91 protein-coding genes and 1 tRNA gene (2 of these 92 cut by a window edge) are annotated in these 115,343 nt (G+C 69.9%); 45 read left to right on the plus strand and 47 right to left on the minus strand.

What is annotated here, in order from left to right; genetic code table 11:
• A protein-coding gene (gene mrcB / locus SLW55_RS07315; RefSeq protein ID WP_320744889.1) for a penicillin-binding protein 1B crosses the window boundary here: on the minus strand, positions 1 to 90 show its 5' portion. Its footprint begins 2,343 nt before the window's first position; the window shows 90 of its 2,433 coding nt (coding positions 1-90); the start codon lies at positions 88 to 90; the stop codon falls past the left edge of the window.
• Between the two features lie 93 nt (positions 91 to 183).
• On the opposite strand from mrcB, the gene SLW55_RS07320 reads away from it, so the two are divergent.
• Positions 184 to 2,280: a glycosyltransferase gene (locus tag SLW55_RS07320; protein WP_320744890.1), complete on the plus strand. Its 2,097-nt coding sequence runs from the start codon at positions 184 to 186 to the stop codon at positions 2,278 to 2,280.
• 219 nt (positions 2,281 to 2,499) lie between these two features.
• On the opposite strand, the gene SLW55_RS07325 is transcribed toward SLW55_RS07320, so the two are convergent.
• Together SLW55_RS07325 and SLW55_RS07330 are read right to left on the minus strand one after the other, a co-directional pair.
• Positions 2,500 to 4,023, minus strand: coding sequence for a hypothetical protein (locus SLW55_RS07325; protein WP_320744991.1), 1,524 nt, complete (start codon positions 4,021 to 4,023; stop codon positions 2,500 to 2,502).
• Positions 4,024 to 4,140: 117 nt separating this feature from the next.
• Positions 4,141 to 6,297, minus strand: coding sequence for a bifunctional (p)ppGpp synthetase/guanosine-3',5'-bis(diphosphate) 3'-pyrophosphohydrolase (locus tag SLW55_RS07330; RefSeq protein WP_320744891.1), 2,157 nt, complete (start codon positions 6,295 to 6,297; stop codon positions 4,141 to 4,143).
• 179 nt (positions 6,298 to 6,476) lie between these two features.
• On the opposite strand from SLW55_RS07330, the gene pqqA reads away from it, so the two are divergent.
• The 7 genes from pqqA to SLW55_RS07365 all read left to right on the plus strand — a co-directional run bounded on the left by pqqA (position 6,477) and on the right by SLW55_RS07365 (position 12,172).
• The gene (gene pqqA / locus SLW55_RS07335) at positions 6,477 to 6,638 is read left to right on the plus strand and encodes a pyrroloquinoline quinone precursor peptide PqqA (protein WP_267092635.1); all 162 of its coding nucleotides are present in this window, start codon (positions 6,477 to 6,479) and stop codon (positions 6,636 to 6,638) included.
• 64 nt (positions 6,639 to 6,702) lie between these two features.
• The gene (gene pqqB / locus SLW55_RS07340) at positions 6,703 to 7,602 is read left to right on the plus strand and encodes a pyrroloquinoline quinone biosynthesis protein PqqB (RefSeq protein WP_267100713.1); all 900 of its coding nucleotides are present in this window, start codon (positions 6,703 to 6,705) and stop codon (positions 7,600 to 7,602) included.
• A 34-nt stretch (positions 7,603 to 7,636) separates the two neighbouring features.
• The gene (gene pqqC, locus SLW55_RS07345; RefSeq protein ID WP_152236013.1) at positions 7,637 to 8,383 is read left to right on the plus strand and encodes a pyrroloquinoline-quinone synthase PqqC; all 747 of its coding nucleotides are present in this window, start codon (positions 7,637 to 7,639) and stop codon (positions 8,381 to 8,383) included.
• Complete coding sequence (pqqD, locus tag SLW55_RS07350; RefSeq protein ID WP_267100712.1) at positions 8,380 to 8,658, plus strand: pyrroloquinoline quinone biosynthesis peptide chaperone PqqD; 279 nt, start codon at positions 8,380 to 8,382, stop codon at positions 8,656 to 8,658. The genes pqqC and pqqD overlap by 4 nt, the downstream gene beginning before the upstream one ends.
• Positions 8,655 to 9,776: a pyrroloquinoline quinone biosynthesis protein PqqE gene (gene pqqE, locus SLW55_RS07355; RefSeq protein WP_267100711.1), complete on the plus strand. Its 1,122-nt coding sequence runs from the start codon at positions 8,655 to 8,657 to the stop codon at positions 9,774 to 9,776. The genes pqqD and pqqE overlap by 4 nt, the downstream gene beginning before the upstream one ends.
• Positions 9,777 to 9,872: 96 nt before the next feature.
• Positions 9,873 to 10,385, plus strand: a complete 513-nt coding sequence (locus SLW55_RS07360) for a hypothetical protein (protein ID WP_017908836.1) — start codon at positions 9,873 to 9,875, stop codon at positions 10,383 to 10,385.
• Between the two features lie 11 nt (positions 10,386 to 10,396).
• Positions 10,397 to 12,172, plus strand: a complete 1,776-nt coding sequence (locus SLW55_RS07365) for a chloride channel protein (RefSeq protein WP_017916216.1) — start codon at positions 10,397 to 10,399, stop codon at positions 12,170 to 12,172.
• A 543-nt stretch (positions 12,173 to 12,715) separates the two neighbouring features.
• Here SLW55_RS07365 and hrpA read toward each other — a convergent pair.
• Positions 12,716 to 16,846, minus strand: coding sequence for an ATP-dependent RNA helicase HrpA (gene hrpA, locus SLW55_RS07370; RefSeq protein ID WP_267100710.1), 4,131 nt, complete (start codon positions 16,844 to 16,846; stop codon positions 12,716 to 12,718).
• A gap of 93 nt (positions 16,847 to 16,939) precedes the next feature.
• On the opposite strand from hrpA, the gene SLW55_RS07375 reads away from it, so the two are divergent.
• The 4 genes from SLW55_RS07375 (at position 16,940) to SLW55_RS07390 (ending at position 21,401) form a co-directional block, all read left to right on the plus strand.
• Positions 16,940 to 17,506, plus strand: coding sequence for a Dps family protein (locus tag SLW55_RS07375; RefSeq protein ID WP_010344296.1), 567 nt, complete (start codon positions 16,940 to 16,942; stop codon positions 17,504 to 17,506).
• Positions 17,507 to 17,756: 250 nt separating this feature from the next.
• A complete protein-coding gene (gene recQ / locus SLW55_RS07380; protein ID WP_043091807.1) occupies positions 17,757 to 19,565 on the plus strand; it encodes a DNA helicase RecQ in 1,809 nt (602 codons plus the stop codon).
• A gap of 148 nt (positions 19,566 to 19,713) precedes the next feature.
• Positions 19,714 to 20,208: a hypothetical protein gene (locus SLW55_RS07385; protein ID WP_017908753.1), complete on the plus strand. Its 495-nt coding sequence runs from the start codon at positions 19,714 to 19,716 to the stop codon at positions 20,206 to 20,208.
• Positions 20,209 to 20,774: 566 nt separating this feature from the next.
• Positions 20,775 to 21,401 (plus strand): TetR/AcrR family transcriptional regulator, encoded by a 627-nt coding sequence (locus SLW55_RS07390; RefSeq protein WP_017912596.1) that lies wholly within the window; start codon positions 20,775 to 20,777, stop codon positions 21,399 to 21,401.
• Between the two features lie 261 nt (positions 21,402 to 21,662).
• On the opposite strand, the gene SLW55_RS07395 is transcribed toward SLW55_RS07390, so the two are convergent.
• Entirely contained in the window at positions 21,663 to 22,571 is a 909-nt protein-coding gene (locus tag SLW55_RS07395; RefSeq protein ID WP_267099865.1) for a LysR family transcriptional regulator ArgP, read from the minus strand.
• A 107-nt stretch (positions 22,572 to 22,678) separates the two neighbouring features.
• On the opposite strand from SLW55_RS07395, the gene SLW55_RS07400 reads away from it, so the two are divergent.
• Positions 22,679 to 23,296, plus strand: coding sequence for a LysE/ArgO family amino acid transporter (locus SLW55_RS07400; RefSeq protein WP_267099964.1), 618 nt, complete (start codon positions 22,679 to 22,681; stop codon positions 23,294 to 23,296).
• A 196-nt stretch (positions 23,297 to 23,492) separates the two neighbouring features.
• Here SLW55_RS07400 and SLW55_RS07405 read toward each other — a convergent pair.
• The 15 genes from SLW55_RS07405 to SLW55_RS07475 all read right to left on the minus strand — a co-directional run bounded on the left by SLW55_RS07405 (position 23,493) and on the right by SLW55_RS07475 (position 36,192).
• Positions 23,493 to 23,568: transfer RNA gene (locus SLW55_RS07405), tRNA-Lys, on the minus strand.
• Positions 23,569 to 23,632: 64 nt separating this feature from the next.
• The gene (queC, locus tag SLW55_RS07410) at positions 23,633 to 24,298 is read right to left on the minus strand and encodes a 7-cyano-7-deazaguanine synthase QueC (protein WP_026143259.1); all 666 of its coding nucleotides are present in this window, start codon (positions 24,296 to 24,298) and stop codon (positions 23,633 to 23,635) included.
• A gap of 187 nt (positions 24,299 to 24,485) precedes the next feature.
• Positions 24,486 to 25,163: a 7-carboxy-7-deazaguanine synthase QueE gene (queE, locus tag SLW55_RS07415; protein ID WP_267099866.1), complete on the minus strand. Its 678-nt coding sequence runs from the start codon at positions 25,161 to 25,163 to the stop codon at positions 24,486 to 24,488.
• 46 nt (positions 25,164 to 25,209) lie between these two features.
• The gene (gene ybgF / locus SLW55_RS07420) at positions 25,210 to 26,037 is read right to left on the minus strand and encodes a tol-pal system protein YbgF (RefSeq protein WP_026143260.1); all 828 of its coding nucleotides are present in this window, start codon (positions 26,035 to 26,037) and stop codon (positions 25,210 to 25,212) included.
• Between the two features lie 6 nt (positions 26,038 to 26,043).
• The gene (gene pal, locus SLW55_RS07425; protein ID WP_010344309.1) at positions 26,044 to 26,562 is read right to left on the minus strand and encodes a peptidoglycan-associated lipoprotein Pal; all 519 of its coding nucleotides are present in this window, start codon (positions 26,560 to 26,562) and stop codon (positions 26,044 to 26,046) included.
• A 68-nt stretch (positions 26,563 to 26,630) separates the two neighbouring features.
• Positions 26,631 to 27,950: a Tol-Pal system beta propeller repeat protein TolB gene (gene tolB / locus SLW55_RS07430; RefSeq protein WP_148828954.1), complete on the minus strand. Its 1,320-nt coding sequence runs from the start codon at positions 27,948 to 27,950 to the stop codon at positions 26,631 to 26,633.
• A gap of 169 nt (positions 27,951 to 28,119) precedes the next feature.
• On the minus strand, positions 28,120 to 29,064 hold the full coding sequence (gene tolA / locus SLW55_RS07435; protein ID WP_193314195.1) for a cell envelope integrity protein TolA: 945 nt from the start codon (positions 29,062 to 29,064) through the stop codon (positions 28,120 to 28,122).
• Between the two features lie 46 nt (positions 29,065 to 29,110).
• Positions 29,111 to 29,548: a protein TolR gene (gene tolR, locus SLW55_RS07440; protein WP_017907449.1), complete on the minus strand. Its 438-nt coding sequence runs from the start codon at positions 29,546 to 29,548 to the stop codon at positions 29,111 to 29,113.
• A gap of 37 nt (positions 29,549 to 29,585) precedes the next feature.
• Positions 29,586 to 30,362, minus strand: a complete 777-nt coding sequence (tolQ, locus tag SLW55_RS07445; RefSeq protein ID WP_017907448.1) for a protein TolQ — start codon at positions 30,360 to 30,362, stop codon at positions 29,586 to 29,588.
• Complete coding sequence (gene ybgC / locus SLW55_RS07450; RefSeq protein ID WP_267083685.1) at positions 30,359 to 30,832, minus strand: tol-pal system-associated acyl-CoA thioesterase; 474 nt, start codon at positions 30,830 to 30,832, stop codon at positions 30,359 to 30,361. The genes tolQ and ybgC overlap by 4 nt, the downstream gene beginning before the upstream one ends.
• A 39-nt stretch (positions 30,833 to 30,871) precedes the next feature.
• Positions 30,872 to 31,909, minus strand: a complete 1,038-nt coding sequence (gene ruvB, locus SLW55_RS07455) for a Holliday junction branch migration DNA helicase RuvB (RefSeq protein WP_267122147.1) — start codon at positions 31,907 to 31,909, stop codon at positions 30,872 to 30,874.
• Between the two features lie 182 nt (positions 31,910 to 32,091).
• Positions 32,092 to 33,933 carry a potassium transporter Kup gene (locus SLW55_RS07460; RefSeq protein WP_225851637.1) on the minus strand — a complete coding sequence of 614 codons (1,842 nt, stop codon included), beginning with the start codon at positions 33,931 to 33,933 and terminating at the stop codon, positions 32,092 to 32,094.
• 130 nt (positions 33,934 to 34,063) lie between these two features.
• The gene (ruvA, locus tag SLW55_RS07465; RefSeq protein WP_010344317.1) at positions 34,064 to 34,648 is read right to left on the minus strand and encodes a Holliday junction branch migration protein RuvA; all 585 of its coding nucleotides are present in this window, start codon (positions 34,646 to 34,648) and stop codon (positions 34,064 to 34,066) included.
• Between the two features lie 124 nt (positions 34,649 to 34,772).
• On the minus strand, positions 34,773 to 35,375 hold the full coding sequence (gene ruvC, locus SLW55_RS07470; protein ID WP_267083798.1) for a crossover junction endodeoxyribonuclease RuvC: 603 nt from the start codon (positions 35,373 to 35,375) through the stop codon (positions 34,773 to 34,775).
• 82 nt (positions 35,376 to 35,457) lie between these two features.
• Positions 35,458 to 36,192 (minus strand): YebC/PmpR family DNA-binding transcriptional regulator, encoded by a 735-nt coding sequence (locus tag SLW55_RS07475; RefSeq protein ID WP_010344319.1) that lies wholly within the window; start codon positions 36,190 to 36,192, stop codon positions 35,458 to 35,460.
• A 283-nt stretch (positions 36,193 to 36,475) separates the two neighbouring features.
• On the opposite strand from SLW55_RS07475, the gene SLW55_RS07480 reads away from it, so the two are divergent.
• Positions 36,476 to 37,372, plus strand: a complete 897-nt coding sequence (locus SLW55_RS07480) for a hypothetical protein (protein ID WP_017914753.1) — start codon at positions 36,476 to 36,478, stop codon at positions 37,370 to 37,372.
• A gap of 100 nt (positions 37,373 to 37,472) precedes the next feature.
• Here SLW55_RS07480 and SLW55_RS07485 read toward each other — a convergent pair whose 3' ends face one another.
• From SLW55_RS07485 to aspS, 5 genes are all read right to left on the minus strand, one after another.
• Positions 37,473 to 38,099, minus strand: coding sequence for an alpha/beta fold hydrolase (locus SLW55_RS07485; RefSeq protein ID WP_320744892.1), 627 nt, complete (start codon positions 38,097 to 38,099; stop codon positions 37,473 to 37,475).
• A gap of 7 nt (positions 38,100 to 38,106) precedes the next feature.
• Entirely contained in the window at positions 38,107 to 38,418 is a 312-nt protein-coding gene (locus tag SLW55_RS07490; RefSeq protein WP_223875595.1) for an I78 family peptidase inhibitor, read from the minus strand.
• A gap of 97 nt (positions 38,419 to 38,515) precedes the next feature.
• Positions 38,516 to 39,034 carry a GNAT family N-acetyltransferase gene (locus tag SLW55_RS07495; protein ID WP_295920143.1) on the minus strand — a complete coding sequence of 173 codons (519 nt, stop codon included), beginning with the start codon at positions 39,032 to 39,034 and terminating at the stop codon, positions 38,516 to 38,518.
• A 3-nt stretch (positions 39,035 to 39,037) separates the two neighbouring features.
• A complete protein-coding gene (locus tag SLW55_RS07500; RefSeq protein ID WP_152236023.1) occupies positions 39,038 to 39,343 on the minus strand; it encodes a DNA primase in 306 nt (101 codons plus the stop codon).
• Positions 39,344 to 39,379: 36 nt separating this feature from the next.
• Positions 39,380 to 41,131 (minus strand): aspartate--tRNA ligase, encoded by a 1,752-nt coding sequence (aspS, locus tag SLW55_RS07505; protein ID WP_152239591.1) that lies wholly within the window; start codon positions 41,129 to 41,131, stop codon positions 39,380 to 39,382.
• 157 nt (positions 41,132 to 41,288) lie between these two features.
• Here aspS and SLW55_RS07510 point away from each other — a divergent pair, with 157 nt between their 5' ends.
• Positions 41,289 to 42,242 carry a DUF3011 domain-containing protein gene (locus SLW55_RS07510; RefSeq protein ID WP_148828960.1) on the plus strand — a complete coding sequence of 318 codons (954 nt, stop codon included), beginning with the start codon at positions 41,289 to 41,291 and terminating at the stop codon, positions 42,240 to 42,242.
• A 168-nt stretch (positions 42,243 to 42,410) separates the two neighbouring features.
• On the opposite strand, the gene SLW55_RS07515 is transcribed toward SLW55_RS07510, so the two are convergent.
• Both SLW55_RS07515 and SLW55_RS07520 read right to left on the minus strand, forming a co-directional pair.
• Positions 42,411 to 42,752 (minus strand): zinc ribbon domain-containing protein, encoded by a 342-nt coding sequence (locus SLW55_RS07515; protein WP_148828961.1) that lies wholly within the window; start codon positions 42,750 to 42,752, stop codon positions 42,411 to 42,413.
• 74 nt (positions 42,753 to 42,826) lie between these two features.
• Positions 42,827 to 44,110, minus strand: a complete 1,284-nt coding sequence (locus SLW55_RS07520; protein WP_152236026.1) for a cation:proton antiporter — start codon at positions 44,108 to 44,110, stop codon at positions 42,827 to 42,829.
• Positions 44,111 to 44,426: 316 nt separating this feature from the next.
• Between SLW55_RS07520 and SLW55_RS07525 the strand changes: the two genes are divergently transcribed.
• On the plus strand, positions 44,427 to 46,583 hold the full coding sequence (locus SLW55_RS07525; RefSeq protein WP_320744893.1) for a phospholipase C, phosphocholine-specific: 2,157 nt from the start codon (positions 44,427 to 44,429) through the stop codon (positions 46,581 to 46,583).
• Positions 46,584 to 46,706: 123 nt separating this feature from the next.
• On the opposite strand, the gene SLW55_RS07530 is transcribed toward SLW55_RS07525, so the two are convergent.
• Positions 46,707 to 47,630, minus strand: a complete 924-nt coding sequence (locus SLW55_RS07530) for an alpha/beta hydrolase (protein WP_320744992.1) — start codon at positions 47,628 to 47,630, stop codon at positions 46,707 to 46,709.
• A 298-nt stretch (positions 47,631 to 47,928) separates the two neighbouring features.
• A complete protein-coding gene (bla, locus tag SLW55_RS07535; protein WP_320744894.1) occupies positions 47,929 to 48,837 on the minus strand; it encodes a class A beta-lactamase in 909 nt (302 codons plus the stop codon).
• A gap of 98 nt (positions 48,838 to 48,935) precedes the next feature.
• On the opposite strand from bla, the gene ampR reads away from it, so the two are divergent.
• Both ampR and SLW55_RS07545 read left to right on the plus strand, forming a co-directional pair.
• The gene (ampR, locus tag SLW55_RS07540; RefSeq protein WP_267098160.1) at positions 48,936 to 49,814 is read left to right on the plus strand and encodes a LysR family transcriptional regulator AmpR; all 879 of its coding nucleotides are present in this window, start codon (positions 48,936 to 48,938) and stop codon (positions 49,812 to 49,814) included.
• 206 nt (positions 49,815 to 50,020) lie between these two features.
• A complete protein-coding gene (locus tag SLW55_RS07545; RefSeq protein WP_039727065.1) occupies positions 50,021 to 50,311 on the plus strand; it encodes a hypothetical protein in 291 nt (96 codons plus the stop codon).
• A gap of 494 nt (positions 50,312 to 50,805) precedes the next feature.
• Here the strand turns inward: SLW55_RS07545 and SLW55_RS07550 are convergent, their stop codons facing one another.
• Positions 50,806 to 52,665 carry an ABC-F family ATP-binding cassette domain-containing protein gene (locus SLW55_RS07550; RefSeq protein WP_267107625.1) on the minus strand — a complete coding sequence of 620 codons (1,860 nt, stop codon included), beginning with the start codon at positions 52,663 to 52,665 and terminating at the stop codon, positions 50,806 to 50,808.
• 252 nt (positions 52,666 to 52,917) lie between these two features.
• Here SLW55_RS07550 and SLW55_RS07555 point away from each other — a divergent pair, with 252 nt between their 5' ends.
• From SLW55_RS07555 to SLW55_RS07570, 4 genes are all read left to right on the plus strand, one after another.
• Entirely contained in the window at positions 52,918 to 55,308 is a 2,391-nt protein-coding gene (locus tag SLW55_RS07555) for a TonB-dependent receptor (protein ID WP_320744895.1), read from the plus strand.
• Positions 55,309 to 55,611: 303 nt separating this feature from the next.
• Positions 55,612 to 58,002, plus strand: a complete 2,391-nt coding sequence (locus tag SLW55_RS07560) for a TonB-dependent receptor (protein WP_295964615.1) — start codon at positions 55,612 to 55,614, stop codon at positions 58,000 to 58,002.
• Positions 58,003 to 58,697: 695 nt separating this feature from the next.
• The gene (locus SLW55_RS07565; RefSeq protein WP_320744896.1) at positions 58,698 to 61,082 is read left to right on the plus strand and encodes a TonB-dependent receptor; all 2,385 of its coding nucleotides are present in this window, start codon (positions 58,698 to 58,700) and stop codon (positions 61,080 to 61,082) included.
• 795 nt (positions 61,083 to 61,877) lie between these two features.
• Positions 61,878 to 62,309: a hypothetical protein gene (locus SLW55_RS07570; RefSeq protein ID WP_267099877.1), complete on the plus strand. Its 432-nt coding sequence runs from the start codon at positions 61,878 to 61,880 to the stop codon at positions 62,307 to 62,309.
• On the opposite strand, the gene SLW55_RS07575 is transcribed toward SLW55_RS07570, so the two are convergent.
• Positions 62,299 to 63,813, minus strand: a complete 1,515-nt coding sequence (locus SLW55_RS07575; RefSeq protein WP_320744897.1) for an MASE1 domain-containing protein — start codon at positions 63,811 to 63,813, stop codon at positions 62,299 to 62,301. The genes SLW55_RS07570 and SLW55_RS07575 overlap by 11 nt on opposite strands.
• Positions 63,814 to 64,293: 480 nt before the next feature.
• Here SLW55_RS07575 and ybaL point away from each other — a divergent pair, with 480 nt between their 5' ends.
• From ybaL to SLW55_RS07620, 9 genes are all read left to right on the plus strand, one after another.
• Positions 64,294 to 65,973, plus strand: coding sequence for a YbaL family putative K(+) efflux transporter (gene ybaL, locus SLW55_RS07580; protein WP_267099879.1), 1,680 nt, complete (start codon positions 64,294 to 64,296; stop codon positions 65,971 to 65,973).
• 212 nt (positions 65,974 to 66,185) lie between these two features.
• Positions 66,186 to 66,917, plus strand: a complete 732-nt coding sequence (locus SLW55_RS07585) for an aldolase/citrate lyase family protein (RefSeq protein ID WP_150409772.1) — start codon at positions 66,186 to 66,188, stop codon at positions 66,915 to 66,917.
• A gap of 79 nt (positions 66,918 to 66,996) precedes the next feature.
• On the plus strand, positions 66,997 to 69,075 hold the full coding sequence (locus SLW55_RS07590) for a TonB-dependent siderophore receptor (protein WP_320740648.1): 2,079 nt from the start codon (positions 66,997 to 66,999) through the stop codon (positions 69,073 to 69,075).
• Positions 69,076 to 69,325: 250 nt separating this feature from the next.
• A complete protein-coding gene (locus SLW55_RS07595; RefSeq protein ID WP_295910334.1) occupies positions 69,326 to 70,552 on the plus strand; it encodes a siderophore biosynthesis protein PvsA in 1,227 nt (408 codons plus the stop codon).
• Entirely contained in the window at positions 70,549 to 72,345 is a 1,797-nt protein-coding gene (locus SLW55_RS07600) for an IucA/IucC family protein (protein WP_320744898.1), read from the plus strand. Before SLW55_RS07595 ends, SLW55_RS07600 begins: the two co-directional genes overlap by 4 nt.
• Positions 72,342 to 73,514 (plus strand): MFS transporter, encoded by a 1,173-nt coding sequence (locus tag SLW55_RS07605; protein WP_152236035.1) that lies wholly within the window; start codon positions 72,342 to 72,344, stop codon positions 73,512 to 73,514. Before SLW55_RS07600 ends, SLW55_RS07605 begins: the two co-directional genes overlap by 4 nt.
• Positions 73,492 to 75,249: an IucA/IucC family protein gene (locus SLW55_RS07610; RefSeq protein ID WP_320744899.1), complete on the plus strand. Its 1,758-nt coding sequence runs from the start codon at positions 73,492 to 73,494 to the stop codon at positions 75,247 to 75,249. The genes SLW55_RS07605 and SLW55_RS07610 overlap by 23 nt, the downstream gene beginning before the upstream one ends.
• The gene (locus SLW55_RS07615; RefSeq protein WP_320744900.1) at positions 75,246 to 76,499 is read left to right on the plus strand and encodes a type III PLP-dependent enzyme; all 1,254 of its coding nucleotides are present in this window, start codon (positions 75,246 to 75,248) and stop codon (positions 76,497 to 76,499) included. Before SLW55_RS07610 ends, SLW55_RS07615 begins: the two co-directional genes overlap by 4 nt.
• Positions 76,500 to 76,553: 54 nt before the next feature.
• A complete protein-coding gene (locus tag SLW55_RS07620) occupies positions 76,554 to 76,868 on the plus strand; it encodes a PsiF family protein (RefSeq protein WP_017910801.1) in 315 nt (104 codons plus the stop codon).
• A gap of 234 nt (positions 76,869 to 77,102) precedes the next feature.
• Here the strand turns inward: SLW55_RS07620 and SLW55_RS07625 are convergent, their stop codons facing one another.
• Both SLW55_RS07625 and SLW55_RS07630 read right to left on the minus strand, forming a co-directional pair.
• On the minus strand, positions 77,103 to 78,188 hold the full coding sequence (locus SLW55_RS07625; protein ID WP_320744901.1) for a sterol desaturase family protein: 1,086 nt from the start codon (positions 78,186 to 78,188) through the stop codon (positions 77,103 to 77,105).
• 102 nt (positions 78,189 to 78,290) lie between these two features.
• Positions 78,291 to 79,529 (minus strand): MFS transporter, encoded by a 1,239-nt coding sequence (locus tag SLW55_RS07630; protein WP_320744902.1) that lies wholly within the window; start codon positions 79,527 to 79,529, stop codon positions 78,291 to 78,293.
• 93 nt (positions 79,530 to 79,622) lie between these two features.
• On the opposite strand from SLW55_RS07630, the gene SLW55_RS07635 reads away from it, so the two are divergent.
• The gene (locus SLW55_RS07635) at positions 79,623 to 80,390 is read left to right on the plus strand and encodes a helix-turn-helix transcriptional regulator (protein WP_320744903.1); all 768 of its coding nucleotides are present in this window, start codon (positions 79,623 to 79,625) and stop codon (positions 80,388 to 80,390) included.
• Between the two features lie 25 nt (positions 80,391 to 80,415).
• Here SLW55_RS07635 and SLW55_RS07640 read toward each other — a convergent pair whose 3' ends face one another.
• From SLW55_RS07640 to clpB, 3 genes are all read right to left on the minus strand, one after another.
• Complete coding sequence (locus SLW55_RS07640; protein WP_017914322.1) at positions 80,416 to 81,702, minus strand: O-acetylhomoserine aminocarboxypropyltransferase/cysteine synthase family protein; 1,287 nt, start codon at positions 81,700 to 81,702, stop codon at positions 80,416 to 80,418.
• Positions 81,703 to 82,360: 658 nt separating this feature from the next.
• Complete coding sequence (locus tag SLW55_RS07645) at positions 82,361 to 83,317, minus strand: HAD-IA family hydrolase (RefSeq protein WP_320744904.1); 957 nt, start codon at positions 83,315 to 83,317, stop codon at positions 82,361 to 82,363.
• Positions 83,317 to 85,902, minus strand: coding sequence for an ATP-dependent chaperone ClpB (gene clpB, locus SLW55_RS07650; protein ID WP_320744905.1), 2,586 nt, complete (start codon positions 85,900 to 85,902; stop codon positions 83,317 to 83,319). Before clpB ends, SLW55_RS07645 begins: the two co-directional genes overlap by 1 nt.
• Positions 85,903 to 86,120: 218 nt before the next feature.
• Here clpB and SLW55_RS07655 point away from each other — a divergent pair, with 218 nt between their 5' ends.
• On the plus strand, positions 86,121 to 86,825 hold the full coding sequence (locus SLW55_RS07655) for a glutathione S-transferase (protein ID WP_043091767.1): 705 nt from the start codon (positions 86,121 to 86,123) through the stop codon (positions 86,823 to 86,825).
• 221 nt (positions 86,826 to 87,046) lie between these two features.
• On the opposite strand, the gene SLW55_RS07660 is transcribed toward SLW55_RS07655, so the two are convergent.
• The 5 genes from SLW55_RS07660 to SLW55_RS07680 form a co-directional block, all read right to left on the minus strand.
• On the minus strand, positions 87,047 to 87,880 hold the full coding sequence (locus tag SLW55_RS07660; protein ID WP_295923787.1) for a DUF3014 domain-containing protein: 834 nt from the start codon (positions 87,878 to 87,880) through the stop codon (positions 87,047 to 87,049).
• 139 nt (positions 87,881 to 88,019) lie between these two features.
• On the minus strand, positions 88,020 to 89,225 hold the full coding sequence (locus tag SLW55_RS07665) for a lysozyme inhibitor LprI family protein (RefSeq protein ID WP_043091764.1): 1,206 nt from the start codon (positions 89,223 to 89,225) through the stop codon (positions 88,020 to 88,022).
• Positions 89,226 to 89,279: 54 nt separating this feature from the next.
• Positions 89,280 to 90,878: a hypothetical protein gene (locus SLW55_RS07670; RefSeq protein WP_320744906.1), complete on the minus strand. Its 1,599-nt coding sequence runs from the start codon at positions 90,876 to 90,878 to the stop codon at positions 89,280 to 89,282.
• Between the two features lie 105 nt (positions 90,879 to 90,983).
• A complete protein-coding gene (locus SLW55_RS07675) occupies positions 90,984 to 91,403 on the minus strand; it encodes a GNAT family N-acetyltransferase (RefSeq protein WP_226980455.1) in 420 nt (139 codons plus the stop codon).
• Between the two features lie 127 nt (positions 91,404 to 91,530).
• Positions 91,531 to 92,010 (minus strand): DUF3574 domain-containing protein, encoded by a 480-nt coding sequence (locus SLW55_RS07680; protein ID WP_010344366.1) that lies wholly within the window; start codon positions 92,008 to 92,010, stop codon positions 91,531 to 91,533.
• A 242-nt stretch (positions 92,011 to 92,252) separates the two neighbouring features.
• Between SLW55_RS07680 and SLW55_RS07685 the strand changes: the two genes are divergently transcribed.
• The 6 genes from SLW55_RS07685 to SLW55_RS07710 all read left to right on the plus strand — a co-directional run bounded on the left by SLW55_RS07685 (position 92,253) and on the right by SLW55_RS07710 (position 103,753).
• A complete protein-coding gene (locus SLW55_RS07685) occupies positions 92,253 to 94,691 on the plus strand; it encodes a TonB-dependent receptor (protein ID WP_320744907.1) in 2,439 nt (812 codons plus the stop codon).
• 145 nt (positions 94,692 to 94,836) lie between these two features.
• The gene (otsB, locus tag SLW55_RS07690) at positions 94,837 to 95,589 is read left to right on the plus strand and encodes a trehalose-phosphatase (protein ID WP_153751074.1); all 753 of its coding nucleotides are present in this window, start codon (positions 94,837 to 94,839) and stop codon (positions 95,587 to 95,589) included.
• Between the two features lie 76 nt (positions 95,590 to 95,665).
• Positions 95,666 to 97,447, plus strand: coding sequence for a glycoside hydrolase family 15 protein (locus SLW55_RS07695; RefSeq protein ID WP_295941344.1), 1,782 nt, complete (start codon positions 95,666 to 95,668; stop codon positions 97,445 to 97,447).
• Positions 97,444 to 98,814, plus strand: a complete 1,371-nt coding sequence (gene otsA / locus SLW55_RS07700) for an alpha,alpha-trehalose-phosphate synthase (UDP-forming) (RefSeq protein WP_017916188.1) — start codon at positions 97,444 to 97,446, stop codon at positions 98,812 to 98,814. The genes SLW55_RS07695 and otsA overlap by 4 nt, the downstream gene beginning before the upstream one ends.
• Positions 98,815 to 99,158: 344 nt before the next feature.
• Positions 99,159 to 101,591 carry a membrane-bound PQQ-dependent dehydrogenase, glucose/quinate/shikimate family gene (locus SLW55_RS07705; RefSeq protein WP_320744993.1) on the plus strand — a complete coding sequence of 811 codons (2,433 nt, stop codon included), beginning with the start codon at positions 99,159 to 99,161 and terminating at the stop codon, positions 101,589 to 101,591.
• A 308-nt stretch (positions 101,592 to 101,899) separates the two neighbouring features.
• Positions 101,900 to 103,753: a methyl-accepting chemotaxis protein gene (locus SLW55_RS07710; RefSeq protein WP_320744908.1), complete on the plus strand. Its 1,854-nt coding sequence runs from the start codon at positions 101,900 to 101,902 to the stop codon at positions 103,751 to 103,753.
• 36 nt (positions 103,754 to 103,789) lie between these two features.
• Here SLW55_RS07710 and SLW55_RS07715 read toward each other — a convergent pair whose 3' ends face one another.
• The 5 genes from SLW55_RS07715 to rluD form a co-directional block, all read right to left on the minus strand.
• Positions 103,790 to 104,542: a hypothetical protein gene (locus SLW55_RS07715; RefSeq protein ID WP_043091756.1), complete on the minus strand. Its 753-nt coding sequence runs from the start codon at positions 104,540 to 104,542 to the stop codon at positions 103,790 to 103,792.
• 249 nt (positions 104,543 to 104,791) lie between these two features.
• Positions 104,792 to 105,184 carry a thiol-disulfide oxidoreductase DCC family protein gene (locus tag SLW55_RS07720; protein ID WP_052250900.1) on the minus strand — a complete coding sequence of 131 codons (393 nt, stop codon included), beginning with the start codon at positions 105,182 to 105,184 and terminating at the stop codon, positions 104,792 to 104,794.
• A 37-nt stretch (positions 105,185 to 105,221) separates the two neighbouring features.
• Positions 105,222 to 105,764 carry a DUF4166 domain-containing protein gene (locus tag SLW55_RS07725; RefSeq protein ID WP_320744909.1) on the minus strand — a complete coding sequence of 181 codons (543 nt, stop codon included), beginning with the start codon at positions 105,762 to 105,764 and terminating at the stop codon, positions 105,222 to 105,224.
• Positions 105,749 to 106,522, minus strand: a complete 774-nt coding sequence (gene pgeF, locus SLW55_RS07730; protein ID WP_267114281.1) for a peptidoglycan editing factor PgeF — start codon at positions 106,520 to 106,522, stop codon at positions 105,749 to 105,751. Before pgeF ends, SLW55_RS07725 begins: the two co-directional genes overlap by 16 nt.
• A 112-nt stretch (positions 106,523 to 106,634) precedes the next feature.
• A complete protein-coding gene (rluD, locus tag SLW55_RS07735; RefSeq protein WP_043091751.1) occupies positions 106,635 to 107,642 on the minus strand; it encodes a 23S rRNA pseudouridine(1911/1915/1917) synthase RluD in 1,008 nt (335 codons plus the stop codon).
• A gap of 116 nt (positions 107,643 to 107,758) precedes the next feature.
• Here rluD and SLW55_RS07740 point away from each other — a divergent pair, with 116 nt between their 5' ends.
• The 4 genes from SLW55_RS07740 (at position 107,759) to SLW55_RS07755 (ending at position 112,206) form a co-directional block, all read left to right on the plus strand.
• Entirely contained in the window at positions 107,759 to 108,634 is an 876-nt protein-coding gene (locus tag SLW55_RS07740) for an outer membrane protein assembly factor BamD (protein WP_017910377.1), read from the plus strand.
• A 335-nt stretch (positions 108,635 to 108,969) separates the two neighbouring features.
• On the plus strand, positions 108,970 to 109,920 hold the full coding sequence (locus tag SLW55_RS07745; protein ID WP_320744910.1) for a hypothetical protein: 951 nt from the start codon (positions 108,970 to 108,972) through the stop codon (positions 109,918 to 109,920).
• A gap of 52 nt (positions 109,921 to 109,972) precedes the next feature.
• Positions 109,973 to 110,710: an ATP-binding cassette domain-containing protein gene (locus SLW55_RS07750; protein ID WP_320744911.1), complete on the plus strand. Its 738-nt coding sequence runs from the start codon at positions 109,973 to 109,975 to the stop codon at positions 110,708 to 110,710.
• 32 nt (positions 110,711 to 110,742) lie between these two features.
• On the plus strand, positions 110,743 to 112,206 hold the full coding sequence (locus tag SLW55_RS07755) for a glycine betaine ABC transporter substrate-binding protein (RefSeq protein WP_320744994.1): 1,464 nt from the start codon (positions 110,743 to 110,745) through the stop codon (positions 112,204 to 112,206).
• Positions 112,207 to 112,394: 188 nt separating this feature from the next.
• Here the strand turns inward: SLW55_RS07755 and SLW55_RS07760 are convergent, their stop codons facing one another.
• Entirely contained in the window at positions 112,395 to 113,603 is a 1,209-nt protein-coding gene (locus SLW55_RS07760; protein ID WP_320744912.1) for an aminotransferase class V-fold PLP-dependent enzyme, read from the minus strand.
• Positions 113,604 to 113,673: 70 nt separating this feature from the next.
• Between SLW55_RS07760 and egtB the strand changes: the two genes are divergently transcribed.
• Both egtB and egtD read left to right on the plus strand, forming a co-directional pair.
• Positions 113,674 to 114,963 carry an ergothioneine biosynthesis protein EgtB gene (gene egtB / locus SLW55_RS07765; protein WP_320744913.1) on the plus strand — a complete coding sequence of 430 codons (1,290 nt, stop codon included), beginning with the start codon at positions 113,674 to 113,676 and terminating at the stop codon, positions 114,961 to 114,963.
• Positions 114,960 to 115,343, plus strand: partial view of an L-histidine N(alpha)-methyltransferase gene (gene egtD / locus SLW55_RS07770; protein ID WP_320744914.1) — the 5' portion only. The gene runs 636 nt beyond the window's last position; only the first 384 of its 1,020 coding nucleotides appear in the window; it begins with the start codon at positions 114,960 to 114,962; its stop codon lies beyond the right edge, outside the window. The genes egtB and egtD overlap by 4 nt, the downstream gene beginning before the upstream one ends.

Raw genomic sequence — 115,343 nt, forward strand, 5'->3', positions numbered from 1 at the left:
GGTGAGCAGGCGCCTGCGCCATACGGCGGCGGGGCTGTCCAGGGCGTCGTCCTGATCGTCGGTGTCGTGATCGTCGTAGCGTCGGGGCACGGGAATGCGAGAATGTAAATTCCGCCGAGTCTAGCGCAGCCCAGCGGGCAGCGCGGCGCGACGGCCTCTTCGTTTAAGTTGGAGTGGTACCGGATGTCGATGTCGTGGGCGAATGCGCGCTACGCCCTGAACCGCCTGGCCGGCCTGGTCCGGCGCGGCCTGACCAGCCTGCGCACGCGCGGCTGGCGCAGCACCTGGGAGCGCCTGCGCGTGCATGCGCAACCGCTGCCGCCGCCGCAGCGCGCGCTGTTCGCGGTGGACGCGGCGCCGTTCGCTCCGTTCGCGGTGCCGAACAGTCCCGCACCGCTGGTCAGCATCGTGATCCCGGTCTACAACCACGTCGCGCATACCCTCGCCTGCCTGCGTGCGCTGGCCGCGCATCCGCCGGCAGCGCCCTGCGAGATCCTGGTGATCGACGACGGCAGCAGCGACGACACGGCGCAGTGGCTGCCGCAGGTGGTCGGCCTGCACTACCACGTGCGCGAGCGCAACGGCGGCTTCATCGCCACCTGCAACGACGGCGCCGCACGCGCGCAGGGCCGCTACCTGGTGTTCCTCAACAACGACACGGTGCCGCAGCCGGGCTGGCTGGACGCGTTGCTGGACACCTTCGCGCAGCTGCCGCAGGCCGGCCTGGTCAGCGCGCAACTGCTGTATCCCGACGGCCGCCTGCAGGATGCCGGCGGCGTGGTCTTCGCCGACGGCAGCGCCTGGAGCTACGGCCGCTTCGAGTCGCCCGACGATCCGCGCTATGCCTACCTGCGCGACGTCGACTACGGCAGCGGCGCGGCGCTGGCGATCGAGCGCGCGCGCTTCCTGGCGCTGGGCGGTTTCGACACGCGCTACATGCCGGCCTACTACGAGGACACCGACCTGGCCTTCGCGGTACGCGCCGCCGGCTTGCGCACGCTGGTGCAACCGGCCAGCCGCGTGGTGCACGACGAGGGCACCAGCAACGGCACCGACACCGGCAGCGGGATCAAGGCCTACCAGGTACGCAACCGTGCGGTCTTCGCCAGCAAGTGGGCCGAGGTGTTGGCGCAGCACCTGCAACCCGGCGAGGTACCGGTGCCAGCGCTGCTGCATCGCGGGCAGCGCCAGGTACTGATCCTGGACGAAGCGCTGCCGCAGCCGGACCGCGATTCCGCCTCGCTGCGCCAGCTCAACCTGATCCGCCTGCTGCTCGAGGAAGGCGCGCACGTGGTGTTCGTGCCCAGCGAGCGCAGCTATGCCAGCCGCCATAGCGAGACCCTGCAACGGCTCGGCGTGGAGGTGTGGTACGCGCCGTACCTGAAGAACCTGACCTGGTTCCTGCAGCAGCACGGTGCGCGCTTCCACAGCGTGCTGCTGGTGCGCCACCACGTCGCCCACGCCTGCCTGCCGCTGCTGCGCCGGTTCGCGCCGCAGGCGCGGCGGCTGTTCGACACCGTTGATCTGCACTACCTGCGCGAGCGCCGCGGCGCCGAACTCGCCGGCGACGCGCGCCTGCTGCGCGAAGCCGAGCGCACACGCGCGCGCGAACTGGAGGTGATGGCGCAGGTGGACGTGACCGTGCTGGTCAGCGCCGTCGAACGCGAACAGTTGCAGCGCGAGGCGCCACAGGTGCGCACGGCGCTGATCTCGAACCTGCACGAGGTCGCCGGCCCCGGCCTGCCGTGGGCGCAGCGCCGCGACCTGGTGTTCGTCGGCGGCTTCCGCCATGCGCCCAACGTGGACGCGGTGCGCTGGTTCCTGCAGGAGGTATTTCCTGCCGTGCGCACGCGTCTGCCGGAGGTGCGCTTCCACTGCATCGGTGCGGACATGCCGGAGGACATCCGCCGCCTCGGCGAGGCCACCGCGGGCGTCGAGTTGCTCGGCCACGTGCCCGACATCGCCGCCTACATGGACGGCATGCGCATCGCCGTGGCGCCGCTGCGCTTCGGCGCGGGGGTCAAGGGCAAGGTCAACCTCAGCATGGCCCATGGCCAGCCGGTGGTGGCCACCGCCTGCGCGGTGGAAGGCATGCATCTGCGCGACGGCGAGGACGTGCTGATCGCCGACGACCCCGCCGCGTTCGCCGACGCCATCGCGCAGCTGTACGCCGATCCGGCGCTGTGGCAACGGCTGGCCGACAACGGCCTGCGCAACATCGAGACCCACTTCTCGCTGGACGCCGCCCGCGCTACGGTGGGCGAGGCGTTCCTGGCCTGAGCGCTAATGGCGCGCCGTCGTCGATCGCGTCGGGACTGAAGTCCCTCCCATAACGGTGTTGCGAGCATCGCCGTTGACTCATGCCGTGCTGAGCAGATAACGCGCGCGCCGCAGAAAGTTCACGACACATGAGCTGTCCGAGTGCACCTGTGGGAGGGGCTTCAGCCCCGACGCATTGCAGCATCAGCCAGCAGAAAAGCCTAACCCGCACTGTATGCGCTAGCGCCCCGGACTGAGGCTACGCAAACGCCGCTCGAAGGCGGCCAATTCCGGGGTCGCCGGATCGATCGCGCGGGCGCGCTGCAACGCCTGCCGCGCGAACGCGGCATCGCCGCCGCTCAGGCGCTCGTCGCCGACCGCCAGCCAGCGCTGCGCCAGGCGTCGCCGCGCGGTGGCCAGGCCATTGCCGCCCGGCGCCAACGCGCGCCAGGCGTCGTAGCAGGCGCTCGCCGCCAGCACCCGATTGCCGCGCATGGCATCGTCGAAACAGCGTCGCAGCGCCGCCAGCACGCGCTGCTCGGCCGCGCGCACGCGCGCATCGCGCGGCGCCAGGGTCTGCGCCGCCAGCAAGGTGTCGTAGGCGCTGGCGCCGGGCGGGGTCAGCCAGGCACCGCGCGCCTCGGCGGCCTGCAGATCGGTCAGCAGGCGCTGCAGGCGGCGCTCGCGCTCGGCCGGCGACATCCGCGAGGGCGGCGTGGCCTGGCTCTGCCGGGCGCGCTGCAGCGCCTGCTTCGCGTCGGCCAGGGCACGGCTGTCCGGTGCCAGGGCCTGGCCCTTGCGCAACGCGCGCTCGGCCTCGCCAAAACGGAAATCGGCGGCGGCACGGCTCGCCTGCAGCGCATAGGCCGCCGCCACCCGCTCCAGGCCGTCGCTGGCGCCGGCTGCGTCCGGCACCGCCGCGTGCCACTGCGCAAACGCGTGTGCCGCCGCGTCCAGGCGCTGCCGGCGCAGGGCCTGCTCGGCCTCGCGCTGCAGGCGCTCCAGCGCCCGGTTCAGTTCCGCCTGGGTCTCGGGCAGGTCGACATGGCCGGGGTCGTAGCCACGCGCGCGCTCCACCAGCGCCGCGGCGGCGGCCAGGTCGCCGCGCGCCAGATCGCCGCGTGCGTGCTGCAGCAGTTCCGACAGCGCATCCTCGCGGCCTTCCAGCGCCGCGGTGCGTTCCGGCGCGTACTCCAGGACACGCTGGTACAGCGGCAGGGCCGCGTCCGGGCCGTCGTCCAGATGCCCGTCGTGACGCGCCTGCGCCGCCCGTTGCAGCAGTTGATCGATGCCGGCGTGCGCGGCCTCGCGCGCGCGCAATGCCGCCTCGATGCGATCGGCATCGGCGCGCGGCACCTGCAGCGCGCGCGCCAGCGCCAGCGCCTCGCGCGCCTGCGGAAAGCGGCCGGCGGCCAGCGCCGCGCGCGCCTGCCCCAGTGCCGCGCGCCCGGTCGCGGCCAGCCCGACGCGCGCCTGCATGCGGTCGCTGTCCAGCGCCAGCGCGGCTTCGAAGCGCTCGCGCGCACCGCTGCCGTCGGCGGCGCTGAGCCGGCCCGCACGCAGCGCCGCGTGGCCCTGGTCGAGCAATTGCTGGATGCGCGTCTCCGGCCAGATCAGGTCGGCCAGCGGGCGGCGGAACACCACCACGGCCATCCCCAGCACCAGCAGCACCGCCAGCGCCCAGCGCCAGACACGCCGATCGCGCCACAGCGGCACCGGCCGCTGCCTGCGCGTGGGTTCGTCCCTGACCTGATCCGGCGGCATGCTCACCGCACAAGCTTAGCGTTGCCCCGATGACGAACAGCTGTGCGTCGCACCGGCCGCGCGCACGGTGAATGGCTCACCCGCCGGCAGGCCTCCCGGCCGGCATGCCGCCGCCCCTCAGCCCAGCCGCCGCGCCTCGTGCACGCCCGGCAGCGCGTCGAGCTTGCCGAGCAAGGTGGACAGCTGCCCGTAATCGCCGACCTTCAGCCGCAGCCGCAGTTGCGCCAGGCCGCTGTCGCGCACGTTCTCGCTGTTGATCTCCAGCACGTGCGCCTCTTCCTGGGCGATCAGGTTGGTGATGTCCTTGAGCAGCCAGCGCCGGTCCACCGCGCGCACCAGCACGTCGACCTCGTAGCCACCGCCGGCCTGGCCCCACTCCACCGGCAGCACCCGCTGCGGATGGCTGGCGGCCAGCCGCGCGAACGCGGCGCAGTCGCTGCGGTGCACGGTGACGCCGCGGGTACGGGTCAGGTAGCCGGCGATCGGCTCGCCGGCCACCGGCTGGCAGCAGCGCGCCAGTTGCACCAGCAGATTGCCGACGCCCTGCACGGTGAACTTGGACTTGCCCAGGCCGGTGCGGCGGGCGGTGGGCCGTGGCATGGCCGGCGCGGCAGGCTGCGCCGCGGCGCGCTCGGCCTCGTGCAGCGCGCGCCCGACCTGGCTGGGGCCGACGTCGCCCAGCGCCACCTGGATGTACAGCTCCTCCACGCCGTCGGCATGGAACTTCTTCGCCGCCGGCAACAGGTCGGCGTGCTGCAGCCCCAGGCGCTTGAGCTCACGCTCCAGCAGCTCCTTGCCGGCCTGCACGTTGCGCGCGCGGTCCAGCTTGTGGAACCAGGCGCGCACCTTGTCGCGCGAACGCCCGCTGGCCAGGTAGCCATTGGTCGGCAGCAGCCAGTCGCGGCGCGGCTCGGCCTCCTTGCCGGTGAGGATCTCGACACGGTCACCGCTACGCAGCTTGTGGGTCAGCGGCACGATGCGGTTGTTGACCTTGGCGCCGCGGCAACGGTGCCCGACCATGGTGTGCACGTGGTAGGCGAAATCCAGCGGCGTGGCGCCCTGCGGCAGGTCGATCACCTCGCCCATCGGGGTCAAGGCATAGACCCGGTCCTCGACCAGCTCGGCGTCCAGCGCCCCGGCCAGCCCGCCCTGCTCGCCGTCCTGCGACTGCTCCAGCAACTGGCGCATCCAGGTGATCTTGCGGTCGAAGGCCTTCTCCGCACCCTTGCCGCCTTCCTTGTACTTCCAGTGCGCGGCCACGCCCAGCTCGGCCTGCGCGTGCATGTCGTGGGTACGGATCTGCACTTCGATCGTGCGCCCTTCCGGGCCGACCACGGCGGTGTGCAGCGAGCGGTAATCGTTGGCCTTGGGCCGGGCGATGTAGTCGTCGAACTCGCTGGGCACCGGCGCCCACAACGCGTGCACCACGCCCAGCGCGGCATAGCAGGCGGCGACGTCGTCGACCATCACCCGCACCGCGCGCAGGTCGTAGAGCTGGTCGAAGGCCAGGCGCTTCTTCTGCATCTTCCGCCAGATGCTGTAGATGTGCTTGGGCCGCCCGCTGATCTCCGCGCGCAGGCCCTGCTCGGCCAGCGCCTTGGACAGGATCTTCTTGACCGCCTCGATGTAGCGCTCGCGCGCCACCCGGCTCTCGTCGACCTCGCGGGCGATGCGCCGGTAGGTGTCCGGCTCCAGGTGCCGGAACGCCAGGTCCTCCAGCTCCCATTTCAGCTGCCAGATGCCCAGGCGGTTGGCCAGCGGCGCGTGGATGTCGCGGGTCAGCTGCGCCAGCGCGCGGCGCTGCGCCTCCGGCGCCTTGTCGGCCACGCGCATCTGCGCCAGTTGCCGCGCCAGCAGGATCGGCACCACCCGCAGGTCCTGCACGATCGACAGCAGCAGCCGGCGCAGGCCTTCGCTGTTGCGCCCGGCCTCGCGCCCGGCATGCAGCGCCCACACCGGGTCGGCGGCGTCCTGCGCCTCCAACAACCCGACCACCGCCTGCGCCCGCGCCGGTGGCGCCACCGGCAGCTGCGGCAACTGCGCGCGCAAGGCCGGCAGGTCGAACAGCAACGCCGCCAGCAGCGAGGCCTCGTCGGCGGACAGCAGCGCCAGCGCGTCCAGGGTGTCGGCCAGCACCGGCCACGGCAGCCGCGGCAGCGGCTCGGCCTGTGCCTGCCAGGCCTGCAGCAGCGCCGCGCGCAGGGCGGGCGCCAGGGTCGCGGCCGACGGGCGCTGCAGCAACGCCTCCAGGCCGGAGTGGACGGTGTGGTTCAAGGACGGACGCAGTCGACGAAACGGTGCCGCCTACACTAACGCGCTTGTGCGCGTTCTCACAATTGCGCCGGCCGCGCGCCGGAGGCGCCCCGAGGATACGCACCGCCGCGTCACTGTGATCCGGTTGCGACTTGCAGCGGTTTTACCGGAATTTCACAACCGCCCCAATCCCCGCGCCTATGCTCGAACGCGACGGCGACCCGCTGCTGTCTGCATGCGCCGCTGCCGTCGTCCCTAGACCGATTCGAAGAGGAACGCACATGAAAAAGTGGAACAAGCCTGTGATCCGCGAGATCTGCGTCGGCGCGGAAATCAACTGCTACGCCTCCGGCGAGCTCTGACCCGCGCACTCCTCCCTTCCCGCGACCGAAGCGCGACCGGCCAGGCGCCATCAACGGAGACCGGATGCACCTCATCGTTTTGGGATCGGCGGCAGGCGGAGGGCATCCGCAGTGGAACTGCCACACGCCTGCAAGCCAGCGCGCGTGGCAGCAACACCCGGGTGCCCAACGCCGTACCCAGGCCAGCATCGCGGTCAGCGTCGATGGCCAGCGCTGGCTGCTGATCAACGCCTCACCCGATTTCCGCCAGCAGGTGCTGGCCACCCCCGCACTATGGCCGCAGCGCGACCAGCGCCATTCGCCGATCGAGGCGGTGCTGCTGACCAGCGGCGAGATCGACCATATCGCCGGGCTGCTGTCGATGCGCGAAAGCCAGCGCTTCGACCTGTATGCGAGCAGCCGCGTGCTCGACCTGCTGGCGCACAACCCGGTGTTCGACGCGCTGCACCCGGCCTACGTGCACCGCCATCCGTTCGCCCTCGACACACCGCTGTCGCTGCTCGGCCTGCAGGTCACACCATTCGCGGTGCCGGGCAAGGTGCCGCTGTTCATGGAATCCCGCCACAGCGGCGACCTGGCCGGCTCGGCCGAGGAGACGCTGGGCCTGACCATCGACGACGGCACACACCGCCTGCACTACATTCCCGGCTGCGCGGCGCTGACCGACGCCCTGCGCGAGCGCCTGCGCGGCGCCGAACTGGTGTTCTTCGACGGCACCCTGTGGCGCGACGACGAACTGGTGCAGCTCGGCGTCAGCGCCAAGACCGGCCAGCGCATGGGCCACATGAGCATCGACGGCGAGGCCGGCACCCTGCATGCCTTCGCCGACCTGGGCGTGGCACGCAAGGTCTTCATCCACATCAACACCACCAACCCCATCCTCGACGCCGGCTCCGCCGAGCGCGCCACCGTCGCCGCGCACGGCTGGGACGTGGCCCACGACGGCATGGAGATCGCACTGTGACCCGCCTTCCCGCATCACCTGCGAGACCAAGCCCGTGAGCGCACTGCTGAGCCCGGAACAACTGGAAACCGCGCTGCGCGGGATCGGCGCGCGGCTGTACCACGACCAGCACCCTTTCCACGCCCTGCTGCATAGCGGGCGCCTGAACCGCGGCCAGGTCCAGGCCTGGGCGCTGAACCGCTACGAGTACCAGCGCTGCATCCCGCTCAAGGACGCGGCGATCCTGGCGCGGATGGACGACCCGGCGCTGCGCCGGATCTGGCGCCAGCGCATCGTCGACCACGACGGCAGCGCCGATGGCGAAGGCGGCATCGCCCGTTGGCTGCACCTGACCGACGCGCTGGGACTGGATCGCGACCTGGTGCAGTCCGGGCGCGGCCTGCTGCCCGGCACCCGCTTCGCGGTGCAGGCCTACCTGCACTTCGTGCGCGAGAAGAGCCTGCTGGAGGCCATCGCCTCGTCGCTGACCGAATTGTTCGCGCCCGGCATCATCGGCCACCGCGTGGCCGGCATGCTGCAGCACTACGACTTCGTCTCGCGCGAGGCGCTGGCGTATTTCGAGCATCGCCTGCACGAAGCGCCGCGCGATTCGGACTTCGCCCTGGACTACGTCAAGCGCCATGCCGACACCGTGGAGAAGCAGCAGTTGGTGCAGGACGCGCTGCGCTTCAAGTGCGGGGTGCTGTGGTCGCAACTGGATGCGCTGCACTTCGCCTACGTGCAACCGGGCGTGGCCTGGCCGGACGCGTTCGTGCCGGACGCCGCGCAGGCCGCGGCATGAGCACGCTGGACGCCAGCAGCCAACCGCGGCTCGCCGCCGGCGTGCGCGTGCAGCACGACCGTGCGCGCGACCAATGGGTGCTGCTGGCACCGGAGCGGGTGATCGAACTGGACGCCATCGCCCACGCCATCGTCTCGCGCTGCGACGGCGTCCGCAGCCTGGCGACGATCGCCGCGGAACTGGCCGCAGAATTCGAGGCCGACCCGGCCGAGGTCGAACGCGACGTGCGCGAGCTGGCGCAGCAGTTGCACGCCAAGCGGCTGCTGCGCGCATGAACACGCCGGTGCCGCCGCCGCTGTCGATCCTGCTGGAGCTGACCCACCGCTGCCCGCTGGCCTGCCCGTATTGCTCCAACCCGATCGAACTGGCCGGCCTGCGCGAGGAACTGGACACCGCCGGCTGGCGCTCGGCGCTGGACCAGGCCGCGGCGATGGGCGTACTGCAGGCGCATTTCTCCGGCGGCGAGCCGATGCTGCGCAAGGACCTGCCCGAGCTGGTCGCGCATGCACGCGCACTGGGCCTGTACAGCAACCTGATCACCTCCGGCGTGGCCGGTGGCGCGCCGATGCTGGCGGACCTGGCCGTGGCCGGGCTGGAACACGTGCAGTTGAGCGTCCAGGACGCCGACGCCGCCGGCGCCGACCGCATCGCCGGCTACCGCGACAGCCTGGCCAAGAAGCGCGCCTTCGCCGCGGCGGTGTGCGCGCTCGACCTGCCGCTGACGATCAACGCGGTGATCCACCGCCACAACGCCGAACGCGTGCCGGCGATGATCGACCTGGCGCTGGAGCTCGGTGCCGAACGCCTGGAAGTGGCGCACACCCAATACTACGGCTGGGGCCTGCGCAATCGCGCCGCGCTGATGCCCAGCCGCGCGCAGATCGATGCGACCGTGGCCGCGGTGGAGGCCGCCCGGCTGCGCCTGCAGGACCGCCTGCACATCGACTTCGTCACCCCCGACTACTACGCGCACCGGCCCAAGGCCTGCATGGGCGGCTGGGGCCAGCGCTTCGTCAACATCTCCCCGCGCGGCGACGTGCTGCCCTGCCACGCCGCCGAAACCCTGCCGGACATGCGCTTCGAGAACCTGCGCACGCGCCCGCTGGCGGCGATCTGGAAAGACGGCGAGGCCTTCGTGCGCTTCCGCGGCAGCGCCTGGATGCCCGAGGTGTGCCAGGGCTGCCCGAAACGCGAGGTCGACTGGGGCGGCTGCCGCTGCCAGGCGCTGGCGCTGAGCGGCGATGCCGCAACCCTGGACCCGGTGTGCGAACGCGCCCCGGCGCACGCGGCGCTGCAGGCGCTGGCGCAGCGCGAAGCCGCCGCGCCGGCGCCGGACTTCGTGTACCGGCGACCGCCGCGCAGGTCGGACGTGCCAGCCGCCGCCGAGGACTGAACCGGGCGCCGACGCGGTCCCGGCGCGCCCGGTATCCCGTGCGCAGTCACCGCTTGCGACTACACTACGGCGCATCCCACTGCCCGGATCCTCGCCATGTCCTTCGCGCGTCTCGCTCCCCTGGTCCTGTGCGCGGCGCTCGCCGTGTCCGCCGCCCCGGCGCTCGCCCAGCGCACCGTCTCCGGCGATCTGCAGACGCAGATGTCGCCGCAGGAGTTCAAGGCGGCCGGTCTGGACAAGCTGTCGCCACAGGAGCTGGCTGCGCTGAACGACTGGCTGCAGGGCAAGGTCGCCAAGGAAACCGCGGTGGCGCTGGAGAAGGCCAAGGAAGAGGGCCGCCGCGAGGTGATCACCAAGAACCGCGGCTTCTTCGACTTCGGCAGCGCCGAGCCGATCGAGAGCACCCTGGTGGGCGAGTTCTCCGGCTTCGCCAAAGGCCGCAAGTACGTGCTGGCCAACGGTCAGGAATGGGAGCAGACCGAGGCGGCGAGCCTGCCCAGCGTGCACCGCACCGCGCCCAAGGTGAAGATCACCCCCGGCATCATGGGCGTGTGGTACATGCAGATCGACAACTACAACACCCGCGCCAAGGTCCGTCGCATCAAATAGGATCGCGCGCCGTGAACCTGCGTCCGCGGCCGGGACTGGCCGACGCCTCGCACAGCCTCGCCGACGCGCTGCGCCGGCGCCTGCGCGCAAGCGATGTCTGGTTCATCGCCCTGGCCCTGCTGGTCGGCGTGATCGCCGGCCTGCTGACCCTGTTGCAGAGCAGCCTGGCACACGGCGCGCAGGCTCTGCTGTACGGCCTGGAGGCCGACGAGCGGCTCAGCGCCATGTCCGAACTGAGCGTGCACCAGTTGCTGGTGCTGCCGCTGGGCGGGCTGCTGGTCGGCCTGCTGGGCATGGCCGCGCGCGCGCGCAAGCGGCAACTGGTCGACGCCGTCGAAGCCAACGCGCTGTACGGCGGGCGCATGTCGATGCGCGACAACCTGATCGTCTCCGTGCAGACCCTGTTCTCCAACGGCGTCGGTGCCTCGGTCGGCCTGGAGGCGGCGTACACGCAGATGGGCGCCGGCAGCGGCTCGCACCTGGGCCGGGTGCTGCGCCTGCGCCGCGCCGACATCCGCACCCTGGTCGGCGCCGGCGCCGGCGCGGCCATCGCCGCGGCCTTCGGCGCGCCGCTGGCCGGCGCGTTCTATGCGTTCGAGATCGTGATCGGCGCCTACTCGCCATCGGCGCTGGCACCGGTGGCGGTGGCCTCGCTGGGCGCGGTGTTCGTGTCGCAGCTGGCCGGGGTGCAGCCGTACCTGCTGCCGGCCTCGGCGGCCTCGGCGCTGGAGGCGCGCGACTACGTGCTGTACGCGCTGCTCGGCGTGCTCTGCGCGCTGCTGGCGGTGGCGGTGATGCGCCTGATCGGCGCGATCGAACAGGCGATCAACCGCAGCCCACTGCCGCGCTGGGCACGCCCGGTCGCCGGCGGCCTGCTGCTGATCCCGCTGGCGTTGATCACCCCGCAGGTGCTGTCCTCCGGACACGGCGCGCTGCACCTGGACCTGACCAGCCCGACCTCGCTGCGCTGGCTGGGCATCCTGCTGCTGCTCAAGTGCCTGGGCTCGGCGATCTCGCTGGGCTTCGGCTTCCGCGGCGGCCTGTTCTTCGCCTCGCTGTTCATGGGTTCGCTGGTCGGCGGGCTGTTCGCCGGCGTGCTGAATCTCGGCAGCGGCATGGCCTTGGTCGACGGCACCGCCGCGTCGCTGGCCGGCATGGCGGCGATGGCCGCCGCGGTGATCGGCGCGCCGATGACGATGGCGATGCTGGTACTGGAAGGCACCCACGATTTCGTGCTGGCCAGCGCGGTGATGGTGGCGGTGCTGGTCGCCAACACCATCGTCCGCCAGATCTTCGGCTACTCGTTCTCCACCTGGCGCCTGCACCTGCGCGGCGAGACCATCAAGAGCGCGCGCGACGTCGGCTGGGTCAAGCACCTCAGCGCCGGGCGGATGATGCAGAAGGACGTGCATCCGCTGGCCGCCACCACCAGCGTGGCCGAGTTCCGCCGCCGCTTCCCGCTCGGCTCGGGCACCCGCGTGGTGCTGGAGGACGAGAGCGGCCATTACGCCGGCCTGGTCACCCTGGCTGCCGCCTATGCCGACGGCGTCAACGCCGAGGCGGCCATCGTCGACTACGCCGGCAACCGCGACGTGGCCCTGCCCGCGGACACCGACGTGGTCACCGCCATGCGCCAGTTCGACCTGACCCAGAGCGACGAACTGGCGGTGGTCGACGAGCAGGGCAAGGTGCTGGGCGTGCTCAGCGAAAGCTTCGTGCGCAAGCGCTACGCCGAGGAACTGGACAAGCGCCAGCGCGAGCTGATGGGCGAGCGGGTGGATGATTGAGGGGCGGGGATTGGGGATTGGGGATTCGGGATTCGGGATTCGGGATTCGGGATTCGCAGGATTGCTGCCCCCTGAGAGGTTGAGGGCCGTGATCGCATGTCGCAGGAGCGGCTGTTGTGGGAGGGGCTTCAGCCCCGACGCATGAACGCCAGAACAGCGGGAATGCAGGGCACCTCCAATCGCCCTGGAGCGTACGCGCAGGAGCAGCTTCAGCCGCGACGCATGACGCCACGATGGGCGCGGCTGAAGCCGCTCCTGCGACACAACAAGACGCGACTGCCGCGGTGCTTTGCACCAAACACCACACGCCTTTGCAGCGCAAATGCTTGACCGTCCATAGGGCGCATCCCTTTTGTGGGAGGGGCTTCAGCCCCGACGCCTGCCGCTGGACGCGTCGGGACTGAAGTCCCTCCCACAAGAATGCTGCTCACGCGGGTGGTGCGGGAACAGCGCGGAAATCTCACACCCAATCCCGCGCGCTCTTCGGCAGCCGTAGGCTGTCCATCCCCACTCCCGGCTTTTCCACAGCCGAACAGCTGGTAATCACCGCAGCAGAGCCACCCGCTGCCCCAGCTTCTTGGCCGAGATGCCGGCGCGGGCGCCCAGTTCCTGGGCGAACAGCGACACCCGCAGTTCTTCCAGGTCCCAGCGCAGCGCTTGCCACTCCGGCGTGTCGCCGCGTCCGGCCGCGGCCGCGTCGGCCAGTGCGTCGACGAACGGCTTCAGCTCCAGCATCCGCGATTGGTCGCGGGCCGGATCGCGTTTGGCGCGTTCGGCGCGCAGGATCATCGCGCGCAGGTAGCGCGGGAACTGCGCCAGGGCAGTGGCCGGGGTCTCGCGCAGGAAGCCCGGATGCAGCAAGGCCGCCAGTTGCGCGCGCAGGTCGTCGAGGTTGCCGCTGGCCCAGCCCATCAGCGGCGATTCCAGTTGCGGCTTCAGTTCCGCGGCCGCGCCCATGATCGCCTCGGCCAGTTTCAGCCGCTCCATCGCCTCGCCGAACAACTGCCTGGCGGCGGCATCGCGACGCTGGGCAAAACCGTCGGCATCGCGGATCGCCTCCAGCCCCTGCTCCAGCAGCGCGTTCAAGGCCGCTTCCACCAGGTCGCCGCGCAGGCGTTCCTGCGATTCGATCGCCGCGTACAACAGCCCGGTCTTGGGCGATACCGGCAACTGCTTGCGCGCCTGCTTGACCTTGTCGGCCAGGGCGATCTCCAGCAGCCGACGCACGCCGCGCGGATGCGCCGCCTCGGCCTGCGCACGGTCGGCGAAGATGCGCAGGGCGGCGCTGTCGCCCTCGTCCACCAACGCCGGATACGCAGGTACACCGGCTTCGCCCGGCACCTGCAGCGGGATCGGCGTCGCCGGGAACTCGCGCAATCCGGTCGCGGCCATGGCGCGGCCGGCGCGCGCGGCGAAGGCCTGCCCGGCACGTTCGCCGAAGCGCGCGCGCAGCGCGTCCAGGTCGCGCGACGAGGCCAGCACCTTGCCGGCCTCGTCGCGCAGGCGCAGGTTCATGCGCAGATGCGGCTCCAGCGTGCTCTCGTCGAACTCCAGCGCACTCAGCGGCGCACCGGTGGCACGCTGCAGGAACCGCGCCAGCTCGCCACGGATATCGTCGGCACTGGGCTGCGGGAACGCCTCGTAGAACGCACGCGCGAAGTCCGGCGCCGGCACGTAGTTGCGGCGCAGCGCCTTGGGCAGGCTGCGGATCAGCGCCGCCGCCTTGTCGGTGACGAAGCCCGGCGCCAGCCACGACAGCCGCGCCGGGTCCAGCGCGTTGAGCAGGTGCACCGGCACCTCCAGGGTCACGCCGTCGTCGGCCGCGCCCGGTTCGAACCGGTAGTGCAGCGGCAGCCGCGCATCGCCCAGCGGGAAATACGTGGGATAGCGCTCGGCCGCGCTGCCCTCGCCCGGCAGCAGGTCGGCCAGCGACCAGTGCAGCGCGCGCCGCTGCTCCGGCGCCAGCGCCTTCCACCAGGCGTCCAGGCCGGAGGCGGAATGGATCTCGCCGGGAATCCGGTCCAGATACCAGCGCGCCTGCCAGTCCTCGTCGGCGACGATGCCGGCGCGACGCAGCTTGGCCTCCTCCTCGTGCGCCTGCGCCAGCACCTTCTGGTTGTCGGCGACGAAGCTGGCGCGCGTGTTGATCTCGCCCGGCACCAGGCCCTGGCGCACGAACAGCTCGTGCGCGCCGGGCGGATCGATGCGGCCGTAGTGCACCGGCTTCTTCGGCGCCAGCACCAGCCCGAACAGGCTGATCTGCTCGGAGGCCAGCACCTGCCCCTGCGCGCGCGACCAGTGCGGATCGAAATGCTTGCGCGCCAGCAGGTGCGGCAATTCGGCGATCACCCAATCCGGCTCGATCGCCGCGTTGGTCAGGCCCCACACCTTCTGCGTGTCCAGCAGCGTCGCCGGCAGCACCCACGGCGGCGGCTTGCGGGCAAGCGCCGAACCGGGGAACAGCAGGAAGCGGCGCTGCCGCGGCGCCAGGAAATCGCCCTTCTCGGTGCGATGGCCGACCTGGGTCGGCAGACCGGCCAGCAAGGCGCGGTGCAGCGCCTGGTAGGCGGCGGCACGCTCGCGTTCGCTGGCGCGCGGCGCCTCGCCCGCATCGGGTTGCGCCGACAGCGGGGTTGGCGCCGCCGGTGCGGGCGCGGCCGGCGTGCCGCGGCCTTCGCGGGCCAGGCGCGCGGCGCGATGCAACTGCCCGCGGGTCGCACGCGCCGCGGTCTCGGCATCGCGCGCCGGCGCGGGCGCGGAAGCGCCGGCCAGCAGCGGCCGCAGGGAGGCCTCCGCCGGCTCCTCGGTCCAGCCCAGCTCCGCGCACAGCAGATGCAGCTGGCGGTGCAGTTCGCGCCATTCGCGCATGCGCAGGAAGCCGAGGAAATGCCGTCCGCACCAGTCGCGCAGCTTGGACTGGGTCAGGTCCTCGTGCGCCTGCCGGTAGCCGTCCCACAAGCGCAGGATGCCGACGAATTCCGAGCGCGCATCGGCGAACCTGGCATGCGCGTTGTCGGCGGCCTCGCGCGCCTCCGGCGGGCGCTCGCGCGGATCCTGGATGCCCAGGAACGCGGCGATCACCAGCATCGGCCGCAGGCAGCCGTGCTGCTGCGCCGCCACCAGCATCCGCGCCAGCTTCACGTCCACCGGCAGCCGCGCCATCTTGCGGCCGATCTCGGTCAACTTGCGCAGGCCATGGCGGTCCGGCTCGCCGACCGCGCCCAGCTCCACCAGTTGCTGCCAGCCATCGGCCACCGCACGCTCGTCCGGCGGTTCCAGGAACGGGAAATCCTCGATCCGTCCCAGCCCCAGTTGCAGCATGCGCAGGATCACCCCGGCCAGGCTGGAGCGGCGGATCTCCGGATCGGTGAACTCCGGCCGCGCCGTAAAATCCGCCTGGGCGTACAGCCGGTAGCAGATGCCCTCGGCGATGCGGCCGCAGCGGCCCTTGCGCTGGTTGGCGCTAGCCTGCGAGATCGGTTCGATGTGCAGGCGATCGAGCTTCTGCCGCGGGCTGTAGCGCTTGACCCGCGCATAGCCGGGATCGACCACGTAGCGGATGCGCGGCACCGTCAGCGAGGTCTCGGCGACGTTGGTGGCCAGCACCAGGCGCCGCTTTGGGCCTGGGTTGAACACCCGGTCCTGGTCGGCGTTGGAGAGCCGCGCGTACAGCGGCAGCACCTCGGTCTCGCGGTACTTGCGCCGTTCCAGCGCATGGTGCGCATCGCGGATCTCGCGTTCGCCGGGCAGGAACACCAGCACGTCGCCGCGCGGATCCAGCCGGGTGATTTCGTCGATCGCCGCCACGATCGCCTGGTTGACCGTGCGGTCGCCGGCGTTGTCGCCACTCTCGGCGTCGGCCTCCTCGCCGCCCGCCTCCTCCAGCGGCCTGTAGCGCACCTCCACCGGATAGGTGCGGCCCTCCACGCTGATCACCGGCGCATCGTCGAAATGCGCGGCGAAGCGCGCGGTGTCGATCGTCGCCGAGGTCACGATGACCTTCAGGTCCGGTCGCTTGCGCAGCAGCTGCTTCAGGTAACCGAGCAGGAAATCGATGTTGAGGCTGCGCTCGTGCGCCTCGTCGACGATGATCGTGTCGTAGCTGGACAGCCAGCGGTCGCTGGCGATCTCGGCCAGCAGGATGCCGTCGGTCATGAACTTGATCCGGGTCTGCTCGCCGACGCGGTCGTTGAAGCGCACCTGGAAGCCCACCGTCTCGCCCACCGGCGTGCGCAGCTCCTCGGCCACGCGGCTGGCCACCGCGCGCGCGGCGATGCGCCGCGGCTGGGTGCAGCCGATCATGCCGGCGGCGCCGCGCCCGGCGGCCAGGCAAAGCTTCGGCAACTGCGTGGTCTTGCCCGAACCGGTCTCGCCGGCGATCACCACCACCTGGTGCTCGCGGATCAGCGCGACGATGCGCTCGGCCTCGCGCGCGATCGGCAGCTGCGGATCCAACGTGATCGCCGGCTGCTGCGCCGCGCGCGCGGCGCAACGCGCCTGCGACGCCTGCAGCGCCTGTTCGAACGCCGTCTCCAGCGCGGCATTGCCGGGCGCGGCCTGCCAGCGCGACCATAGGCCCAGCAGGCGGCCACGGTCGCGGGTCAGCGCGCCGTCGATCGCGGCGCGGCGTTCGCGCAGGCGTGCCGGCACGGAAGGTTTTTCGATAGCGTTCATCAATCGGATGCCATTGAACGTTGAATCACAGCACATGCTTTAGTCTGTCTATTGTGACGCCATCTCGTCTGTAACCCCCAAAGAGGAACTCCCATGGCCAAGAACAAGACCCCCGGCAAGACCAAGAACGCCGCCAGCAAGGCCGTCGCCGGCCAGCCGCTGGCCGGCCTGGCGCCGTCCGCGCCCAACATCGATATCGGGATCGGCGGCGGCGATCGCAAGAAGATCGCCGACGGCCTGTCGCACTACATGGCCGACGCCTTCACCCTGTACCTGAAGACCCACAACTTCCACTGGAACGTGACCGGGTCGATGTTCAACTCGCTGCACCTGATGTTCGAGACCCAGTACACCGAGCAGTGGGCGGCGCTGGACGACGTCGCCGAGCGCATCCGCGCCCTGGGCTTCAATGCCCCGGGCTCCTACAAGGAATACGCCGCGCTGACCTCGATCCCGGAAGAGGAAGGCCTCAGCGACAGCGCCGACTGGCGCGAAATGGTGCGCCAGCTGGTGGTCGGCAACGAAGCGGTGTGCCGTACCGCGCGCAAGGTGCTCAAGACCGCCGACGACGCCGGCGACGACCCGTCGGTGGACCTGCTGACCCAGCGCCTGCAGACCCACGAGAAGTACGCCTGGATGCTGCGCTCGCTGCTGCAGTAAGGGATTCCGCCCTGCCTGCCTGGCAGGCAGGGCGCGCCGCCCGCGCGCGCCTTCGCGCGGAGCGAGACATTGGCTGAGTGCACTGTGGGAGGGACTTCGGTCCCGACGCCTTTCCATCTCGGCCCCGGCAGGCTTCGTCTGCCGCGACCGCAAGACAGTCGCCACCTACAGACCAGCGCGCGTTCGCCTGACACGCGCTTGCGCACACCAGGAAGCCAACCGCCCTTGCGCGGCGCGGTATCCTACACAGATGTCTTCCCCCGCCCACGCCTTGCTCAGCCGCGTCTTCGGCTACGACCAGTTCCGCGGCCTGCAACAGGACATCGTCGAACACGTCGCTGCCGGCCACGACGCGCTGGTGCTGATGCCCACCGGCGGCGGCAAGTCGCTGTGCTACCAGATTCCCTCGCTGCTGCGCGACGGCACCGGCATCGTCATCTCGCCGCTGATCGCGCTGATGCAGGACCAGGTCGAGGCGCTGCGCCAGCTCGGCGTACGCGCCGAATACCTCAATTCCACCCTGGACGGCGAGACCGCGCAGCGGGTCGAGCGCGACCTGCTGGCCGGCGAACTGGACCTGCTGTACGTCGCTCCCGAACGGCTGCTGACCCCGCGCTTCCTGTCGCTGATCGAGCGCAGCCGCATCGCCCTGTTCGCCATCGACGAGGCGCACTGCGTGTCGCAATGGGGCCACGACTTCCGCCCCGAATACCGCCAGCTCACCGTGCTGCACGAGCGCTGGCCGCAGACCCCGCGCATCGCCCTCACCGCCACCGCCGACCCGCCGACCCAGCGCGAGATCGCCGAGCGCCTGGACCTGGCCCAGGCGCGCCATTTCGTCAGCTCCTTCGACCGCCCCAACATCCGCTACACGGTGGTGCAGAAGGACAATGCGCGGCGCCAGCTGCTGGACTTCCTGCGCGCGCACCGCGGCAGCGCCGGCATCGTTTACTGCATGTCGCGGCGCAAGGTCGAGGAGACCGCCGACTTCCTCGCCCGCGAGGGCCTGAACGCCCTGCCCTACCACGCCGGTTTGCCGGCCGAGGTGCGCGCCGACAACCAGCGCCGCTTCCTGCGCGAGGACGGCATCGTGATGTGCGCCACCATCGCCTTCGGCATGGGCATCGACAAGCCCGATGTGCGCTTCGTCGCCCACACCGACCTGCCCAAGTCGCTGGAGGGCTACTACCAGGAGACCGGCCGCGCCGGGCGCGACGGCGAGGCCGCCGAGGCCTGGCTGTGCTACGGCCTGGGCGACGTGGTGCTGCTCAAGCAGATGATCGAGCAGGGCGAGGCCGGCGAAGAACGCAAGCGCGTGGAACGGCGCAAGCTCGACCAGTTGCTGGGCTACTGCGAATCGATGCAATGCCGCCGCCAGGTGCTGCTGGCCGGCTTCGGCGAGACCTATCCGCAGCCCTGCGGCAACTGCGACAACTGCCTGCAGCCGGCCGACGCCTGGGACGCCACGGTCGCGGTGCAAAAAGCACTGAGCTGCGTGTACCGCAGCGGCCAGCGCTTCGGCGTCGGCCACCTGATCGACATCCTGCGCGGCAACGAGGGCGAGAAGATCAAGCAGTTCGGCCACGACCAGCTCAGCACCTACGGCATCGGCAAGGACCTGGACGCGCGCGCCTGGCGCGGCGTGTTCCGGCAACTGGTCGCCACCGGCCTGCTGGAAGTGGACAGCGACGCCTACGGCGGCCTGCGCCTCACCGACGCCAGCCGCCAGGTGCTCAAGGGCGAACGCAAGATCATGATGCGCCGCGAACTGCCCAGCCGCGGCCGCGAGCGCGGCGACCGCAGCGGCAGCCCGCGCACCGGCGTGCCGGTGCAGGCGCAGGACCTGCCCCTGTTCAACGCGCTGCGCGACCTCCGCGCCGGCCTGGCCAAGGAACAGAACGTGCCGGCCTTCGTGATCTTCCACGACAGCACCCTGCGCAACATCGCCGAGCAGCGTCCGAGCAGCCTGGACGAACTGGCGCGGGTCGGCGGCATCGGCGGCAGCAAGCTGGCCCGCTACGGCCAGCAACTGCTCGACGTGGTGCACGGACAGGGCTGAAGCGCGGCAGCGGCGCCTGCAGCATCGGCGCGTCGCGGCGCGGCCCGCGGCGCCGACAGGCCGGGTTCAACGTGGTATTGATAGCGTCAGCGTCACGGCGGAGCGTCTGACAGGCTCCGCCGGGCCCCTCTCTTCTGGCGGATGCCCGATGAACCGCAGCCTCCTTCTCCTCGCCTGCGCCCTGCTTGCCGGCCCGGCCCTGGCCCAGACCGCCGATGCCACCAGCGACAGCGAGGCGGCCAAGCGCAAGCTCGACCTGAGCGTGCCGCAACAACCGATCACCTACGCCGATCCCGGCACCAAGGCCGATCCGCCGGGCACGTACTACGGCGATACCAGCGGCACCTCGGCCTCGGCGCAGAAGGCGGCGGCAGCGCAGGCGCGCGCCGAGGCCCTGCAGGCGCAGGCCGACCGCTGCAACGGCGACGTGCACGGCAGCGTCGCCACCGGCATCGGCTATTCCACGCATGGCGGCAACAGCAACTACCAGGCCGCCAATCTGAACCTGTGCAAGACCTCCTACACCGACGACGGCAAGCCGCGGCAGATGGGCATCAGCATCAGCGTCGGCCGCGGCGACGGCCCGGTGTTCGGCCGCGGCTACTATCCCGGCGCCTACGGCCCGCCGCCGTTCGGCTGGTAAGCACGGCGACACGAGGGCAGCGCCAATTGATCTGCTCCCGCCACGCTTGAATCGATGCACGTTGCCTCGTACCGCCACGGGGCGTTCCCGGTACCGCCCGTCGCGGCTGAAGCCGCTCCTACGGCACACTTCCCGAAGTTGACAGCAGTACCCGCCGGACTCCCAGGCTGGTCAGCACGCGGCCTGGAACTTTCCGACAGCGCGTGTCGCCCTGTTCACATCCGCAATCGCGGCATCCCGCGGTGCGCCGTGTCGTGCCGGCACCACTGAAACCGCCCGCTCCCACGCGCGCGCTCCAGCACCCAGTCATGCAGCCGTGCCCGCTGCGTCCATTGCGCGCGAAGTGCGCATCGACACCCCCACTCGAGAGTGCCGCCCGTCACGGTGGTGGCTATGGGATCGACTGACTTGCCGCCGCACGCGCGACCGCGACGCATCGCGTCTACAATCGCGCTGCCTTTGTCGGCATGCCGTCCGCGGCGGCGTCACGCATCGCGTGCGCGTCGCGGCCGGTCGCCTGGCATCCCTCCCCTTCATGTGGCATCGCTTCCCCCCGAGCTCACGCCATGTCCAACGTAGTCCGGCTGCACAGCGCCCGCGAACGCGAGCAGCGCCTGCACGATGACGTCCTCGATGCGGCCGAGCGCTGCATCGTCGAGAACGGCCTCGGCGCCACCACCTTCGAACTGATCGCCGGGACTGCCGAGGTCTCCTGCAGCGCGGTACGTCGGCAGTTCGACGACAAGCGCAGCCTGGTCCAGGCGCTGATGGAACGCGGCTACGAGCGTGCGATCCGCACCATGTGGCTGCTGCAACCGCCGCCGCACCAGGACGCGACCACGTTCATCGCCGGGGCATTGGAAGACTGGCTGGTGGCCGATGCCAACCAGCGGCGGCGGCGCCTGGATCTGGAGATGGACCTGGCCGCCGCACGCGACCCCGAACTGGCGCAGTACGCGCGTCGGCTCAACGTGTCCCTGGTGCAGAACCTCGGCGACCTGCTGCGGCGCATGCTGCGCGACCACGGCTGGAGCGGCAGCGAAGCCGAATTCCAGGCCCGCGTCTACGCGGTCGCGGCGATGTGCGGCGGCCTGCACATGATGATGACCACCGGCGTGGAGCTCAACCGCATGCATCTGCAGTTGATCCTGAGCGAGAGCCTGGCCGGGATCTTCAGCACGGCGCAGGCCTGACGCCGTCGTCCGCCGCGCCCTCCGCCCTGACGCTCGTCCACCCCATCACCGAAGTGACCGGGATCCTGATGCGCCCTGCGGACACAGACGCCGGCGCTGCGCTCCTGCACGAGGCGGCATGAGGCCGAGCGGCGTCATCCGCGAAACGACCCTGACCTGATCCCAGCAGCACTCGGCGTCGATGCACTGCTGCCGTCACAAGCAGGAGGTCGCCCTGGACGATGATCGGCGCCGGAGCAAGCGACCCACCGCGAGCGACGCTCAGGCAAGCGGCGCTGGCGCGTGCATGCCCTCCGCTGCGGCACGCAGCGCCTGAGCGATGTGCTGCAGCGTCCTGGAACGGACCGCGACATGCTGCCAGTACAGCGGCACGTCGAGCCAGCGCTGCGGGTCGACGACCACGATCTGCCGCTGCCGCAGCGCGGCCACCAGCATCGGCTCCGGCGCCAGGCACCAGCCCAGTCCACGCGCGGCCGCCTCGACGAAGCCGATGGAGGTCGGCAGGTAGTGGATCGGCGGGCTCAGCCGCGCGCGGGTGACGCGCCGCACGAAGCGCGCCTGCAGCGCGTCCTTGCGGTTGTAGACGATCATCGGAGCGCGGGCCAGCGCCACCGCATCCAGGCCGTCGGCAAAGTAGCGGGCGAAAAACGCCGGCGAGGCGATCGCGCGGTAGCGCATCGCGCCCAACGCCAGCACATTGCAGCCCTGCAACGCCTTGCCGACGGAGGTGACGGCACCGAGCACCGCGCCGCTGCGCAACAGCTCCAGCGTGTGGTCCTGGTCGTCCACCTGGATATCGAACAGGTAGCCATGCGCGTCGTGCAGCGCCGCCAGCGCGTCCAGGAACCAGGTCTGCAGCGAATCGTCGTTGACGGCGATGGCGATGCTGCGTGCCGCTGCACTGCTCGCAGGCGCGGGCAACAGGTCGGCCACCGCCTCGGCCTCCAGCACCTGCATCGGCCGCACGCTGCGCAGCAGGCGCTCCCCGGCGGGGGTCGGCCGACATGGAGCCTGGCGCACGATCAGCACCTGGCCAAGCCGGTCTTCCAGCGCCTTGATCCGCTGCGAGACCGCCGACGGCGTCAGCGCCAGGCGGCGCGCGGCGGCCTCGAAACTCCCTTCTTCCAGCACGGCGGCGAAGGCGGACAGCTGGGGGTGGAGCAGATCCATGGCGGTTATGCGGATTAGAGATTCTTCAGAGCGTACAGAAAAACGAGTTTGGCTAATCACACCGACGCGTGCAGCATGCTCGCCCCATGTCCCAGGACCTCATCGCTATGTGGCTGCACGCACTGTTGGCCGGCCTCGTCGCCGGCGCCGGCCTGATCGTCGCCATCGGCGCGCAGAACGCCTTTGTGCTGCGCCAGGGACTGCAGCGTCGACATGTCGGCCTGGTCGTGGCCGTGTGCGCCGCCAGCGACATCGCGCTGATCGTCCTCGGCGTGTCCGGCATCGGTGCCGTGGTGGACGCCTGGCCGGGCGTGCTGCAGGGATTGCGCTTCGGCGGTGCGGCCTTCCTCGGCGCCTACGCGCTACTTGCGGCACGACGCGCCTGGCGCGGCAGTGGAGGCCTGCTGGCGCACGGCGAGGATCAGCGGAGCTGGCAACGCGTCCTGCTGACCTGCCTGGCCTTCACCTTCCTCAATCCACATGTCTACCTGGACACCATGGTGCTGCTGGGCAGCCTCTCCACGCGCTACCCGGGACCACTGCGCTGGGCGTTCGCACTCGGCGCCTGCCTGGCCAGCGCGACCTGGTTCGGCAGCCTGGGCTACGGCGCGCGGTTGCTGCAGCCCGTGTTCCGCAAGCCCGCTGCGTGGCGGTTGCTGGATGCGGCGGTCGCGCTGTTCATGCTGGGCTTGTGCCTCGCGTTGCTCCTGCAGCCTTTGGGATGAGCGATCGGGTACGGTGGCTGCCAACCAGTGCGACTGGCCACGCTTGCAGCTTTCGCGCAATGGCGGAAGTGAATGCAGCAAGCCGACGACCACGCAATCCCGACAAGGAAGCAGCGCACCTCGCGTTGAATTCAGGGGTGATGTCCGAAGCTGGTGAAAAAACCGCCAAAGGCGACGCGCAACCCGCTGAGCGGAGTGGTGGGCCGTGATGGATTCGAACCATCGACCAAAAGATTAAAAGTCTTCTGCTCTACCGACTGAGCTAACGGCCCAAAACAAGACCCCGGCGTTGCACCGGGGCGCGTAGTCTACCCCAGCACGGGGCGTTTCGCGAAATCAGGCATAGCGGGTCGGGTCGGCAACGCCGGCGTCGGCGAAGCCGGCCGCGCGCAGGCGGCAGGCATCGCAGTGGCCGCAGGCGCGGCCGGCGTCGTCGGCGCGGTAGCAGGACACGGTCAGGCCGAAGTCCACGCCCAGGCGCACGCCTTCGCGCACGATGTCCGCCTTGCTCATGTGCTGCAACGGCGCATGCACGCGCAGCCCCGCACCCTCCACCCCGGCCTTGGTCGCCAGGTTGGCCAGGGTCTGGAACGCGTCGATGAACTCGGGGCGGCAATCGGGATAGCCGGAATAGTCCACTGCGTTGACCCCGCAGAAGATGTCGGCCGCGCCCAGCACCTCGGCCCAGCCCAGCGCCACCGACAGCATGATGGTGTTGCGCGCCGGCACATAGGTGACCGGGATGCCGTCGCCACCGGCGTCCGGCACCTCGATGTCGTCGGTCAGCGCCGAGCCGCCGATGCTGCGCAGGTCGACGTTGACGGTCTTGTGTGCCACCGCGCCCAGCGCCGAGGCGACGCGCGCGGCCGCATCCAGTTCGGAGGTATGGCGCTGGCCGTAGCGCACGCTCAAGGCATGCACCGCGAAACCCTGCGCACGGGCGATGGCGACGACGACGGCGGAGTCCATGCCACCGGAGAGAAGGACGACGGCGTTTTTCATGAGGGTGGGGATTCGGGAGTGGGGATTGGGGATTTGCAAAAGCGGAGATACGTGGACGGACGGGATACCACATGGTCCATTTGACCATGCAGGAGCGACTTCAGCCGCGATGAAAGTTCGGACAAGATCCGTCGCGGCTGAAGCCGCTCCTACGAATCCCTAGTCCCGAATTCCTAATCCCGGCCGCTCAGCGGCCAGGCTCGTCGTTCCACAGCAGCTTGTGCAACTGCATCTGGAACCGCACCGGCAGGCGATCGGCGACGATCCAGTCGGCCAGGTCGCGTGCGGTCAGTTCGCTCTTGCTCGGCGAGAACCAGACCGTGCAGCGGGTGTCCAGCCGATGTTCGGCGACCACGCTGCGCGCCCACTCGTAGTCGGCGCGGCCGCACAGGACGAACTTGATCTGGTCGCGCGCGGCCAGCAGCGGCAGGTTCTCCCAGCGGTTACGGTGCGCTTCCTGCGACGCCGGGGTCTTGATGTCGAGCACCCGCGACACCCGCGGGTCGACTTCGGCGATATCCAGCGCGCCGGAGGTCTCCAGCGACACGTCGTAGCCGGCGTCGCAGAGGCGCTGCAGCAGCTGCAGGCAGCGTTTCTGCGCCAGCGGTTCGCCGCCGGTGACGCAGACGTGGCGCACGCCGTGGCGCGCCACTTCTTCGAGAATCGCGTCGATGTCCCACCACTGCCCGCCATGGAAGGCGTAGGCGGTGTCGCAGTAGCTGCAGCGCAGCGGGCAGCCGGTCAGGCGCACGAACACGGTCGGCCAGCCGGCGCTCTCGGCTTCGCCCTGCAGCGACAGGAAGATCTCCGTCAGCTTCAGGCGGGGCAGCGGGCTTTGGACGATATCGCTAGGAACGGCGGCCATGGCGGGAGAAAGATGCTCCCGCGACGGCGGCGGCAGCGTTAGGGGCTCAGCGCAGCTGCTGGCCGAGACGGATCGACTGCAGGCGGTCCTGCGCGGTCCGCGCGGCATCGGACCCAGGATACTTCGCGCCGACCTGCTGCAGGGTCTGCTCGGCATCCTGGACGCGGCCTTCGCCGTACTGGGACAGGCCCAGCTTGAGCAGCGCACCGGGTGCCTTGTCGTGGGTCGGATAGCGGCCGATCAGGTCCTGGAACTGGGCCTCGGCCAACTGGAAGTTCTTGGTGGCGTAGTAGCTCTCGCCCAGCCAGTACAGCGCGTTCGGCGCATACACGCCGTTCGGGTAGGCCTGCAGGAAGTTCTGGAACAGGTTCGCCGAGTCGGCGTACTTGCCCGCCTTGAGGGCGTCGAAGGCGACATTGTAGGCGGCACGCTCGTCGCCAGCGGCAGCCAGGGTGCCGGCGTCGCCGTGCACCGACGGCGGCGGCTCGGCGACGGCGGACGGCTTGCCTGCGGGCGCGGCCGGCGCGACAGCCGGTGCGGCGCCATTGGCCGGCGGCAACGACGGCGTCGCCCCTGCCCCTGCACCACTCTCCAGCCGGCCCACGCGGCCATCCAGGTCCAGGTACTGGTCCTTGATCTGCTGCTTGAGCTGGTCGTTGCTGTGCTGCAGTTGTTCGATCGTGGCTTCCATCGACTGCATCTGCGTCCGCAGCTGGTTGAGCTGGTTCAGGATGTCGGTGTTGGCCTGGGTATTCATGGCCTGCTGCTCGAGCGCGGAAACGCGGTCGGCCAGGCTTGCGCGCTGCGCATGAGCCGGCGCGGCGGCCACGAGGGCCGCCGCGACGATCATCGATGTAAGGACACCGATACGCATCTTTTCTTACTGCGCCGTGTAGACGATCTCGACGCGACGGTTCTGCGACCAGCAGGACTCGTTCGACTCGGTGCAGACCGGACGCTCTTCGCCGTAGCTGACCACGGTCAGCTGCGCAGCCGAGCCACCGTTGGCCTGCAGCGCCGAGGACACGGCGTTGGCACGACGCTCGCCCAGGCCCATGTTGTACTCGCGCGAACCACGCTCGTCGGTGTTGCCCTGCAGGGTGATGCGCGAGGACGGACGGTCACGCAGGTACTTGGCGTGGCAGGCCATGATCGCCTGGAACTCCGGCTTCACGGTGTCCTTGTCCAGGTCGAAGTAGACCACGCGCTGACGCAGGCAGGAATCGGTGTCCAGGTCGCCCGGGCCGTACAGACCGGAGGTCGACGGGCCGGTCGGGGCGGTGGTACCGGTGGTGCCGGTGGTGTCGGTCTGGGGCTGTTCCTTGACCTTCTTGGCGCAGCCGGCCAGAGCTGCAACGGACAACAGCGAAACAAGCAGAACGCGGGTGGTCTTGTTCATGGCGATACCTTGTGGCTCCTGGGCCGATGAGGGGTTCAACAGCGAAATATTAACACCAAACTTACATGTCAACGTGCGGTGCGATACGGCGACCAGGACGGTTCGCGCACGTCGCCATCGGCGAGCACCAAGCGCTGCCGCACGCGGGCATCGGCCGAGACCGCGTACAGCACGCCACGGCCGCCTTCACGCGCCGCATACAGCACCATGCTGGCGTTGGGGGCGAAGCTCGGCGACTCGTCCAGCGAACCGGTCGACAGCGTGCTCCAGCGCGGCGAACCCAGGCTGCGGTCCATCATCGCGATCTTGTAGGTGTTGCCGCTGCCCTGGGCCACGACCAGCTTGTTGCCGTCGAAGGACACGCTCGGGGTCGCGTTGTAGTTGCCCTGGAAGGTGATGCGGGTGGCGCTGCCACCGGTGGCCGGCACCTGGTAGATCTGCGGGCGGCCGCCGCGGTCGGAGGTGAAGTAGATGCTGTTGCCGTCCGGGGCCCAGGTCGGCTCGGTGTCGATGCCGAAGTGGTTGGTCAGCTGGGTCAGCTGCTTGCTGCCCAGATCCATCACGTAGATCTCCGGGTTGCCGCTGCGCGACAGCGCCAGCGCCAGCTTCTTGCCGTCCGGCGAGAACGACGGTGCGCCGTTGATGCCGCGGAAGCTGGACACCAGCTGGCGCGCACCGGTGGCGATGTCCTGGATGTAGATCGACGAGTTGCCGCGCTCGAAGCTCACGTAGGCCAGCTTCTTGCCGTCCGGGCTCCAGTTCGGCGACAGCAGCGGCTCGGCCGAGCGGACGATGGTCTGCGGGTTGTAGCCGTCGGAGTCGGCGACCATCAGCGCATAGCGCATCGCCCCGCCCTTGCCGCTGGCGGTGACGTAGGCGATGCGGGTCCAGAACGCGCCGCGCACGCCGGTGATCTTCTCGTAGATGGCGTCGGCCATCTGGTGGGCGACGTCGCGCATGGCGTTGGCGCGGGCGGTCATGGCCAGGCCGAGCATGCGCTCGCCCTTGCCCACGTCGAACAGTTCGTACTCGACGCGATAGGCGCCCTCGCCGGCATCCATCACCCGGCCGACGACCAGATAGCTCTGCTTGAGCGCACGCCAGGTGGCGAACTGCACCTCGCTGCCGCGGGTCGGGCGCTCCACGATCTGCGATTCGGGGAGGTTGCGGAACTGGCCGGAGCGATCCAGGTCGGCGCGAACCACCGCGGCGACGTCGGTGCTCGGCGGGGTCGCCGATCCCTGGTACGGCATCGGCACGACGGTGATCGGGGTCGCCGAGGCATTGCCGCCGACGATGTCGATTTCCAGGCCCTTGTCCTGCGCGGACGCGGCGAGAGGCAGCAACAGGGCGGTGAGAACGGCAAGCCAGCGCGGCAGTTTCTTCATGGGTCGCTCAGCAGGATCGGAAAGGCGCAAGAGATAGCAATGCGCGGGTGAACGTATTCGCAATCATGAACCATCGCCGTGTGAAGCCGATGGCAGGACGCGGCACATTATCGCCCATCGCATGTCGGGTGGATGGCGGGCGCGCGCGATGCGGCGCCAGCCGCCGGGGTCATTGGTCCTGGGCGGTGAAGTTGAAGGTCAAGTTGCGCGCGAACACGGACTCGAAGCCACGGTAGGGCAACGGCTGGGCGCGTAGCACCGCGGCTTCGATCGAGCGGCGACCGGCCTCGTCGTAGGGACAGTCGGGGCTGACCTTGGCCTGCATGACTTGGCCACCTGGGATCTGGGTGATCGAGATCTTGCACTTCTGCCCCAGCGGCACCGAGTCCGGGCGCACCCACTGGCTCAGCACCGCTTGCTGGATCGCCGCGGCGTACTTGGCCTGCAGATCGGTGTTGGTGCCGTTCTGGCCCGGCGCCTGCTGCGGCGTGGTGGCCGCGGCCGCCGACGCCTTCTTGGCGTTCAGGTCGGCGATCTGCTGCAGCTTCTGCTGCGCCAGTTGGGCCTCGCGCTCCAGCTTCTCGCGCTGCTTGCGGATGTCGGCGATCTTCTTCTGCCGCTCCTCTTCCTGCTGCGCGGCCAGGCGCTGCTTCTGCTCGGCCTCCTGCTGGCGCTTCTGCTCGGTCAGGTCGATCTGTTCCTGGCGGCGCTTGGCCTCCTGCTCCTGCTTCTCCTTTTCCTGGGAGATCGCGGTGCGGGTGGCGCGGTCCTGATCGACCTTGTCCGGCACCGGGACGAAGTCCTGCGCCTTCTGCTGCTGCGGGGTCGGCGCCTGCTGCGGCTTGGGCGTGGGCAGCGGCTGCGGCGGCGGCACCGTGTCCTCTTCGGCGACGTCCTTGACCGGTTCGGGCAGCGGCTCGGGCAAGGGCTTGGGCGCGTCCTTCACCGCCTTCTGCGCCGAGCGCACGTCGGCGGCCGAGACCACCAGCGAGGCCTCGACCATCGGCGAACCGGCGGCGGGTTCGACCTGGCGCACCGGCGACCACCACCAGGCCAGGAAGAACAGCAGTGCGATCAGCACGTGCACGCCCACCGCCAGCGCGATGCCGTACATCAGGCCGTCGTTGTCGCCCCTGGCCAGCGGCGGTCGGTTTTCGGCTTCAGCGTGCATTGTTTCCGGGCTGACTCATCAGGCCGACCTTGGGCACCCCGGCCTGCTGCAGCATGACCATGGTGTCCATGACCAGTTGATAGTTCGAGGTGCCGGGCGCGGCGACGAACACCGGCACGTCCTTGTTCTGGCCGACAAAGGCCTGGATCTTCGCCTTCAGCTCCGGCGCGGCGATCTTCTCCGGCTTGCCGTCCTGCAGGGTCAGGGTATAGCGGCCTTCGGCGTCGACGGTGACGATCACCGGATCCTTCTTGCTCTCCACCGAGCGCGCGGTGGAATCAGGCAGGTCCACGTCCACGCTCAGGCTGAGCAAGGGCGCGGTGACCATGAAGATGATCAGCAGCACCAGCATCACGTCGATGTACGGCACGACGTTGATCTCGGACTTGAGCTTGCGGCGCTTGCGGCGGGAAATGGCGGCAGTCATGCGGGAATCCTGGGAGTCGTGGGCAGGCGGGCGACGCTCAGTCGCCGCTGGCCTGGCGCTGCAGGATGGAGCTGAACTCTTCGGAGAAGGTCTCGAAGCGCACGGCCAGGCGCTCGACCCGGGTGGTGAAGCGGTTGTAGGCCCACACCGCCGGGATCGCCACGAACAGGCCGATGGCGGTGGCGAACAGCGCCTCGGAGATGCCCGGCGCGACCGCGGCGATGCCCGCCTGCTGGCCGCTGTTGATCATGTCGTGCATGGTCACCATGATGCCGAACACGGTGCCGACCAGGCCCACGTACGGGGCGGTGGAGCCGATGTTGGCGAGCAGTTCCAGGTTGCGCTCCAGGCGGTCGACCTCGCGCGCGTAGGTCGCGCGCATCGCCCGCTGCGCGCCTTCCAGCTGGATGCGTGCATCGAGCCGGCGCTTGTCGCGCAGGCGGGTGAACTCGCGGAACCCGGCCTCGAAGATCGCCTCCAGCCCGCCGACTACGCGGTTGCGGTCGGTGGCGCCGGCATAGAGCTTGCTCAGGTCGGTGCCGGACCAGAAGCGGTTCTCGAAGTCGTCGGCCTCGCGGTTGGCGTCCTTGAACACCTTGCCTTTGCGGAAGATGATGACCCAGCTGATCAGCGAGCCGAGCAGCAACAGCAGCACGATCACCTTGACCGGCAGGCTGGCCTTGACCATCAGGTCCAGGTAGTTGATGCCGCCATGGGCGGCGGTGCTGGCGACGGCCTGGGTGGCGGTCTGGGTCACGTCCTGCGGCAGCGCCTCCACCACCGTGTCCTGCAGGGCCAGGAGCAATGCGATCATCCGTCGTTCCTCAGTAATTCGGCTTCAGTGATTTCAAGAACTTTCAATGCATCGTGCAGCGCGTCGTCCATGCCGCGCGGGCGGAAGCTGTCGGCGCTGAGCGCGGCCACCCGCACCTGCGCGCGCAACAGCAGCTCCCCGTCGTCGCGGCGGATCGACTGCGCGAACACCAGGCTGGCGCGCTTGCATTGCGACAGCGCGACGCCGACCTGCAGGGAATCGTCCAGGCGTGCCGGGCGCAGGAAGTCGAGCTGCATCGCGCGCACCGCGAACACCAGATCGTGTTGCAGGCGCAGACGCTCCTGACCATACCCCAGCGCCCGCAACCACTCCGTGCGCGCCCGCTCCAGGAAGGCCACGTAGCGCGCGTGGTAGACCACGCCACCGGCGTCGGTATCTTCCCAGTAGACGCGTGTCGGCCAACTGAATAGCCGGGAATCGGGAACGGGGAATGGGGAATCGGCAGTCAAGAGCGGCGCTCCTGTCGGTAGCTGGTTAACCAGAGCATCCTAGAACAGCGCCCCCGATTCCCCACTCCCGATTCCCAATTCCCGGCTCTTGGGCTGCAAGCCCAGGTGCAGATAGGCCTTGTTGGTGGCCATGCGGCCGCGGGCGGTGCGGATCAGGTAGCCCTGCTGGATCAGGTAGGGCTCGATCACGTCCTCCAGGGTGCCGCGCTCCTCCGACAGCGAGGCGGCCAGCGACTCGACGCCGACCGGGCCGCCGTCGAAGTACTCGATGATGGTGCGCAGCATGCGCCGGTCCAGCTCGTCGAAGCCCTCGGCGTCGACCTTGAGCATCTGCGTGGCGGCCTGCGCCACGGCCAGGTCGATCTGCCCGCCGGCGCGGACCTGGGCGAAGTCGCGAACCCGCCGCAGCAGGCGGTTGGCGATGCGCGGGGTGCCGCGCGCGCGGCGCGCGATCTCGGCGCAGCCGTCGGCGTTGCAGGCGATGCCGAGGATGCTGGCGGAGCGGCGCACGATCTGCGCCAACTCGTCCGGGGTGTAGAAGGCCAGGCGCTGGACGATGCCGAAGCGGTCGCGCAAGGGCGCGGTCAGCAGGCCGGCGCGGGTGGTGGCGCCGATCAGGGTGAACGGCGGCAGATCGATCTTGATCGAGCGCGCGGCCGGGCCCTCGCCGATCATGATGTCGATCTGGAAGTCTTCCATCGCCGGGTACAGCACTTCCTCGACCACCGGCGACAGGCGATGGATCTCGTCGATGAACAACACGTCGTGCGGCTGCAGGTTGGTCAGCAGCGCGGCCAGGTCGCCGGCCTTCTCGATCACCGGGCCGGAGGTGACCCGCAGATTGACCCCCAGCTCGTTGGCGATGACGTGGCTCAGCGTGGTCTTGCCCAGGCCCGGCGGCCCGAAGATCAGCACATGGTCCATCGCCTCCCCGCGCGCCTTGGCCGCCTCGATGTAGATCGACAGCTGCTCGCGCACCGGCTGCTGGCCGAGATAGTCGTCCAGCCGCTTGGGGCGGATGCTGGCCTCGGCCGCGTCATCCTCGCGGGTGGCGCTGCTGGCGATGATGCGGTCCATGGAAAGCCGGGATTGGGGAATCGGGAATGGGGAATCGAGCGGACAATAGTAGCGGTTGGCGGCACGACTGGCGCCTACTTTGATGGTCGCCGCCTGGTTTCAGGCCGAACGCCGTTGCCGTTGCCTTTCCCTATTCCCCATTCCCGGCTCTCCATTCCCAAGGCCGCGACGACGTCGTGGCCTCAGATCTCCACCTGCGCGCCCAGTTCCACCAGGCGGTTGCCGGGGATGCGGAAGAAGCCGGTGGCGGGGGCGGCGTTGCGGTGCATGACCGCGAACAGCTTGTCGCGCCAGATCGGCATGCCGCGGTTGGCGCTGGCCACGATGGTCTCGCGGCTGGCGAAATAGGTGGTGTCCATGGGGTCGAAGTAGATCCCGCCCTGGTCGCAGGAACGCATCAGCGCCAGCGGCACGTCCGGGGTCTCCATGAAGCCGAAGCGCACGTAGACGCGATAGAACTCGTCGCCGATCGCGTCGATCTTCAGCCGCTGCCCGGCCGCCGCGTACGGCACCTGCAGGGTTTCGACGGTCAGGAACACGTTGCGCTCGTGCAGCACCTTGTTGTGCTTGAGGTTGTGCATCAGCGCGTGCGGCACCACCATCGGGTCGGCGGTCAGGAACACCGCGGTGCCGGGCACACGCACCGGCGGCGCCAGCATCAGCCCGGGCAGGAAGGTGTCGAGCTTGATGCCGTCCTTGCGGATCTCGTCGTGCAGCAGCTTGCGGCCGCGGCGCCAGGTGCGCATCAGGGTGAACAGGATCAGGCCCAGCAGCAGCGGGAACCAGGCACCGTCCAGGAACTTGATGATGTTGGCGTAGAAGAACGCGCAGTCCACGGCCAGGAAGACCAGGGCGAACAGCCACAGCAGCGGCGCCGGCACGCGCGGATTGGCGCGCGCGTAGATGACCATCAGCACGGTGGTGATCAGCATGGTGCCGGTGACCGAGACGCCGTAGGCGGTGGCCAGCGAGGTGGAGTCGCCGAAGCCGATCACCGCCACCACCACCAACGCCAGCAGGCACCAGTTCACCGCCGGCACGTAGATCTGGCCGATCGTGGAGTGCGAGGTGTGGCGGATGTGCATGCGCGGGATGTAGCCCAGCTGCATGGCCTGGCTGGCCACCGAGTAGGCGCCGGTGATCAGCGCCTGCGAGGCGATCACCGTGGCCGCGGTGGCCAGCACGATCATCGGGTACAGCGCCCACTCCGGCACCGCCTCGTAGAACGGGTTGCTGACTGCCGCAGGATCGCGCAGCACCAGCGCGCCCTGCCCCAGGTAGGTCAGGGTCAGCATCGGCAGCACCACGCACTGCCACGAGCGGCGGATCGCCTTGGCGCCGAAATGGCCCATGTCCGCGTACAGCGCCTCGCCGCCGGTCACCGCCAGCACCACCGCACCGAGCACGAACACCGCGTGCCAGTTGTGTTCGGCGAAGAAGCGCACGCCCCACCACGGGTTCAGCGCGTGCAGCACTTCCGGCGCGCGGGTCATGTTGTAGACGCCGATCGCGCCCAGCGCCACGAACCAGACCAGGGTGATCGGCCCGAACGCCTTGCCCACCCGCTCGGTGCCGTAGCGCTGGGCCATGAACAGCATGCCCAGCACCACCAGGGTGATCGGCACCACGAACGGCTCCAGTTTGGGCGCAGCCACCTCCAGGCCTTCCACCGCCGACAGCACCGAGATGGCCGGGGTGATCACGCCGTCGCCGAAGAACAGCGAGGCGCCGAAGATGCCGAGGATGCCGACCACGTACATCGAGCGCGAGCCGCCCGGCAGGGTCCGCTGCGCCAGCGCGGTCAGCGCCATGATGCCGCCCTCGCCGTCGTTGTCGGCGCGCATGATCACGGTGACGTACTTGACCGTGACCACCAGCATCAGCGCCCAGAACACCAGCGACAGGATGCCCAGCACGGTGTCGTGGTCCGGGGTCAGCCCGTAGTGCGGCGAGAACGCTTCCTTGAGCGTGTACAGCGGACTGGTGCCGATGTCGCCGAAGACCACGCCGATGGCGGTCAGCATCACCCCAAAGCCCGTCTTGGCGTGCGGATCGTGGCTGCCCGGGCGGGCGGAGGAACTGGAGGAGCTGGACATGGTGGGAAGAGTAGCGCCAGAACGTGAAGAAAGAGCGGGGAGCCGAGCCGACCCGAGGTCAGCGCAGCGCCGCCTGCAGGGCCTTGCGGATCACCGTGGCGACCTCGTCGCCGTCGGCGGCGGCGTCGCGCGCCATCTTCGCCGCCTCGGCCGGCTTGTAGCCGAGCTGCTGCAGCGCCACCGTGGCCTCGGAGACCGCGTCGGTACCCAGTTGTCCGGTCACCGGCGCACCGCCGCTGAAGTCGGCCGCCCGGTCGCGCAGTTCCACCACCATGCGCTCGGCGGTCTTCTTGCCGATACCGGGGATGCGGGTCAGCGCGGTGACGTCGGCGGCGGTGATCAGCCGCGCGAACTCGTCGACGCTGACCCCGGACAGCACCGCCAGCGCGATCTTCGCGCCAATCCCGCTGACCCGCTGCACATCCCGGAACAGCCGCCGCTCGCCCTCGCGCAGGAAGCCGTACAGCGACACGCTGTCCTCCTTCTGCGCATAGTGGGTGAACAGGATGACGTCGCGACCGACGTCGGGCAGGTCGTAGAAGGTGCTCATCGGCGCCTCCAGCTCATACCCCACCCCGCCCACATCGATCACCAGCCACGGCGGCTGCTTGTAGGCCAGGATCCCGCGCAGACGGCCGATCATTGGGCGCCTCGTGCGAGACGCCGGGACTGGGGAATGGGGAATGGGGAATCGGCAAAGCGGGTGACCGCTTCACCGCTTCTGCTGTTCCGATTCCCGATTCCCGACTCCCGATTCCCGGCCTTTGTCATTTTCTGCTCCACGCCTGCTGCGTGCTGACGCCCAGGCGCTGCGCGGTGGCGCGCACGTGGGCATGGGTGATGGCGACGGCCAGTGCGTCGGCGGCGTCGGCCTGAAGTTTGCCGGTCAGGCTCAGCATGAGACCGACCATGTGTTGCACCTGTTGCTTCTCCGCCGCGCCCTTTCCGACCACGGCGAGCTTGATCTCTTTCGCCGCGTACTCGTACACCGGCAGTTCGCGCAGCACCGCCGCGCAGATCGCCGCGCCGCGGGCATGGCCGAGCTTCAGCGCCGCGTCGGCGCTCTTGCCCATGAACACGCGTTCGATCGCCACTTCCTGCGGCCGGTACTCCTCGATCAGCGCATCCAGCCCGTGCAGCAGGCGCTTGAGCCGCAGCGCGAAGTCGCCCTCGCCCAGCAGTACCAGCGGCGCGTGGTGCACGTGCCGGGTACGGCCGGCCGCGTCCACGTCGATGATGCCCACGCCGGTGCGCTGCGAGCCGGGGTCGATGCCGAGGATGCGGGTGGTGGTGGAGCCGGGATTGGGGAATCGGGAATCGGGAATCGTGAAAGCAGCGCCCGTGCGGGCAGAACTGCCCGCGGCAGCCATCGACGTCGGCGATGCCTCCGGCGGCGGCACGGCGTTCTTCCGGGTTCCGGGTGTTGGGCCCCGGGCCCCGGCGGTCATGGTGTCAGCCCCCGTCACTCAGCGCGGCCTGGTCGACGTTGGAATAGACGTTCTGCACGTCGTCCAGGTCTTCCAGCATGTCCAGCAGCTTGCGCACCTGCACCGCGGTGTCGCCGTCCACGGCGATGTCGTTGTCGGCGCGGAAGGTGATTTCGGCGTGGTCGGCGGCCAGACCGGCCGCGTCCATGGCGTCCTTGACCGCCTGGAACGCCTCCGGCGCGGTCAGCACGTCGATCGCGCCGTCCTCGGGGTAGACCACGATGTCGTCGGCGCCGGCCTCGATCGCCGCCTCGGTGATCTTCTCCTCGTCGGCGCCGGCGGCGAAGCTGAGCACGCCCAGGCGCTTGAACATGAAGGCCACCGAGCCGTCGGTGCCCATGTTGCCGCCGCACTTGCTGAAGGCATGGCGCACATCGGCCACGGTGCGCACGCGGTTGTCGGTCAGGCAGTCGACGATCACCGCCACCCCGCCCGGGGCGTAGCCCTCATAGCGCACTTCCTCGTACTCCACGCCTTCCAGTTCGCCGGTGGCCTTCTTGATCGCGCGCTCGATCACGTCCTTGGACATGTTGGAGGCCAGCCCCTTGTCCATCGCCACGCGCAGCCGCGGGTTGTTGGACGGATCGCCGCCGCCGGCGCGCGCGGCGACGCCGATCTCGCGGATGATCTTGGTGAAAATCTTGCCGCGCTTCGCATCGGATGCGTTCTTGCGGGCTTCGATCGAGGGGCCTCTACCCATGGGGCGTTCCGGACAGTTGTAAGGACAAGACGCGGATTTTACCTGATGCCGCGCACATCCCGCGGCCCGGCCGCGCCGACGACCGACCGCGCGTGCGACCGGCGCATGCCGCCCGTTCCCCGGCCGGCGCCCACTCCAGCGCGCGTCGGCCCGTGCCGCCGGTCGAACCTTGGCGGACTGTCTACCCATGCGCGCCACATCGCTGCCAGAACTGTCACGCCCCACCTGGAGGCTGAACGCGTAAGTCGCGCCCGCTTTCCATCGCACCGAAAGGAGATCCCTCATGTCCCGCACCACCTCCGCCCCGTTCCTGTCGCTGGCCCTGCGCTGCCTGGGCCTGCTCGCCCTTGCCGCCCCGGGCCTGGCCAGCGCCCAGACCGATGCCTTCCGGGGCCGCTACAACGCCGGCGTCACCACCTATTCGATCAGCGGCCAGGAACCCCGCGCGACGGGCAAGTACCCGGTCTACGTGCATATCGGCGGGACCGGCGAGAACTACCAGAGCAACTGGGCGATGGCCGCGGTGAATGCCGCCGCGGCCAAGGGCTTCGTGGCGGCCTCGGTGGAGTACGACAACGCCAGCTTCGGCAGCTGCGGCGTCATCGGCAACCGCGCCAAGGCCATCTTCGACGCGCAGAACATCAACAGCGCCATCGCCCAGCTCTGCGCCCGCGACAAGGCCGATTGCTCCAAGGGCGTGGTGACCGGCGGGCTCAGCCAGGGCTCGATCATCTCGGTGCTGGCGCACGACTACGATCCCCGGGTCGCCGCCTCGTTCGGCCAGGGCACCGGTACGACCTACACCGCCTACTACAACCTGGCCTCCTGCATCGCCGACGGCAACCACAGCCTGCCGTCCGATCGCCTGCGCATCATCAACGGCGAGCGCGACATGTTCGTCGGCGGCACCGAGAACGTCGCCCGCACCCAGGCGCAACTGGTCACCGGCCTGCGCTGCGACGGGCAGCAGTCGTGCTTCCGCAGCAACGGCAGCGGCTGGTACGTCGTCAAGGACCGGGAGGTGCAGGACCTCTACGCCGACCACTGCTTCATGGGCTTTGGCGGCTATCCAGGCACCCAGTGCACGGGCGTGCTGGTCGACGGCAACTACCGCAGCGGCACCGCCGCCTGGGCGCTCAACCCCACGCTGGACTGGCTGAAGACCTTCGTGACGCCGTAAGCGGCGGCATCGCCTGTGCCGGCACCAAGGCGGTCGGGCGGACACCGCGACGCGGCGCCGGCCACCGCCGCCGCCGGACGCTCGATGTCTGGCGACCGGCTCAGGCGGCGAAGCGGCCGTCGCGCAGGAAGGCGGCGGTCTGCCGCGCGGCCTGCGCCGAGAACAGCAGGCCGCTGTGGCTGGCACGCACCCGGCAGTGATCGCCCAGGCCGGGCACGTGGGTCTCGGCCAGGGCCACGCTGCCGTCGGACTCCGACCCCAGCGCGACAAAGCGTGCGCCCAGCCCGCGCGCCACGGTGCCGGCGACCATGCCGACCTCGGCCGGCCCGTCCCAGCGCGCCACACCCTGCTGCAACAGCGCCGCGCTGCGGCCCAGCGCCAGTCCGAGCCGCCGTTGCGCCAGGGCGCGCGCGGCGGCACTGCCGGCCAGCGGGCTGCCCAGGCACACCACCCGGGTCACCAGCAGCGAGGGCACCTCCCGCAAGGCCTGCAAGGCGATCAGGCCGCCGAGGCTATGCCCGACCAGCGCCACCGGACCGGTGGTTGCCATACGTTCGATGCGGGCGTGCAGCCGTGGGAGCGCGGCCTCGGCGCCGCCGAACGCGGTCGAATAGCCGAAGCTGGCGACGCGCCAGCCCTCGCGGCGCAGGCGCAGCGCCAGCGGCAGCAGCCACGGCCGCGCGTTCCAGATGCCATGCAGCAACAGCACCTGGGGCGCGGCGGCCATCGGCGACTCAGCCGCAGGTGGTGCGAACGATGTGATTGCTGCCATCCAGGAACACGTTGAGCCGATCCAGGCGCAGGTCGCGGGTCACCGCCTGGCCCGGCGCGATCGGCCGCACCACGCCGGCTCCGCTCTCCTTCCAGACCCGGCTCATGGTCGCCTGGGTGGCCTCCTGGCCCACCGCCCAGGCCACGGCCTCGACGTTGCAGCGGCCATCGCCCTGCACCGTCGGCCCGGCACTGGCCGGCTGCAGCGACGCCGGTGGCGCGCACGCGGCCAGCAGCGGCACGACGGCGGCGATTCCCATCCACGGTCGGAACATGGCGTGCTCTCCTCAAGCTGGACAGGCCAGCACTGTAGCGCGCGCTCGTTGCCGCTGTGTCGACGCGGCATGCCCGGACGAGGTCCGGCGGCAGACGTCAGGCCGCGCGCGGCGGCCGGCGCAGGATGAATTCGAGATCGCGCACCTGCCCTACCGGGAATTCGTAGGTGCCGACCTTCTCGAAGCCGTAGCGCGCGTAGAAACGCTGCGCGCCCAGGTTCTCCGACCACACGCCGAGCCACAGCGTGCGCGGGCCGTCGCGCTCCAGCCAGGCCAGGGCGGTGTCGAACAGCCGGGCACCCCAGCCGCCGTTCTGGTGCGCGCGCAGCAGGTACAGGCGCTTCAGTTCGCCATCGCCAGGCGTCACGTCGGGATGCGGCAGGCCGCAAGGGCCAGCGGCAGCGTGTCCCACCACCTCGCCGTCATGCTCGACCAGCCAGATCGCGTAGTCCGGATGCGCCAGCACCACCTGCGCGCGCTCGATCGAATAGGCTTCGTCGAGGAAGGCCTGCAGGTCCTGCGCAGGATACAGATGGCCGAAGGTTTCGCAGAAGGTGGCCGTGGCGATGCGGGTCACCTCCGCGGCATCGTCCGGCGTGGCGCGACGAATCAGCACGGCTCAGCGCGCCGGGTGCGCGGCATCGGCGTCGGCCTCTTCGCCGTCGCCCTCGTCTTCGTCGTCGCCTTCTTCTTCCTCGTCCTCTTCTTCCTCGTCGTCTTCCTCGTACTCGTAATCGTCCTCGCCGAAGTCCTCGCCGTCCCAACGGCCTTCCGGATCCGGCACGAACGCCAGCGGCGCGTTGGCGCCGCTGCCGGCGCGCACCAGCCAGCCGCCGAACACGCGCGCGCGCTGGGTGACGATGGCCTCCACTGCGCCCTCGTTGCCGAGGGTTTCCCACTCCAGATTGAATGCGGTCTCGCTCATGTGTCGGCCTGCGCTAGGGTTGTTGGAAGAAAGAAGTCACTGCGCCTGCGGGCGCACCTGCACGTGCACTTCGGCCAGCTGCGCGTCGGCGATCGGCGACGGCGCGTCGGTCATCAGGTCCTGCGCGCCGGTGGTCTTGGGGAACGGGATCACGTCGCGGATCGACTCGGTGCCGGCCATCAGCGCGGCGATGCGGTCGATGCCGAAGGCGATGCCGCCGTGCGGCGGCGCGCCGTAGTTCAGCGCATCCAGCAGGAAGCCGAACTTGGCGCGCGCTTCCTCGGCACCGATGCCGAGCAGCTCGAACACCGCGCTCTGCATGTCCGGACGGTGGATACGGATCGAACCGCCGCCGATCTCGTTGCCGTTGAGCACCATGTCGTAGCCGCGCGACACCGCGGTCTTGGCATGCGTGCGCAGCTCGGCGATATCGTCCACCGCCGGCGCGGTGAACGGATGATGCAGGGCCACGTAGCGCTGCGCCTCCTCGTCCCACTCGAACATCGGGAAATCGGTGACCCACAGCGGACGCCAGCCGTCGGCGACCAGATTGAAATCCTTGCCGGCCTTCAGGCGCAGCGCGCCCATGAAGTCGGAGACCTTGCCGTAGGCGCCGGCGCCGAAGAACACGATGTCGCCGTTGCCGGCACCGACGTGGGCGAGCAGCGCGGCGAACGCGGCTTCGCCGAAGAACTTCTGGATCGGCGAGCTGATCTCGCCGCTGTCGGCGATCTTGACGTAGGCCAGGCCCTTGGCGCCGTACTTGGCGGCGTGCGCGGCGTACTCGTCGATCTGCTTGCGCGACAGGCTGGCGCCGCCGGGAATGCGCAGCGCAGCGACGCGGCCGTCGGGATCGGCGGACGCGGCGCTGAACACCGCGAAGTCGCTGTCCTTGACCAGCTCGGCGACGTCGGTCAGTTCCAGGGCGATGCGCAGGTCCGGCTTGTCCGAGCCGTAGCGGCGCATGGCCTCGGCCCAGGTCATGCGCGGGAATTCGGCGGCCAGCTCGACGTCGACCACCTCCTTGAAGATGGCACGGACCATCGCCTCGACGAAGTCCTGCACGTCGCGCTCGCGCACGAAGGCGAACTCCATGTCGAGCTGGGTGAACTCGAGCTGGCGGTCGGCACGCAGCGCCTCGTCGCGGAAGCAGCGCGCGATCTGGTAGTAGCGGTCGAAGCCGGCCACCATCAGGATCTGCTTGAACAGCTGCGGCGACTGCGGCAGCGCGTAGAACTCGCCCGGATGCATGCGCGCCGGCACCAGGAAGTCGCGCGCGCCTTCCGGGGTGGCCTTGGTCAGAATCGGCGTCTCGATGTCCTGGAAGCCACGCTCGTCCAGGTAGCGGCGCAGCGCCTGTACCAGCTTGATGCGGGTGCGCTGCATGCGCTGCATCTCCGGGCGGCGCAGATCCAGATACCGGTACTTCAGGCGGGTTTCCTCGCCCGGGTTCTCGTGCGCGTGGAACGGCAGCGGCGCGGCCTTGTTGAGCACGGTGATGGCGGTGGCGATCACCTCGACCTTGCCGCTGCGCAGCTTGTCGTTGACCGCATGCCGCGCGCGCACCACACCCTCGACCTGCAGCACGTCCTCGTAGCCGAGGCTGGCGGCGACCTTGAACACCTCCGCGTTCTCGGGCTCCACCATCACCTGCACGATGCCTTCGTGGTCGCGCAGGTCGATGAAGCACACGCCGCCGAGGTTGCGGGCCACGTCGGTCCAGCCGGCCAGGGTGACGGTTTGGCCGATCAGGGTCTCGTCGACCAGGCCGCAGAAGTGGGTACGCATCGCTAGCTCCAAACAGGGGGCGCCCGGCGCAGAAGGCGCCGGCAAGCCCGGTATTCTGCGGCGGCGCGTCGGCCCGGGCAAATCGCGCATGACTCATCCTGGCTTAAGTTGGCCTGCGGCTATAGTCCGCGCACCATTCACGGGGAGGAGAGAACCCATGTTGAAGCACCTTGGTGGCTGGCTGGTGATCGCCGCGCTGGCCCTGGCCAGCGCCCCGGCCGCGGCCCAGAGCGCCCGCGCCTACGCGCCGCAGGACTTGCGGCAACTGTCGGTCCCCGGCCGGGTCCGGGTGATCGAGCGCGAGTACGCCGACCAGTCGCGCGGCCGGCAGATCCCCGACGACCAGCTCGAGTTCTACCTGGACCAGATCGACCGCGGCTGGGGCTTCGGCAACATCCAGCAGGACATCGCCACCTCGCTGCGCGGCAGCGGCGGCGGCTGGCGGCAGGAACCGGGCTTCGACGGCCGCACCGTCGCCTGCTCCAGCAACGACCGCCGGCGCCAGCAATGCGCCACGCCGTTTCGCGGGCCTGCGCGACTGGTCGGCACCCTGTCCGATTCGCCCTGCATCGAAGGCCGCACCTGGGGCTCGGCGCCCGGCGTGGTGTGGGTGGACCAGGGCTGCCGTGGTCGCTTCGTCGAAGGTCGCGGCAATTGGGGCGGCAACTGGGGCGACGGCGGCGGCAGTGGCGGCGTGGCCGGCACCGTCCGCTGCGAGAGCCAGGACCAGCGCCAGCGCATCTGCCCGACCGGCTGGCGCAACGCCATGCTGGTGCGGCAGCTGTCGGACACCCGCTGCATCGAGGGCCGCACCTGGGGCTCGCGCGATGGCGCGGTGTGGGTCGACGACGGTTGTCGCGGCGAGTTCGCCCAGGGCCGCGGCGGCGGTGGCTGGGGGCCGGGCCGGCCGCCGCTGGACAGCGGCTACACGGTGACCTGCAGCAGCGACGACAAGCGCCTGCGCACCTGCGCCTGGGACCGCCGTCAGGGCCGCCCGGAACTGATCGAACAGCTGTCCGGCACCACCTGCGCGGAAGGCCGCACCTGGGGCTACGAAGGCAATACGGTGTGGGTCAACGGCGGCTGCCGGGCACGCTTCGGGGCGCGCTGAGCCAAGGCAACGGGCCACGCGGCGTGCTGCGTGGCCGGATGCATGGCGTGACAGGTCGACTTCGGGAGCGGCTCTTGCTCTTTTGGATCGACCGCGACCGGGCAAGGCTCGGTCGCGGCTGAAGCCACTCCTACGAGAGGCCGCGGGCTTGGCGCGGCCTGGCGGGACTCAGGTCGCCGCAGGCTTGGCCGCGGCAGGCGCGGCGGCAGGCGTGGCCGCCGCAGCGGGCTTGGCCGGCGCGTCGGACGTCGTCGCGGCGGCCGCGGGCTTGCTGTCCCCGCTGCTGGCCGTACTCCCCGACTCGGCCAGGTTGCGTTTCTTGTCGCCGTCCTTCTTGAAGTCGGTCTCGTACCAGCCGCTGCCGGACAGGCGGAACGCCGGCGCGGTGAGCTGGCGCTTGACCGCAGGGGCGGCGCAGGACGGACAGGTCTCCGGATCGGGATCGGACAGTTTCTGCAGGCGGTCGAAGCTGTGACCGCATGCGGCACATTGGAAAGCGTAGATCGGCATGGCGGCAAAAACGCGAGAGCAACGGAGGCGGCCAGTATGGGGGCCGCACGCTGGCTTTCAAGCGTCCCCGCTCATCACGCCGGCCCGGGCTTGGGCCGCGGCGCCGTTTCCGGCGCGCCGGCAGGCGACGTCGGTGCGTCCGCCAACGGCGCCTCGGCCACCGGCTCGTCCGGCGCCGTCGGTGCCTGCGCCGACGCGGGATCGGTCGACGCGGCCGGCGCCATCTCCAGCGGGCTGACGTCGAACGGCATGCGCAGCAGCAGCGCCGGCAGCAGCGTGGTCAGGGCCGCGTACAGCAGCAGCGCGCCGAACAGCGCGTCGGCGATGGCGAAGCGGTCGCGCAGGATGCCGGCCAGCACCAGGGTGAAGATCAGCGTCGGCGACAGCGCCAGCGACACCCGCAGGCTGCTGCGCGCGCCTTCGCCGAACAGCACCCGCCGCTGCAGCCACAGAATGCCGATGCGCAGCGGCAACACGCAGGCGGTCAGGGCCAGGCCCAGGCCCAGTGCATGCAGGCTCAGCGCCCCGCTCGGCACCTTGGTGCCGGCGTTGAAGAAGTAGAACGGCACGAAGAACGAGGCGAACAGGCGCACCGCCTGCAGGTTCTCGTCGGAGGCCAGCAGCGGCATGCGCTGGCGCAGCAGCCGCGCCACCAGCCCGGCGATGAACGCACCGACCAGGTAGTACACGCCCAGCGAATAGGTGATGTAGGCGGCGATCAGGCCGACCATCACCAGCAGCGAGAACTCCGAGCCCGGCGCCTGCGGCGCCACCCAGCGCCCCAGGGCCACGAACAGCAGCGGCAGGCCGACCAGCATCGCCAGCAGCGCCAGGCTGGACAGGCCCATCTGCCAGGGATCGCCGGCCTGCAGGATCACGAACAGCGCCGCCAGCGCCAGCAGTTCGCCGGCGATGGCCTTGCTGGTGACCCAGAAGCGCTCTTCTTCGTCCAGCCCCAGCCGCCCCAGCGACTCGATGATGAAACCGGTGGAGGGGGTCAGCAGGGCCAGCGCCAGCAATCCGGCCGCCTGCCACGACAGACCGGCGTAGCGCCAGGCCAGCCAGCCGACGCCGAACAGGGTGCCGCCACGCACCACCAGGTGCAGCAGCAGCGGCCACAAGCCGCGACGCAGCGCCTTCGGGTCCACTTCCAGGCCGGCGAACAGGAACAGCGAGGAGATGCCGAGCGTCGCCAGCAGGGTCACCACCGGGTCGTGCGCGCGCGGCCCCATCGCCAGCATCGCGATGATGCCGAACAGCAGGCAGGTCAGCGGCGCGGGCATCTTGAAACGCTGCAGCGCGCGCGGGATCACCAGCAGGGCGAAGATCAGCAGCAGGTAGATCAGTTCGTGGCTCATCGGGCAGGAGATTCCGGTGGGACCCGCCGGCGGCGGCAGCGGCGATGATGCCGGGTCGGCCGTGTGCTGTGCCATCACGGAGCGCTGGCGTGCCAATCGCTCGCGCCGCGATGGCACAGGCCGCGTGCGATCCCAGCCCCCCCCCCGCACTGCACAGGCCATGTCGCAGCAAACGCGACACGCCGCTGAAGACAGCCAACAGCGCCAGCAGCGCGGCGTCGCAGCGCCCTCATGGTCGACCTGTCACCAGCGCCATGGCAGTCTCGCGGCGGCGGCCGATCCCGGCCGCCGCCGCTTTGCGTTCCCCGGGACCGCCATGACCGACCAGACCCGCCGCCGGCTGCTCCGCGCCGGCCTCACCGCCAGCGCCGCTGCCCTGTTGCCGCCGAGCATCGCCCGCGCCGCCGCGATCGCCCCGGACGTGCGCAGCGGCACCCTCGACGACCTGCAGCACGTGGTGATCCTGATGCAGGAGAACCGCGCCTTCGACCATTACTTCGGCAGCCTTCCCGGCGTGCGCGGCTTCGGCGACCGTTTCCCGATCCCCGCCCCGCCGCTGCCCGACACCGCACCGCGCACGGTCTGGCTGCAGCCCAGCGCCGACGGCAGCCGCCAGCTCGCGCCGTTCCCGCTGCGCACCGTACGCGACTTCGCCACCATGCGCGTACAAGGCACCCCGCATACCTGGCCGAACGCGCAGCAGGCCTGGGACCACGGCCGCATGGGCCAGTGGCCGGCAGCCAAGCGCGACCACGCGCTGGCCCACTACGAACGCGACGACCTGCCGTTCCAGTTCGCCCTCGCCGACGCCTTCACCGTCTGCGACGCCTACCACTGCGCGATCCAGGCCGGCACCAATCCGAACCGCGTGTTCCTGTGGACCGGCCAGAACGATCCGCATGCGCGCGCCGGCGGCCCGGCGATCGCCAACTCGCACGACAACTTCCCGGAACTGGGCGGCGACCCGGACGACTACCGCTGGCCCAGCTACGTCGAAGCGCTGCAGCAGGCCGGCGTGTCGTGGCAGATCTACCAGGACATGGCCGACAACTTCACCGACAACCCGCTGGCCGGCTTCGCGCCGTTCCGCGCGGCCTGGCGTGGTGCACCCGGGCACGATCCGCAACTGCGCGCACGCGGCGTCTCCAGCCGCAGCCTGGCGCAGTTGCGCGAGGACGTGCTGGCCGCGCGGCTACCGTCGGTGAGCTTCATCATCGCCGACGCCGCCGGCAGCGAGCATCCCGATCCGTCCAGCCCGGCGCAGGGCGCGGCCTACACCGCGCGCGTGCTCGATGCGCTGACCGCCGATCCCAAGGTGTGGGCGCGCACCGCGCTGCTGCTGATGTTCGATGAGAACGACGGCTTCTTCGATCACGTGCCGCCACCGGCCCCGCCCTCGCCCGACCCGTCCGCGGCCGGCGGCTGGGCCGGCGCCTCCAGCGTCGCCACCGACGGCGAATACCACCTGCATCCTGCGCCGGGCGACGCCAAGGCCGATCCGCCGGAGCTGCGCGGGCGTCCCTACGGCCTCGGCCCGCGCGTACCGCTGTACGTGATCTCGCCGTGGAGCCGCGGCGGCTGGGTCGATTCGCAGGTCTACGACCACACCTCGGTGCTGCGCCTGCTGGAGCGCCGCTTTGGTGTCGCCGCCGCCGGCCTGACCCCTTGGCGTCGCGCGGTCTGCGGCGACCTGCTGAACGCCTTCGATTTCCGCCAGGCCGACACCCGTCCGTTCGTCGCCGACCTGCCGGACGTGCGCGAGGCGGCCGCGCGCGCCGCGGCGTTGCACGACCACGCAGTGCCACCGCTGCCGGCGCAGTTGCAGGCACCGCGCCAGGCGTTCGGCGTGCGCCGCGCACGTGCCTTGCCGTATCGGCCAACGGTGCAGTTGCAGCACGTGCCGGAGCGCGGCGAGGTGCAGTTGCGCATGGCCAACACCGGCGCAGCGGCGGTGCTGCACGTCTACGACCGCTACCTCCTGGAGTCGATCCCGCGCCGCTACACGGTGGGCGCCGGCGCAACCCTGGACGGCACCTGGACCACCTACGACGGCAGCTACGACCTGTGGCTACTCGGCCCCAACGGCTTCCACCGCCACTACCGCGGCGACCTCAGCGCCCCGCTGCTGCAGGCCGAGATCGTCCAGGAGCCGACCGACGCGCAGGCACTGTGCCTGGTCCTGCACAATCCGGGTGCCGCGCCACTCGAGGTGTCCCTGGAACCGGCCGCCTACGCCCAGGCACAACCGCGCCAACGGGTGACGCTGGCGCCCGGCGCCGAGCAGCGCATTCACTGGAATGCCAAGCCGAGCGGCGGCTGGTACGACCTGTGGCTGGTCCAGGACAACACCCGCCAGCGCCTGGCCGGCCGCGTGGAAACCGGCAAGCCCGGCATCAGCGACCCGGCGATGGGCGGGGCGGCGCGGCTGTATCAGGAGAGCCCGCCCAACTATCAAGGCCCCGGACCCGTCTGAGGCGGGCGGGATTGGGGATTCGGGATTGGGGATTCGTGACAACGTCCGGGATTTGGGATTGGGGATTGGGGATTCGTGAAAGCGCAATCCGCGCACTAACACGCTCTTGCCAATCCCGAATCCCTAATCCCGGCTCTCAAGCACCCCGATCGTCCGCAGCCAGGTCTCCACCAGCTGCGGCCACTGTGCGATCGGCAGGTTCTTCGCGCGCAGGCCGAAGGCGTGGCCGCCCTGCGCATAGATGTGCATTTCCGTCGGCACGTCGGCATGGTTGAGTGCGACGTAGTACGCCAGCACCTGCGAGATGCCGTCGACATAGTCGTCCTGCGCCTGCAGCAGGAAGGTCGGCGGGGTGTCGGCGACGACGCGGATGTCCGGACGCAAGGCCAGATCGGTGGGATTGCGGGTGTCGTCATCCTCGTCCTCGTGCACCCACAGATGGCCCGGATACACGGCGATGGCGAAATCCGGGCGGCAGCTCACGCGGTCGGCGGCATCCACCAGCGGATAGGTGCGCTTGGCGAAATGCGTACTGGTCGCGGCGACCAGGTGGCCGCCGGCGGAAAAGCCCATCACCCCGATCTTGTGCGGGTCCACGCCCCAGGTGGCGGCCTGTTGGCGCACCAGGCCCAGCGTGCGCTGCGCGTCCTGCAGCGCGGTCTGCACCTTGGGGTAGTAACGCCGGTCGTTGACCCAGGTCGGCCCGGAGTTCGGCACGCGGTATTTCAACAGCACGCAGGTGATGCCGCGCGAGACCAGCCAGTCGCAGATCTCCGTGCCCTCCAGGTCCATCGCCAGCATCTGGTAGCCGCCGCCGGGAAATACCACCACCGCGGCGCCGGTGTTGTGGCCCTGCGCTGGGTACACGGTCATGGTCGGCCGGCTGACGTTGTCGATCCTGGCCCCGGGCCCAGCCGTTTCCGGCTTCGGATGCGGCAGCGCATCCGGCACCGCGCCAGGCCAGATCGGCACCTGCACGTGACCCGGTGCGGGTTCCCAGACCCGCGCCTGCGCGGCGTGGGCAGACAGACCGAGGGCGATGGCGATGGCGAACGAACAGCACACGAATCGACGCATGGGACGCTCCGAACAGGGTTGGGAATGAAAGGGACCGCACGATCAGTGAGCACGGCCGCGGTGGCCGTGGCCGTTGGTACAACGCGGGCGATCGCGCGCGGCATCGACACGTGGCGTCGCCGATGCTCGCGAGCAGCGTCTCGTACGCATGGCTGCGGTTCCCGCTCGTGGGATCAGCCGCGACTGACCTTCGCGATAAAACCTGTCGCGGCCGAAGCCGCGCCTACCGGAGATCGACCTGCATCCGGCGCGACAGCGCGCAACGCGCCTAGCCAGTACGCAGCGTCTGCGCAGGCAGCGAGGCAACGACCGCCTGCGCCACCGCTTTCAGCGTCGCATCGCGCGCGGCGCTGTCGACCGTGGCGCCGTTGAGATACGCGGTCAGCAGCAGCGGCGTGGGCCGTCCCGGCGCCCAGACGATGGCGATGTCGTTGCGGGTATCGGTGCCGTTGCTGCCGGTCTTGTCGCCGATCTGCCAGCCCGCCGGCAAGCCGGCGCGCAGGCAGTCGTTGCCGGTACGGTTGTCGCGCATCCAGGCAATCAGGCGCTGCCGCGACACTGGCTGCAGCACCTCGCCGAGCAACAAGGCACGCATCGTCGCCGCCATCGCGGCCGGCGTGGTGGTGTCGCGCGGATCGCCGGCGACGAACTCGTTCATGCCCGGCTCGTTGCGGTCCAGTTGGGTCTGCGCATCGCCCAGCGCACGCAGGAAGCGGGTCACCCCGGGCGGGTCGCCGACCAGCGGCAGCAGCAGGTTGGCCGCGGTGTTGTCGCTGTAGATCATCGCCGCGCGGCACAGCTCGGCCACGCTGAGCGTGCCGCCGACATGGCGCTCGGACACCGGCGCATTCGCCAGCAGATCCGCCTTGCGCACCGGCACGCGCCGCTCCAAGGCCAGCTCGCCGCGGTCGACCCGCTGAAGCACTGCCCCCGCCAATAGAAATTTGAAGGTACTGCACAGCGGGAAGCGCTCGTCCTGGCGCTGTCCGCCGAGCGTTGCGCCGCCGCCGTCGAGCAGGCTCACGCCGAGCCGGCCGCCACTGCGACGCTCGATCTCGGCCAGCTGCAGTTGTAGCGTCGGCGTCGGGTTTTTCGCATTTTTTGCCTGTGCACCAGCCACGACCAACAGGCTCGCACCCATTCCCACGCCCTGCAGGAACCGTCGTCTCGTCAGCATCGTCCACCTCCGTCGGGAGCCAGGATGATGGCCGCATTGACCCACCCCCACCAGCGAGGTTATTCAATCGCACCCATGAGCCGAATTGATACCTGGCGATGATCCGTCCGCATCTGCCGTTGAACGCCCTGCGTGCCTTCGAGGCCGCGGCGCGGCACCAGAACCTGACCCGTGCCGCCGCCGAGCTGTGCGTGACCCAGGCCGCGCTGAGCCACCAGATCAAGCAACTGGAGGCGCGCCTGGGTGTGGTGCTGTTCCAGCGCCTGCCGCGCGGCGTCGCCCTGACCGACGAAGGCCTGCGCCTGCATCCGGTGCTGACCGAGGCCTTCGACCGCATCGCCGGGACGCTGCAGCGCTTCGCCGGCGGTCGCTACCGCGAGACGCTGAGCGTGGGCGTGGTCGGCACCTTCGCGGTGGGCTGGCTGCTGCCGCGGCTGGACGCCTTCCACGCCGCGCACCCGGACATCGAACTGCGCGTGTACACCCACAACAACCGGGTCGACCTGGCCGGCGAAGGCCTGGACCTGGCGATCCGCTTCGGCGATGGCGACTGGCAGGGCCAGCACGCCACGCCGATCCTGGACGCGCCGTTCGCGCCGGTGTGCGCGCCGGCACTGGCGCCGCTGCTGCGCACGCCCGCGGACCTCGCCAGGACCACCCTGCTGCGTTCCTATCGGCTGGACGAATGGCCGCGCTGGCTGCAGGCCGCCGGCGCGCCCGAGGTGCAGGCGGGCGGCCCGATCTGCGATGCCTCGCTGACCCTGGCCAGCATCGCCGCGGCCGGCCACGGCGTGGCCTTGCTGCCGCTGCGGCTGTTCGCCCAGGACCTGGATGCCGGGCGGCTGGTCTGTCCGTTCAGCACCCGCATCGACCTGGGCCGCTACTGGCTGACCCGGCTGCGCTCGCGCGCGGAAAGCGACGCCGCCCGGCGCTTGCGCGAGTGGTTGCTGGCCGAGCAGGCCGCACTGGCCGACTGAGCGACACCGCTGCCGCCGCATTGGACGCCGGCAGCGCTTGGGCACACGCCGGCACGCACCTTGCTTCGCCTATCAGCAAGGCCTGACAGTAATGTGAAGAATTTGTGCACTGCCGCTTGGCGGCCGGGCAGGCCCGAAATATGATCCTGGTCGCAGTCGCACTGTGCGCCGGGGATGGCGCTGACCGTTTCGGGGGAAACATGCTGATGAACCGTGCTGTCCTGACCGCCCGTCCGGGCCTGGTCTCGCGTGACGTCGTGCTGGCAGCCGTCCTGGGCTGCCTGTGTGTGCTGCATCTGGCCTACTTCCTGCGCGGCGGCGCCAGCGAATGGCATTGGGCGCTCAGCGCCGCTGGCCTGGCGCTGATGGCGCTCAAGGCCAGCCTGCGGCCGACGCCGACCGCCCGCCCCTCGCTGCAGAGCCTGCGCTCGCGCACGCCACTGGACTGGGCGGCGATCGCCGGCGGTCTGCTGGTCGTGGCCAGCGCTGCCGCCTGAGCGGCACGGGCCGGCGCCGCGCGCGTCGGCGGATGCGATCGTCCTCATCCTGCACGGCATGTCCGGCGCGCGCGATTGCGCCGGGCACGGCCTGCCACTGTCGCCAGCAGCGTCCTCGTGGGGCAGGCGCGCGCGCAGCCCTGGGCGCTGGCGCAGGCGATGCAGGTGGGACTTGCCGTTGGCTGAGGCGATGCGGCGTCGGGGCTGAAGCCCCTCCCACAGGGATGGGCCGGCTCGCGCTCCGGTCTGGCCTGGAGCGGCGTCAAGAAGCGATTGAAGCCCCTCTCCCACCGGGAGAGGGGTTGGGGTGAGGGTACGCCGACACGCACGGCCGGCCACTCCGAGTCCCCAGGCACCCGCACCCTCATCCGCCCCTTTGGGGCACCTTCCCCCGAAAAGGGGGCCATGGTCCCGCAGGGAGAAGGAACCGTCAGCTCGACGTGGATCGTCCGTGCTCGCCGGCACACACCGGCAATGGCGAGATCCACCGAGGCTCAGGCGCCGTCGATCAACTCCATCCACGTCTGCTCGGCCTGGGCCAGGTCGCGCGCGGCGGCCTCGCGCTCGCGGCCCAGCACCGCCATCTTCTCCGCATCGGCGTAGTGCTTGGGATCGGCGAGCTGGCGGTCGAGCTCGGCCAGGGTTGCTTCCAGTTCGCCCACGCGCTTCTCGGCGGCGGCCAGCTTGTGCGGGTTCGGCGGCTTCTTCGCCGGCATTGGCTTGACCGGCGGCGGCGGGGTCGGCGCGGCCTCGGCCAGTTTCTGCTTGGTGCCCTGCGCGGCCGGGCGGGTGCGCAGCCAGGCGGCATAGGCGTCGAGGTCGCCGTCGAACGGCTCGACCACGCCGTCGGCCACGCGCCAGAAGGTGTCGCAGACCAGGCCGATCAGGTGGCGGTCGTGCGAGACCATCACGATCGCGCCCTCGAAATCGCTCAGCGCCTCGGCCAGCGCCTCGCGCATCTCCAGGTCGAGGTGGTTGGTCGGTTCGTCGAGCAGCAGCACGTTGGGCTGTTGCCAGGCGATCAACGCCAGCGCCAGGCGCGCGCGCTCGCCACCGGAGAACCCGTCGACCGGCTCGAACGCACGGTCGCCGGGGAAATTCCACTTGCCGAGGAAATCGCGGAACGCCTGGTTGCTGGCGTCCTTGTCGATCTCGCGCATGTGGTCCATCGGCGACTGGCCTTCGTGCAGCGACTCCACCGTGTGCTGGGCGAAGTAGCCGATACGCAGGTCCGGATGCGCCATGCGCTCGCCGGCGATCGGCGGCAGTTCGCCGACCAGGGTCTTGACCAGGGTGGTCTTGCCGGCGCCGTTGGGGCCGAGCAGGCCGATGCGCTGACCGGCCTCCAGGCCGAAGCCGACGTTGTGCAGGATCACCGCGTCGGCGCCGTAACCGGCCTCAGCGTGATTGAGGCGGATCAGCGAGAACGGCAGCTTGGCCGGCGGCGCCAGTTCGATGCGGAACTCGCGCTCGGCGCGCACCGCCTCGGTGCCGGCCAGCTTCTCAAGGCGCTTCATCCGGCTTTGCGCCTGCGCCGCCTTGGACGCCTTGGCCTTGAAGCGGTCGATGAAGCTCTGCAGGTGGGCGCGCTCGGCCTGTTCCTTCTCATGCGCGATCTGCTGCTGGCGCAACTGCTCGGCGCGCTGCCGCTCGAAATCGGTGTAGCCGCCGGTGTACAGCTTGGCGCCGCCGTTGTGCAGATGCAGGGTGTGGGTGGCGACGTTGTCGAGGAACTCGCGGTCGTGCGAGATCAGCAGCAGCGTGCCCGGGTATTTCAGCAGCCATTGCTCCAGCCAGTACACCGCATCCAGGTCGAGGTGGTTGGTGGGTTCGTCGAGCAACAGCAGGTCGCTGGGCATCATCAGCGCGCGCGCCAGGTTCAGGCGCACGCGCCAGCCGCCGGAGAACGAGGACACCGCGCGGTGATGGGTCTCGGCCGGGAAGCCGAGGCCGTGCAGCAGCTTGCCGGCACGCGCATCGGCGTCGTAGGCGCCCATCTCGGCCATCTTGGTGTGGGCGGCGGCGACCGCCTCCCAGTCCTCGCGCGCGGTCGCCTCGGCCTCCTCGGCCAGCACCGCGGCCACCGCGGTGTCGCCGCCGAGCACGAAGCTCAGCGCCGGGTCCGGCAGCGACGGGGTTTCCTGGGCCACGCTGGCGATGCGCACCTTGCCGGGCAGGTCGACATCGCCCTTGTCGGCCTCCAGTTCGCCCTTCACCGCCGCGAACAGGCTGGACTTGCCGGCCCCGTTGCGGCCGACCACGCCCACCCGGTAACCGGCATGCAGGGTGAGGTCGACATTGGACAGCAACAGCCGCTCGCCGCGGCGCAAGGCGAAATTACGTAGGGAAATCAAGGCAGGGCACTCGGCTAGCGAGGCGGAAGTGTAGCCGCTTCGCCCGCCCCGGCCCACCCGGGACGGCAATGCGGCACGGTCCGGGGCGGCGCGCGGGCCGCCGCGAAAACCCGACCCAGGTCCGTTTTTGTATACGCGCCCATGTGAAAAACGGATTTCAATCCGATGGCACACGCTGCACCGCAGCATCCACCCCGCCCCACCGGAAATCGCCAGACCCGCGCCAATCCCCCAGCCAGGAGTCTCCGCCCGATGACGCAACGCCGCCTCCCCCTCGTCCGTGCCGTCCTGCTCGTGCTCGCCTCCGGCAACAGCCTCGCCCAGTCCCAGCAGGCGCCGACCACGCTGGACAACATCATCGTCACTGGCACCCGCATCGCCGACCGCACGGTGGCCGAATCGCAATCGCCGATCGACATCATCGCGCCCGAGGCGCTGCAGGCCACCGGCGCCAGCGACCTCGCCAGCGCCCTCGGCAAGCTGCTGCCGTCGCTGAACTTCCCGCGCCCGGCGATCAACGACGGCAACGACACGCTGCGCCCGGCGACCCTGCGCGGCCTGTCGCCGGATGCGGTGCTGGTGCTGCTGGACGGCAAGCGCTACCACACCACCTCGCTGGTCAACTACAACCCGTCGGTCGGGCGCGGCTCGGCGCCGGCCGACCTCAACTCGATCCCGATGTCGGCGATCGCGCGCATCGAAGTGCTGCGCGACGGCGCCTCCGCGCAGTACGGCTCCGACGCCATCGCCGGGGTCATCAACATCGTGCTCAAGCACGGCGCCAAGGCCGGCAGCAACAGCGTCTCCGTCAGCGGCGGCATCATGGACAAGGGCGACGGCGCGCAGAACGGCATCGACGGCTCCTACGGGCTGGCCTTCGGCGGCGCACCGGGCGGCGAGGCGCCGGGCTGGGTGCGGGTGTCGTGGAACTACCTCAACGCGATGAACACCAACCGCGCCGAGAACACCGACAAGGCCACCACCCTCGCCGGCGCCGGCAACCCCAGCGGCGTGCCCTACGAGCGCTACGGCGATCCGGCGCTGAAGACCTATCAGGGGCTGGTCAACTTCGGCTACGCGCTCACCCCGCACGTCGACCTGTACGGCTACGCCAACGTCAGCCGCCGCGAGGTGCTGTCTAACGGCTACTACCGCGCCTGGGACAACAGCGACCGCAACGTGCCGGCGGTCTACCCCAACGGCTTCCTGCCGCAGATCTACAACCCGTCCAACGACCGCGCCGCGGTGCTCGGCGTCAAGGGCAGCACCGACAGCGGCTGGACCTGGGACGTCTCCGCCGACTACGGCAAGAACGACGTCACCTTCGACCTGCGCAACACCATCAACACCAACCTGTACTGGAGCACCGGCGCCTCGCCGACGCGCTTCAACGCCGGCGGCTTCCGCAACGAGCAGAACGCGCTCAACGCCGATTTCAGCAAGTCCCTGGACTGGGGCCTGGCCTATCCGGTCAACCTCGCCTTCGGCGCCGAGTACCGGCAGGACAAGTACGCCGTGGTGGCCGGCTCGCCCACCTCGATCTACTTCGATCCGAACGCCATCAACCCGGACACCGGCGCACCGTATCCGGGCGGTTCGCAAGTGTTCCCCGGCCTGTCGCCGACCGTGGCCGGGCAGTTCCAGCGCCACAGCAAGGCGGTGTACGCCGACCTGGAAGCGGACCTGAGCGAGCGCCTGTCCGGCGGCGTGGCCGCACGCTACGAGGACTACAGCGATGCCGGCACCACCCGCTCGGGCAAGCTGTCGGCGCGCTACCAGCTCAACGACGCCTTCGCCGTGCGCGGCACGATCTCCAACGGCTTCCGCGCGCCCTCGCTGGCGCAACAGAACTACGCCTCGGTGGTGACCCTGCCGGTGGACGGCGTCCTTAGCCAGATCGGCACCTACCGCACCTCCGATCCGGTGGCCATCGCGCTCGGCGCCAAGCCGCTGGCGCCGGAGAAATCCACCAACTACAGCGTCGGCGCGGTCTGGCAGCCCGGCGGCGGCTTCAATTCCACCCTGGACCTGTACCAGATCCGCATCTGGGACCAGATCCTGTATTCGGACCAGATCTCGCTGGCCGTGCCGATCGGCCAGGTCAGCGCCGCACAGTTCTTCGTCAACGGCGCCACCACCCGCACCCGCGGCGTGGACTGGGTGAGCAACTACCTGCTCGACCTCGACCGCGCCGGCACACTCAACCTGAGCTTCAGCGCCAACTACAACAAGATCGAGATCCTGGAGATCTCCGATCCGAACTTCGGCCGCGCCAGCCAGGGCCTGCTGACCGATGCCACGCCGCGCACCAAGTACGTGCTCAGCGGCGACTGGAGCCTGGCCGGCTGGACCCTGCACGGCGACGCCACCCGCTATGGCGCCATCACCCGCCGCGGCGACGACGCCGACGGCAGCCAGGATCAGGCGTTCGCGGCGCGCTGGCTGCTCAATCTGTCCACCAGCTACGCCTGGCGCGACCTCACCTTCACCGTCGGCGCCGACAACGTCACCAACCAGTACCCGACCCGGACCGCGCTGAACAACATCTACGACGACCGCCCCAACGGCCTGCAGTACTCGCCGCTGTCGCCGTTCGGTTTCAACGGGCGCTACTGGTACGGGCGGGTGAGCTACCGCTTCTGAGCGACCCTGGTGGGCGTCGCCGCGATGGGCGACGACGTCCGCCACGCGCGGCCGACAGGCCTATGCCGCAGCTGTCCCGGTGGGCGCGGACGCTACCGGGACGTTGTGCGTGCCTCCCCATTGCGGACGGCGGCGCGCGGCGTTCTGCCGCCCTTAGAACGCAATGGAATAAGAACATGCGCTTGCATCCTGCGACGCAGCACGCATGTTAAAAAATAATTAGACATCCCTGAGGACGCGGCCTGCCGGCCCTGCCGGTCGCCGCACGCCCCGCCTGCCGTTTTGGCACCTGCTGGAGTTTTTATGAACCGTCCGTTGTCGCTGCTGGCGAGCGCCGTGCTCGCCGCCCTCGCCGCCCCCTCCTTCGCCCAGACCGCGTCCGACGCGCCGAGCACGCCCAGCACATTGGATACAGTCATCGTCACCGGCACCCGCGTCAGCGACCGCACCGTCGCCGAGTCGCAATCGCCGATCGACATCATCACCCCGGAGGCACTGCAGGCCACCGGCACCTCGGAACTGGCGACCGCGCTGTCGCGCGCCCTGCCCTCGCTGAACTTCCCGCGCCCGGCGCTGACCGACGGCACCAGCGGCATCCGCCCGGCGCAGTTGCGCGGGCTCTCGCCCGACCAAGTGCTGGTGCTGGTCAACGGCAAGCGCCGCCACACCTCGGCGATGATCAACGTCAACGGCACCATCGGCCGCGGCGCCTCGGCGGTGGATCTCAACGCGATCCCGATCGCCGCGATCGAGCGGGTGGAAGTGCTGCGCGACGGCGCCTCGGCGCAGTACGGCTCCGACGCCATCGCCGGCGTGGTCAACATCGTGCTCAAGGGCGCCGGCGAAGGCGGCAGCCTGGCCGTGGAGCACGGCAAGTACTCGGCCGGCGACGGCGCCAAGTCGCAGCTCTCCGGCGATACCGGGGTCGGCTTCGGCGACGGCCGCGGCAGCCTGCACGTGGCCGGGCAAATCAGCCAGCAGGACGCCACCAACCGCGCCGGTCCCTACCAGGGCACCGCGCCGAACACCGGCAACTATCCCGGCATCGGCCAGACCACCTTCGTCTACGGCGACCCCAAGGTCGACGCCACCGCGGTCTCGGCCAACGGCGAGTTCCGCTTCAGCGATAACCTCACCGGCTACGCGACCGCGATCGCCAGCAACCGCGACATCACCTCGTTCGCGTTCTACCGCTCGCGCAACCACAACGGCCAGACCGCGCTGCTGGCGCAGGTCTACCCCGACGGCTACGTGCCGCAGATCGAGCAGTACTCCAAGGACCGCTCGCTGGTCGCCGGCCTGAAGGGCAGCACCGCCGGCGGCTTCGCCTGGGACGTCAGCTACAACTACGGCTACAACAAGGTCGACTTCCACACCGCCAACAGCATCAACTACAGCCTCGGCGCGGACAGCCCGCGTCGCTTCTACGACGGCGCGCTGGAGTACACCCAGAACGCGGTCAATGCCGACTTCACCCAGCCGCTGGAATGGGGCCTGGCCTATCCGGTGACGCTGTCCTTCGGCGCCGAGTACCGCCAGGAGAAGTGGAACCAGTCGCCCGGCGAGCCGGCCTCGTACACCGGCACCACCGGCGGCGCGCAGGGCTTCGCCGGCTTCGCGCCGCTCAACGCCGTGCATTCGGACCGCCACAACTACGCGGTGTACGCGGGGCTGGAAGCCGACCTCACCGACAAGTTCTCCGCCGGTCTCACCGGCCGCTACGAGGACTACTCGGATTTCGGCAGCAAGACCTCCGGCAAGCTATCGGCGCGCTACGCGTTCACCGACAAGGTGGCGCTGCGCGGCACCGTCGCCAGCGGCTTCCGCGCGCCGTCGCTGGCGCAGCAGCAGTACCAGGCGGTGACCAGCAGCTACATCAACGGCAGCTTCTTCGAATCCGGCACCTTCCCGGTGAACAGCGCCGTGGCCCAGGCGCTGGGTGCCGCGCCGCTGAAAGCCGAGACCTCGCTGTCCTACAGCCTGGGCCTGGTGCTGCAGCCGGTCGAGCGCCTGTACCTGACCGTGGACGCGTACCAGATCGAGATCGACGACCGCATCCTGCTGTCGTCCAACCTCAACGATGCGGCGGTGCTGGGCAAACTGCGCCAGCTCGGCTACAGCAACGTCACCAGCGTGCGCTACTTCAGCAACGCCGCCGACACCCGCACCCGCGGCGTCGACGTGGTCGGCACCTACAGCATCCCGCTGGCGGCCAGCACGCTGGACCTCACCGCCAGCTACGGCTACAGCAAGACCGACATCACCCATGCGGTGACCCAGCCACAGGCGCTGGCCGCGATCGGCTCGACCCAGACCACGCTGGGCCGCGACGAGATCGGCCGCCTGGAGGACAGCTACCCGAAGGACAAGCTGATCCTCAGCGGCACCTGGAAGCTGCCGAAGTGGGATCTGAGCCTGGCCGCCACCCGCTACGGCGAGTTCACCGTGCGCAACTCGGCCACCGCCGCCCGCGACCAGACCTACGGCGCGGACTGGGTGGTCGATGCCTCGGCCAGCTTCAAGCCGAGCACCAACTGGACGCTGACGCTGGGCGCGGACAACGTGTTCGACCAGTACCCGGACAAGACCGCCAACCTGATCAACTCCACCTACGGCATGCTCCCGTACAGCAACTACTCGCCGTACGGTTTCAACGGCGCCTACGTGTACGGGCGGATCAATTACCGCTGGTGATCGCACGCGCGGGTATCGATTGCGCCTGCGTTGAACGGCATGACGACGGCCCGGGTTTCCGGGCCGTTGTTGTTGTTGGGGCGGGGATTGGGGATTGGGGATTGGAGATTCGCCAGCCTGCGACGTTTTCGCCGGCCTGAACTTTCTAGCAGGAGCGGCTCCGGCCGCGGCACGATGCTGTCCATGGGCGCGGCTGAAGCCGCTCCTCCAGCGCATGGATCGGGCGTCCTTGTGGGAGGGACTTCAGTCCCGACGCATGAAGGTGCCGGCTGGCGTTGGGCTTCACTCGTCGCGGCTGAAGCCGCTCCCACAAGCGCCATACGCATTGCTCGCGAGATGCTGCGCTCGTGCAACCGCGACGCGCCCAACACCGTGCTCTGCCTCGTGCCGCGCAGCCAGCATCCCTCACATCGCACTGCGAAAAACGCCGCAGCACCCGCGCGCAGGCACCGCCGCGTGCACCATGTCCGTGCGCATGGGCGGCATTTTGTCTACACGCCCGGAAAATCCCGGGATTGGCGCTGCCGCAACGCCTGCAGCGGTGGTTGCAATTGCAACCTCGGCATCAGGCTTAACGGAATATTGACTCCACTGACATCAACCGGTAATCCCTAGGTCGCGTCGTCGCATCCGCCAGGGGACAGGGGAGTGCGCATGCAGCGGCGCCTCCCCCCACTTCTGGAGCCGCCTCCCCCATGACGCGCACGCTCACTCCGCTCGCCCACGCCGTCGCCCTGTGTCTGGCGACGTCCGCCGTTTCGGTCCACGCGCAGAACACCGGCAACGCGCAAACGCTGGACACCGTCATCGTCACCGGTACGCGTGTGGCCGATCGCACCGTCGCCGAATCGGCCTCGCCGATCGACATCATCTCACCGGAGACGCTGCAGTCCACCGGCACCACCGAACTGGCCACCGCGCTGTCGCGCGCGGTGCCGTCGTTGAACTTTCCACGCCCGGCGATCACCGATGGCTCCGATGCGGTGCGCCCGGCGCAGTTGCGCGGGCTCTCGCCGGACCAGGTGCTGGTGCTGGTCAACGGCAAGCGCTACCACACCACCGCGCTGGTCAACCTCAACGGCGCGCAGGGCCGCGGCTCCTCGCCGGCCGATCTCAACACCATTCCCATCGCCGCGGTCGAACGCATCGAAGTGCTCCGCGACGGTGCCTCCGCGCAATACGGTTCCGACGCCATCGCCGGCGTCATCAACATCGTGCTCAAGGGCAGCGGCACGGGCGGCAGCCTGGCCGGGCGCTACGGCAAGTACAGCGCCGGCGACGGCGAGCAGTACCAGCTCTCCGGCGATGCCGGGCTCACCTTCGCCGAGACCGGCACAGTGCACTTCGCCGCGCAGGCCGGACACCAGGACCAGACCGACCGCGCCACGCCGTACCAGGGCCAGGTGCAGCAGCGCTACGGCGACCCCGACGTGGACCAGGGCGCGGTCTCCTACAACGGTCAGTACAGCCCGGCCGACTACATCACCTTCTATTCCTACGCGATGCTCAGCCGCCGCGAGGTGCTGTCCAACGGTTACTTCCGCTGGTCCGGCGACAACCGCAACCGCCCGGAGATCTACCCCGACGGCTTCCTGCCGCAGATCTACAACGTCAGCAAGGACGTGTCCTGGGTCGGCGGTGTCAAGTCCAGCACCGCCGGCGGCCTGGCCATCGACCTCAGCTACAACTACGGCCGCAACGATCTGAGTTTCGACGTGCGCCACAGCCTCAACAACAGCCTCGGCCTGGCCAGTCCCACCGAGTTCTATGCGGGCGCGCTGCAGGTCACCCAGAACGTGCTCAACGCCGACTTCAGCAAATCGCTGGAGGTCGGCCTGGCCTACCCGCTCACCCTGGCCTTCGGCGCCGAATGGCGCGGCGAGAAGTTCAACGAATCGCCGGGCGCGCCGGCGTCCTATCTCAACGGCGGCATTCCCTCGGCCAATGGCACCCTGCTGCCGGGCGCGCAGGTGTTCGCCGGCTTCAAGCCCAGCGACTCCGGCCATTACGACCGCAACAGCTACTCGGCCTATCTGGACCTGGAAGGCGACATCACCGACAAGTTCTCCGCCGGCCTGGCCGGGCGCTACGAGAACTACAGCGACTTCGGCGACACCGCCACCGGCAAGCTGTCGCTGCGCTACGCCTTCAGCCCGAAGGTCGCGTTGCGCGCCACCGTCTCCACCGGCTTCCGCGCACCGTCGCTGCAGCAGCAGTATTTCCAGTCGGTCGCCACCAACTTCATCAACGTCGCCCAGCCCGACGGCAGCATCGCCGCCACGCCGTTCGAGATCGGCACCTTCCGCACCGACAACCCGGCGGCGATCGCGCTCGGCGCCGAACCGCTGAAGGCCGAGAAGTCCAAGAACTACGGCCTGGGCCTGGTGCTGCAGCCGGTGGACGCGCTGTACATCACCCTCGATGCCTACCGCATCGACATCGACGACCGCATCGTGCTCTCGGAGAATCTCACCTCCACGGCAGTACGCAACTACCTGCAGGGCAACGGCTACGCCGGCATCGGCGGCGGCCGCTACTTCACCAACGCCATCGACACCAAGACCCAGGGCGTGGATGCGATCGGCACCTACAAGCTCACGCTGCCCACGAGCAGCCTCGATCTCACCGCCGGCTACAACTACAACAAGACCGACATCGAGAAGATCGCCGGCAATCCTGCGGTCCTGGAAGCGATCGACCCGACCGCGGTACGCATCGGCCGTGCCGAGATCGGCCGCATCACCCGCGGTTCGCCGCGCGACAAGTTCTTCCTGAGCAGCGTATGGTCGCCCGGCGCCTGGGCCTTCACCGCCACGGCCACGCGCTGGGGCGAATTCACCGACTTCGGCACCACGCCCGCCGCCGACCAGACCTATGCGGCCAAATGGACCCTGGACCTGTCGGCCGCCTACACCCTGGGCAGCTGGCGCGTGACCGTCGGCGGCGACAATGTGCTCAACGAGTATCCCGACCGCTCGCGCGCCGGTGCCGGCACCCGCACCTATCTGCCGTACAGCACGTCCTCGCCGTTCGGCTTCAACGGCGCCTTCGCCTACGCCAACGTCAACTACAGCTGGTGACGCATTGCGGCGGCGGTGTCCCGGCACCGCCGCCGCCGCGTTCACCGCAGACAACGCGGTGACCGCATGTCCGCCAGGTCGGTCTCGATGGCGTGCGACGCTACACCGCTGACGCAGGAGTCGGATGGGCACCAACGCGGCGGTGACGAAGCGTCGGCAAAGCGCGCGCCCATAAGCCTCGTCCCGTTCGGCAACGCATCGCACTCGCGCCGTCATCCGTTCGACCCATGCGTTTGCAGCGACGCATCGCCTGATCGCGGCCGACAGCGACGCAGAGGCGTCAAACATTCGCCGCGCGATCCGGGCGCATCGGGCCGAGCGACTGTACCGATCCCGTCACGTCGGTGATGGCCATCTCAGACACGACACGATCGTGATCGCATCCGAAAAACGCAGGGCGACGGCGCGATGGATTTCCCCACGATGCAACGCGCTCGCCATCGACAGCGGCATTCGGCATCACTTGGCTGTGCCGAACGCGGAAGCGCCAGCAACAACATGCCCTGCTGCACCGCGAGAACATACCCGCAATGTGTGGCATGGAAACTGCAATAAGGTCCACGCCCGACACCCCGGCGATGCCGGATGGTCGACGCGAATCGCGCGTGACCTGGGGCCATACCTGGGCAAGCCGATGCGGCGTATTTGCGGGAATTCTTCCGGAAAAATAAGCGTGAGCCACATCACAAGTATGAATCGATTGATTATTTGTCAACAGTGGCCTGTTGCGATTCGCGTAATGTGGAATCGCCTGAACGGCAGGCAAAAAAGCCCCATCCGGGGAAGGACCTGATTATGTGGAAAACTTCTAAACTCGCGACACTCTCGGGCATCGTGCTCTGCTCTGCGCTGGCGTCCAATGCCTATGCACAGAGCTGCTGCCCGGGCGGCGGTGTCGGTACGCCGATCGCCATTCGCGGCTTCGGCGAGAGCGCACCAGCGGCGACCAACCTGTCCACCAACGCGTCGGTGCGCATCTATCAGTTCGAGCGTAACGGCGTGACCTACCTGCAGATCAACGACAGCACCGGTCAGGTGCGCGGTGCGGTCGGCCGCGTCGGCGACACCGCCTGGGTGACGCCGATGGGCAAGGACGTGGATCGGGTGAGCACCGTCGACACCTTCGACAGCAGTCGCGGCACCGTGGTCTACGATGCGCGCTACTTCACCGTGCAGCTGGCCAGCAGCGCCAACGGCGACGTCTGGACCGTGACCATCAAGAAGTAACGGTCTTTTGCAGCGGCTCGGAGATCAGGAAACTGATCTTCCGCTCATGACGGCGCCGGCAGGTGCCGTCATGAGCCTTTAACCGGCTTGCCAACTCCCAGTCCATCTCGTCGGCGCTATGCTGCCTGCGATCGCTGCCTGGCATCGCCGCATCGGCTTCCACGGTCACCACCACGCCGCGTTTGCCGCGTGCCGTCCAGACCCGTGCGGTGATCGTGTGCCGGCCCGCATCGGGCAGGATTTCCATGGCGTTGAGCACGCAGCGATACGCCGCCAGTTGCAGCCCGATGGACAGCCGCCGCGAATCCCCGTGCAGCCGCGCCTCGACCTCGGTATCGCAGGCGTTGGCGAAGGCGATGGAATTCAGCGCGCCGTACAGGCCGTGGGTTTCGATATCCAGCGGATACAGCGCCGCGACGTAATCGTCCAGCAACTGCGCCTGGATCACCCCGGTACGGTTCATTTCCATCGCCGCGGCGTAGTGACCGTGCTCCTTCAGCGTACTGGCGATGTCGCGGCGCAGCTTGTTGATGTGCACATGGATGTCGGTGTACTCGATCACGCGGTTACGCAGCGTGCGCTCGGCCGACATGTAGCTGGCCTGGGCGACTTGCAGGGCCTGCCTTTCGGCAAAGCCGAAGCGTTGCGCCTGGTCGAAGGCGACAGAGAGCCTGGCGCCTAGCGAAGCGAGCGCAGTCACCGCGAATGCCACCAACAACTGCACCTGCAATGTGTCCACATCGTAGGCACCGGCATAGTTGGTCTTTGGCAGTGACATGGCCACCGCAAAGTTGGCCATCACAACACCGATTGCAGCGCCTCGCCATGCATGCTTGAACGTCAGCCACACAGCCGGCGCGATCATCAGAACCAGAACGAACTGGCGCAGCACACCCTCGGCCTGCATTGCCCCAGCGAACAGGACGGCCATCAGTAACGCAGCGACGCCTGAGCTGTGCAGCAGCGTCCTTCGCTCGCCTGTATCTCCCTCTCCTCGCCTGACCCACAGCAGGGCGGGAAAGACGAACATGACGATACCCAGATAGAAACCTATCCAGAACTTCAGCGTGTTTTCCAGATTGATATAGGCGGCAGGCCCACCCAGCAGCCAGTTGACTCCCTTGTTGACGAGCACTGCCCACAATGCCGCGCACAGGCAGATCAGCGGCAGCCAGCTCTGCTCGACCCGAAAATCAGGAAGGCTGCGCCGGACCGCCCAAGGCAGCAGCGAGAAGGCCGGCATCAACAGGAACGAGCTGCCGTACACCCAGACCGGATTTGCCCCGCCCTCCTCGATCATCGGCACACGCATGCTCAGCAGCGCCGCCGCGTCTCCCAGAAAAACGTAGGGCCAAAGCCGATACGGGAGAAACAGCAGTGCTGCGGTGCGCAGTCCGATCGGCAGGAACCATTGATCCAGAGAGCAGTGCCACACGGCCAGGTAGGCCGCGCAGTACACCGCGCTCAAGAGGATTCCGCTCGCGAATGTCTTCAGTCTAGCCATGCCACCCTGGTCCTGGCAGGACACCTAATTGGCGCAAACATACACCACGGCATGGGCCGGAACAGTAGACAGATAACGTCCATCATCCGCTGTAATGCCTTTCCTGACAGGGAGTTGCGTGGGGGACCCGATCGCTGCGACTTCCATCCCACTCAAGGTGTCGGGGAGCGGGAGCCGGGGCCGGGATGCGGCACTGCCCGGGGCGCCGGTTGCGCGGCTCGCCGGCCCTGGCAAGCGCATCCGTGCCCCACCTGCGCGATGCCGGGGGCATGCGTCTCGCGGCCGCCTGCTCCCGATGCCGGCCGCCCAGCCGCCGCCCGAGATCGTCCCGTCCTGTCGCCGCACGCGCAGCCCGCACGTAATGGGCCTGTGGCCCAATCACGATGCCCGGGGTCCGCCAGCCGTTTGGCGCCCCCCACCCATTTGCCGACAAAAGCCCCGATCGGCGACACTCGGGGCCTACTTGTTCTGCGATCCTGAATGCATCACGACACCAGTCTCATCGACATCATCGCGGTCGGGCTCGCGCTCGCCTTCCTCCTCGGCACGCTCGCCCATCGCCTCAAACTCTCGCCGCTGGTCGGCTATCTGGTGGCGGGCATCTGCGTGGGCCCGTTCACGCCGGGCTTCGTCGCCGACCAGGCCCTGGCCACCCAGTTGTCGGAACTGGGGGTGATGCTGCTGATGTTCGGCGTGGGGCTGCACTTCTCCCTCGAAGACCTGATGGAAGTGAAGTGGATCGCGATCCCCGGCGCGCTGGCGCAGATCGCGGTCGCCACCCTGCTCGGTTGGGGACTGGCCTGGAGCATGGGCTGGCCGACCCTGCACGGCCTGGTGTTCGGCCTGGCGCTGTCGGTGGCCAGTACCGTGGTGCTGCTGCGGGCGATGGAGGAACGGCGCCTGCTGGAAACCCTGCGCGGGCGCATCGCGGTCGGCTGGCTGATCGTCGAGGACCTGGTGATGGTGCTGGCGCTGGTGCTGCTGCCGGCGCTGGCCGACGCGCTCGGCGGCAAGGGCGCCGATACCGGGGCGATCCTCGGCGCGCTCGGCGTCACCCTGCTGAAGATGGCCGCGTTCGTGGCGGTGATGCTGGTGGTCGGCCGCCGCGCGATTCCGTGGGCGCTGGAGAAAGTCGCCGCGACCGGCTCGCGCGAACTGTTCACCCTGTCGGTGCTGGCGATCGCGCTGGGCGTGGCGTTCGGCTCGGCCACCCTGTTCGGCGTGTCGTTCGCGCTGGGCGCCTTCTTCGCCGGCATGCTGCTGAAGGAATCCGAGCTCAGCCACAAGGCCGCCAACGACTCGCTGCCGCTGCGCGACGCCTTCGCGGTGCTGTTCTTCGTCTCGGTGGGCATGCTGTTCGATCCGCACATCCTGGTCGAGCATCCCTGGCAGGTGCTGGCCACGTTCCTGACCATCACCGTCGGCAAGTCGCTGGCCGCCTTCGTAATCGTGCGGGCGTTCGGCCACCCCACCGGCATCGCCCTGACCATTTCCACCAGCCTGGCGCAGATCGGCGAGTTCTCCTTCATCCTGGCCGGCCTGGGCGTGAGCCTGGCGATCCTGCCCGAGACCGGCCGCGACCTGATCCTGGCCGGCGCGCTGCTGTCGATCATCGCCAACCCGCTGCTGTTCACCTGGCTGGACCGCTGGCAGGCGCGGCAGGCGGTGGAGGCGCCGGTGACGGTGGAGCCGGAATTGCCGCCGGGCCCGTCGCTGGACCTGGTCGACCACGCCATCGTGATCGGCTACGGCCGGGTCGGCAGCGCGCTGGCGGCGGTGCTGCGCGAGCGCGGCGTGCCGGTGCTGGTGATCGACGACAACCGCGACCACGTCGAGCGCGCTCACGCCGACGGCATCCCCGGCATCCGCGGCAGCGCCGCCGCCGACCGGGTGCTGGCCGAGGCGCACCCGGACAAGGCCAAGATCGCGATCCTGGCGATCCCGCAGCCGCTGGAGGCCGGCGAAGCCCTGGCCAAGCTGCGTGCGCTGAACCCGACGCTGACCCTGCTGGCGCGTGCGCACAGCGACGCCGAGGTCAAGCACCTGCTCGACCACGGTGCCGACGGCACGGTGATGGCCGAGCGCGAGCTGGCCTATTCGCTGGCGGAAATGGTGATGGCGACGCCGCCGTATCGGGGGATGCGCGCCGCGGCGCGCTGAGGCATTGACAGCGCGACTTAGGGATTAGGCATTGGGGATTGGGGATTCGCAAAAGCGGCTCCTCTTCGGACGGTGAGTCGCAGAGCGAAAAGTGTGGTGGCGCACAGAAAGCGTCTACGGCGGCCGTGAAGACCCGTAGCGAATCTTCTTGATAAGCATTCTCGTTTGCGGCAGGATTGCGCTCCCTTCCCCAGTTCCGCGCGCCCTCCCCCATGGCCTGCAAGATCGGGTTGCTCAACTCCGTGCCCAGTGCCCTGCTGTGCGAGATGTTCGGGCATGTCGGCTACGACTTCGCGGTACTCGATCTGGAACACGTGCTGCGCTCGCCCGCCGAGCTGGAACATGCCATCCGCGCCTGCGAGCTGGGCGGCTGCGAACCGTGGGTGCGCGTGCCCGAGGTCGATGCCAAGCTGATCGGCCGGGTGCTCGATGCCGGCGCCCGCGGCGTGGTCCTGGCCGGGCTGGACAGCGCCGAGCAGGCCGAGCGCGCGGTCGCCGCCGCGCACTTCCCGCCGCACGGCCGCCGCGGCATCACCGGCGGCCGGGTCACCGGCTTCGGCAGCGTGGCCCTGGCCGACTACATCGCCGGCAGCCGCGCGCGCCTGCGCGTGATCCCGATGATCGAGAGCGCCGCCGGCGTGCGCGCCCTGCCGCAGATCCTGCAGGTGCCCGGCGTGTCGCTGGTGATGGAAGGCGCGCTGGACCTGGCGCTGGACCTGGGCGTCGGCCCGCAGCCCACCCATCCGCAGGTCTGGGAACAGCTGCTGGCGATCGACGCGGCCTGCCGCGCCGCCGGCGTTCCGTTCTGCCCCAATCCCCGCGACGCCGCGCAACGCGCGCACTGGCTGGCGCAGGCGGACCTGCAGTGGCTGTTCGCCGGCGAAGACCGCGCGTTGCTGCAGGCCGCGTTGCGCCAGCGCGCGGCCGACCTGCGCAGCCCCTGACCGTTTTCGTGCCTCTGGAGTCGTCGTCTTGATCGCTTCGCTTTCCCCTTCGCTGCTGGCCGTCGCCCTCGCCGCCGCCATGCTCGCCCCCTCCAGCGCGCGCGCCGAGGACACTCCGCCCGACGCCGACGCGCAGGCGCGGATCCGCCAGCTCGACGCGGTGCAGGTGCAGGGCAGCCTGCTCGGCCGCTCCACCGTCGAGGACGTGCAGCACTACGCCGGCAGCCGCCAGGTGATCGACAACACGCAACTGCGCACCGGCGCCAACCGCTCGCTGGACGACGCGCTGCAGAAGGTGCCGGGCATCAAGGTGTTCGACGAGACCGGCACCGGCGCGCTGCCGCAGATCATGCTGCGCGGCCTGTACGAGAGCCGTAGCGGCCGCGTGCAGGTGCTCGAGGACGGCATTCCGCTGGCGCTGGCGCCGTACGGGCAGACCAGCCTGTCGTTGTTCCCGGTCGGCCTGAACCAGGTCGACCGCATCGACATCGTGCGCGGCGGCGCGGCGGTGCAGTACGGCCCCAACAACGTCGGCGGCGTGATCAACCTGATCAGCCCGGACATTCCCACCACCTGGACCACCACGCTGGGCCAGAAGGTCACCGCCGGCGGCGCCGGGCATTACCTGGGCGACACCGCGATCAGCACCGGCGGCTACGCCAGCGACACGTTTGGCCTGCAACTGGACGCCAACTGGACCAAGGGCGACTACTGGCGCGAGCACAGCGCCACCGACATCAAGAACCTGCGCCTGCGCGCGGAATGGTGGCTGGCACCGGACAAGCTGCTCAAGGCCAGCGTGCAGCGCTACGTCGCCGACATGGACATGGCCGGCGCCTTGTCCACCGCCGACTACCTGCGCGATCCACGCCAGTCGACGCGGCCGCTGGACGCATTCAACGGCCGCACCACGCGCGCCTCGCTGGTCTACCAGCAGGACTTCGGCGATGTGGGGCCGTTCCAGGACCTGCGCCTGGACTGGAGCAACTTCAGCGCGCGCAGCAGCCGCAACTTCATCGTCGGCATGCGCTCGGCGGCCAGCGAGACCTGGCGCCCCGACCTGCCGCCGCAACTGCGGCAGAGCGCCCCGCGCGATTTCCGCGTCTACGGCAGCGAGCCGCGGCTGAGCTGGACGATGGGCGACGGCGCGGTGCGCCAGCAGTGGACGCTGGGCGCGCGCGCGATCAACGAGGACATCGACTTCCTGGTCGGCAACACCCGCCTCAGGGACGGCCTGTACACCCTGGTGCGCGACTGGCGCTTCAAGGACCGCGGCGCCGCCGCCTACGTCAGCGACGCGATCGCCTTCGCCGACGGCCGCGTCACCGTCACCCCCGGCCTGCGCTACGAGCAGGTCGATTCGCGCTACTACAACCTGGCCAGCGGCGCGCGCACGCGCAACAAGACCGACGACGTGCTGCCCGGCCTGACCCTGGGATTCCAGGCCAGCCCGCAGTGGTACCTGTACGCCGACGGGCAGCGCTCGCTGCGCGCGCCGCAGGTCACCCAGATCATCTTCGGCGACAACCTCGACGCCGAACTGGCCTGGAACTACGAAGCGGGCGCACGCTACCAGCCCAATGAGCGCACCCGCGTGCAGTTCGGCGGCTACCTGATCGACTTCGACCAGCAAATCCAGCTCGACAACACCACGCGCACCTACCGCAACCTCGGCAAGACCCGCCACCAGGGCGGCGAAGTGGAACTGCAGTGGAGCCCGGCGCAACTGCGCGCGCTGACCCTCAATGCCGGCTACGCCTATCTGGACGCACGGCAGAAATCGGGCGTGTACGACGGCCTGCGCGTGCCCTACACCTCGCGCAACCAGCTCACCCTCGGCGCGTCGTACCGGCCCGAGTCCGGTCATACCACCGTCGCCGTTTCCAGCTATTACTTCAGCCGCGCCTTCAGCGATGCGGCCAACACCGTGCAGGAAAACGCGATCGGCTCGGTCGGCGAGCTGCCGGCCTACTGGGTGTGGAACGCGCAGCTGAGCCAGGTGCTCAGCGAAGGCGCCAGCGGCAAGCTCAGCGCGTCGCTGGCGGTCAACAACCTGTTCGATCGGAAGTACTGGTACCGCGGCATCGACACCAGTCCCTGGGGCCGGCAGCCGGCGCCGGGCCGCAGCGTCACCGTCGGCCTCGAGTACACGTTCTGATCCACCCCGGCGTCGGACGACGACGCCGGCAGTCGCACCACCGCGCGCCAGCACGGCGCGCCGCCGCCCGCGGGAGACGCGGGCACCTGCAGCGGACGCAGCCGCGTCCTTCCCCTACCCAGCGCGCGCCCGATGCGATGCGCCAGGCAACCACGCGACCCTGCCGCAGCCGCGGCGCATGCCTCCCGTGTCCGCCTCCGCGCGGCCGCGCCGGCGGCGTGCGTGCGCCTGCGCCCGACGAGACCCGCACATGACCTCGCACGACGCTCCCCTGCTGCTCCTCAGCCACGTCTGCCACCCGGCGGTGACCGATGGCTTCCTCCCCGCCGCGCAGCGCCTGGGCGTGCCGGTGCTGCTGCTGACCGACCACCGCCACGCGCACCTCGACCACTTCCGCCGCCATCCGCCGGCCGCACCGGTGCAGGTGCTGGAGTGCGACGTGTTCAATCCGCTGGGCGTGCTCGACCTGCTCGGCAGCCTGCCGCAGCCGCCGCGCGCGGTATTCAGCAACAGCGATCACCTGCAGACCAGCGCCGCCGTGGTCGCCGCCGCGCTCGGCGTGCCGGGCAAGGATTGGCAGGTCTGCTACGCGGCCAAGAACAAGGCGGCGATGCGCCAGCGGCTGCGCGCGCTCGGCCTGCCGGCGCCGTGGTTCTGCAGCCTGGCGCCGGGCGCGATGCCGCCGGCGCAGGCACCCTGGCCGCTGATCGCCAAGCCGCGCGAAGGCGTGGCCAGCCTGGACGTGCGCCACTGCGCCGACGCGGCGGCGCTGCAGGCCTACCTCGATGATTTCTGGCAGCGCCACCCGCAGCGCAGCGTGCTGCTGGAGAGCGTGCTGGAGGGTCCGCTGTTCACCCTGGAAACGCTCGGCGACGGGCGCACCCTGCAGCCGATCGGCGGCTTCGACGTGCAACTATCGGCGCCACCGCATTTCGTCGAATGCGAGGCGCGCTGGCGCAGCGCCATCGACACCCCGGTGCTGCAGCAGGCACTGGCGCAACTGCAGGCGTTCGGCATCGGCTTCGGCGTATGCCACAGCGAGTTCATCCTCACCGCCGACGGCCCGGTGCTGGTGGAGATCAACTACCGCAGCATCGGCGACGGCCGCGAATTCCTGCTCGATCGCCTGTTCGGCGGACACTGGTTCGACAGCGTGCTCGGCCTGCACCTGGGCCGGCCGCTGCCGGCGCTGCAGGCGCGCCGCGCGCAGGCGCTGGTGCGCTACTACGTGGCCGAGCACGACGGCAGGCTGGCGGTGGCCAGTGCCGACCATGCCAGTAGCGACGCGCACTGGGAAGCACGCTACCGCCGCCTGCGGCAACCCGGCGACGCAATCCGCCTGAGCCACTCCAACAAGGATTACCTGGGCGTGCTGGACGTCCTCGCCGACACCGCGTCGGACCTGCAGCAGGCGCTGGCCAGCACCGAGGCGTCGCTGCACTGGCGCATCGACACCACCACCGGAGTGGCGGCATGAGCCAGGACGCCGACCGCCGCTACATCGACCTGCGCGTGATCGACGCCTGCCTGCGCGAAGACCTGCGCGGCATCGTCAGCCGCGGCGCCGCGGCCACGCCGCCGCCGGCGGTGCTCGCCGCCTGGGCGCAGGCGCCGCTGCCCACAGACGCCATCTGGTGGCGCATCGCGCACCTGCCCGACGGCGAACTGTGGCTGCCGCTGCGTCGCGCCGGCTACCTGCAGACCGTGAGCGCCTGCAGCGACAGCTGGGTCCTGCACACCGGGCAGCACAGTGTCTGCGAATCCGGCGCGGCGCAGTGGCTGGCGCGACTGGGCGCCGGGCTCGACGCGGAGACCCAGGCGCTGCACCGCGCCTATGTCGAGGAAGCCGAGTGCGCGGTGCGCCAGCGCGCGCTGGCGCGGCAGGCCTACGCGCAGCAACGGCCACTGCTGGCCACCGCGCTGGACGCCGCCGACGCGCACGAGCGCGCCTACCGCTGCGAACAACTGGCCAGCCACCGCGACCATCCGTTCTATCCCAGCGCACGCGCCAAGCTTGGCCTGGACGATGCCGACCTGCCGCGCTACGCACCGGAGTTCGGCCCCAGCTTCGCGCTGCGCTGGCTGGCGCTGCCAATCGCGCAGGTCACCCAGACCACGCCGCCGCCGGCGTTCTGGCCGCGCCCGAGCATGCTCGGCCTGGATTCGACGCTGGACGCCGACCACGTCGCCTGGCCGCTGCACCCGCTGATCTTCGCGCGGCTGGGCGAGGACGGCTTCGCCCTGCCGGACGGCGCGATCGCCGCGCCGCAGCCGTGGCTGCAGGTGCGCCCGTCGCTGTCGCTGCGCACGGTGATTCCGCTGGCGTTTCCCGATCATCATCTGAAGCTGCCGGTGCCGATGCGCACGCTCGGCGCGCTCAACCTGCGCCTGATCAAACCGTCCACGCTGTACGACGGGCACTGGTTCGAACGCGTGCTGTGCGACCTGGCCGCGCACGATCCGGCGCTGGGCGAACGCTACCTGCACGTGGACGAGGCGCATGCCGGCCATGTCGGCGAGACCCGCCACCTGTCCTATCTGCTGCGCCGCTATCCCGCGCTGCCGGACGCAACCCTGGTGCCGGTGGCCGGCCTGTGCGCGACGCTGCCCGATGGCCGACCGCTGGCCGCGCACCTGGCCGACGGCTTCCATGGCGGCGACCTCACCGCCTGGTGGGACAGCTACCTGGCGCTGATGTGCCAGGTGCACCTGCGGCTGTGGCTGCGCTACGGCATCGCGCTGGAGGCCAACCAGCAGAACAGCGTGCTGATCTACGCCGCCGGCCGCGCGCCGCGGCTGCTGATGAAGGACAACGACGCGGCGCGGGTGCTGCTGCCGCGGCTGTACGCGCAACGGCCGGCGCTGGCCGCGCTGGGCACCCCGCGCGACGCGCGTATCGTGGTGCAGGACGACGCCGCGCTGGCGCGGATGTTCTGCACCATCATCCTGCAACTGGATCTGCAGGCGGTGCTGGAAGGGCTGGCGGAATGGCAGCCGGGACTGCGCGCCCCGCTGTACGCACTGCTGCGCGCGCGCCTGCACGGCACCCTGCGCGCGCTGCGTGAGGATGGCATCGACACCGCCCCGGCGCAGGCGCTGCTGGACGCGCCCACGCTGCCGGTGAAGTACCTGCTCAGCGCCGGCAGCCTGCTCGGCAAGCAGATCACCGGCGCGGCGGACATCAACAAGTTCTACGGCGACAGCGCGCCCAACCTGCTGCGCGAGGCTGCGCTGGCGGCGCGCGCGGTCGCGGCCGGGGCGGCGCGATGAAGCGCCTCCTCGGCCCGGTGCTGGCCGCGCATTATCTGGCCGCCTTCACCGCGCTGGGCATGCCGCTGTTCCTGCCGCAGGTGCTGCAGCAGCTCGCGCCGGGTGCGGCGATCGGCTGGAGCGGCGTGCTGTACGTGCTGCCGACGCTGTGCACTGCGCTCACCGCCAGCACCTGGGGCCGGCTGGCCGACCGCTATGGACGCAAGCGCTCGCTGCTGCGCGCGCAACTCGGCCTGGCGCTTGGCTTCCTCATGGCCGGCTTCGCGCCGAACCTGGGCTGGCTGGTCGCCGGCTTGGTCGTGCAAGGCGCCTGCGGCGGCTCGCTGGCCGCGACCAACGCCTATCTCAGCAGCCAGGCGCAGAGTGGCTCGCTGGCGCGGGCGCTGGACTGGACCCAGTTCTCGGCACGGCTGGCGATGGTCACCGCACCGGCGCTGCTCGGCCTGGCCACCGCGCTGGGGCCGGCGCAGTCGCTGTACCGCTACCTGGCGCTGCTGCCGCTGCTGGCCTTCGCGCTGAGCTGGCGGTTGCCGGCCGATCCGCCGCGCGTGCCGGCGGCAGTCGCATCCACACCCGCGATGCCGCAGGCGGATGCGGCGCAGCGCCGCCAGCGCTGGGCGCTGTGGACCACGCAATTCCTGTTCTGTTTCGCGATGGTGGTGACCTTTCCCTACTTCCTGCCGTATGCGCAGGCGCACGGCATCGGCAGCAGCGCGGTCGCCGGCCTGCTCTACAGCTTGCCGCACCTGGTCTACCTGGTGCTGATGCCGTGCTGGCGCGGTCGCGACCACCGCATGTCGCCGCTGCCGGCGGGGCTGGCGCTGTTCGCACTGGCCTGCCTGCTGCAGATGGCGCCGCCGGCGCCCGGCTGGTTGATCGCCGCGCGGCTGCTGTTCGGTCTGGGCATGTGGATGGCGCTGCGCGGCCTCAACCGCAGCCTGGCCGAGGTTGCCGGCGGGCGCGGCGCGGGCCAGTTGTTCGGCCGCTTCGATGCCGCCGGCAAGTACGCCGGCGTCGCCGGCGGCGCCCTCGCCGGTGCCCTGGTGCAAGGCCATGGCCTGGCCGTTCCCTTCCTCGCCGCCGCCGCGGCCGCCCTGCTGGCGCTGCTGCCGGCCCTGATGCTCACGTCCGTTCGGAGAACCGTCCATGTCCCCGTTGCCGATGCATGACCCGTGGTACGACAGCCTGGCGCAAGCGCAGGCGATCACCTGCTGGCTCAACTGCTACCTGCGCGAAGTCGCGCTCGATCGCGGCCTGGCCGACTTCGACTATCGCGGCCTGGACCGGCCCGGCATCGCCGCCGCCGGCGAGCGCTGGCTGCGCCTGCGCCTGCCCTCCGGCGCCACGCTGTGCGTGCGCCTGGCGCATGCCGACCGCCTGGGCCGCTGCCGCTTCGCCTCGGCGCCCTACCTGAAGGCCGATGGCCGTCCGTGGCACTGCCTGGACGCAGAGGCGCTGGTGCGGCTGCTGCTGCAGGAACTCAGCGAAGGCGAGCACGCGCCCAACCTGGAACTGCTGGCGCAGAGCGCCAACAGCATCGCCATCACCGCGCAATTGCTGCGCCAGGCCGACGCCGCCCAGCCCACCGGCGAGGCGCTGATCGATGCCGAGCAGTCGATGCTGTGGGGCCACGCCTTCCATCCCACGCCCAAGAGCCGCGAAGGCGTGCCGCTGGCGCAGGTGCTGGCCTGCGCGCCGGAAGCGCGCAGCGCCTTCCCGCTGTTCTGGTTCCGCATCGACCCTCGCCTGTACCGCGCACAGGGCGATGACGTACGCGCCACGCTGGCGCAGGCCGGCGGCGGCGCCGACCTGTATCCGTGCCATCCGTGGGAGGCCGAGCGCGTGCTGGCGCATCCGCTGCTGCGCCAGGCGCAGGCGCGCGGCTGGATCGAGCCGCTGGGCGAACGCGGCCTGGCGCTGCGCCCGACCTCGTCGGTGCGCACGCTCTACCACGCCGAGCTCGATCATTTCCTCAAGCTGTCGGTGCACGTGCGCCTGACCAACTGCGTGCGCAAGAACGCCTGGTACGAACTGGAAAGCGCGGTGGCGCTGACCCGCCTGCTGGCGCCGGACTGGCAGGCGCTGGCGCAGCGCGTGCCTGGCTTCCACGTGCTGCTGGAGCCGGCCGCCACCGATCTGGACTTCTCCGCGCTGGACGCCGATGCGCAGGCCTGCCGCGAACTGGGCGAGAGCTTCGGCGTGCTGTACCGGCAGGCGATCCCCGCGGCGCAGCGCGCGCGCTATCGCCCGCAGGTGGCCGGTGCGCTGTTCACCAACGACGCACGCGGCCAGCCGGCTTGCGCCGCCGCACTGCAGACGCTGGCGCAGCGCAGCGGCAGCAGCCTGGAGGCGGCCACCGCGGCCTGGTTCCGCGCCTATGCGCGACTGCTGCTGGATGGCGTGTGGAGCGCCTGGTTCGGCTACGGCATCGTGCTGGAGCCACACCTGCAGAACACCGTGATCGGCTGCGAGGACGGCCTGCCGACACAGGTGTGGATCCGCGACCTCGAAGGCACCAAGCTGCTGCCGTCGCGCTGGCCGGCCGCACGCCTGCCGGGCATGTCCGAGACCGCGCGACAGTCGCTGTATTACAGCGCCGAACGCGGCTGGAACCGCATCGCCTACTGCGCGCTGGTCAACAACCTGGCCGAAGCGATCTTCCACCTCGCCGACGGCCACGACCGCCGCGAACGCCAGCTGTGGCAGATCGTCGGCGACATCGCGCGCAGCTGGCAGCAGCGCCACGGCACGCAACCGGCACTGCAGGCCCTGCTCGACGGCGCGCCGCTGCCGGCCAAGAACAACCTGCGCCTGCGCCTGCTGCAGCGTGCCGACCGCCATGCCGACTACAGCTTCCTGCCCAACCCGATCGGCAGCGCCGCGCTGCGGCAGGCGGCGGCATGAGCCTGCGCATCGATCCTGCCCCCCTGCACGCGGCGCTGGCGCAGTTGCGCGCGCAGGCCGAAGGCCCGGTCTGCGCCTACGTCTACGACCTGGCAGCGCTGCAGACGCACGCGGCGATGCTGCGCGCGCACCTGCCGGCCGAGTGCGAACTGTTCTACGCGGCCAAGGCCAACGCCGAGCCCCCCGTGCTGCGCACGCTGGCACCGTGGGTGGACGGTTTCGAGGCGGCCTCCGGCGGCGAACTGCAATGGCTGCACACGCACCAGCCGGGCCGCCGGCTGCTGTTCGGCGGCCCCGGCAAGCTCGATACCGAACTGCAGCTGGCCGCCAGCCTGCCCGACTGCAGCGTGCACGTGGAAAGCCTGGGCGAGCTGCAGCGACTGGCGCGCATCGCCGCGTCGCACACGCGGCCGCTGTCGGTGTTCCTGCGCCTGAACATCGTGGTGCCGGGCATGCAGGACACGCGCCTGGTGATGGGCGGGCGGCCCTCGCCGTTCGGCCTGGACGTGGACGATCTGGACGCCGCGATGCAGGTGCTGCGTGGCGCGAGCGGACTGCGCCTGGACGGCCTCCACTTCCACCTGCTGTCGCACCAGCGCGATGCGCAGCTGCAGTTGCGGCTGATCGCACACTACCTGCAGACCGTGCAGGGCTGGCGCCAAGCCTATGGATTGGGACCGCTGACGGTGAATGCCGGTGGCGGCTTCGGCGTGGACTACGCCGATCCTGCGGCCTCGTTCGACTGGGCCGCGTTCTGCGCCGGGTTGCCGGCGCTGCTGCGCACGCACGGCGAAGGCCTGCGCCTGCGCCTGGAGCCGGGCCGCTACGTCAGCGCCGCCTGCGGCTGGTACCTGATGGAAGTGCTGGACATCAAGCGCAGCCATGGCGCGCAGTTCGCGATCGGCCGCGGCGGCACCCATCATTTCCGCACGCCTGCCGCGCAGGGCCACGACCATCCGTTCCTGGTGCTGCGCGGCACGCAGCCGCCGGTGCTGCGCGATGCGCGGGTGACCCTGGTCGGGCAACTGTGCACGCCCAAGGACCTGCTGGCCCGCGACCAGCCGGTGGCCGCACTGGCACCTGGCGACTGCCTGGCGTTCCCGCTGGCCGGCGCCTACGCCTGGAACATCTCGCACCAGCAGTTCCTGATGCATCCACCGCCGCAGATGCTGTTCCTCGACGGCCCGGCGCAGGCCGCCGACGCCTTGCCGCAGCGCCGCATTGCCGACCCGGCCGCCGCGGCGTCATGATCCGGTCACCCGTGCCGGCGCACCCTGCCGGCACATCCAACCGGAGCTGCCGCCATGACCCGTTCCGCCCGCTTCGCCGCCACCTGTCTGCTGCTGAGCTTCACCGCCGCCCCACTGCTGGCCACCGCCGCGACCAAGCCGCAGACCGCACAACAGACCCTGATGGCCAAGTGCTCGGCCCAGAACAAGGGCAAGAAAGGCGATGAGTACAAGAGCGCGCAAAAGGCCTGCCTCAGCGGCGGCACCGCGCCGGCGGCGGGCAACGCCTCCCAGCAGCGGATGAAGGACTGCAACGCGCAAGCCGCGACGCAGAAACTGCAGGGCGACGCCCGCAAGACCTTCATGAGCGGTTGTCTGAAGAAGCAGTGAGCCGACTAGCCCCTCTCCCCCCGGAAGAGGGGTTGGGGTGAGGGTACGTCGCGTAGCGTCTCGCGATGTCTAGGTGCACGAGGCTGCGCCCGTACCCTCATCCGCCCCTTTGGGGAACCTTCTCCCAGAGGGAGAAGGGAAAAGCTGAGCCCCTCTCCCACCGGGAAAGGGGTTGGGGTGAGGGTAGGACAGCCAGCGAGACCGGCAACAACCGCATTGCCACCGCCACGGCTCCTACGAATCCCGACTCCCCACTCCCGAATCCCCGCCACTCAACGGCAAACCCGCATGATCCACCGGAATCGGCGCATAGTCCTCGCCGAACGCCACTTCGCCCGGCGTCCATCCCGAGCGGCGTCGCACCGCCCCCCAGAAGCGCTTGAGCCCTTCCCACTGCAGCGCCACCAGGCCCAGCTCGTTGTCGCGGTCCACCATCGGATCGCCCACGCCGGTCGGCCGCACCGGCTCGCCGTACAGCGCCGTGCCGAACAGCACGTCCCAGAACGCGAACACCTGGCCGAAGTTGCAGTTGTGCAGCCCCGGCCGCTCCGGGTCCACGCGCATGTGATGCAAGCGGTGGAACGGCGGATCGACCAGGATCTTGTCGAGCACCGGACCGAAGCCGAACCGGGTGTTGGCATGCGACAGGTTCTGCACCAGCTCGCCGAGCAGCATCAGCCAGGCGAACTCGTCGGCCTCGATGCCGAAGGCGATGCCCACCGCGGCCAGCACGAACGACTGCAGCATGCCGTCCAGGTAGTTGCTGCGGTCGTTGGCCCAGCAGCTGAGCTGGCGCTGGCTGTGGTGCATGCTGTGCATCGCCCACCACCACGGCATCCAGTGCTGCACCCGGTGCATCCAGTAGTAGGTGAAGTCGTAGGCCAGGTAGTACAGCGCGAACAGCGCCAGCGGATGCCGGTCCAGCCACGGCCAGGCATGGCGCAGGCCGGTCTCCGGCGCCGCCGCGGCGTTGGGGTCGGCGCCGCCCAGCGCGTTGACCACCGGGGTCAGGATCAGGAACGAGAACAGCGGGAACACCCCGATCAACATCAGCCAGGTGTAGTGGAAGTCGATCCGCGCCAGCCGCCGATGTTCCCAGCGCTCGGCCGGCCACAGGCTCTCCAGCGGCCGGAACAGCACGCCGATGATGGACAGCTGCAGGGCCGCCACCAGCAACGAGGCGGCGATGTCGTGCGGATCGTCGCTGAGCCCGGTCAGGTGCAGCGCCGCCAGCAGCGGCGCCACCGCATGGCTGGCGACCAGGTCGACCAGCGTGGACCAGGCGTGGGCAACGGACGAGACCAGGGCGATGACAGGCATGCGAAGACGGCGATGGAGGCGCGACGGCCGGCGCGACAGCATGCGGCCGCTGGCTTTCGCCAAGCTGTCCGCGCCGGCCGATGCCGGCCACGCGCGGTCGTGCTAGTGCGTCGCGACGGCGTCGGGTCGCCGGCTCGGCAGCAGCGCAGCGACGATGCCCAGCAGCGGCAGGAACGACATCACCTGGTACACGAAGACGATGCCGCGATGGTCGGCGAGCAGCCCCAGCACCGCCGCGCCCAGCCCGCCCATGCCGAAGGCGAAGCCGAAGAACAGCCCGGAGATGGTGCCGATGCGTCCGGGCATCATTTCCTGCGCGTACACCAGGATCGCCGAGAACGCCGAGGACAACACGAAGCCGATCAGCACGGTCAACGCGGTGGCCGCATGCAGGCCCACATGCGGCAGCGCCAGCGCGAACGGCGCCACGCCCAGGATCGACACCCAGATCACCGGCTTGCGGCCGATGCGGTCGCCGACCGGGCCGCCGATCAGCGTGCCCAATGCCGAGGCCAACAGGAACGCGAACAGGTGCAGCTGCGCACTCTGCACCGAGATGCCGAAGCGCTGGATCAGGTAGAACGTGTAGTAGCTGCTCAGCCCGGCGATGTAGAAGTACTTGGAGAAGATCAGCAGCAGCAGGATGCCGACGATGCGCACCACCGTGGCCCGCGGCAGCGCCGGCACCGCGGCGACCGGCCGCGGCGTCGCGCGCGCGGCCTGCAGGTGCAGCGCGTACCAGCGCCCGACGTAGGACAGCAGGGCGATGCCGAGCAACGCCGCGGCGCCGAACCAGGCCACGCTGTGGCGGCCGTTGGGCACGATCACCGCTGCGGCGATCAGCGGCCCCAGCGCGGTGCCGGTATTGCCGCCGACCTGGAACACCGACTGGGCCAGACCATGGCGGCCGCCCGAGGCCAGCCGCGCGATGCGCGAGGATTCGGGATGGAAGATCGCCGAGCCGATCCCGACCAAGGCCGCCGCCAGCAGCACCATGCCGAAGCTCGGCGCGTAGGCCAGCAGCAACAGGCCGCACAACGTGGAACTCATGCCGATCGGCAGCGAGTACGGCGCCGGCCGGCGATCGGTGCGCAACCCGATCAGAGGCTGGAACAGCGAGGCGGTGATCTGGTAGGTCAGGGTGATCAGGCCGACCTGGGCGAAGCTGAGCTGGAACTGGCCCTTCAGCACCGGATACAGCGCCAGGATCAGCGACTGCATCATGTCGTTGATCAGGTGCGAGGAGGTGATCGCCGCCAGAACGCCGGACGCGACCTTGCGCGGGGCGACGGGAGCGGCGGGAGAGGCAGCAGCGGGCGCGGCAGGACGCAGCGTGAACATGGCGGGACAGGCATTGCCGGGAGTGCGTGCATGGTAGGCTGCCCTGCCCCGACCTTCTTGCGCGACATGCCCAGCAACCATCGCAAAAAGGACATGCTGGTGCCGCGCGCCGGCCGCAATGCGGACGACGCGCCCGCCGACGTGGTGTGCAAGGCCGTCGACTACCCGCCCGACAGCGCCATCGCCCCGCACCGGCATGCGCGTCATCAGTTGATCTACGCGGTCTCCGGCCTGATGGTGGTGCGCTCGGGCCAGGGCCACTGGGTGGTGCCGAGCACGCGCGCGCTGTGGATCCCCGCCGGCACCGAGCACAGCGTGCGCTGGATCGGCGTCCTGCGCATGCGCAGCCTGTACATCCGCCCCGCCGCCATCGCCGGCATGCCAGACACGCCGACGGTGATGGCGATGGAGCCGCTGCTGGAAGCACTGATCCGCAGCGCCGCGGAAATCCCCTGGGACCACGCCGCCGACTCGCGCGACGGGCGGCTGATGCGGCTGATCCTGGACGAACTGCATGCCCTGCCGGCGCTGCCGCTGTACCTGCCGCAGCCGCGCGATCCGCGCCTGCTGCGCATCGGCGCCGCGCTCGACGCCGACCCGGCCGCTCCCACCACGCTGCACGCCTGGGCCGCGCAGCTAGGCGTGGACGTCAAGACCATCCAGCGCCTGTGCCAGCGTGAACTGAGGATGCGCTTCGGCCAGTGGCGCCAGCAACTGCGCCTGCTGCGCGGGCTGGAAAGGCTGGCCGCCGGCGACCGCATCATCGACGTGGCGGTGGAGCTGGGCTACGACAGCCCCAGCGCGTTCACCGCCATGTTCAAGCGCCAGTTCGGGCAGCCGCCGAGCCAGTTCTTCCGCTGAGCACGCGTGCAGCCCGCGGCGTGGCTCAGGCCTGCGCCAGCGCCTGCTGCAGGTCGGCGAGCAGGTCGTCGATGTGCTCGATGCCCACCGACAGCCGCACCGTATCCTCGCTGACGCCGCTGCGCTGCAACTCCTCGGGCGAGAGCTGGCGATGCGTGGTGGACGCCGGATGCGTGGCCAGCGACTTGGCGTCGCCGATGTTGACCAGGCGGGTGAACAGTTGCAGCGCATCGAGGAAGCGCGCGCCGGCGGCGCGGCCGCCGCGCAGGCCGAAGGTCAGCACGCCGGAGCCGTGGCCGCGCAGGTACTTCTGCGCCAGCGCGTGCTCGGGATGGTCCGGCAGGCCGGCGTAGTTGACCCACTCCACCTTGGCCTCGCCCTGCAGGTGCCGCGCCAGCGCCAGCGTGTTCTGGTTGATCCGGTCCATGCGCAGCGGCAACGTCTCGATGCCCTGCAGGATCTGGAACGCGTTGAACGGCGACAGCGCCGCACCGGTGTTGCGCAGCGGCACCACCCGCGCACGGCCGATGTAGGCGGCCTCGCCCAGCGCCTCGGTGTAGACCACGCCGTGGTAGCTCACGTCCGGCTCGTTGAGGCGGCGAAAGCGCTGCGCGTGCGTTGCCCACGGGAAGCGCCCGGAATCGACGATCGCCCCGCCCAGGCTGGTGCCGTGGCCGCCCAGGTACTTGGTCAGCGAATGCACCACGATGTCGGCGCCGAAGTCGAACGGCCGCAGCAGGTACGGCGTGGGCACGGTGTTGTCGACGATCAGCGGCACGCCATGCGCGTGGGCGATGGCGGCCACCGCTTCCAGGTCGGTGACGTTGCCGCGCGGATTGCCGATCGACTCGACGAAGATGGCCTTGGTGCGCTCGTCGATCAGTCCGGCGAAGGCGCCGGGATCGCGGTAGTCGGCGAAGCGGGTCTGGATGCCGGACAGCGGCAGCGTATGCGCGAACAGGTTGTAGGTGCCGCCGTACAGCGCGCTGGAGGAGACGATATTGTCGCCGGCCTCGGCGATGGTCTGGATGGCATAGGTCACCGCCGCCTGTCCGGAGGCCACCGCCAGCGCGCCGATGCCGCCTTCCAGCGCGGCGATGCGCTGCTCCAGCACGTCGGTGGTGGGGTTCATGATGCGGCTGTAGATGTTGCCCTGCACTTTCAGGTCGAACAGGTCGGCGCCGTGCTGGGTGTCGTCGAAGGCATAGGCCACGGTCTGGTAGATCGGCACCGCCACCGCGCGGGTGGTCGGATCGGGACGGTAGCCGCCGTGCACGGCGATGGTTTCCAGCTTCCAGTTCGGGTCGGACATGGACGGATCTCGGCAAGAGGAGCCGAGACGATAGCGCCCTGCGTGGCAGCGAATGCAAACCCGCGGTTATGAGGCCATGACGCCGGGTTGTCAGCCCACCCGGCGCGGACGGCGCGCGGGCACCCGGTATGATGGGCCGGCCAGCCCGCCGGGATGCTCACCCGATGCAACGCGCCGCCATCCGCTCGATCCTGCTGCTGCTCTTCGCCCTGCCAGCGTTCGCGCGGGCCGCGCCGCCGCCGTTCTATGCGATGGAACAGTGGAGCCAGCCCTACACCTGCGAGGCGCAGCACCAGCGCTATCTCGCCGATCCCGAACAGGATTCCAGCGTGCCCGCGCGCGTCATGATGCAACGCTACCTCGACGTGCTCGACGCGGTGATCGCTGGCGACGAGGCGACGTTGACGTTGCGCCATCTCTGCGATCGGTTCGACCTGGATTTTTTCCCCGGCATGCTGCCGCCGCCGTATGCCGAACCGTGGAATCCCTCGCCGCCGCCACCGGTCGGCAACGTCTTCACTGCTTCCGTCGACGCCGCCGGCATGGCGTTCACGCAAGAAGTCGAAGCGAAGTACTTGCCCGACCAGGTCTCGCTCTCGCTTTCCATCAGTTCCAAGGAGGATGCGCCCGCGGCCGCGGGCAGCGGACTCGGCTACCGCTATCGCGACATGGGCGACGCCTGCCCGCTGCGGCTCGGGCAACTGGCCGACAGGCTGGCCGCCGCCGGATTCTCGAAAGAGTATTTCGCTGTGGAGCCGCCGCCCCCGCAATACGCCGCCACCGACTTTGGCGTCGGCGCCAGTTTCCAGCGCGACAACCTTGCCGTGAGCGCCTCGCTGCAAGGCAAGTTCGTAGCGCAACGCGCCCACCCCGAGGCGGCCTGCTTGGCAGGCATCACGTTGTCCCTGAAGAAATAGGCGCACGCACTGCTGCCGGAGGGAACGCCGACCTTGGCGCGCCGATCCGTCGCGGCATGCAGCGCGCGATGGGCCAACAGCCAGGCACGCAACGCCTCGGCATCGACATAGCCCTCGGCACGCAGGCCCAAGGCGCACGCAGCATCGACGTTGATCGTCGCATCGTCGACGATCAAGGCCGCGTCCGCCTTTACGCCGAGCCGCGCCAGTGCATGCAGGAAGATCGCCGGCTCGGGTTTGATCGCACCGACCTCGCTGGAATTCACCACCGCATCGAACGCGTCGGCGATGCCGAGCGCCTGCAGGTCGTGCGACAGGCGCGAGGTGGCGTTGCTCAGCAGCACCACGGGCATGCGCTGGCGCACCTGACGCAGCAGCGCCAGCACCGGCGGGTTGAGCCGCGCCGCCGTCGGCGCGGACCAGGCGTCGACCAAGGCCGCAACGTCGGCCCCGTGCGCGAGCGCGGCGAGGCGCGCGGCCACCTCGGCCCGCCATTGCGCATCGAGCGTCGCACCGCGAATCGCCAGCTCCAGCAGCGCCGGCGCGAATGCCACCGCGCGCAGACTGCCCGGCGGCACGCCGTGCGCGCGCTCCAGCGCCGCATCGTCGTCGGGCCACAGCCGCAGCACTCCGTCCATGTCCACCAGCAGGGCGCGCGCCGCCGACACAGCGGAACGCGCCTGCGCGATGGAACCCATCAGGCCTTCTCGAACACCAGCTTGCCGCCCTCGGCCTCGACCTTGATGGTGTCGCCGCTGACAAACTGCCCGGACAGGATCTGCTGCGCCAGCGGGTTCTCCAGTTGCGCCTGGATCGCACGCTTCAGCGGGCGCGCACCGTACACCGGGTCGAAGCCGACGTTGCCGAGCAGCTCCAGCGCGCGGTCGCCCAACTCGATCTTCAGCCCGCGCTCGGCCAGGCGCTTCTCCAGACCATGCAGTTGGATGCGCGCGATCGACTTGATCTGCGCCTTGTCCAGCGGATGGAACACCACGATGTCGTCCAGGCGGTTGATGAACTCCGGGCGGAAATGCGCCTGCACCACGCCCATCACCGCCGCCTTCATCTGCGTGTAGGCCTCGGCGCTGCCGTCGCCGCTCAGCTCCTGGATCTGATGCGAACCCAGGTTGGAGGTCATCACGATGACGGTGTTGCGGAAGTCCACGGTGCGCCCCTGGCCATCGGTGAGGCGGCCGTCGTCGAGCACCTGCAGCAGGATGTTGAACACGTCGCTGTGCGCCTTCTCGACTTCGTCGAGCAGGATCAGCGAATACGGCCGACGCCGCACCGCCTCCGTCAGGTAGCCGCCTTCCTCATAGCCGACATAGCCCGGAGGCGCACCGATCAGCCGCGCCACCGAGTGCTTCTCCATGAACTCGCTCATGTCGATGCGGATCATCGCGTCGCTGCTGTCGAACAGGAACTCGGCCAGCGCCTTGCACAGCTCGGTCTTGCCGACGCCGGTGGGGCCCAGGAACAGGAACGAGCCGCTGGGCCGGTTCGGATCGGACAGGCCGGCGCGCGAGCGGCGCACCGCGTCGGACACCACCTTGATCGCCTCTTCCTGGCCGACCACGCGCTGGTGCAGTTCGTCCTCCATGCGCAGCAGCTTGTCGCGCTCGCCCTCGAGCATCTTGTTGACCGGGATACCGGTCCAGCGCGACACCACCTCGGCGATCTCCTCGGCGGTGACGCGGTCCTGCACCAGCTTGAAGTCGTGCTGTTCGGCTTCGTTGGCCGCGGCCAGCTGCTTCTCCAGATTCGGCAGCAGGCCGTACTGGATCTCGCTCATCTTGGCGTAGTCCTGGCGCCGCTGCGCCGCCTCCAGTTCCACACGGGCCTGCTCGATCTGCTCCTTGATCTTGGTCGCGCCCTGCAGCGCCGCCTTCTCCGACTTCCACACCTCGTCCAGATCGGAGAACTCGCGCTCGAGCTTGTCGATGTCGCTCTCCAGGTCGGCCAGGCGCTGCCGCGAGGCCTCGTCCTTCTCCTTCTTCAGCATCTCGCGCTGGATCTTGAGCTGGATCAGGCGCCGCTCCAGGCGGTCCAGTTCCTCCGGCTTGGAGTCGATCTCCATGCGGATGCGGCTGGCCGCCTCGTCCATCAGGTCGATGGCCTTGTCCGGCAACTGGCGGTCGGTGATGTAGCGGTTGGACAACGTCGCCGCGGCGACGATCGCCGGGTCGGTGATCTCCACGCCATGGTGCACCGCGTAGCGCTCCTTGAGCCCGCGCAGGATGGCGATGGTGTCCTCCACGCTCGGCTCGCCGACGAACACCTTCTGGAAGCGCCGCTCCAGCGCCGCGTCCTTCTCGATGTACTTGCGGTACTCGTCCAGGGTGGTGGCGCCGATGCAGTGCAGTTCGCCGCGCGCCAGCGCCGGCTTGAGCATGTTGCCCGCGTCCATGGCGCCATCGGCCTTGCCGGCGCCGACCATGGTGTGCAGTTCGTCGATGAACAGGATGATCTGGCCCTCGTTCTTGGACAGATCGTTGAGCACGCCCTTGAGCCGCTCCTCGAACTCGCCGCGAAACTTGGCACCGGCGATCAGCGCGCCCATGTCCAGCGACAGCACGCGCTTGCCGCGCAGGCCTTCAGGCACTTCGCCGTTGACGATGCGCTGGGCCAGGCCCTCGACGATGGCGGTCTTGCCGACGCCGGGCTCGCCGATCAGCACCGGGTTGTTCTTGGTACGCCGCTGCAGCACCTGCACGGTGCGGCGGATTTCCTCGTCGCGGCCGATCACCGGATCGAGCTTGCCGCTCTCGGCGCGCGCGGTGAGGTCGATGGTGTACTTCTCCAGCGCCTGGCGCTGTTCCTCGGCGTTTTCCGATTGCACGGTCTCGCCGCCGCGCAGCTTGTCGATGGCGGCCTCGAGCTTCTTCTTGTCGGCGCCGGCCGCGCGCAGCGCCAGGCCCAACGGGCCGCCGTCGTCGGCCGCGGCCAGCACGAACCACTCGCTGGCGATGAACTGGTCGTTGTGCTGCTGCGCCAGCTTGTCGGTCTGGTTGAGCAGGCGACTGAGGTCGTTGCCCATCGACACGTTGCCGGGCTGGCCGCTGACCTTGGGCAGCTTCTCCAGCGCTTCGCCGAGCCGCTCGCGCAGCACCGGCACGTTGACGCCGGCCTGGGCCAGCAACGGCCGGGTGCTGCTGCCGGCCTGGTCGAGCAGCGCCACGAACACGTGCACCGGTTCGATGATGGTGTGGTCGCGGCCCACGGCCAGCGACTGCGCGTCGGCCAGGGCCTGCTGGAAGCGCGAGGTGAGCTTGTCCATCCGCATCGGGAAGTCCTCTGAAGGAAAGGGCCGGCCGTGCCGGCATGCCAGCAAAATGCGGCTGTTCGCCCCTGTTTCAAGGCCGTCCGCGACGTCTGTATACACCTCGCGGGACGGCGGCGACGCGACGTGACGTCCGCCGCACTCCGGTACCAGACAGTCACACGCCGCTACCGCAACGGCGGCTACCCTCGGCGCTCCCGTCCCCACGCACAGGCCCCGCCATGCACTACGAGCTCTACTACTGGACCGGCATCCAGGGCCGCGGCGAGTTCGTGCGGCTGGCGCTGGAGGATGCCGGCGCCGGCTATCGCGACGTAGCGCGCGAGCAGGGCGATGCGGCGCTGCAGCCCTTCCTCGACGGCGCCCATGCCGGCGCACGCCCGTTCGCGCCGCCGTTCCTCAAGGCCGGCCGGCTGGTGATCGCCCAGGTCGCCAACATCCTGCACTACCTCGGCCCGCCGCTGGGCCTGGTGCCGGACAGCGAATCGCGGCGGCTGCAGGCGCTGCAATTGCAGTTGACCATCGCCGACCTGGTTGCCGAGGTCCACGACAGCCACCATCCCATCGCCAGCGCGCTGTACTACGAGGATCAGAAGGCCGAAGCGCGGCGGCGCGCCGAAGACCTGCGCAAGCAGCGGCTGCCGAAGTTCCTTGGCTATTTCGAACAGGTGCTGGACCAGGGCGGCGGGCGCCACGTGCTGCGCGAGCATTCCTACGTGGACCTGTCGCTGTTCCAGCTGATGAGTGGGCTGGACTACGCCTTCCCGCAGGCGATGAAAAAACTCTCGCCGAAGCTGCCGCGGCTGCGCGCGCTGCAGCAGCGCGTGTGCGAGCGCCCGGGCATCGCCGCCTACCTGGCCTCGCCGCGGCGCCTGCCGTTCAACGAGAACGGCATCTTCCGTCATTACCCGGAATTGGATGGCTGAGCGAGGCTGGACGTCCGGCGTCGGCCTGCCACGTCCGTTGAAAGACCGCCGTCATGCCGTGGTGATCTATGGTGTAGCGCGTCGGGACTGAAGTCCCTCCCACAAGGGCGCTTCAGGCGTGGCCATAGGCGCTTTCCCGCATGAGCGGCTCGAGGTGGCCTCGGGCCGCTCCTGCCAAAAACAAAAAGCCCGCATGACGCGGCACGCGCCTCGCGTCTGGCTCAGGTCCGCGTCAGGGCTTCGCGCACCGCACGCAATTGCGCCTTGACCGCGGCGGCCTGGGTCGGACCCATGCGCAGCAGCGCCTTCTGACCGATCGACAGCGATTCCAGCGCCGGATCCACGAAGCGGTACTTGCCGCGCACCGGGTCGACCTCCACCGCCAGCGGCGCGGTCGGCGTCGGGGTCTGCAGCAGGTGGTCGATCACCTGCACCAAGCGATCGTTGAAGTAGCCCTGTGGATAGCCCAACTCCACATAAGCCTGCTGGAACAGCGGATAGAAGCGGCGATAGGCCGCCACCGCCGTGCCCGGATCGGCCCGGGTGAACGCCTCCACGTAGGGCGCATAACGCTGTGCGTTGGCGTCGGCAATGACGCTGGCACCGCTGGCATCGGTGCTCACCTGCAGCTCGCCCGGCACCTGCTTGAGCGCCAGGGAGCGTGCCGTGACGCGGCGCTGGGTCAGGTTGTCGACCATGGTCACCAGGCGCTGGATCAGGTGGTCGCGCAGCAGCAGCGCCAGCGGTGCGTCGCCGCCGGCCAGCGCGCTCAGTGCAGACCAGGCCGCATCGTCGCTGGCGGCCAGCGCCGGAATCGCCGCGTCGGCGGCTTCCGCGGCATCGATCGGGTGCTGGATCGGCGGCGGCGTTGCCGCCGCGGCAGGCGCGTCAGGCGTTGTCGGCGCGGCCGCGGCGGGCGGCGGCGCGACCGCGGCAGGTGCGGGCGCAGCGGCGGGCCACAGCGCGGCGATGTTGGCGCGGAACAACCATGCCGCAGCGGCGGCCACCAGCACGGCGACCAGGATCCACGGCCAGAACGAAGGACGCGACTGCATGGGATGCACATCTCCATCGGACAATGGAGGTGTGACCGCCGCGATGCGCACCGGTTCCAGCGCGGGACGGCCAGCGTTCAGCCTAGATGCACGCCTTGCGCGAGGCGCCAGCGCCCCACCAGCGCCGCGTACGCGACCATTACCCCTGCGGGCCTTCGGCAAAGGCGATGCGCGCACCGACCCAGGCTGCGACCAGCGCCGCCGCGACGCGGTCGGCCTGCGCCGCCGGCATCGCCTTGTGCGCGATCATCCATTGCGCCGCAGCAGCGCGCGCCGGCTGCAAGGCCGCCAGTGCCGCCTTGCGATCGGCCTGCGGCCACACGCTCGCATCGTGCCACGCGGCGATGGCGGCGGCCGGATCGCCGGGCGGCTCGGCGCCCTTGGGTTGTTTCAGCAATAGCAGCGGCGACACCGTGGCCTGCAGCGACAGCACCCGCCATGCGGCGAAATCCGCGTAGCGCATGGTGCCCGCGTCGTCGGAGACGCGATCCACCAGGCTGCCGAATGCCTGCTGCAAGCGCATCCATGCGGGTTGATCGAACAGGCCGGGCAACGGCCGGCAGATCGGCGCGGAAAGATCGCGGCTGGAGCCATACAGCGGGCCCATGGCGTCGTAGGCGGCCTCGCCCTGCGCGGCGAACACGAAACAATGCACGTAGGGGCGCGGATTCGGCTGCGTGGCCGCATCCGGCGTATAGCCGCTGCGTTCGATCCATAGCCGCAACAGGGTCAGGTCGCGCGCTTCCCCGGCCTGTCGGCTGCTCGGCTCGGACGTGTCGAGCAGCCCGGCGGATACCCCGTCCTGCTGCCGCAGGGCGGTGCTAGCGGACGCGAACCGGGCACGCGCTTCGGCCGCCGCCACCCCGGCCGCCGGCACGAAGCGATGCAGGTACACCAGCCAGGCCGAGGCCAGACCACCATCGTAGGCGCGCAGCTGCGCCGCCGCCGCGGCAGGCGTGGTGGGAATGCTGGCGACGATGCGGTCGAAGCGCGCCGCCTGCGGCGCGAACTCGGCGTCCAGCGCGCGTACCCGCGCCTCCATCCGCTGTTTCAGGCAGGCCCCCGGATCGGTCTCGGCCAGGCAGCTCTGGCGCTGCGCCAGCCAGTCGCGCTGCGCGTTGCGCACGCCAGGCCGCTGCGCCGCGGGGACCACGTCGCGCAGCGCCGCATAGCGCAGGGCCAGCCATTCCTCCGTGGCGTCCAACCGCTTGTCCGTGCACAACAGTCGCTCCACCGCCGTGGTTGCCTTGCTGCAATCGAACGACACCGCGCCGGCCTCGGGCATCCAGCTCAGTGCCAGCAGCAGTGCCAGCGCACGCATGCGCAGGCCAGGGCAAGCGTTCATGCCATCCTCCTCTCGTGCATCGTTGCGATCCCGGCACCGCTTGTCGCGCCGCCGTCAGTCCACCAGCACCGCGCGCGGCTTCTGCAACGACAGCAGGCCGAGCAAGGCGGCCAGCACCAGGTAGCCACCGACGAACTGCCAGGCGATCAACTTGGGCACGCCGCTCAGCGTCCACGGCAGGTACAGGCCGCCACGCGGGTCCACCGAATGGATCAGCCCGAACAGAGTCAGCCCGGCCGCCACCAGCAGGAACGCGGCGGCGCGACGCAGGCGGCCGTCGACCATCGCCGCCACCGAGGCGATCCACAGCATCGCGGTGATGATGAAACCGTTGCCCAGGGTCAGGATCACCGCCAGCTCGGGCAGGCCGTGGCCGTCGAGCGTGGTGGTGAGTTTGGCCAGCTGCTCCGGGGCGATCCAGCCCGGCGCCTTGATCGCCAGCAGATAGGCCACCGACGGCAGGAAACCCAGCACCATCGCGCCGGCATGGCGCTTGGGCGTGGCCTGGAAGGCCTGGGTGGTGATGTCGATGGCGACGTAGACGATGATCGGCGCCAGCACCGCCATCGGCAGCCACTGCACCAGGCCGGCGACCAGCCCGAACATGCCGCCCAGGCCGATGAACAGGCCGGTGAGCAAGGTGTAGCCGCTGCGCGCGCCCATGTGCTTGTAGGCCGGCTGGCCGATGTACGGCGTGGTCTGGGCGACGCCGCCGCAGACACCGGCGATCAGGGTCGCGCCGGCCTCGACCAACAGGATGTCGCGGGTGCGGTAGTCGTCGCCGGCGGCACGTGCGCTTTCGCTGACGTTGATGCCGCCGACCACCATCAGCAGGCCGAACGGCAGCAACAGCGGCAGCAGCGGCACCGTGTCGGCCAGGCCGGCGACGAACCCCAGGCTCGGCCACGGCAACACCAGTTGCGGCGCGCTCCATTGCGGCGCCTGGTGGCCGGGAATGCCGATCCCCGCGGCGTTGGCCCAGTAGTACAGGCCGGTACCCAACGCCAGCGCCAGCGGCACCCCCGGCAGGCGCCACGGCAACCGCCCCTTGGCGATCAGCACGTACAGCAGCAGGCCCAACACCACCAGCCCGACCAGCGGCGTGCGCAGCGTCTCCAGCAGCGGCAGGAAGCCCATCAACACGATGGCGATGCCGGCGATGGAGCCGAGCAGCGCGGCGCGCGGCAAGGCGCGGGTGACCGCATCGCCGAAGAACGACAGCACCGTCTTCAGCGCGCCCATCACCACCAGCGACGCCATGCCCAGGTGCCAGGTGGCCAGCGCCGCGGCCTGCGGGTCCAGGCCCTGCTGCTTGTAGCGCACGAACGCCGGGCCGAGCACCAGCAGCGCCATGCCGATGCTGGTCGGCGCATCCAGGCCCAGCGGCATCGCGGTGACGTCGCTGCGCCCGCTGCGCGCGGCCAGCCGCCGCGCCATCCAGGTGTAGAGCAGGTTGCCGACCAGCACGCCGAAGGCGGTGCCGGGAATCATCCGGGTGTAGATGACCTCGACGGGGAACTGGAACAGGCCGACCAGCGCCAGGGTGATGAAGCCGAGGATCGACAGGTTGTCGACCACCAGGCCGAAGAAGCCGTTGAGGTCGCCGGCGACGAACCAACGCGGACGCGGCGAGACAGGAGCGGGAGTGGACATGCGGGCAGTGGCGGCGTTGGGGGTCGAGGGATGGTAAGGGCAAGCGGCACCGTCGGATCGGTGCACGCGCAGGATGCCGTTTTCCGGCGACGGCGCGCCGCGGCGCTACAGCGGCAGATGCAGGAACTGGTTGAACGCGCTCGGCACGTAATCGCCGAACGCCGGCCCGTTGCGGAAGCCGCGCCGGCGATACAACGCCAGCGCCGGCGCGAACGCCGCGCCGCTGCCGGTTTCCAGGCTCAGCCGCTGCAGGCCTTCGGCGCGGGCGACCGCGATCAGATGGTCGAGCAGCGCCGCGGCCGCGCCCTGGCGCAGGAACGCCGGATGCGTGCGCATCGACTTCAGTTCGCCACCGCCCTCGCCAAGCACCCGCAGCGCACCGACCGCGGCCAGCGCATCGTCGCGCCACAGGCTCCACACCCGCACGTCGGTGCGCCGCAGACCGGAAACATCCAGCGCATACACGCTTTCCGGCGGCGACTGCGCATGCATCTGCTGCACGTGGTACTCCAGCAACCCACGCACCGCCGGATCGTCAAGATCACCAGGCCGAATCACGAACGGCCCCGCACTCACTGCAGCGGTCCGCTTTTGCGAATCCCCGCTTTCCACAGCCGAACGGCTGGTCATCCCCACTCCCCAATCCCCGCGGTCAAAACGACACGTCCACCGCCTGCCGCGCCCACAGCACCGACTGGTGCCCGGTGGCCTGCTTCCACGCCAGCCGGATCGCCTCGATGTCGGCGCGGCGCTGCGGGGTGTCCTCGTGCAGGATCACCAGCACCTTGGTGTTGAGCCGGTTCGGCTCCTTGGCGCCGCGGAACAGCCACTGGCCGTAGGCATCGAACACGGTCAGGCCGTCGGGAAAGCGCGGCGTCACTTCCTTGTCCAGGAACGCGCGCCAGCGCGCCTCGCTGATCGGCTCGGCCTGCGGGCGGTCGGCCGGGCCGCTCTCCTCGCCGACGCCGAAATACAGCTCGCTGCGCACCCAGCCGCTGGCCTGCGCCGGCCGCGCCGCATCGCCCTGCATGGTCGCGCTGACCTTGCTCGGCGCGGTGGGCGCAGACGGGGCGACGCTGGCGCAGGCGCTCAGGGCCAGGAGGACGGCGATCAACGGGGCACGCAGCAGCATTGGCAAGGTCTCGGTCGGAAGGGGCAGGCAACACACGATCGTAGGCCAGGTGCGGACCAGGCCGGATAACCGCCGGGCATGAGCTCATGCCCGAGCGCACCGAACACACGGCTCGCACATCGCCTTAACGTCGAGCTAATATATCGCTTCATCCGGATGGATGCAGCAAACTTTGCCGACCCCAGTCGCCGCCATGGCCGGCGCGGCCGGTCTCGATGGTCATCGTTTCAGGAGAGAACCCCATGTCGTCCCCGTTCGTCAGGCCGCTGAGCCTGGCCATCGCCCTGGCCCTGGCGGCCCCCGCGTTCGCCCAGGACGCCACCCCGGCCACCACGACCAACCTCGATACGGTGATCGTCACCGGCACCCGCGCCAGCGGCCGCACCTTGCTCGAATCCACCGCCCCGGTGGACGTGCTCAGCGCCGAGGACATCCGCAAGGCCGGCGTGGTCAACGGCGAACTCGGCAGTGCGCTGCAGGCGCTGCTGCCGTCCTTCAACTTCCCGCGCCAGTCCAACTCCGGCGGCGCCGACCACGTGCGCGCCGCGCAGCTGCGCGGGCTCTCGCCCGACCAGGTGCTGGTGCTGGTCAACGGCAAGCGCCGCCACACCTCGGCGCTGGTCAACACCGACAGCAAGATCGGCAAGGGCACCACCCCGGTGGACTTCAACGCCATCCCGATCAGCGCGATCAAGCGCATCGAAGTGCTGCGCGACGGCGCCGGCGCGCAGTACGGCTCCGACGCGGTGGCCGGGGTGATCAACGTGATCCTCGACGACGACCCGGACAGCGGCGCGCTGGAAGCCAGCTACGGCGCCAACCACACCGACGTCAAGCCGATCCACCGCACCCTCACCGACGGCCAGACCGGCTATGCCAGCGGCAAGGTCGGCACACGCCTGGGCCAGGACGGCGGCTTCTTCAAGGTCGGCCTGGAACTGAAGAACCACGAGGCCACCAACCGCGCCGGCTTCGACCAGATCCCGCCGTTCGAGGAACAGACCCCGGCCAACCTGGCGCTGGCCGGCAAGCGCAACTATGAACTCGGCGACGGCGCCAGCAAGGATCTCAACGCCTGGCTCAACGGCAAGCTGCCATTCGGCCAGGGCAGCGAGGTCTATGCCTTCGGCACCTACAACCAGCGCGACACGCAGGGCGCCAACTACTTCCGCTACCCCGACGGCGCCGCCAACTGGACCCAGGTGTATCCGCAGGGCTACCGCCCGGTGTCGCTGGGCGAGAACCGCGACCTGCAGGCGGTGCTCGGCGCGCGCGGGCAATGGGGCGAATGGGCCTACGACGCCAGCCTCGACTACGGCCGCAACGACTTCACCTACCGGCTCAAGCACTCGCTCAACGCCTCGCTGGGCCCGGGCAGCCCGACCCGCTTCAAGACCGGCGACTACGCCTTCGCGCAGGGCGTGGCCAACCTCGACCTGAGCCGCAGCTTCGACGTCGCCGGCGCCACCCACACCGTGGGCACCGGCGTGGAGCTGCGCCGCGAGCACTACCGCACGCGTCCGGGCGACCCGGCCAGCTACGCCGCCGGCCCCTACACCGACCGCCCCACCGGCGCCCAGGCCGGCGGCGGCCTGACCCCGCAGGATGCGGCCGACCTGTCGCGCAACGTCGCCAGCGTCTACGCCAGCGTGTCCAGCCAGTTCGGCGACAAGCTCTCCACCGACCTGGCCGCGCGCTACGAGCACTACCAGGATTTCGGCGGCGAACTGACCGGCAAGCTGGCCGCGCGCTACGAGTTCGTCCCGGCATTCGCCCTGCGCGGCGCGATCTCCAACAACTTCCGCGCGCCGTCGCTGAGCCAGATCGGCTACGAGGCCAGTTCCACCGGCTACAACGCCAACGGACAGTTGCTGCAGGGCCGCCTGCTCTCGGTCGACAACCCGATCGCGCAGGCGCTGGGCGCGCGCACGCTGCAGCCGGAGAAGTCGCGCAACTACAGCCTGGGCTTCACCAGCCGCGTCGGCAGCCACTTCGACCTGTCGCTGGACCTGTTCCAGATCGACATCGACAAGCGCATCGCGCTGTCGGAAAGCATCGACGGCGATGCCCTGACCGACTTCGTCGCGCAGCGCTTCGGCATCACCGGCCTGCAGAGCGCCAGCTTCTTCGTCAACGCCGCCGACACCCGCACCCGCGGTGCCGAACTGGTCAGCAACTGGCGGCAGGCGCTGGGCCAGGGCCAACTGCAGCTGACCGGCACCTGGAGCTACGCCAAGACCGAACTGGAGAACGTGGTGGCCACGCCGACGCAGTTGCTGGCGCTGAATCCGGACTACGTGCTGTTCGGCGTGGAAGAGCGCAACACCCTGACCGAGGCGACCCCGCGTACCCGCGCGCAATTGGCGGCGAACTGGAGCGACGCGCGCTGGTCGCTGCAGACCCGCGTCACCCGCTACGGCAGCGCCACCCGCGTGTTCGACTTCGGCGGCGGCTTCGCCCCGGAGCAGACCTACCGCGCCAAGTGGCAACTCGACGCCGAGGTCGAATACCACCTCACCCCGCAGTGGAGCGTGGCGGTGGGCGGACAGAACCTCACCGACGCCTACGCCGACCGCTCCAAGCCCGACATCGCCTACTTCGGCAACCTCCCTTACGACGTGCTGTCGCCGATCGGCAGCAACGGCGCTTACTACTACGGGCGGGTGCGGTACACCTTCTGACGGAGGTGTGGGGAATGGGGAGACGGGAATCGGGAATGGGTAAAAGCAACGGCAGCGCGCGCAGGCACCGCTTTTGCTCTTCCCATTCCCGATTCCCGGCCCCCAATCCACCTGACGCTAACGCCCGCTGCGCCATCATGGCCGGATGGCAGACGCGCTCCCCCTCCGACCGCCGCCGCCGCGTCTGGACGATGCCTGCGCATTGTTCCTGGACGTGGACGGCACTCTCATCGCCTTTGCCGAACGCCCCGACCAGGTGCAGTTGCTGCCCGAGGTGCGTGAGGCGATCGGCCGCCTGCACCAGCGCCTGGGTGGCGCGGTGGCGCTGGTCAGCGGACGTCCGCTGACGCAGCTCGACGCCTTGTTCGCGCCGCTGCGGCTGCCCGCCGCCGGCCTGCACGGCCACGAGTTGCGCAGCGACGCCGACGCGCAGGCGGCGATGCCCGCCGATACCTCCGACTTTCTCCATGCGCTGCATGCGCGCGCCGCGCATCTGCGCCAGGCGCATCCGGGCGTGCTGGTCGAAGACAAGGGCGCCAGCGTGGCCCTGCACTGGCGGGCCGCGCCCAGCGCGGCCGAGGCGGTGCTGGCGTTCGCCGACGAACAGATCGCCGACCTGCCCGGTTACCGCCTGCAGCCCGGCGACCACGTGGTCGAGTTCGTGCCCGAAGGCAGCGACAAGGGCGTGGCGCTGACCACGCTGCTGCAGCAACCGCCGTTCCGCGGACGCCGCCCGGTGTTCGTCGGCGACGATCTCACCGACGAATTCGGCTTCGCCGCGGCCAACCAGGCCGGCGGCTGGAGCGTGCTGGTCGGCACCCGCGCCGACAGCGTCGCCACCTATGCGCTGCCCGATCCACGCGGCGTACACGCCTGGCTGCGCGATAACGCCGGATGAGGCCAGCGCAACGCCCGCCCGTCCGCGCCCCGTGGCCGTTTCCCCCACTGCTTCCGCACAAGGACCCGACCGCTCCATGAGTTCCCCCAATCTCGACCTCGGCGTCATCGGCAACGGCAGCTTCGGCGCCCTGATCGACAAACGGGCCAGCGTGGTGTGGAGCTGCCTGCCGGCCTTCGACGGCGACCCGGCGTTCTGCGCCCTGCTCTCCCCGCGCGCGCATCCTGGCGGCGATTTCAGCATCGAGCTGGAAGACTTCGTCGACAGCGACCAGCACTACCTGGCCAACACCGCGATCCTGCGCACCGTGTTACGCGACGCCCACGGCGGCGCGGTGGAGGTGATCGACTTCGCGCCGCGCTGGCGCAACCACAGCCGCTTCTACCGCCCGGTGAGCATCATCCGCCAGGTGCGGCCGCTGGCCGGCAACCCGCGCATCCGCGTGCGTGCGCGGCCGCTGGCCGACTGGGGCGCGCGCCAGCCGGAGAGCACCTGGGGCAGCAACCACGTGCGCTGGCTACTGCCGGACTTCACCCTGCGCCTGACCACCGACGTGCCGGTGCGCTTCATCCGCGACGAACTGCCGTTCGTGCTCAACCACCCGGTCAACCTGATGCTGGGCGTGGACGAATCGCTGACCCGCTCGCTGACCGGCTACATCCAGGAAGCGCAGGAACGCACCGAGGAATACTGGCGCGAGTGGGTGCGCTATCTGTCGGTGCCGCTGGACTGGCAGGAGGCGGTGATCCGCAGCGCGATCACCCTGAAGCTGTGCCAGTACGAGGACAGCGGCGCGATCATCGCGGCGATGACCACCTCGATTCCGGAAGCGCCGGACACCCCGCGCAACTGGGACTACCGCTACTGCTGGCTGCGCGACGCCGCCTTCGTGGTGCGCGCGCTGAACCGGCTCGGCGCCACCCGCACCATGGAGCAGTTCCTCGGCTACATCTTCAACATCGCCACCACCGACGGCAGCCTGCAGCCGCTGTACGGCATCGGCTTCGAGGCGGCGCTGGAGGAACACGAGGTCGAATCGCTGGCCGGCTACCGCGGCATGGGCCCGGTGCGGCGCGGCAACCTGGCCTGGATCCAGAAGCAGCACGACGTGTACGGCAGCGTGGTGCTGGCCTCCACCCAGCTGTTCTTCGACCTGCGCCTGAAGGATCCCGGCGACACCCACACCTTCCTGCGCCTGGAGCCGCTGGGCGAGCGCGCGTTCGAACTGCACGACGTGCCCGACGCCGGCCTGTGGGAATTCCGCGGCCGCGCCGAGGTGCACACCTATACGAGCGCAATGTGCTGGGCCGCCTGCGACCGCCTGGCCAAGATCGCCGCGCGGCTGGGCCTGGAAGACCGCGTGGCGTATTGGCGCGAGCGCGCCGAGCGCATCCACGCACGCGTGCTGGCCGAGGCCTGGAGCACGGAGCTGGGCCACTTCACCGACACCTTCAACGGCCACCGGCTGGACGCGTCGCTGCTGTTGCTGGCCGACATCGGTTTCATCGCCCCGGACGATCCGCGGTTCATCGCCACCGTCGAGGCGATCGGCCGCGATCTCAAGCATGGCGATGCGCTGTACCGCTACGTGGCGCCGGACGATTTCGGCGAACCGGAGACCAGCTTCACCATCTGCACGTTCTGGTACATCGACGCCCTGGCCGCGATCGGCCGCAAGGAGGAGGCGCGCGAGCTGTTCGAGCGCATCCTCGCCCGGCGCAATCACCTGGGCCTGCTGTCGGAGGATCTGGCCTTCGACAACGGCGAAGCCTGGGGCAATTTCCCGCAGACCTATTCGCATGTCGGCCTGATCATCGCCGCCATGCGCTTGTCGCGCAGTTGGCAGGAGGCGTCATGAGCAGATTGGTGGTGGTATCCAACCGCGTGGCCTTGCCCGGCGAGAACCGCGCCGGCGGCCTCGCGGTCGGCTTGCTGGCGGCGCTGAAGGAGCGCGGCGGCGTGTGGTTCGGCTGGAGCGGCAAGACCGTGCGCGGCGACAGCGGCGCGATGCACGAACAGACCCAGGGCGATATCCGCTTCGTCACCATGGATCTGAATCGCGCCGACCTGGACGCGTACTACAACGGCTTCGCCAACCGCACGTTGTGGCCGCTGCTGCACTTCCGCCTGGACCTGGTCGACTACGACCGCGCCACCCGCGAGGGCTACCGGCGGGTCAACGCCATGTTCGCCGACAAGCTCGCGCCGCTGCTGCGCGAGGACGACACGGTATGGATCCACGACTATCACCTGATTCCGCTGGCCTCGCTGCTGCGCGAGCGCGGCATCGGCTGCCGCATCGGTTTCTTCCTGCACGTGCCGTTCCCCTCGGCCGACCTGATCCAGGCGCTGCCGGACCACGCACGGCTGTTCTCCGGCTTCTACGCCTACGACCTGATCGGCTTCCAGACCCGCCGCGACGTCGACCGCTTCCAGGCCTACGTGCGCCTGTTCGGCGGCGGCAAGGTGATCAAGGACGGCGTGCTGGAGGCGCCGGGCGGGCGCCGCTTCCGCGCGGCCATGTTCCCGATCGGCATCGACACCGAACTGATCGCGCAGCAGGCGCGCGCGGCGATGTCCAAGCCGGCGGTGCGCGATCTGCGCAGCAGCCTGCGCGACCGCCAGCTGGCGATCGGCGTGGACCGGCTGGACTACTCCAAGGGCCTGCCGGAACGCTTCCTCGGCTTCGAGCGCTACCTGGAACGGCATGCCGACCAGCGCGGCAGCCTCACCTATCTGCAGATCGCGCCGGTTTCGCGCGGCGACGTCACCGAGTACAAGCAGTTGCGCAACCAGCTCGAGCAGATCGCCGGTCACATCAACGGCGGCCACGCCGAGCCGGACTGGACGCCGCTGCGCTACGTCAACCGCAACTTCACCCACGCCACCCTGACTGGCTTCTATCGCGCCGCACAGGTCGGCCTGGTGACGCCGCTGCGCGACGGCATGAACCTGGTGGCCAAGGAGTACGTGGCCGCGCAGGATCCGGAGAATCCCGGCGTGCTGGTGCTGTCGCTGCTGGCCGGCGCCGCCGATGAACTGAAGGAAGCGCTGCTGGTCAATCCGCACGACCTGGACGGCGTCGCCGACGCCATCGCCACCGGCGCGTCGCTGCCCAAGGCCAAGCGCATCGAGCGCTGGCAGGCGATGATGGACCACCTGCGCAAGCACGACATCAACGCATGGCGCCAGCGCTATCTGCAGGCGCTGGAAAGCGTGCGCTAGCCGCGGCACACGCGTTGCGCCACGCGGCGCGCGCAGCGCCAGCGCGCCGCACGATCGCGCCATGCTTCGTCTCTCTGCAGCGCATGACGCAGTGTTCCGCATGCCATCACGGCCCGACGACCTGCGCCGCCTAAAATAGCCCGCACGCGCCGCGCCGGTTCCGCGCTTTCCGAGAACGCGCAGCGCGGTCGCTGCCTTGCGATGCGCGCCGTCCTCGCGACCCCGCGCTCGCCTCTCCCCCCACGATCGCCTGCATCGCCGCCATTCGCGCCACGCGCCAGGGATCCTCGTCGGATGTTTCGCTCATGACCGTTTCTCCCCCACCGAATGGAGCCGGCCGCTGGCTGTTCGCCGGCTATGCCCTCCTGATCGCCGTGATCGGCGTCGCCCTCGCCGTCATGGGCGGGCAACTCGCCGCCGTCGGCGGCTCCTGGTACTACCTGCTCGCCGGCGTGGCCCTGGCTGCGTCCGGCGTGCTGCTCGCGCTCGGCCGCCGCATTGGCCTGTGGCTGTTCGGCGTCACCCTGGCCGCGACCATCGCCTGGGCCCTGGCCGAGGTCGGCCTGGACGGCTGGGCGCTGATTCCGCGCCTGGCGATGATCTCGGTGCTGGGCCTGCTGCTGTTGCCGTTCTGGAAGGTCGCGCGCTGGCGTTTGGCGCCCGTGTCCGGCATCGGCTACCTGCTGGTCGCCGGCGTGTTGCCGGTGCTCGGCGCGGCGCTGGTGTTCGTGCCGCTGCTGTTCCCGCGCACGGTGGAACTGGCCGACCCCGGCCTCGCCGCGCAGCGTCCGCAGGCCGCCTTCAGCCGCACGACCGTGGACAGCCCCGACGGCAACGTCGCCGGCAACCACGATGCCGGCAACTGGACCGCCTATGCCGGATCCAACCTGTCCAACCACTACAGCCCCGGCGCACAGATCACCCCGGACAACGTCAAGGACCTGAAGATCGCCTGGGAATTCCACACCGGCGACCTCAAGCCGGCCGGCTCCAAGCTCGGCTACGCATTCCAGAACACCCCGCTGAAGGTCGGCGACCTGGTCTACATCTGCACGCCCACGCAGAAGGTGATCGCGGTGGAGGCCACCACCGGCAAGGAGCGCTGGCGCTTCGATCCGCAGACCGACCCCAAGGCCATGGCCGGCGTCGCCGCCACCACCTGCCGCGGCGTGTCCTACTTCGAGGCGACCACGCCGGTGGCCGAATGCGCCAAGCGCATCTTCTGGCCGATGGTGGACGGCCGCCTCGGCGCGCTCGATGCGATGACCGGCAAGCTCTGCGACAGCTTCGGCACGCACGGCTATGTCGACCTGAACAAGGACACCGGCAACACCAAGCCCGGCTTCGTCGGCCCCACCTCGCCGCCGGTGGTGATGCGCGGCGTGGTGATCCAGCCCACCGGGCAGATCCGCGACGGCCAGGAACGCGACGCGCCGTCCGGCGTGGTGCGCGCCTTCGACGCGATCAGCGGGCAGTTGCGCTGGGCCTGGGACCTGGGCAACCCGGCCATCGACGCGGCGCCGCCGGCCGACCAGACCTACACCCGCTCGACCCCGAACGTGTGGTCGCTGATGGCCGCCGACGATCAGTTGGGCCTGGTCTATCTGCCCACCGGCAACGCCTCCGGCGATTTCTTCGGCAAGCAGCGCACCCCGCAGGAAGAGGAGTACACCGCCTCGCTGGTCGCGCTGGATGCGGCCACCGGCAAGGAACGCTGGCATTTCCGCACGGTCAATCACGACCTGTGGGACTACGACATCGGCCCGCAGCCGAACCTGGTGGATTTCCCGGTGCCCGGCGGCGGCACCCGCCCGGCGGTGATCCAGGCCACCAAGTCCGGCCAGGTGTTCGTGCTCGACCGCGAAACCGGCGCGCCGATCATGCCGGTGCAGCAGATCCCGGTGCCGCAGGGCACCGACCACGGCGACTGGACCGCCAAGACCCAGCCGGTGTCGCCGGGCATGCCCAATACCGTGGGCGCGCCGAGCAAGGACTACGAGACCCTCGTCGAATCCGATGCCTGGGGCATCACCCCGTTCGACCAGTTGGCCTGCCGCATCCAGTTCAAGCGGCTGCGCTACGAGGGCATGTTCACCCCGCCCAGCCTGGGCGGTTCGCTGGCCTTCACCGGCAACCACGGCGGCATCAACTGGGGCGGCGTGTCGGTGGACCTGCAGCGCGGCATCATGGTGATGAACAGCAATCGCCTGCCCTACACCGAGCACGTGTATCCGCGGAAGGACATGCAGGCGCTGGGCGTGGTGTCGGTGTTCAACGGCAAGAGCAAGACACCCGGCTACATGGCGCAGGAAGGCCTGCCCTACGGCGCGCGCAAGGAGCCGTGGATGTCGCCGCTCAACACCCCATGCGTGGCGCCGCCGTGGGGCTATGTCTCCGGCGTGGACCTGCGCACCCAGCAGGTGATCTGGCGGCGTCCGCTGGGCACCGGCTACGACCAGGGCCCGATGGGCATTCCGTCGAAGATGAAGTTCGAACTGGGCACGCCCAACAACAGCGGCTCGCTGGCCACCGCCGGTGGCGTGACCTTCATCGGCGCGGCGCTGGACAACTTCCTGCGCGGCTACGACACCCAGACCGGCAAGCTGCTATGGGAAGTGCGCGTGCCCGCCGGCCCGCAGGCCGCGCCGCTGAGCTACACCGTCGATGGCAAGCAGTACATCGTCGCCGCGATCGGCGGCCACGACCGCATGGAGACCAAGGCCGGCGACAGCGTGATCGCCTGGACCCTGCCCGACGCGGCGACCTCGGCGAAGTAAGTAGGCAATCCCATCCCGCCACCGGCCGCACGCATGCGGCCGGCGGCGTATGGCCGCCCTGGCGCTGGATTTTCCGGGTTCGCCCGAGCCGCGTCCCGCCCGCGGCCCTGAGTCGATCGCCTGCTGCGCCGCAGCACATCATCACGCCTTCGGCGCTCTGCCTTAGGCGTTCAGTCCATATAAAGTTTCCGACGAACGGCAGGTGAAGGCGATCAAGCCGGCACGGTGATATGCCGATACTGGATCACCCCCCACGCGATCGCACCGCCCTCGCGGCGTTGCCCGTTGTTTCCCAGCCGGTGCAGACCATGCCCTCGCCAACTGCCGTTCTCCGCCCCACCGCCTCCTGGCTGCGCCCGCGTTCGGCGCTGCTTGCCCTGTCCCATGTCCTGATCCTGCTGGCGCTGGCCGGCTATGCGTTGCACGTCGGCCGCACGGTGGGAGCCAACGGATCGGCGTTGCCGCGGTTGCTGCCGGCGCTGCTGGTCGCCGTGGCCGCCGCCGCGGCACTGGTGTGGCTCGGCAGACGCAGCGCGCCACGCGCCCTGGAACACGCCACGCAGGCGCTGCAGGCACTGGGCGAAGGCCGCTTCGAGCAGCGTGTGGAGGTGCTCGGGGACACGGCCGAGGTGGCGCTGCTGCGTGCGCTGCAGAACGCGCAACAGGCGCTGGCGGCGCGCCAGGCGCAGACCGAAGCCGAACTGCGCCACGGCCGTTTCGTGATCCAGGCGCTGGACGATCTCGACACCATGGTGCGTATCGCCGACGACGATGGCCGCGTGCATTTCGCCAACCGCAAGCTGCTGCAGATGCTGCGCACCATCGAACCGGACGTGCAGCGCTTCCGCCCCGAATTCCGCGCCGAACAGTTCGTCGGCGGCAGCATCGGCGACATCTATCCGGACAGCCAGGCGGCGATCGATCGCATGCGCGCGCTGACCGGCTCCAAGCGCGTGCGCGCGCCGTTCTTCGGCCGCCAGATCGATTTCGTGTACAGCCCGATCGACGATGCCGACGGCCGCCGCCTGGGCACCATCGCGCAATGGGAAGAGGTGACCGCGCAGGTCAACGCCGAACAGGCGCTGGCCACGGTGATCGAGGCGGCCGCGCACGGCGATTTCAGCCAGCGCATCGAGACCGCGGCGATGGACGGCGTCCTCAAGTCGCTGGCCGAGGGCGTCAACCGCATTTCCGATGGGGTGGAGAGCAACCTGGCGCAACTGGCCGGAGCGCTGGCGGCGCTGGCCGAAGGCGACCTCACCCACCGCGTCGACGGCCAGGCGCAGGGCGTGTTCGCGCGCTTGCGCGAGGACACCAACCGCACCGTCGCCAAGCTCACCGAAATCATCGTCGGGATCCAGGAGTCGGCCGACACGATCCGCCGCGCCGCCTCGGAGATCGCCGCAGGCAATACCGACCTGTCCGACCGCACCGAACAGCAGGCGGCGAGCCTGGAGGAGACCGCCAGCTCGATGGAAGAGTTGACCTCGGCGGTGAAGCAGAACGCCGACAACGCGCAGCAGGCCAACGGCCTGGTGCAGAACACCGGCGAGGTCGCCCGTTCCGGCGGCCAGGTGATGGACGAGGTGGTGGCGACGATGCGCGCGATCAGCACGTCCTCGCAGCGCATCGGCGAGATCATCGGCGTGATCGACGGCATCGCCTTCCAGACCAACATCCTGGCGCTCAACGCCGCGGTGGAAGCGGCGCGCGCCGGCGAACAGGGCCGCGGGTTCGCCGTGGTCGCCTCGGAGGTGCGGTCGCTGGCGCAGCGCTCGGCCGATGCGGCCAAGGAGATCAAGGACCTGATCGAAGCGTCCACGCGCACCGTCGGCGAAGGCGCCGCGCTGGTCAACCGCGCCGGCGCCACCATGCACGAGATCGTCGGTTCGGTGCAGCGGGTGACCGGCCTGATCGGCGAGATCAGCGCCGCCAGCGGCGAGCAGTCCAGCGGCATCGAACAGGTCAACCGCACCGTGGCGCAACTGGACGAGGTGACCCAACGCAACGCCGCCCTGGTCGAGGAAGCCACCGCCGCCGCGCGCAGCATGGAGGAGCAGGCCGGCGGCCTGGCTGCGGCGGTCGCGGTGTTCCGGATCGAGACGGGACAAGGGCGGCCGGGCGGCAGCAATGTCACCCCACTGCTGCGCCGTACCTACTGAGGCGACGCACGCGACGACCGCCCGCCCCGTCCAGGATCAGGCAAAGCGCATGAATTGCTGGAGCAGGAACTGCAACTGGCTGGCGCGGGTGGGAAACTCGCTCTGAGGAAAGTACCCGGTGTCGGTATTGATCACCGTCACGACGTCATCGCCATTGGGCGCTTGCGAAACGAAGGATTGCTGGGCCTGCCCGAGCAGCATCAATTGCCCCAGCACGTGCGGATAGTAATCGGCATAGAACCGCTCCACCGCCTCGCGCGTGGCGAAGGCATGACCGGCATGGGCCTTCCTGCTGGGGCCGGTCGCATCGACCACCTTCAACGGCTTGTACACGTTGCCGGTCTTTTGCTTGTCGCCGCCCCACACTGTTCCGGCCAAGGCGCCCTCGTTGACGAAGACGACGGCGTCGTTCAACTCCAACGGCTGGGCGGTATTCTGCTGGATGATCTCGTCGGTGCGACGCGCGACCAGTTTCAGGCGTTCGATGCTGGCGGCGATGTCGGCCGCGCTTGCGCCGAGTTCGCGATACAGCGCCACATTCTGGATGTTCTGCGCGAAGGTGTCGTCCCGGTCCCAGTCGCCCGCATAGAGCCCCACCACGCGCGTCGGCCTTTCGTAGATGGCGAAGCCGGATCGGTGCAATGGACGCAAGCGGATGAACGGGCCCGTCCCGCTCATGTAGTAGGTACTGGGCAGCTGCTCGCCGACGAATCTGTAGTTCTTGATATCGATCGTGCCGAACACGCGATTGCTTGGATCGATCAGCCGCGCAGGCGTAGGACTGGGCATAGCGAAACTCCTCTCGGGCGGGTGTGGGAGCGTGGAAACGGGGGGCACCACGGTGCTATCTGCCAAGGAGGCTGACGGACGCCGCTGCCAGCGGCTTGCCAGCAGAAGCAGCAGAGGAATCTCCATAGTTGCCGGTCCGATCGCGTGGGTGGCCCGTCCGTCAAGAACGGCCACCGCAGGCACTTGTGAACCCGCGGCGATGGGCTCGCGCGAGGAAACAGCCGACAAGGCGCGCCGCGCGCGTCGTGCTCACTCCAGAAAGCGCGAGCGCTGTTGCGGCTCCGGCAGGAAACACTGCGCCGTGGTACCGAACCAGCGATGGCGGTTGCGCGCCAGCACCCGGTAGCCGGCATCGCGCCAGCGCCGCGGCAGCAGGCGCAGCAACGCGACGCTGCGCCACACCCCGCCAAGCCCGGCGATCACCGCGATCGCCGCGTCCGAATCGGTCAAGGCACCGTGCCGTGTCAGCAGCAGGAACGACAGCGGATCGGCCGGATCCAGGCCGTGCTCGCGCAACAGCGCGCTGCCGCGCGGCGACTGCATCGCCGCAAACCGGTAGCGGCCGCGGCGGTCATGGCGCAGCAGGAACCGCACCCAGCGGCTGCACAGCGCGCAGACCCCGTCGAACACGACGATGGCCATGTCCTCCGACGCCGCGGGCGCCGCACCCGCTGGCGGCTCAGGCCGGCGCAAGCCAGCCCTCGTAGCGGATGAACGGGCCGATCCACGGCAACGTCACCGCGATCACGAACGCGTAGCGCCCGTCGCGCTGGTCTTCGCGGCAGTGCACGCCGGCCAGCCAGCACCGCGGCAGCGGCAGCACGCCGAAGGCCCAGGCCCGCGCCGCGCGCCATTCGATGCCGGCGCCGTCGATCCGCAGGGCGAATTCGAACACCACCGCACCCAGCCGCTCGCGCAGGCGGCCGCGGTGCAGCCACAGCCGCGAGGGCATCGCATGCGTGCCGAAACGGCGCTCCCAGCGCTCGCCCTGGGCATCGGCGCGAAACACCACCTCCACCGGCGTCGCCGGCCCGGTGCGCGGCAGCCGCACCAGCCACGCGCACAGCGGCAGCAGCGGGTGGCGGCCGCGCTTGACCATCGCCTGGCCGACATAGCGCGACTGCGACGAGGGCGTGTGCAGCGCGCGCAGCACTGGCGGCAATTGCGCGAACGCCGGCCCCAGCACCTGCGCGAACAGCGGCGGCGTCAGGGCGCGATCCACGCCAGGGTCGCCATGCGCCCGCTGCGGCGGTCGCGCCGATAGGAGTAGAAGCGCTGCGCATCGGCGATGGTGCACAGCCCACCACCGTGGATCTGCTCCGGGGCCAGGTCAGCCGCGACCAGGCGTTGCCGCGCCAGCGCGTACAGATCCACCCGCCAGTGGCCGGGCCGGGTGTCCACGAATGCGGCCGCGGCGGCCGGATCGTGGCGCAGGAACGCCTCGCGCACCTCGGCGCCGATCTCGTAGTGCTGCGGTCCGGCCGCCGGCCCCAGCCAGGCCTGCAGTTGCGTGGGCGGCGTACGCAGCGCGGCCACGGTGGCTTCCAGCACGCCGCCGGCCAGCCCCTGCCAGCCGGCGTGCGCGGCGCCGACCTCGCTGCCGTCGCGGGCGGCGAACACCACCGGCAGGCAGTCGGCGGTCAGGATCGCCAGCACCACGCCCGGTTCGGCGGTGACCGCGGCATCGGCGGTCGGCTCGGCATCGATGCCGGCGCCCTGCGGCGGCCCGTCGAAACGCAGCACCTGCACGCCGTGCACCTGCCGCAGCCAGTGCGGCGGCGTCGGCAGCGCCAGTCGCGCGGCCAACTCGTCGCGGTTGCGCTGCACCGTGGCCGGGTCGTCGCCGTCGGCAGCACTGCGATTGCCGAGGTTGAAGCGGTCGAACGGCGGCTGCGAGGCGCCGGCGCCGGTGCGCAGGGTGGTCAGGGCGTGGACCCGCGGCGGTGCCGGCCAGTCGGCCGACAGGGCGAAGTCGCTCATCGGCAGCGCCCTCGCCCGACATCGGCCGACATGCCACCAGCCTGGCGCCGCCGGCCGCCGCGCGAAATGCAGTCGCGCGCGAGGGCGTGGGAAACCGGGCTCCCGGCCATGCTCAGCGCCGCGCCCGCTCGGCGGCCGCCTGCGCATCCACGCGCAGGGCGGCCATCAGCTGCTGCAGGTCGGCCGGCACCGCCGCGGTGGCGCGGACCGGCTCGCCGCTTGAGGGATGCTTGAACTCCAGCGTCTCGGCGTGCAGCGCCTGGCGCTTGAAACCACGCAGTTCGGCGATCAGCTCCTCGCTGGCGCCCTTGGGCAGCTTCAGCGGGCCGCCGTACAACGGGTCGCCGACGATGGGGTGCTTCAGGTGCGCCATGTGCACGCGGATCTGGTGGGTGCGGCCAGTCTCCAGGCGGCATTCCAGGGCCGTGTGGGCGCGGAAGCGCTCGCGCAGCCGGTAGTGGGTGACCGCGTCGCGGCCGTCCTCGCGCACCGCCATGCGCAGGCGGTCGCGCGGATGGCGGTCGATCGGCGCGTTGGCGGTGCCGCCGGAGACCAGCGCGCCGACCACCACCGCCAGGTACTGCCGGTGCACGTCGCGCGCGGACAGCTGCGCCACCAGCGAGGTGTGCGCCTGCAGGGTCCGCGCCACCACCATGGCGCCGCTGGTGTCCTTGTCCAGGCGGTGCACGATGCCGGCGCGCGGCAGCGCCGACAGCCCCGGGTCGCGGTACAGCAAGGCGTTGACCAGGGTGCCGCTGGGGTTGCCGGCGCCCGGGTGCACCACCAGCCCGGCCGGCTTGTTCAGCACGATGACCTGGTCGTCCTCGTACAGCACCTCCAGCGGGATGTCCTCGGGCAGGGCGTGGGTCTGGGTGTCCAGCACCGCGTGCAGGCTGGCGATCTCGCCGCCGCGCAGCGCATCGCGCGGCCGCGCCGGGGCGCCGTCGAGCAGGGCGTCGCCGGATTTGATCCATTCGGCCAGGCGCGAACGCGAGTATTCGGGGAACAGTTCGGCCAGCACCGCGTCGAAACGGCGACCGGCGGCGTGATCGGGGACGCGCGCCTGGCGCGGGCCGTCGCTGACGGCGTCCTCGGGGAGATCCGGGGGGGTATGGGGCATGGCAGGGGCACGGCTTGGGTCGGAAAAAGGGGGTCGCGGCGGCCATAGTCAGTCGCAGGACAGGCCACTAGGCTATCATCGCCCCTTCGTATTCCTGCCCTGCCGCGCCCGAACCCATGATCCGACGCTCCGTCCCGCTGTCCGCGCACGTCCGTTTCATCGCCCTGCTGCTGGTCACGCTGGTCGTGGCGACGGGTTGCCACCGTCAGAAGAAGAACCCCGAAGAAGGCATGCCGGTCGAGCAGCTCTACCAGAAGGCGCATGCGCAGATGGAGAGCGGCAACTGGGCCGGCGCCGAGAGCAGCTTCAAGCGCCTGATCGCGCAGTACCCGTACGGCAACTACACCGAGCAGGCGATGATCGAAAGCGCCTACGCCCAGTACAAGGCCGGCAAGCACGACGACGCGGTGTCGACCATCGATCGCTTCATCCGCACCTACCCGACCCAGCGCAACATCGCCTACATGTACTACCTGCGCGGGTTGTCCAACTCCAACCGCGACACGGTGTTCCTGCGCCGGGTGTGGTCGCTGGACCCCAGCCGCCGCGACCTGTCCACCCCGCAGCAGGCCTACGCCGACTTCAACACCGTCGCCGAGCGCTACCCGAACAGCCGCTACGCCGCCGACGCGCGTGCGCGCATGATCGCCCTGCGCAACGTGTTCGCCCAGCACGAGCTGGACAACGCGCTGTACTACCTGCGCCGCGACGCATGGGTGTCGGCCGCCTCGCGCGCCACCTACCTGCTCGAGACCTACCCGCAGAGCGCCTACCAGAACGATGCGGTGGCGGTGCTGGCCGATGCCTACACCCACCTGGGCAACAAGACCCTGGCCGCCGACGCGCGCCGCGTACTCGAACTCAACGACCCGCAGCACCCGTGGCTGACCGGCAACTGGCCGAAGTACCCGTGGATGATCCGCAAGCTCAACCCGTTCGCCGGCGAGAAGTCCGCCGCCACCGGACAGTCGAATTCGCAGATGCAGCGCTGATCCACCGCGCCGACACGATGCACACCGACAGGGGCCGCAAGGCCCCTGTCGCGTTTCCGGGCAGCGCCGATCGGCCCCCGTGGTCCACTCGGGCACCTGCGCGCGGCGGCTGCAGTCGGCCATGACGACACCAGCGGGCACCCAAGGCGAGGCGGGTGCGCGCGTCGCCAGGCAGCGCCAGTCCCGATCACTGGACGCCCGGCATGGCGCGCCTCCAGGCCGATCCCGGCGGAGTGCGACCCGCACCGCAGTCCCGGGAATTGGCGCCGATGCCCGTGGCCGGGCTTGCTAGGCTGGTCCCGTGCCCGCCCCGGGCCGCTTCCGCCGGGAACGCCATGTCTCTGTCCCTGCTGCGCCCGCTGCTGCGCCTGTTCGCTGCCCTCCTCGCCGTCGCTGCCGCACCTGCCGCCGCGGCACCGGCCATCGTGTACGGGGTCAACGGCCACGACGGCCGCCCGGCCTACCCGCTCAGCCAGAGCGAGGCGGTGTTCCGCCTGCTCGATCAGCGCAACCTGCGCAGCTACCGCTTCGACGTGGACCCGCGCAACTTCGACGTGCTCGACCGGCTGGTGCAGCTCTCGCGCCAGTACAACATCGCGCTGCGGCCGATGGTGTACCCGATGTCGCGCGAGATCGGCTACGCGCTGGCGCGCCGCTATGCCAACGACATCAAGGTCTGGGAGATCGGCAACGAGCAGGACCTGGACCGTGCCGCCGCGCCGGCGCGGATCGCGGCCATGACCACGATGTACCGCGGCATGAAGCAGGCCTCCGACGAACTGGGCGCCGGCCTGCAGTTCACCATCAACATCACCGCCTGCAACAGCGACGACCATTCGGCCAGCGCGCGCTGCCCGGGCGACCGCAACGGCTCGCTGTGGTTCCTCGATCAGGCCAAAGCCGCCGGTTTCGACTTCGACCGCATCAGCTTCCACTACTACGCCTTCCACGGCGAGCGCGGCTACTGGATGGACCTGTATCTCGGACAATTGCGCGCCGCCGCGCAGAAATACGGCACCAAGGTGTACGTCAACGAGCTCAACTGCGCCGAGATCTACACGGGCAACACCGATGGCGGCCATCCCGGCGACGGCGCCTGCTACGACAGCGTGGCGGAGTTGCTGCAGACGTTGCGCAGCGACTATGCCGACGTGGTCGCCGAGATCAATCTCTACGAACTGCTCGACCAGCCGGACCAGCAGGGCGCGGAAGCCCATTTCGGCCTGATGTACGACCTGGGCCGGCCGAAACCGACGCTGGACCTGCTGACCGACGCCGCCCGCTGAGGCCGCGGCGTCTTCGCACGGCGTGGTCGCCGCCTGCGGCTATGCTGCGGCGATGTTCGAACTGCATCGGGTCACCCGCCGCTACGGCGACATGCTGGCGCTGGACCAGGTCGATCTTCGCATCGCCCCGGGCCGCACCACCGCGTTGATCGGTCCCAGCGGCGCCGGCAAGTCCAGCGTGCTGCGCCTGCTGCTGGGGCTGGAGTGGCCGGATAGCGGCGAGGTACGCTTCCAGGGCGAGCCACTGCGTCGCGCCACCCTGCTGGCGCAGCGCCGGCGCATCGGCTACGTGATCCAGGAAGGCGGCCTGTTCCCGCACCTGAGCGCCCGCGACAACGCCGCCCTGCTGGCGCGCACGCTGGGCTGGACGCGGCCGCGCATCGAGGCGCGCCTGCACGAGCTCGCTGCGTTGTGCCGCCTGCCGGAAGCGCTGCTGGCGCGTTATCCAGCCGAGTTGTCCGGTGGCCAGCGCCAGCGCGTGGGAGTGATCCGCGCGCTGTTGCTGGACCCGCCGGTATTGCTGCTGGACGAACCGCTGGGCGCGCTCGACCCGATCGTGCGCCACGAACTGCAGACGCAGATGCGCGAACTGTTCGCGCTGCTCGGCAAGACCGTGGTGCTCGTGACCCACGACGTCGCCGAGGCCGCCTACCTGGGCGATACCCTGGTCCTGATGCGCGGCGGCCGCGTGCTGCAGGAAGGCAGTGCACGCACTTTGCTGGAGGCGCCGGCCGATCCGTTCGTGAGCCAGTTCCTGCAGGCGCAGCGCACCCTGGAGGAGGCGCGATGACCTCGCGAGGCGCGCGCTGGCGCGCGATCGCGATGCTCGCCTTCGGTGCAGCAGCCAGTCTGCTGAGCCTGCCGGCCGCCGCCGACACCAAGGTCGTGGTCGGCTCCAAGAACTTCACCGAAGCGGTGGTGCTGGGCGAGATCGCCGCCGGCGCCGGGCGCCAGGCCGGGGTCGAGGTCGAGCACCGGCGTCAACTCGGTGGCACCCGCATCCTGTGGCGCGCACTGGAGCAGGGTTCGATCGACGCCTATGCCGAGTACACCGGCACCCTGGCCGCCGAACTGCTGCAACTGCCGGGCGCCGACGACGACGCGCTGCGCAAGGCGCTGGCGCAGCGCGGCCTGGCGATGAGCGCGCCGCTGGGCTTCGACAACACCTATGCGTTCGGCATGCGCCGGCAACGCGCGCAGGCGCTGGGCATCGTGCGCCTGTCCGACCTCGCCGCGCATCCGACGCTGAAGTTCGGACTGAGCAACGAATTCGTCTCGCGCGCCGACGGCTGGCCCGGCGCGCGCGACGCCTACGGCCTGCCGCAGGTGCCCACCGGCCTGGACCACGACCTCGCCTACCGCGCGCTGGACAGCGGCGCGATCGACCTCACCGACCTGTACAGCACCGATGCCGAGATCCCCGCGCACGACCTGCTGGTGCTGCAGGACGACAAGCACTACTTCCCGCGCTACGCGGCGGTGTTCCTGTACCGCGCCGACCTGGCGCAGCGCGCGCCGCGCTTCGTGCAGGCGCTGCAGGGATTGGGCGGCCGCATCGACGCGGCGACCATGCAGCGGCTCAACGCCGAGGCCAAGCTCGACAAGCGTGCCGAAAGCACCATCGCCGCACACTGGCTGGGCATCGCCGCGCCGGCCGAGGACGGACGGATGCAACGGCTGCTGCAACGCACCCGCGAGCACCTGGCGCTGGTCGGGCTGTCGCTGGGCCTGGCCCTGCTGGTGGCGCTGCCGCTGGGTATCCTGGCCGCGCATCGGCCACGGCTCGGCCAGGCGGTGCTGGCCCTGACCGGCGTGCTGCAGACGCTGCCGTCGCTGGCGGTATTCGTGTTCATGATCCCGCTGTTCGGCATCGGCGCCAAACCGGCGATCGCCGCGCTGTTCCTGTACAGCCTGCTGCCGATCGTGCGCAACATGCATGCCGGCATCACCGGCATCCCGCGCGAGCTGCGCGAGACTGCCGCCGCGCTGGGCTTGCCGCCGGGCACGCGGCTGTGGCGGATCGAACTGCCGCTGGCGCTGCGCACTCTCCTCGCCGGCATCAAGACCGCGGCGGTGATCAACGTCGGCACCGCGACCCTGGGCGCGTTGATCGGCGCCGGCGGCTACGGCCAGCCGATCCTCACCGGCATCCGCCTGGACGACCTCGGCCTGATCCTGGAAGGCGCGGTGCCGGCCGCGCTGCTGGCGCTGCTGGTCCAGGGCCTGTTCGAGCTGCTGGAACGGGTGCTGACCCCGCGTGGATTGCGCCTGGCGGCGCGGCGGTAGGTCAAGCCAGCACCGCTGGGCATCAGCGATGTGGCCGGCCTTCGACAACCCGCACCCGCGCTAAACGCATCACAGCGGCATCGGGTCGCGGCTGAAGCCAGGCATCAAACAGGATCGACGATGCGGACCAGTAGTCGATTGCCTTCCCATCGAAACCGAAGACAGACAACAACCGCACGCACACGCGCTCAAGCACGCGCCGCAGCCACCATCTCTTGCGCCAGGCCGCGCATCGCCTCCGGCGTCAACTGCAGATAGGGCGCGATGCGCAGGGCGCCATGGCGATGGGTGCAGGTGACTTGCGCGTGCTGCAGCCATGGCAGCAAGGCCGGCATCGAAGATGCTGGTGGGCGCAGCGCGTACAGGTGCGGCGCATGCCCAGGCACGGTCCAGTCGCCCGCGCCCAACGCATGCAACTCCGCGTCGAATGCCGCACCAAGTGCGCCAAGCCGCTGCGCGATGCGCGCCGGCTGCCACTGCTGCACCTGCTGCAGCGCCGCGCTGGCCATCGCCAGGCGCAGCGGGTCGGCGACGCCGCCGGCATCGAAGCGACGCGCGCCGCTGCGGTACGGGGGCGGCGCCTCGGCCTGGAACTGCCAATCCGCCCCCGGGTCGCGCGCCTGCCAGTGCTGCTCGAACGGCACGCCGTGCGCGCGCCAGTGCGGCGAGGCCCACAGCCATGCCAGCCCCATCGGTCCGAGCAGCCATTTGTGTCCGACAGAGACCACGAAATCCGGCCGCCAGGCGTCCAGCCGGGCCGGCAGCACGCCCAGGCTCTGGCTCAGGTCCAGCACCAGCATCGCGCCGGCCGCATGCACGCGCGGCGCGATCCGATCCAGATCCAGCAGACCGCCGTCGCGCCAATACGCATTCGGCAATGTCGCCACACGCACGCGCGGCTGCGCGTCGAGCGTGGCCAGCACCGCATCAGTCCAGTCCTGTCCGGGCGCCCGCCGCACCACCGCGAGGTGCGCACCGCTCTCGGCGCAGCGTTGCTGCCACGCCAGTAGATTGGACGGAAACTGTCCATCGAGCAGCAGGACCGCATCGCCAGGCGCCAACGGCACCTGCCGCGCCGCGATGGCCAGGCCATAGGCGGCCGACGGCACCATCGCCACGCCCTCGCCGTCGCCCGCGAACACGGTGGCCGCGGCCAGCGCGCGCAGGTTTTCGATCTGCGCGCGCCAGGCATCGAAGGACAGCGTCCAGGGCGCGATCGACTCGGCCAGCGCCGCCTGCCCCGCGACCAGTGCACGGTGCAGGCGCGGCCCCTTGCTGGCGGTGTCCAAGTAGCGCACGCCGGGCGGCAGCGCGAACGCCTCCGCCGCGGTATCGAGGTCGACCAGGGCGCCGGCGGAAGCCGAACCGGCAAGGTGGTGCAAGGCGCTCGTAGACATGTGTCTAGGGTAACGCCACGGTCCGCGACGCGTGACGGTCCGTTCACGCCGCTGCGCTAAGACTGCATCGATGCAAGCGATCTCTCCGGCGTCACCGCCCTCGCCCATCGCATCCGTCGCGACGCTGGCGGACCGCCTGCGCCGCGTGCGCGCACGCAGCCGTCATCTCGCCGCACCATTGAGCGAAGAAGACGCGATGGTGCAGAGCATGGACGACGCCAGCCCGGCCAAATGGCATCTGGCGCACACCACCTGGTTCTTCGAGCGGTTCGTGCTCGGCGCCGATCCGGCGTACCGCCCCCACGATCCGCAGTGGGACTACCTGTTCAACAGCTACTACCAGAGCATCGGTCCGGCGCATGCGCGGCCGCATCGCGGCCTGCTGTCGCGGCCATCGCTGGCGCAGGTGCTGGACTACCGCGCGGAGATCGAAAGCCGCGTGCTGGCGCAGTTGCAGGCGGGCACGCTGGAGCCGCAGACGCTGCAGATCCTGGAACTGGGCCTGCAGCACGAACAACAACACCAGGAACTGCTGCTCACCGACATCAAGCATGCGTTCTGGCGCAATCCACTGGGCCCGGCCTATCGCGCCGACCTGGCGACGCAGCACGCGCCGGCGTCCCCGCTGCGCTGGCTGCAGCGCGACGAACGGATCAGCGAGATCGGTGCCGCGCCGTGGCCGGCGCATGCCCACTTCGCCTACGACAACGAATCGCCGCGGCATCGCGTGCTGGTGCCGGCGCATGCGCTGGCCAGCCGCCCGGTGAGCAATGCGGAATACGACGAGTTCATTGCCGATGGCGGCTATGCCACGGTCGGGCTATGGCTCAGCGACGGCTGGGCGCAGCGGTGCGCCGAGGATTGGCAGCGCCCGCTGTACTGGCATGCCGACGGCACGCGCGAATTCACCCTGGGCGGCTGGCGCGAACGCGATCCGCATGCGCCGGTGTGCCATCTCAGCCTGTTCGAAGCCGATGCCTTCGCGCGCTGGGCCGGCGCGCGCCTGCCGACCGAGGCGGAGTGGGAACAGGCTGCCGCCGGTGTCGCCATCGTCGGCAACTTCGTCGACACCGATGCACTGCATCCGCAGTCGACGGCGCCGGCCGACACCGGCCTGCAGCAGTTGTTCGGCGATGTCTGGGAATGGACCGGCAGCGCCTACCTGCCCTACCCCGGCTTCCGCCCGTGGTCGGGTACGCTGGGCGAATACAACGGCAAGTTCATGAACGCGCAGTGGGTGTTGCGCGGCGGCAGCTGCGCCACGCCGCGCGACCACATCCGCGCCAGCTACCGCAACTTCTTCCCCTCCGATGCGCGGTGGCAGTTCGCCGGCGTGCGCCTGGCCAAGGATTCCGCATGAATGCCGCAACCGCCCGTGCCCTCACCGAAGCCGCCCTGACCGACCTGCATCCGCAGCCGGACGACATCACCGCCGATGCGATCGCCGGCCTGTCGTGCAGCCCCAAGCAGCTACCGTCCAAGTATTTCTACGACGCCGAGGGCTCGCGCCTGTTCGAGGCGATCACCCGCCAGCCCGAGTACTACCTGACCCGCACCGAGCTGGAGTTGCTGGAAGCGCGGATGCCGTCGATCGCGCAGGCGGTGGGCACTGGCGCGCACGTGGTGGAACTGGGCAGCGGCAGCGGCCGCAAGACCCAGTTGCTGCTGGACGGCCTGCGCATGCCGGTGGCGTACACGCCGATCGAGATTTCCCGCGACATGCTGATGTCCAGCACCACG

The organism is Xanthomonas sp. LF06-19, from assembly GCF_034105425.1.
GTDB classification, from domain to species: Bacteria; Pseudomonadota; Gammaproteobacteria; order Xanthomonadales; family Xanthomonadaceae; genus Xanthomonas_A; species Xanthomonas_A sontii.

Bases quoted from the DNA above. Each gene is read 5' to 3' on its own strand.
- SLW55_RS07320 (WP_320744890.1), top strand. From the start codon at position 184: ATGTCGATGTCGTGGGCGAATGCGCGCTACGCCCTGAACCGCCTGGCC.
- SLW55_RS07325 (WP_320744991.1), bottom strand. From the start codon at position 4,023: ATGCCGCCGGATCAGGTCAGGGACGAACCCACGCGCAGGCAGCGGCCG.
- pqqA (WP_267092635.1), top strand. From the start codon at position 6,477: ATGCTCGAACGCGACGGCGACCCGCTGCTGTCTGCATGCGCCGCTGCC.
- pqqB (WP_267100713.1), top strand. From the start codon at position 6,703: ATGCACCTCATCGTTTTGGGATCGGCGGCAGGCGGAGGGCATCCGCAG.
- pqqD (WP_267100712.1), top strand. From the start codon at position 8,380: ATGAGCACGCTGGACGCCAGCAGCCAACCGCGGCTCGCCGCCGGCGTG.
- pqqE (WP_267100711.1), top strand. From the start codon at position 8,655: ATGAACACGCCGGTGCCGCCGCCGCTGTCGATCCTGCTGGAGCTGACC.
- SLW55_RS07360 (WP_017908836.1), top strand. From the start codon at position 9,873: ATGTCCTTCGCGCGTCTCGCTCCCCTGGTCCTGTGCGCGGCGCTCGCC.
- hrpA (WP_267100710.1), bottom strand. From the start codon at position 16,846: ATGAACGCTATCGAAAAACCTTCCGTGCCGGCACGCCTGCGCGAACGC.
- SLW55_RS07375 (WP_010344296.1), top strand. From the start codon at position 16,940: ATGGCCAAGAACAAGACCCCCGGCAAGACCAAGAACGCCGCCAGCAAG.
- recQ (WP_043091807.1), top strand. From the start codon at position 17,757: ATGTCTTCCCCCGCCCACGCCTTGCTCAGCCGCGTCTTCGGCTACGAC.
- SLW55_RS07385 (WP_017908753.1), top strand. From the start codon at position 19,714: ATGAACCGCAGCCTCCTTCTCCTCGCCTGCGCCCTGCTTGCCGGCCCG.
- SLW55_RS07390 (WP_017912596.1), top strand. From the start codon at position 20,775: ATGTCCAACGTAGTCCGGCTGCACAGCGCCCGCGAACGCGAGCAGCGC.
- SLW55_RS07395 (WP_267099865.1), bottom strand. From the start codon at position 22,571: ATGGATCTGCTCCACCCCCAGCTGTCCGCCTTCGCCGCCGTGCTGGAA.
- SLW55_RS07400 (WP_267099964.1), top strand. From the start codon at position 22,679: ATGTGGCTGCACGCACTGTTGGCCGGCCTCGTCGCCGGCGCCGGCCTG.
- queC (WP_026143259.1), bottom strand. From the start codon at position 24,298: ATGAAAAACGCCGTCGTCCTTCTCTCCGGTGGCATGGACTCCGCCGTC.
- queE (WP_267099866.1), bottom strand. From the start codon at position 25,163: ATGGCCGCCGTTCCTAGCGATATCGTCCAAAGCCCGCTGCCCCGCCTG.
- ybgF (WP_026143260.1), bottom strand. From the start codon at position 26,037: ATGCGTATCGGTGTCCTTACATCGATGATCGTCGCGGCGGCCCTCGTG.
- pal (WP_010344309.1), bottom strand. From the start codon at position 26,562: ATGAACAAGACCACCCGCGTTCTGCTTGTTTCGCTGTTGTCCGTTGCA.
- tolB (WP_148828954.1), bottom strand. From the start codon at position 27,950: ATGAAGAAACTGCCGCGCTGGCTTGCCGTTCTCACCGCCCTGTTGCTG.
- tolA (WP_193314195.1), bottom strand. From the start codon at position 29,064: ATGTACGGCATCGCGCTGGCGGTGGGCGTGCACGTGCTGATCGCACTG.
- tolR (WP_017907449.1), bottom strand. From the start codon at position 29,548: ATGACTGCCGCCATTTCCCGCCGCAAGCGCCGCAAGCTCAAGTCCGAG.
- tolQ (WP_017907448.1), bottom strand. From the start codon at position 30,362: ATGATCGCATTGCTCCTGGCCCTGCAGGACACGGTGGTGGAGGCGCTG.
- ruvB (WP_267122147.1), bottom strand. From the start codon at position 31,909: ATGGACCGCATCATCGCCAGCAGCGCCACCCGCGAGGATGACGCGGCC.
- SLW55_RS07460 (WP_225851637.1), bottom strand. From the start codon at position 33,933: ATGCTGACCGCCATCGGCGTGGTCTTCGGCGACATCGGCACCAGTCCG.
- ruvA (WP_010344317.1), bottom strand. From the start codon at position 34,648: ATGATCGGCCGTCTGCGCGGGATCCTGGCCTACAAGCAGCCGCCGTGG.
- ruvC (WP_267083798.1), bottom strand. From the start codon at position 35,375: ATGGCTGCCGCGGGCAGTTCTGCCCGCACGGGCGCTGCTTTCACGATT.
- SLW55_RS07475 (WP_010344319.1), bottom strand. From the start codon at position 36,192: ATGGGTAGAGGCCCCTCGATCGAAGCCCGCAAGAACGCATCCGATGCG.
- SLW55_RS07480 (WP_017914753.1), top strand. From the start codon at position 36,476: ATGTCCCGCACCACCTCCGCCCCGTTCCTGTCGCTGGCCCTGCGCTGC.
- SLW55_RS07485 (WP_320744892.1), bottom strand. From the start codon at position 38,099: ATGGCCGCCGCGCCCCAGGTGCTGTTGCTGCATGGCATCTGGAACGCG.
- SLW55_RS07490 (WP_223875595.1), bottom strand. From the start codon at position 38,418: ATGTTCCGACCGTGGATGGGAATCGCCGCCGTCGTGCCGCTGCTGGCC.
- SLW55_RS07500 (WP_152236023.1), bottom strand. From the start codon at position 39,343: ATGAGCGAGACCGCATTCAATCTGGAGTGGGAAACCCTCGGCAACGAG.
- aspS (WP_152239591.1), bottom strand. From the start codon at position 41,131: ATGCGTACCCACTTCTGCGGCCTGGTCGACGAGACCCTGATCGGCCAA.
- SLW55_RS07510 (WP_148828960.1), top strand. From the start codon at position 41,289: ATGTTGAAGCACCTTGGTGGCTGGCTGGTGATCGCCGCGCTGGCCCTG.
- SLW55_RS07515 (WP_148828961.1), bottom strand. From the start codon at position 42,752: ATGCCGATCTACGCTTTCCAATGTGCCGCATGCGGTCACAGCTTCGAC.
- SLW55_RS07520 (WP_152236026.1), bottom strand. From the start codon at position 44,110: ATGAGCCACGAACTGATCTACCTGCTGCTGATCTTCGCCCTGCTGGTG.
- SLW55_RS07525 (WP_320744893.1), top strand. From the start codon at position 44,427: ATGACCGACCAGACCCGCCGCCGGCTGCTCCGCGCCGGCCTCACCGCC.
- bla (WP_320744894.1), bottom strand. From the start codon at position 48,837: ATGCTGACGAGACGACGGTTCCTGCAGGGCGTGGGAATGGGTGCGAGC.
- ampR (WP_267098160.1), top strand. From the start codon at position 48,936: ATGATCCGTCCGCATCTGCCGTTGAACGCCCTGCGTGCCTTCGAGGCC.
- SLW55_RS07545 (WP_039727065.1), top strand. From the start codon at position 50,021: ATGAACCGTGCTGTCCTGACCGCCCGTCCGGGCCTGGTCTCGCGTGAC.
- SLW55_RS07555 (WP_320744895.1), top strand. From the start codon at position 52,918: ATGACGCAACGCCGCCTCCCCCTCGTCCGTGCCGTCCTGCTCGTGCTC.
- SLW55_RS07560 (WP_295964615.1), top strand. From the start codon at position 55,612: ATGAACCGTCCGTTGTCGCTGCTGGCGAGCGCCGTGCTCGCCGCCCTC.
- SLW55_RS07565 (WP_320744896.1), top strand. From the start codon at position 58,698: ATGACGCGCACGCTCACTCCGCTCGCCCACGCCGTCGCCCTGTGTCTG.
- SLW55_RS07570 (WP_267099877.1), top strand. From the start codon at position 61,878: ATGTGGAAAACTTCTAAACTCGCGACACTCTCGGGCATCGTGCTCTGC.
- SLW55_RS07575 (WP_320744897.1), bottom strand. From the start codon at position 63,813: ATGGCTAGACTGAAGACATTCGCGAGCGGAATCCTCTTGAGCGCGGTG.
- ybaL (WP_267099879.1), top strand. From the start codon at position 64,294: ATGCATCACGACACCAGTCTCATCGACATCATCGCGGTCGGGCTCGCG.
- SLW55_RS07585 (WP_150409772.1), top strand. From the start codon at position 66,186: ATGGCCTGCAAGATCGGGTTGCTCAACTCCGTGCCCAGTGCCCTGCTG.
- SLW55_RS07590 (WP_320740648.1), top strand. From the start codon at position 66,997: ATGCTCGCCCCCTCCAGCGCGCGCGCCGAGGACACTCCGCCCGACGCC.
- SLW55_RS07595 (WP_295910334.1), top strand. From the start codon at position 69,326: ATGACCTCGCACGACGCTCCCCTGCTGCTCCTCAGCCACGTCTGCCAC.
- SLW55_RS07600 (WP_320744898.1), top strand. From the start codon at position 70,549: ATGAGCCAGGACGCCGACCGCCGCTACATCGACCTGCGCGTGATCGAC.
- SLW55_RS07605 (WP_152236035.1), top strand. From the start codon at position 72,342: ATGAAGCGCCTCCTCGGCCCGGTGCTGGCCGCGCATTATCTGGCCGCC.
- SLW55_RS07610 (WP_320744899.1), top strand. From the start codon at position 73,492: ATGTCCCCGTTGCCGATGCATGACCCGTGGTACGACAGCCTGGCGCAA.
- SLW55_RS07615 (WP_320744900.1), top strand. From the start codon at position 75,246: ATGAGCCTGCGCATCGATCCTGCCCCCCTGCACGCGGCGCTGGCGCAG.
- SLW55_RS07620 (WP_017910801.1), top strand. From the start codon at position 76,554: ATGACCCGTTCCGCCCGCTTCGCCGCCACCTGTCTGCTGCTGAGCTTC.
- SLW55_RS07625 (WP_320744901.1), bottom strand. From the start codon at position 78,188: ATGCCTGTCATCGCCCTGGTCTCGTCCGTTGCCCACGCCTGGTCCACG.
- SLW55_RS07630 (WP_320744902.1), bottom strand. From the start codon at position 79,529: ATGTTCACGCTGCGTCCTGCCGCGCCCGCTGCTGCCTCTCCCGCCGCT.
- SLW55_RS07635 (WP_320744903.1), top strand. From the start codon at position 79,623: ATGCTGGTGCCGCGCGCCGGCCGCAATGCGGACGACGCGCCCGCCGAC.
- SLW55_RS07640 (WP_017914322.1), bottom strand. From the start codon at position 81,702: ATGTCCGACCCGAACTGGAAGCTGGAAACCATCGCCGTGCACGGCGGC.
- SLW55_RS07645 (WP_320744904.1), bottom strand. From the start codon at position 83,317: ATGGGTTCCATCGCGCAGGCGCGTTCCGCTGTGTCGGCGGCGCGCGCC.
- clpB (WP_320744905.1), bottom strand. From the start codon at position 85,902: ATGCGGATGGACAAGCTCACCTCGCGCTTCCAGCAGGCCCTGGCCGAC.
- SLW55_RS07655 (WP_043091767.1), top strand. From the start codon at position 86,121: ATGCACTACGAGCTCTACTACTGGACCGGCATCCAGGGCCGCGGCGAG.
- SLW55_RS07660 (WP_295923787.1), bottom strand. From the start codon at position 87,880: ATGCAGTCGCGTCCTTCGTTCTGGCCGTGGATCCTGGTCGCCGTGCTG.
- SLW55_RS07665 (WP_043091764.1), bottom strand. From the start codon at position 89,225: ATGAACGCTTGCCCTGGCCTGCGCATGCGTGCGCTGGCACTGCTGCTG.
- SLW55_RS07670 (WP_320744906.1), bottom strand. From the start codon at position 90,878: ATGTCCACTCCCGCTCCTGTCTCGCCGCGTCCGCGTTGGTTCGTCGCC.
- SLW55_RS07680 (WP_010344366.1), bottom strand. From the start codon at position 92,010: ATGCTGCTGCGTGCCCCGTTGATCGCCGTCCTCCTGGCCCTGAGCGCC.
- SLW55_RS07685 (WP_320744907.1), top strand. From the start codon at position 92,253: ATGTCGTCCCCGTTCGTCAGGCCGCTGAGCCTGGCCATCGCCCTGGCC.
- otsB (WP_153751074.1), top strand. From the start codon at position 94,837: ATGGCAGACGCGCTCCCCCTCCGACCGCCGCCGCCGCGTCTGGACGAT.
- SLW55_RS07695 (WP_295941344.1), top strand. From the start codon at position 95,666: ATGAGTTCCCCCAATCTCGACCTCGGCGTCATCGGCAACGGCAGCTTC.
- otsA (WP_017916188.1), top strand. From the start codon at position 97,444: ATGAGCAGATTGGTGGTGGTATCCAACCGCGTGGCCTTGCCCGGCGAG.
- SLW55_RS07710 (WP_320744908.1), top strand. From the start codon at position 101,900: ATGCCCTCGCCAACTGCCGTTCTCCGCCCCACCGCCTCCTGGCTGCGC.
- SLW55_RS07715 (WP_043091756.1), bottom strand. From the start codon at position 104,542: ATGCCCAGTCCTACGCCTGCGCGGCTGATCGATCCAAGCAATCGCGTG.
- SLW55_RS07720 (WP_052250900.1), bottom strand. From the start codon at position 105,184: ATGGCCATCGTCGTGTTCGACGGGGTCTGCGCGCTGTGCAGCCGCTGG.
- pgeF (WP_267114281.1), bottom strand. From the start codon at position 106,522: ATGAGCGACTTCGCCCTGTCGGCCGACTGGCCGGCACCGCCGCGGGTC.
- rluD (WP_043091751.1), bottom strand. From the start codon at position 107,642: ATGCCCCATACCCCCCCGGATCTCCCCGAGGACGCCGTCAGCGACGGC.
- SLW55_RS07740 (WP_017910377.1), top strand. From the start codon at position 107,759: ATGATCCGACGCTCCGTCCCGCTGTCCGCGCACGTCCGTTTCATCGCC.
- SLW55_RS07745 (WP_320744910.1), top strand. From the start codon at position 108,970: ATGTCTCTGTCCCTGCTGCGCCCGCTGCTGCGCCTGTTCGCTGCCCTC.
- SLW55_RS07750 (WP_320744911.1), top strand. From the start codon at position 109,973: ATGTTCGAACTGCATCGGGTCACCCGCCGCTACGGCGACATGCTGGCG.
- SLW55_RS07755 (WP_320744994.1), top strand. From the start codon at position 110,743: ATGCTCGCCTTCGGTGCAGCAGCCAGTCTGCTGAGCCTGCCGGCCGCC.
- SLW55_RS07760 (WP_320744912.1), bottom strand. From the start codon at position 113,603: ATGTCTACGAGCGCCTTGCACCACCTTGCCGGTTCGGCTTCCGCCGGC.
- egtB (WP_320744913.1), top strand. From the start codon at position 113,674: ATGCAAGCGATCTCTCCGGCGTCACCGCCCTCGCCCATCGCATCCGTC.